This window comes from Amycolatopsis halotolerans, from assembly GCF_042647905.1.
Classification (GTDB): Bacteria; Actinomycetota; Actinomycetes; order Mycobacteriales; family Pseudonocardiaceae; genus Amycolatopsis; species Amycolatopsis halotolerans.
Genome location: NZ_JBHRWI010000030.1, coordinates 164168 through 275679 on the forward strand (window position 1 = coordinate 164168; position 111512 = coordinate 275679).

Below are 111512 nucleotides of genomic sequence, written 5' to 3' on the forward strand. Positions count from 1 at the left end.
TGGTGCTGTTCCTGGTCGGCGGCGCCGGGATCGTGGTGGCCGCGGGCGCGGGCACGGCGGTCGCGCGCGCTGGGTTGCGCCCGGTCGACCGGCTGACGTCGGCTGCCGAGCGGGTGGCCGCGACCGGCGACTTGCGTCCGATCCCGGTGAGCGGCGACGACGAACTCGCCCGGCTCACGCACAGTTTCAACATCATGCTCGGCACGGTCGCGGACTCGCAGGGACGGCAGCGGCAGCTGGTCGCCGACGCCGGGCACGAGCTGCGCACGCCGCTCACTTCCATGCGCACCAACCTGGAATTGCTGCTGTCGGCCAGCCGTCCGGGCGCGCCGTCGCTGCCGGACGAGGACCGCACCGACATCGAGGCTGACATCCGCGGCCAGCTCGACGAGCTCACCCAGCTCATCGGCGACCTCGTGGAGCTGGCGCGGCAGGACGAGCCGCGCGAGCAAGCCGAGCGCGTCGACCTGATGGACGTCGTCGAGCGCGCGCTCGACCGGGCGCGCCGCCGAGCGGGCGAGATCGAGTTCGAGGTCGCGCTGCAGCCGTGGGTGCTCACCGGCGACAACAGCTCGCTCGAGCGGGCGGTGCTGAACCTGCTGGACAACGCGGTGAAGTTCTCGCCGCAGGGTTCGCGCGTACGGGTCACGCTGCGTCCGCTCGGCGACGGCACCGCCGTGGTCGAGGTCGCGGACTCCGGACCCGGCATCGCCGAGGAAGACCTGCCCAAGGTATTCGACCGTTTCTACCGCTCGTCGGAGGCGCGCACCCTGCCCGGATCCGGCCTGGGCCTGGCGATCGTGCAGCACGCGGCCGAACGGCACGGCGGCACGGTTTACGCCAACCGAGCACCGGAAGGCGGGGCTCTGCTCACGATCCGGTTACCAGGGGCGCCGGTCGCCTGACTTGTCCGCCACGCTTGGCGGTCGCCCGGCAGGGGGACGCTCGATCTGCATGTCGCGCACACCTGATGTTGAATCGTGTAGGATTTTGTGTAGTTGATGGTGTGCTTGGGGAGTGGCGGTGCTCGCGCGGCAGCGACAGGCGGTGATCCTCGAGGAAGCACGCCGGACCGGTGCGGTCCGGGTCAGTGACCTCGTCGCGAGGCTGGGCGTCTCCGATATGACGGTCCGCCGGGATCTTGACGTGCTCGCGGGCCGCGGCCTGGTCGAGAAGGTCTACGGCGGCGCGACGTCGCTGGTCGGCAAGAGCACCGACGAACCCGGGTTCGAGGCGAAGTCGGTGCGTCAGCGCGCGCAGAAGGAAGCCATCGCCGAACTGGCCGCCACCCTCGTCAAACCGGGCACCGCGATCGGCCTGTCCGCGGGCACGACCACCTGGACGCTCGCGCACGCGCTCGACGGCGTCGAGGGCCTCACCATCGTCACCAACTCGATCCAGGTCGCCGACGTGCTGCGCAGTGCCGCCCAGCCGGACCGCACGGTGGTCCTGACCGGCGGGGTGCGCACCCCGTCGGACGCGCTGGTCGGCCCGGTAGCCGTGCAGAGCCTGCGGACGCTGCACCTCGACCTGGTGTTCCTCGGCGTGCACGGGATGGCGGTGGGGCCCGGGTTCACCACCCCGAACCTCACCGAAAGCGAGACCGACCGCGCGCTGGTGGAGGCCGGACGGCGGCTGGTGGTGCTCGCCGACCACACGAAGTGGGGCACGGTCGGCATTTCCACGATCGCGGACCTGGAAGAAGCGCAGGTCGTGGTGACCGACGACGGCCTGGACGACCGCGCGCGGGAAGACCTCGCGGAGCGGGTCGGAGAACTCATGATCGCCGAAACGGCGGAGAACCTCGAGGCAGAAGAAGCGTGAAACGCACTGTGGCGCACCTGGCCGACGGCCGGGAGATCATCTATTTCGACCACACCGACGCCCACGAGCGGCTCGCCGCGGACACCCGCGACCTGCCGCCCGTCGCGGCGGCCTCGGAGATCCGCCGTGACCCGCTGACCGGCGAATGGGTCGCGATGGCGGCACATCGCCAGACGCGCACGTACAAGCCGCCCGCCGACCTCTGCCCGCTCTGCCCGACCCGGCCGGGCAAGCCGAGCGAGATCCCCGAGGCCGACTACGACGTCGTCGTGTTCGAGAACCGGTTCCCGTCGTTCTCGCAGCAGGCGACCGGCGATCCGTCCACTGTGGACGGCTTGGGTCTGGTGCCGACCGCGCCGGGCCTCGGCCGCTGCGAGGTCGTGTGCTTCACCAGCGACCACGACGGCGCGTTCTCCCGGTTGACTCCGGAACAGGTGCGCCTCGTGGTGGACGCCTGGGCTGACCGCACGGCCGCGCTCGCGCGGACGCCCGGCGTCGAGCAGGTCTTCCCCTTCGAGAACCGCGGCGAGGAAATCGGCGTCACGCTCTCGCATCCGCACGGCCAGATCTACGGCTATCCGTTCGTCACGCCGAAGACCGAGCGGATGCTGGCGGTCGCGCGCGAACACGGCGGGTCGGTGCTCGGCGACGTGCTGGCGGCGGAACAGAAATCCGGCGAGCGCGTGATCGCCACGGGCGAGCACTGGACGGCTTTCGTGCCGCCGGCCGCGCGGTGGCCGGTGCACATCCAGATCGTGCCGCACCGGCAGGTGCCGGACCTCCCCGCGCTCACCGACGCCGAGCGCGACGACTTTTCCCGCGTGTACCTGGACGTGCTGCGCCGCTGCGACGCGCTGTACGACCGGCCGCTGCCTTACATCGCGGGCTGGCACCAGGCGCCGGTGCGGCGGGACCGGGAACTGTCGTGGCTCCATTTGGAGCTGTTCTCCGTGCTGCGGGCCAAGGACAAGCTGAAGTACCTGGCCGGATCCGAGTCGGGCATGGCGGTCTGGATCAACGACGCCACGCCGGAACAGATCGCGGAACGGCTTCGCGCGGCAGGCTGACCGGAACTCGCGGCATACTCATCTACGAAACACAGGTTCGACTCAGGAACCTCTCAGGCCCAGCCGCTTAGGTGAAGACATGACCGAGAACGACCCCCACGCGCCCGACTCCGCGGCGGGTCGCCAGGACCCGGGTGCCCAGCCGGGCGCCGAAGGCCAGGCGGCTTGGCAGCAGACCCCCGCTCAGCCAGCGAGCCAATCCCCGTCAGCCGATCCGGCGGGCGGCGACGCGGGTCAGCAAGTTCCCGGCGCGACCGGCACGACTGCCGCGTACGGTTCGGCCGCTGAGGGCTCGGCGGGGACGTCCGGCCCAGGTACGGCGAGCGGTGACGCTTCCGGCGCGTACGGAGCGCCTGCGGGTCAGTACGGTGCCGCCGCGGCCGGCGGCACGGCGTACGGAACCGGCGCTGCTCCGACTGGAGGCATGCCGAACCCGTGGTCGGCCCAAGGCGCGGCGGCGTCGCCCGCCGGCGCGCCCCAGAGCGGGCAGTTCCCCGGCGCTCAGCAGCAGCCCGCGGCGGGTCAGCCGTACGGCAGCCAGTACCCCGGCGGGACGCAGACTCCGCCCGCCGGATCCCCGGCCAACCCTTACGGCGCACCGGGAACCGCGGTGTACGGCGTCCCCGCGCAGCGCGAGAAGAAGGGTTCGGCGGGCAAGCTCCTCGCGAGCGTCGCCGCCATCTCGCTCGTGATCGGCGGCGTGGCGGGCGGGACCGTCGGCTACCTCACCGGCGGATCCGGTTCGTCGGTGAGCGCGCTCGACGCGCCGAAACCCGCGCAGCAGACCGGCAACGTGCCCGCGGGCTCGGTCGAATCGGTGGCGCAGAAGCTGTCGCCGAGCGTCGTCGAGCTGCAGGTGTCCGGCCGGACCGCGGCGGGCGAGGGCTCCGGCTTCGTGCTCAGCAGCGACGGCTACATCCTCACCAACAACCACGTCGTCCAGGTCGCCGCGAACGGCGGCCAGATCCAGGCCGTGTTCCAGGACGGCAAGAAGGCCGCGGCGAAGGTCGTCGGCCGGGACCCGACCACGGACATCGCCGTGGTCAAGGTGTCCGGCGTCGGCAACCTGACTCCGGTCGAGCTGGGCCGGTCCGACGACCTGCGGGTCGGGCAGCAGGTCGTCGCCATCGGCTCGCCGTACGAGCTGACCGGCACGGTCACCTCGGGCATCGTCAGCTCGCTGCACCGCCCGGTGCAGGCGGGCGGCGACGAGACCGACCAGACCACGGTGATGGACGCGATCCAGACCGACGCCGCGATCAACCCCGGCAACTCGGGCGGCCCGCTGTCGAACATGAGCGGCCAGGTCATCGGCATCAACTCGGCCATCTACAGCCCGAACTCGGGCCGCGGCCAGGGCAGCGGCGGCGAGGGCGGCAACGTCGGCATCGGCTTCGCCATCCCGATCGACCAGGCACGCCGCACCGCGCAGGACATCATCAAGACCGGGCACGCGACCCAGACGTTCATCGGCGCGAAGGTCACCGACGCGCCCCAGGGCGGCGCCCAGCTCGGCGACATCACGCCGGGCAGCCCGGCGGAGAAGGCCGGCCTGAAGTCCGGTGACGTGGTGACCAAGATCGACGACCGCGTCATCGACAGCGCCAACACACTCGTCGCCGCGATCCGCACACGCGCCCCGAACGACCAGACGACCTTCACCCTCGCCGGCGGGCGCACGGTGCAGGTCACTTTGGGCGGGCAGGCGGTACCGGCCAACTAGAATCGCTCGGCCGCCGTGGCGCGGCCGAGACCAGCCACGGCTCGACCCCCTATCCGCGCTTGGGGCCGAACCTTTGCAGGCCGCGCGCGACCGGAGCATCCGAGCCGGTCGCGCGTGGCCGTTTTACTGACCAGCGCCGGAAAACCGGCTCGCGCACGAAAACACGGAGAGGCTCTCCGTGCCGCCTCCGACTCGGCACGGAGAGCCTCTCCGCGTGCGGTGAGGTGCCCACGCGCTTGAAGTCCCAAACGCCGAATCTGCGGGAAAATTCCGGTACCGGAAGAAAACCCAGGTCAACTAAGTTCGCGGGCCCGAATTTTCCGTGCCGCGCGATACCGGACCCGGACAATCCGGACGACCACCGCCGCCAGGACAGCACCCCACACCACCGCGAGCGTCGCCACCAGCCCCAGCCACGCGTTGCCGTCGTGCAGCCCAGGTTTCGGCGGCACGCCATACGTGCGCCACAGCAGCGGGAACGCCACGAAGCCCAGCACCGCCGTCAGCGCCGCGCCAACCTGCACTGGCCCCCGCCACGGCTTCGGCAGGATTCGCGCCAGCAGCAGGCCAACCACGCCCGCGACCGGGGCGAACACCGCGTCGTTGACGATCGGGCCACCGCCGAGCCACAGCAATGTCGTGAAGCTGTCCGGCCACGCCGGTGCCGCGTAGTCGAGGAACAGCACAACCCCGTACGCCAGCGCCGCTAATCCGGGCAACGCCAGCACAATCCGCGCGGTCTTCACTGCACCTCCAGCTTCGCGACCCACTTCGTCTGCAGCACGCCCGGCCGGCTGGGCGCGATCACGCGGCACGGATAGCCGTGGTCGAGGTTCAGCACCTCGCCGTTGAGTTCCAGCGCCAGCAACGTGAGCGGGTCGGCCGTGTGCTCGCCAGGCAGCACGCTGACGCCGTACAGCCCGGTCTTCTCCAGCGACGACACACGCACGTCGACCCCCGGCGAACTGCCGGCCGCACGCAACAGGTCCGGGAACGAGATGCCGCGCCACGTCGCCATCTGGCTCCATCCCTCGACGCACGCGATCGGCAAGTCCACAGTGGTCTGCGGCAACGCCCGCAACTCGGCCAGCGTGAACTGCCGCGTTCCCGCTGGCGTCACCACGGACAGCCGCCACCCGGGATCCTGCGCGGCGCGCGTCACCTGAGCCGCCACAGCCGTGCGGTTGACCGGCAACTTCTGCGAACCTTTGTCCGAGCGCCACGACAACCCGGACACGTTCCGCAGGGCGGGAACCGTCGCTCCCGCAGTGGCCAACACCGCGACTCCGGTCGCGATCCCAGTGGTGGTCAGGAATCCTCGGCGCGACAACCCCGGGCCAGACGGCTCGACCGGCGCACTCTCCCGGGTCAGCGCCCGCCGGATCACCGGGAGCTTCACCGCGACGTGCACGAGGATCGACCCGATCGCCACCCAGGCCACCGCGTAGTGCACCTGCGGAAAGTAGAAGTTCCACGGGTAGTTCTGCGCGACGTTCAGCAATCCCGAACTCAGCTCGAAGAACGCCGCCCCGGAGAGGGCAAGGATCGACAGGCGCTCCACCGCGTGCGGCACCGAACGCACTAGTGGCCGCTCGAACAGCTTCGGGTAGACGCTCCACAGTTTGGCCAGCAGCAACGGAATCGCCGCGATCCCGGACAGCACGTGCGCGCCCTGCGTCACCCGATACAGCCAGACGGGCCGGCTGGGCCAGAAGAACCACTCGGGCGGATGCTGGATCAAATGGCTCAACAGCCCGGTGACGAAGCAGATCAGGAACGCGAGCCCGAGCAGGCTGCCGACCCGGGCCGTTACGCGCTCGCTGTGCGCGCCGCCCTTGAACTGCTCCGCCTTCGGGACCCGGCGATCGACGGCACGGGCTCGTTCGCCGATCTTGGCTTGTGCCGCGGTGACCCGAGCATCGAGTCCGCGCCACGCGGCCGCTAGCCGTCCGCGTTTCACGCGCGTGCCAGCTTCGCGAACCAGCGGTGCCCGCGACTGGTCGTCCACACAACCCGGAACCCAGTCCGTACCGCGATTTCCGCGATGGCGTCGACGCCGACCCATGCCCACGTGAACCACCGGCCGTCCGCGGGATCCGGCCGCAGCCGGACGTGATCCCGGCGTACGCCGTGGCCGGGCTCCTCCAACTCGACGAGCACGTCACCGTCGGGCTTGAGCAACTCGCGTACTCGCCGCAGCAGCGCATCGGGATCGCCACCGATCCCGATGTTGCCGTCGGCCAGCAACACGTGATTCCATCGTCCCTCGCCAGGCAAGCGAGCGAAAACGTTGCGCTGCAACGCACTCGCCCCACGGCGTCGAGTCAGCCGCACGGCAACCGGCGAGCTGTCCACACCAAGGGTCACCACGCCTCGGCGCGTCAACGCGGCAGTAAGACGGCCAGGTCCGCAGCCGACGTCGAGCGTCGGACCCTCGCACGCGTCGAGCAGGACGGCGTCGCCCGCGTCGCAACCGTCCGCCCAACGACCGACCGGAAGCTCGATGCGGCCACCGTTCGCCAACTCCAGCCAGCAGCGATAGCCAAGAAGCCCGCGGTCGAATTCCCGGCCGGTCACGAGTTTCATGCCATCGCTCCCACCGCGTCGACCGCGGCCGCGAACCTGCCGCCGGGCCGGATCGCGGCCACTCGCACCGCGTCCGCCATGGTGTCCACATCGGACAATGTCGGCAGCTCGCCTGCCCGGAGCCCCGCATCCGCCAACGCCGATCGGGTGCGAAACCCGGTATCCGGACGCGACATCGGAACTCCGGCGAGCACTTGCGCCTGCCGCGGATCAGCGAGCCCAAGCCCCCACCAACCGCCGTCTTCAGCGTCGCCCAGCACCGCGCGGCTGGCTCCGGTGACGACCGGCTCGATCGCCGCCGCGAACAACGCGGGAGAGACCTGCGGCGTGTCCATGCCGATCTGCAGCACGGGCAAACCGGCATGCACCGCAGCGGTGTCGGAGTGCGCGTTGGCCAGCCGGGTACCGAAATCCCAGCCCCGCTGCGCAATCACAGTCGCCTTGCGCAATGCGCGACCGATCTCGGCACCCCGCGCCGCTGCCGCGAGGTCGCCCGTCATCGCCACCACGGTGATCGCGCCGTCCGTGGCGAACGCGGCGTCCAACGTGTCGAGCAGCGCAGCCGCGGCGATCTCCGCTGCCTGTTCGGCGGTCGCGGGCGGGCACAACCGAGTCTTCGCGAACCCCGGCACCGGGGCTTTCGCGACCACAAGCAGGCAGAACTTCATCGGACCAACACCCGCCCGAAGTCCCGCACCGCACGCAACGTGCCACGCACCGAACCGGACACCTTCGATTTCGTGCCCCGCGCCCGTTCCCGGTAAGCGACGTCGAATTCCTGGACCACCCAGCCCGCACGCTGAGCCTTCACCAGCAGCTCAAGCGGATAGCCGAACGCCCGGTCGGCAACGCCGAGAGCCAGCAACTCCCGGCGACGCACCGCCCGCAGCGGCGCGATGTCTCGCACTGGCAGCCCGCGAGACCGCAAGAGCAGTGAGAGGACGGCATTGCCTGCTCTTGCGTGCCACGGCCAAGCCGCCCGGGACACCGGCACCCGCCGTCCGACCGCGAGGTCAGCGCCATCCGCGACCGCGGCGACCAGGCGAGGCAGTTCGGCCAGATCGAGCGATCCGTCCGCATCCGCGAAACAGACGATGTCAGCGGTCGCGTTCTCCAGCCCGGTGTGGACGGCGGCCCCGTAACCGCGCCGCGGCTCGTCGACGACCTTCGCGCCGTGCGCGGCCGCGACGCCGGGAGAACCGTCGCTCGATCCGTTGTCCACGAGGATCGCGCGATACCCCGGCGGGAGGCCGGCGAGCACGCCGGGCAGTGCGGCCGCCTCGTCGAGACAGGGGAGGACGACGTCCACTCCGAATTCGTTCACGAGGCGTACGGTAAGTCTGGAAAGGACAGTGCAGAACCCTTGCTGTGCTTACCAAATCCTGACGTCGGTCAAGATCTTACCGACTTCTCACGGATCCGCGGGAAACCTGCCGAACGACCGCCGACGGGGTTATCGTGACCGGCGATGAGCGAGTCGACGAAGGCTGCCCGGCTCGCCGAGCCGCCGCCCCCGGTTCCCGTCCGTCCCCGGTTCCGCGGTGATCTCGTGACGGTCGGCGTCACCCTCGTGGTGATCGCCGCCGCGACTGCCGTTGGCGTGTACTACAACCGGCCAGGCTCGGGCGTGGTGATCTACGCGTTCGCGCCGCCGCTGTTCGCGTATTGGCTGCCGCACGTCGGTCCCGGCTCGGTGTTCGCCGTCCTGATCGCCGCCGGCGTCGTCCTGTACGGCCCGGCCTTGGCCGCCCGGCTGCGATGGCGACGCGCCCTGGCTGCTGGCTACCTGGCGTCCCTCGCCTGGATCTTCTCGCTCGCCTTGGTGGACGGCTGGACCCGCGGCTTCACCGGCCGGCTGACCACTCCGCAGGAGTACCTGCACGAAGTCCCCGGCATCACGGACATCCCGCGCTTCCTCCGCGAATTCTCCTCGCGCATCCTCGATTTCCAGCCGAACTCGTGGACCACCCACGTGTCCGGACACCCGCCCGGCGCGACGCTCGTCTTCGTCTGGCTCGACCGGCTCGGTCTCCACGGCGGTGCGTGGGCGTCGACCGCCGTGGTGCTGGTGGCCGCGCTGGTCGCCGTCGCGGTACCAGCGACGATCGCCTTGCTCGGCCGTCCCGACGCAGCCCGCGCGGCGCTGCCGTTCGCCGTGCTCAGCCCAGGTGCTAGCTGGCTGGGAGTGTCCGCTGACGGTCTCTTCGCTGGCGTGACCGCCACCGGCATCGCACTGATCGCCCTCGCGTCGGTGGGCTTCCGTGAGCGCCGTGGTTACGCCTGGCTCACCGGATTGGCCGCCGGGATTCTCATCGGATTCGGCATCTTCCTCTCCTACGGCCTCGTCCTGCTCGGCTTGGTCGCGCTGGCCGTCGCGTTGCTCGGCCGACAATGGCGGGCCGCGGCAGCCGCTGTCCTCGGCGCGTTGGCAGTGATCGCCGTGTTCGCCCTGGCCGGATTCTGGTGGTTCGACGGCTACCACCTCGTGGTCGAGCGCTACTACCAGGGCGTCGCGGTAGTGCGGCCGTATTCCTACTGGGTGTGGGCCGACCTGGCCGCGGTGGCGGTCGCGTGCGGGCCAGCAGTGGTCGCGGCTGCCCGCCGGGGAGTGGCTTCGGCGGTCTTCTTGCCGTCTCGCAAGACGCTCCTGCGCGATCCGGTGCTGCTGATCGTGATCGCGGCCGTGCTCACGATCGTGTTCGCCGATTCGTCCGGCCTGTCGAAGGCTGAGGTAGAACGGATCTGGCTACCGTTCGGCGCGTGGCTGATCCCGGCCACGGCGCTGCTTCCGGCGTGCCACCGCCGCTGGTGGCTGGCCGGACAGGCGGTGGTCGCGCTCGCAGTCAACCACCTGCTGCTGACGAACTGGTGAGGTGAGGCATGGAAGACCAAGCGGGTCGCGTGCTCGTGGTCGACGACGACGAGACGGTGCGCGACGTCGTCCGCCGTTACCTCGAAACCGCCGGTTTCACCGTCGACCTGGCCGGCGACGGCACGGCGGCGCTCGCCCAATTCGCCGAGCGCGTGCCGGACCTGGTGGTGCTCGACGTGATGATGCCCGGCCTCAACGGCCTGGAGGTGTGCCGGCGGCTGCGGCAGACGAGCCAGGTGCCGATCGTCATGCTCACCGCGTTGGGCGAGGAGGAAAACCGCATCGCCGGGCTGCAGCTGGGGGCCGACGACTACGTCACCAAACCGTTCAGCCCCAAGGAACTCACGCTGCGCGTGGCATCCGTGCTGCGCCGGGCCCGGATGCCACGGCCTGAGCCGCCCACCGCTGAGCTGGTGGACGGCAACCTCCGGCTCCAGATGACCGCCCGCCAAGCGACTCTCGACGGCGCGGTGCTGCCGCTGACTACACGCGAGTTCGACCTCCTCGCGTTCTTCCTCTCCCACCCCGGCGTCGCGTTCAGCCGGGCTGACCTGCTGGAGAAGGTGTGGGGCTGGGACTTCGGCGACCAGTCCACGGTGACCGTCCACGTGCGGCGGCTGCGCGAGAAGATCGAGCGTGACCCGGCGAAACCGATCCGCGTCGCGACAGTGTGGGGCGTCGGCTACCGCTACGACCGGACACAGTCATGATCGGCTCGGGCGAGTCAGCGTGGGACATGTTCGTCCACATCCTGCACATTCTTCCGCTCGCCTTGCTGTTCGCCTTGCCCGTGGCGGCGTTGGGCGGGCTCGCGCTTTACCTGCTGCGGCACCGATCGCTGGCCACCACGATGACCACGCTCGTGCTGACGCCGATCGCCGCGATGCTGGTCGGGATCCTCGGCGTGAGCGGTTTTATGTTCACCGAGGCCCTGACCACCGAACTGCTCGTGTGCCTGCTCGTGGCACTAGTCGCGGTGCCAGCGGCGATGGTGCTGGGCCGGGTCATCGCGCGGCGCAGCGTGTGGGAACGCGAGGCGCGAGAACGCGAACGCGCGGCGGAGAAGTCGCGTCGCGAACTGGTCGCGTGGATCAGCCACGACCTTCGCAGTCCGCTGGCCGGGATCCAGGCGATGGCGGAAGCACTGGCCGACGGCGTGGTCTCGGAGCGCGCTGAGGTGGCCGACTACGCCCAGCGCATCAGCGGCGAGACCACCCGGCTGTCCGGCATGGTCGGCGACTTGTTCGAGCTGTCCCGGATCACCGCCGGAGCACTAGAACTGAGCATGTCGGCGGTCCCGCTGCGCGACGTGGTGAGCGACGCGGTCGCCGCGCAGGCGCCGGTGGCGGACCGCAAACGCGTGCGGGTGCTGGAAAACGCGTCGGCGTGGCCGGTGGTGTCCGGCAGCGATCCGGAGCTGGCGCGGATCGTGCGGAACCTCGTGTCCAACGCCATCCGGCACACTCCGCCGGACGGCACGGTCGCCGTGCAGCTCGGCATCGACGGCGACCAGGCGCTGCTGGCCGTAGACGACGGCTGCGGCGGAATTCCGGACGACGAGATCAGCCGGGTCTTCGACGTCGCCTTCCGCGGCACGCAAGCCCGCACCCCCGACCGCAGCGGCACCACCAGCGGCGGCGGACTGGGCCTGGCGATCGCGAAGGGCCTGGTGGAGGCACACCGAGGACGGATCGGCGTGCAGAACCACGGCCCAGGATGCCGCTTCGAGGTGCGGTTGCCGTTGGCGGCGTCCTGAACTGTCTATTGTGGACGGTCAGGGTGCGGCGACGGCCGAGATCGGCTCCACGGTGCGGTCGGCCGCGATCCGGAAGAACGGCTCGTCCGGGAAATGCGCCGCCGCGACGATGGTCCCGGTGCCGGCCACCTCGCCCAGCCAGCGACGACGGGTCAGCTCCGCCTGCCCCGGATCGACGTCGGACGCGGCACCGATCGTCGGATCGGCCATCTGCTCCGGAATCTGGAACACGTCACCGATCAGGACGGCGCGACGGTCCTGATCCGCGACTTCCAGCACGTGATGCCCCGGCGTGTGCCCGGGAGCATGCCGAACGGTGACGCCTGGAGCGACCGTTTCGCCGTCCAGCATCGGACGCAGTTTGCCCTGGGCGCGAAGGGCTTCCAGCGCTACCCGGCCGCGGTCGTGCCGACCCGCCGGTTCGACGAACGCCGCCCAGTCGGGCGCGCCGTACCGCACTTCGGCGTTCGGGAAGTACGGCTCGCCGTTCGGCGCGACCCAGCCGATGTGGTCGGCGTGCAGATGAGTCAGCACCACGGTGTCGATGTCTTCGCGGGCCACCCCGGCTTCGGCGAGCGCCTCGGGCAAGCTTCCGGTGTGCTCGGTTTCGGCGGCGCTGACGACCGGGTGCAGTTGCTCTTTGGAGTGCTGCGGCAGGTGCGGCTCACCGGTCGGACGCGGACCGAAACCAGCGTCGACCAGCACGGTGCGGCCGCTCGTCCGGATCAGGAATGCGCCAAGGACCACGGGCACGGTGCTCGGTGCCGAGCGCTTGCCCAGGAGTCCCGGAAAGAACGACGACGGCAGCTGCAGCCGTCCGTCGGTCAGTGCGTGGATTTCGATGTCCCCCACCACGATGGAACGCATGCCCAACATCAAGATCCGGTACGGCCGATTCATTCCGGAAAGTGATCTTCACCTCATCGGGTGACGGGTGCGCGGAGCTCCGCGGTGGCGAACGCGGCGATGCCGTCCGCGAAGGACGTTTCCGCCCGGAATCCGAGCAGCTCCCGTGCTCGGGCCGGGTCAGCGACCACGTGCCGGACATCAGCCGGCCGCGCGCCGCCGACTATCCGCGGCTCCGGCCCGCCGCAGGCGCGGGCCAGCTCCCGGGCCAGGTCGCCGACACTGTGCGGCTGTCCGGAACAGATGTTCAGCGGCGTGAGGTCTGCCTCCGGACCGTCGCTCCGGAGCGCGAGGACGTTCGCTCGGGCCACGTCGTCCACGTGCACGAAATCCCGCTGCTGCCGTCCGTCCTCCAGCACGGTCGGCGCCTCGCCGCGTTCCAGCGCCGAACGGAACAGGGACGCCACCCCGGCGTACGGCGTGTTCTGCGGCATCCGCGGGCCGTAGACGTTGTGGTAGCGCAACGCCCAGACCGTGCCGCCGGTCTGCCGTGCCCATGCGCCCGCGAGGTGTTCTTGCGCCAGTTTGGTTGCCGCGTACGTGCTTCGAGGCAGCAGCGGCGCGTTTTCGGGCACGAGTTGCCAGCCCAACTCGGCACCGCAGTGCGGGCAGGTGGGTTCGAATCGTCCGGCGTCCACATCGGACTGCCGACGAGGCGACGGTGGGACGACGCCGTGCTCCGCACACGCGTAACGGCCCTCGCCGTAGACCACCATCGACGAGGCGAGCACGAGTTTGCGCACCTTCGCCGCGTGCATCGCGGCCAGCAGCACAGCGGTGCCGTAGTCGTTGTTCAGCGCGTACGAGGGCGCGTCGGAGGGATCCACTCCGTGCCCGACCACTGCGGCCTGGTGGCAGACCGCGTCGACGCCGTCGAGCAGTTCGGCGACGATCTCGGTGTCGGTGACGTCACCGCGCAGGAAGCGGTGCCGCCGGGTGTATTCGGGTGGCGTGGTGGAGCCGTGCGCGGTGGACAGCAGGTTGTCCAGCACGACGACCTCGTCGCCGTCGTCGGCCAGCTGGTCGGCGATCCGGGACCCGATGAACCCGGCGCCGCCGGTGAGGAGCACTCGCACCTCGCCGACGTTAGGCCGCCTGCCCTGCGGCGCGCGCGGCCTGCGCGGACCACGTCACCGAATCGTCAGAAATCACCGGGCCCGCGGCGGCGAAGGGGGCCCGGAACCGGATACGGTGTCGGCATGGAACGGAGCGCACAGCGGCTGGGCCGGGCACTCGTGGTGATTGTGGACGACCGGGTCGCGCACGGGGAGCACGAGGACACCTCCGGGCCGCTCGTCACCGAGCTGCTCGAGGAGGCCGGGTTCATCGTCGACGGCGTCGTCGTGGTCGAGGCCGAGACCGCGGGCATCCGCAACGCGCTCAACACGGCGGTGATCGGCGGTGCGGACCTGGTGATCACGGTCGGCGGCACCGGAGTGTCGCCGCGCGACCGCACACCGGACGCCACCTCCGGCGTTCTCGACCGCCCGATCCCGGGCATCGGCGAAGCCCTGCGCGCCTCGGGACTGGCAGCGGGCGCGGTCGACGCCGGGATCTCCCGCGGCCTGGCCGGCGTCTCGGGCAGCACGCTGGTGGTCAACCTGGCCGGTTCGCGCGCGGCTGTGCGCGACGGCATGGCGACCCTTTCCTCGCTGGTCCCGCACGTGATCGACGAGCTCTCCGGCCTCGAAGAGGTCTGAGCCCGGCCGGGTATCTCTCTGCACTTGTCAAACAACAGGTGGGACGATGGACCCATGCCGCACGAAGAACGACGTCCCCGCGTGACCGAGGCCCAGCGCCGCCGCCGGGTCGACGAGATCTTCGGCGACGTGCTGCCGGAGACCACGTCCGATGAGCGGGGCCGGGGCCCGGAGACCACTCCGGATTCGTGGTACCTCGAGAACCGGCCCCCGCATCACGATCGCTGACCCCTCAGTTGCCGCTGCTGGAGGAGCCGTTGCCCTGCTGCGCGCGCAGCAAGTCGCGGATTTCGGTGAGCAGCTCGACGTCCGTCGGCTCGGCCGGGCCCTTCTCCTCGCCGCGCTTGCGCCGCTCCTGGACGTGCTTCATTGGCAGGACGATCAGGAAGTAGACGATCGCGGCGACGATCACGAAGTTGATCGCCGCGTTGATCACGCCGCCGAAGTCCATGAACGTCGAGTCGTTGCCGTGCAGGACGTTGAAGCCGAGGCCTTTCGCCGCGTCCGAGCCGCCGAGCGCGTTGATCAACGGCTTGATCAGGCCGTTGGTGAACGCCGTGACGATCGCGGTGAACGCGGCGCCGATCACGACGGCGACCGCGAGGTCGACGACGTTGCCGCGCATCAGAAAGTCCTTGAAACCTTTCAGCACTGCTGCTCCCAGGGGATTCGGGACGGGCGTCTGGCCGTCGTGAGACAGCCGTCGCTCATCAGAACAGGGTCGGGTTAGCGGAGAGTAACCGCTACCGGTCGTTCGAGCGAGGAAGCAGCGACCTGCGTGGCAACCTGCGCCGGCAGCGCGAGCAGTACCAGCGGACCCTTCTGCGGTGGACCCAGAGTGCGGTTCCCGGCGTCGTCGGAACGTCGGACGGTGACCACCGTGGCCCCTCTGGCCAGCACAGACGCGGAATTTGTGGTATCCGCGCCCGCGACGACGTCGACGCGCTGACCCGGCTGAAGCAGCTCGGCGACGGCCGCGTCCGCGAGCCGGACGGCGACCGTGACCGCGCCGGGTTCACCCGTTACGGGGAGGTTGTTGCCGAGGAGCCGGACGTCGGTGATGGGCTCGCCGGCCCGGGCCGCGCCGGACAGCAGCCGCCCCACCGCCGCGTCGGACGCCGATAACGCACCGGACGGGCGGAGGTCGTCGGGCAGCGCGACGGTCCGCATGTCAGCAGGGCCCAGGACCGAGCCCGCGGGCAGATCGCGTGCGGAGACCACCGTTGTGGTGGCGGGTGCGCCCCGTGCGGAGGGCGGGAGGAACAGGACGAGCAGGCCGGCCAAGAGCAAGGCCGCCGCGAGACACCGGCGGAGCATCCGGGCTCGCCGACCGCGCGGCAGACGGACGTCAGGCAGCGCGGGAAGGCGGCTGAGCAAGGTGTTCACGGTTGTCCCCTCGTCGGTTCCGATGCGACGGGATGCCGCACGAATCCGACGTTAAGGACGTCGCGAACCGGCCGAAAGGGTCGATTCGCGAACCTGTGGACAACTGGCCCCTTGTGGATAACTCGGGGGTCAGGAGGGCGTGGAAGCCGTTTTCGTCGTGCTCGTCGTGGACGATGTGTTCGAGGACGAAGAAGACGTCGACGAAGAGGAGGTGGTGGACGACGAGTCGGACTTGGCGCTCTCGGTCTTGGCCGGAGTCGCGGAAGTGCTCGACTTGCTCGATTCACGCGAATCCGTGCGGTAGAACCCGCTGCCCTTGAAGACCACGCCGACCGAGCTGAAGACCTTGCGCAGTGGACCGGAGCACTGCGGGCAGACGGTCAGGCTGGGGTCGGAGAAGGACTGCACCGCTTCGAAGCGGTGGTCGCATTCCTTGCAGGCGTACTGGTACGTGGGCACTGAAGCTCCTTCATGCACTGGCACTCGACCTACAAGAGTGCTAACCCAATTGTGCTGGACGACATTCCCTCAGCGCAATTACCCCTTGCTCACAGTGCTGCGGCGGAAGGGGTAGCGGCGGGTTGGCGCTGTTCAGGACGTCCTGGGCGGGTGCGGCTCGGTGGCTGGACCGCGGCTGGTCCGGTCGGTTGGGCCGTCGCTGGGTCGGTTGGCGGGGCCTGGGCGGTGCTTGTGGGCGGCTCGAAGTGCGCCGGTTTGGGCAGCTGCGGGTGTGGTTGCCGGTGTGGATTACGGGTTGATGCGTGGTTTCGGTGATTTGGGAGGTTGGGTGGTTCGTGGGTGAACGCTGAGGTGAATGAGGCGGGCGGAGCTGGCGACGTGTCCGGCTGACCGTGCGCGGCGCGAGTGACCTGGTCGGAGCTGGTGGCTCAGTGCCGGGCGGTTGTGGATGCCGGGTGTCGGCTGAGGCTGGCGAGGTGGCTCTTGCTGGGCGTCCGCGGACGGCGCTTCGGTTCGGGCGCTGGTCGGCAGCGGGGGCCGTCGTAGCGGCCATCGGCTGGGGGTCTTCAGGCGGACGGCAGTTTGTCGGCTGGGGTCTTCGACCGGGTGGCGCTATCAGCCGGGGCCTCCGACTGGGCACCTGGCCAGCGGGCGACTGGGCAGCTGGCCAGCGGGCCATGACGGCGGTCATTCGGTTCGGGCGGCGGCACCGAACCCGGCGCGGCCCGGTCGAGTGGTCGTGGCCACTTGCCTCACCGGGCGGCGACACCGAACCCGACATACCTGTTCGAGTGGTCAAGACCACTTGCCTCACCGAAGCGGCAGCGCCGAACCCGGCGGCCCGGTCGGGTGGTCGTGACCACTTGCCTCACCGAGCGGCAGCGGCGGTCGGCAGCTGAATGAGGCCGGAGGGCGTCAGGACGGCCGTCATGGGCACGTCGTGGGGTTCGGCCGGGAGGTGGTCGACGACCTCCTCTGCGCGCACCACAGCCACGCGGGCGGTGTCGGCCGCGGCGGTCAGGGTGCGGTCGTAGTAGCCGGCTCCGCGGCCGAGGCGGGTGCCGTGGCGGTCGACGACCAGGGCTGGGATCAGCAGCACCTGTGCCGAGGCCACCGCGCTGATGCCCAGTCGTGGGCCTGACGGTTCCAGGACGCCGCGGAGGCGGCCGGGGATCAGAGCGTCCGGGCCGGTGTACTCGGCCCAGTCGAGCGGACCGGGAGTGTCCGGGATGACGGGCAGCAGAACACGCGCGGCCAGGGCGTTCACCAGGGAGATTTGGCCGGGCTCAGTGCCGAAAGGGAGGTACGCGCACACCGTTTCCGCGTGGATCGACGACGCCGCGGTCGCCAGGGCGGCTGCCTCGCGAGCATGGGCTTCGGGGGGCAGTTCGGCGCGGGCGCGAAGGATTCGTGTCCGCCACTCCGCCTTGCTCGGGGTCTCATTGCCCGGCTCGTGCATGAGACCAGGTTAGGCTTTGCGCCCATGACGGGCGCCTCAACCACCCAGACCTTCAGAACCGCCATCGTGCCTGCCGCAGGCCTCGGCACGCGATTCCTGCCGACCACGAAAGCGGTGCCCAAAGAGCTGCTGCCGGTGGTCGACACGCCGGGGATCGAGATCGTCGCGACCGAGGCGGCGAGTGCGGGGGCGAAGCGGCTGGTGATCGTCACCTCGCCGGGCAAGGAATCCGTAGTCCGGTACTTCGAGGCGAAGCCGGACCTGGAGAAGACGCTCGAGGAAAAGGGCAAGACCGAGCTGCTGGCGAAGGTCCGCCGTGCGCCGGAACTGCTGGACGTCGAGGTCGCGATCCAGGAACAGGCACTCGGGCTCGGGCACGCGGTCGCGCAGGCCGAGCCGAACCTGACCGACGAGGACACCGCCGTCGCCGTGCTCCTGCCCGACGACCTCGTGTTGCCCGCCGGGGTCCTCGACCGGATGTCGGCCGTCCGCGCCCAGCACGGCGGAAGCGTGCTCTGCGCCTTCGACATCCCGAAGGAGCAGATCTCCCCGTACGGCGTCTTCGACGTCACCGACACGGACGACCCGGACGTCAAGCAGGTCCACGGCATGGTCGAGAAGCCCAAGCCGGAGGACGCGCCGTCGACCTACGCCGCGGCCGGGCGGTACCTGCTCGACCGGGCGATTTTCGACGCGCTGCGCCGGATCGAGCCCGGCGCGGGCGGCGAACTGCAGCTCACCGACGCCGTCGCGCTCCTGATCCAGGAGGGGCACCCCGTGCACATCGTCGTCCACCGCGGCGGGCGGCACGACCTGGGCAACCCGGGCGGATTCCTCCGTGCCGCTGTCGATTTCGCGCTCGAGGACCCGGACTACGGGCCGTCGCTGCGCGCCTGGCTGACCGAACGGATCGGAAACGATCGCCCATGACGGACTCCCTCGATTCCACCCCCGCCACCCCGACCGAAGAAGGCGCGGCGACCGAACCGGCGGTGCAGGCCGTCGCAGCGGCGGAAACGGCGGAAATCCTTGTCCCGACGGAAGAATCCGGAGACTTCCGCTCGGTCGACGAGCAGATCGCGCTGACCCTCGACGCCGCCGTGCGCCCGCGCCCGGTTCGCGTCGCGATCTCCGAAGCGCAGGGCCTGCTCTGCGCGGAGGAAGTGGTCGCCGAGCACGCGCTGCCCGGGTTCGACCAGGCCGCGGTGGACGGATACGCGGTGCGGAGCGTCGACGTGCGCACCGCCGGACAGGAACCGGTCCAACTGCCGGTCGTCGGCGAAATCCCGGCTGGCTCGCGGCAGCCGCGCCGGTTGCAGCCGGGCCAGGCGGTGCGCGTCGACACCGGCGCGCCGCTGCCCACGCTCGCCGACGCCGTGGTCCCGACCGCTTACACCGACGGCCACCAGGCCAAGGTCACCGTGACCAGGTCCGTGCCGTCCGCCGGCTATGTGCGCCGGGCCGGCGAGGACGTGCAGATCGGCGATGTCGCGGTGCGCAAGGGCGACACCATCGGCTCCGCGCAGGTCGGGCTGCTGGCCGCGGTCGGCCGCGCGAAGGTGCTGGTCTACCCGCGGCCTCGGGTGTCGATCGTGTCGGTCGGCGACGAGTTGGTGGACATCGACCGCACGCCGTCGGTCGGCCAGGTCTACGACGTCAACTCGTACGCGCTGGCCGCGGCCGCGCGCGACGCCGGCGCCGAGGTGAGCCGGGTCGGCATCGTGCCGGGCGACCCGAAGCGGCTGCGCGAGGTCGTCGAAGGACGGCTGCTGATGTCCGAGATCGTGGTCGTCGCGGGCGGGGCCGGCGGGTCTTCCGGCGACGAGGTGCACGCCGCGCTGTCCGACCTCGGGCACATCGACCTGACCAGGGTCGCGATGCACCCCGGTTCGGTGCAGGGCTTCGGCAGGCTCGGCCCGGATTCGGTGCCGACGTTCCTCATCCCGGGCAATCCGATGAGCGCGCTCGTGGTGTTCGAGGTGCTGGTGCGGCCGCTGATCCGCACCGCCCGCGGCACCCGCAACCCGCACCGCCGGGTGGTCGGGGCGCGGCTGCTGTCGTCGATCACCTCGACGAAGGGCCGTCGCGGCTACCTGCGCGGCCAGCTGCTGCGCGACGAAGCGAACGGCGAGTACCTGGTGCAGCCGCTCGGCACGTCGGGCGCGCACCTGCTCGCGTCGCTGGCCGAGGCCAACTGCCTCATCACCGTCGAAGAGGATCTCACCGAGGTGGCCGCGGGCGACCAGGTCAAGGTCACCTTCCTCGCCCAACGCGCCTGATCCGTGGCCGCACTCGCCGACTCGGTCGAAAACCGGCACCCGGGCTGGCCCGCCACGCTCGGCCCGCTGCGGATCCCGGCAGGCGTGCTCGCCGTGCGCCCGGCGCGGCTGCGCGACGCGGGCGAGTGGAGCCGCGTCCGGCTGCGCGACCGCGAGCACCTCGAGGAGTGGGAACCGACCGGGATCGGGCCATGGGCCGACCGCAACGCGTTCTGGTCGTGGCCGTCGCAGTGGGCAGCGCTGCGCGGGCTGGCGCGGCGGGGCCAGTGCCTGCCGTTCACGATCACGGTGGACGGAAAGTTCGCCGGGCAGATCACTGTCGGTAACGTGATCCGAGCCGCACTCCGGTCGGCCTGGATCGGGTACTGGGTGTCGTCCGAGATCGTCCGGGGCGGCGTGGCCACGGCGGCCGTCGCGCTCGTGACAGATCACGCTTTCGATGTCGCCGGCCTGCACCGGCTGGAAGCGACCGTGCGCCCGGAGAACAACGCCAGCATCCGCGTGCTCACGAAGGCCGGATATCGGCAGGAAGGGCTGTTCGAGCGGTACCTCGACGTCGCTGGCGCATGGCGTGACCACCTGTGTTTCGCCGTGACGAAAGAAGAGACCGGCGACGGCCTGGTGTCCCGACTGGTGGCCTCCGGGCGCGCCGACCTGGCCTGACGGTGACTACGCGTCCCAGCATGATCACGCGTTACCACATCCTGTGAGATTCACCTAATGCGGTGATGCATTTTCGTGATCGAACCCGGCGAGTCTGCGCCTCCTGTGTGACTGTTGTGGCTAGCGTGACTACAGCAGAGGATCGGGGGAGGTGACGGGAGATGCCCAGTTCGGTGATCATCGTCGCGCTCGCCGCGGCATGGCTCGTCGTTCTCGTGCCCATGGTGGCTCGCAAACGCCAGCAAGTCGCGCGGACGCCAACCTCCGCGCTGGCCGCCCGGGTAGTGCGAAGGGGCAGTGCTCGCAACGAGGGACAGGAGGACGACGCCGTGTCCGACAATGCGAAGCCTTCGGTGGAGGACGATCTCGCCGAACTCGAGGCGGAACTCGACGCTGACCTGGACGAAGAGCCCGAACCCGAGCCGGAGCCGCTCCCGCAGCCCGCGCGCGCCGAACGTGCCGCCGCGCCGCGCCGCGAACGCCGCAGCTACCGGCCCGGCCGAGGCGGCTTCGACCCGGAAGCGGCGGAGATCGCGGCCAAGGCCAAGTACGCGTTCCGTCAGCGGATAGTCGTGATCCTGCTGATCGCCGCCGTCGTGACGGCCGTGATCGCCGGATTCGCGCTCTCCCTTGCGTGGTGGGCACACGCCGCGGTCGACGTCGCTCTCGTCGGCTACCTCGTGTACCTCCGCCGTCAGGTCCGCATCGAGAACGAAATCCGGCAGCGCCGGATGGCCCGCTACTCGACGACGGCCCCTGCTCCTTCTCCCGAGGCGTACGACTCTTTCGAGGAGGAAGAAGAGGACGTCGAGGTCGTCGCACCCGAGGTGCCGCGCGACATCGTGGAGCGCAAGCCGTCCCCGATGTCCCGCATTCGCCGCCAGGCCGTCGTGGTCGACCTGGACGACGAGGACCCCGCATTCGAGGAACTCGCCGAGCCCACTGCGGGCCCCTACCGCCGGGCCGTCGGAGAGTGACCCCCGCTGTTCGGTGCCTGGAGGGCGCTGCTAAGCTTTCCAAGCACTGAACGACAGGGGCTCACGCTCCTAGGGGCTGTAGCGCAGTTGGTAGCGCGTCTCGTTCGCATCGAGAAGGTCAGGGGTTCGATTCCCCTCAGCTCCACAGTGAATCAAGGCCCTTTCCGGCATCCGGAAAGGGCCTTTTTCGTGTTGTACAGCAGCAAAGTACAGCAGCCGCCCCAGGTGACGACGCCGATCAGGACGCGGGCAGCGGCAGGCGATAGAACGCAGCAGTTCCGCCAAGTTCCGGAATGTCGTGAGAGCTTTCTGCCCGTCCGGCTCCGGTCATGCGGAGCCGGACGGGCAATGCTCAAACAGAATGCGTTACTGGCCGACCATTTCGTTCGTCCAGCTGGTCACCGCGTCGTGCAGCAGCGGTGCGTTGGACGCGTAGTTGATCGAGTGCCCATAGCCTGGCAGCACGAACGTGCGCAGGTTCGCTTCGGGCGAGTAGTACGCGGCCTCGCCTTGCCGCAGGCTTTCCGCGCTGGAGCAGTCGCTGGCCAGCGGGCCGCAGAACACACCGTCCTCCTCGCCCATGGCCACCAGCACCGGCACGTTGATCTGCCTGCTGTAGGGCAGCACAATGCCGAGCAGGGCGGCGTCCACGAGCTCACCGGCCGTGACCAGGTCTTTGTTCGCCTCGTCCTCGTCGATGACCTGCTGGTTGAACGGCCCAGGATTGTGGAAAGCGGCGTATCGCGTGCCGTCCGCCGTGGTCAGGTACTCCGGGTCCAGCCCGACGACCTTGGACATCTTCTCGTCCAGCGCCGCGGGGATCACCGCGGCCACCGTGGGCGACACCGTCAGCGGGGCGAGCCGGTGGGTGAACCCGGTGACCACCATGCCGTCCACGTCGTGGAAGGTGGCCGCCTCGATGATCGTGGTGGCCGATCCGAGCGAGTGCCCGACGAGGACGATCTTGTCGAACCGCGGTCCCACAGCGCCCGTCCGCATCGCCTGGATGGCGTGGTGCACCGCGTTGGCCTGGCTGCTCGCGGTCAGCAGCGCGCTCGGCGGCTTGGAGCTGCGCCCTGAACCGACCCGGTCCACCGCGAGGGTGGCGTACCCGGCGTTGTTCACCGCCTTGCGGAACGATTGGGTGTCCGGAAGGCCGGGCGGGTCGTAGTAGGTCGAGTTGTAGGTACCGCCGGGCACCAGCACCTGCAGGGTGTGGCTGCCGCCCGGCGGGACGCACAGCCTGCCGTACATGGTCTGGTCGGTGAGCCCGAGCGGTGGTAGGTCCACCAGTGACACGGGGATGGTCAGATCCTGGCAGACCGCCTCTTCGGCGGACGCCTGTGCTGGGGCGAGCACCGTACCGGCGCACAGCAGAGCCACCGCCGCGACGGCGGCGCGGCGCAAGAGCAAACGCACAAAAACTCCATATTCCGTTGTGAGAGCGACTAATTCCTCGGACGTACTGTCATCGGCATGCCACGCGGGTAGGCGATGGTGGTGTACCGGACCCGGACCGGGCCGGTGGGTTCTAAGCGCCACCGCGCGAAAATCGTGGCCACCCCGAGGACCACCTCGGCTTGCGCGAACAGGCGGCCGATGCACTGCCGGATCCCGTTGCCGAACGGAATGAACACCCCCGGCGGCAGCGACCGCACCCGCTCGGTGGACCAGCGGTCCGGATCGAATACTTCCGGGTGATCCCAGTACCGGGGGTCGGTGTGCATGGTGAGCGGGCTGAACATCACCTCGTCGCCGGGCCGCAGCCGCACCGGGCCGAGGTCGATCTCCTGTTCGGTCCGGCGCATCAGGATCCACAGCGCGTACATCCGCAGCACCTCGCTGACCACGTGCCCGGTGCAGACCAGCGCGGGCAAGTCGTCGAAGGTCGCCGGGCGCCCGCCCAGCACCTGGTCCGCCTCGGCCCGCACCCGTTCGGCCAGGGCGGGATCGCGCCCCAACTCGTGGCAGGTCCAGGCCAGGATCAGCGCAGTGGTCTCGGTGCCCGCGGTGAGCAGGGTCATCACCTCGTCGTGTACCTGCTCCCGGGTCATCCGCTCCCCGGTCTCGGCGTCCCTGGCCAGCAGCAGCGTGGACAGCAGGTCACCGTGATCGGTGTCGGCGTCGCGGCTCGCCATCAGCTCCTGCACCACGGCCTTCATACGCGCGATGGCCTGGTCGAAGCGGCGGTTGAACGGCAGCTTCTCCGCGAAGCCCGGGGAGAGCACCCGGTACATGCCCAGCTGAATGATCAGCGGGATCGAGCGGCGGGCCTCGCGGATCGCCTCCTCGCCCAGTTCGGTGCCGAACAGCGCCTCGCCCACGTTGGTCATGGCCAGGGCCTGCATGTCCGCGTCGATCTGTCGCACCTCGCCCGGCCGCCAGGACTCGGCCAGCGCGGTGGTCGCCCGGACCCAGTTCTCGGCGTAGCGGCGCAGGTGCTGCTGACCGAAGGCGGGCAGCATCAGCTTGCGCTGCCTGCGGTGGAAGGGCTCGTCGGACAGGGCCAGGCCGTTGCCCACGTACGGGCGGAATTTGCGGAACATGAACCCGCTTCCGAAACTCGAGCCGTTCGTGACTAATACGCGGTGAATAATTTCCGGATTCGTGACGAAATAAGTGTGGAGCCGACCCAGAAACAGCGTGACCACATCGCCGTGTTCCCGCAGTCCGGCGGTGAATGGGATGGGACGGCGGACCAGTGCGGGTGTGTGTCCCAGCAGGGGCCACCGTCCGGGTGCCGCCCGGACCGACACGAGAACTCCTTGGCATAGGGGGGAATCGGGAAGGCCGCTACGTTACGCGCCATTCAGCCGCGCCGGCAGCGCCCGAATGGGTAGCACCCCGCCCACGATTGACGGATTAAGGCATCGCCGCCGGGGTGAGTATGCTGTTCCGGCTCCCAAATCGATGAGGTGGCCGATGGCGGGTACACGGGACTGGGTCCCGGCCGGAATAGACACGAGTTCACCGAATATCGCCCGAGTGTACGATTACTGGCTCGGCGGCAGACACAACTTCGAGACGGACCGCACCACCGCGGACTACATCGAGCGGACCTTGCCCTGGGTCCGGCAGTCGGCGCGGCTCAACCGCGCGTTCCTCGGCCGCGCGGTGCGCTTCATGCTCGCGCGGGGCATCCGTCAGTTCCTCGACTTGGGCGCGGGCATCCCCACCGTGGGCAACGTGCACGAGATCGCCCAGCTGGAGGACCCCGAGGCCCGGGTGGTCTACGTCGACAAGGACGCGGTGGCGGTCGCGCACAGCGAACTGCTGCTGGCGGGCAACGACCGCACCGCGGTCCTGCACACGGACGTGCGCGACGTGGCCGGGGTGCTGGGCAGCTCGGAGGTCCGGCGGCTGATCGACTTCTCCGAGCCGGTGGGCCTGCTGTGCATCATGCTGCTGCACTGGATCCCGGACGAGGACGACCCGGCCGGGGTGGTGCGCGCCTATCAGGAACCCCTGGCCCCGGGCAGCTTGGTCGCCTTCACCCACCTCACGTCCGACGCGCACCCGGACGTGATCGCCGAGGCCACCGGCCGGTTGGCCGATCGGCGCGGCGAGGTGCCGTACGATCGTCCCCACGACCAGGTCTTGGGCCTGCTCGGGGACTTGGCGCTGGTCGAGCCGGGCCTGGTGGGCTGTGGCAACTGGCGACCGGCCGGACCCACCGACATCGCCGAGGACCCGGTGTGGAACGAACTGATCTACGCAGGCGTGGCGCGGAAGTCGTGAGCCCGTGACCGAGCCCGGAAGATCCTTGCTCCCGGAGCCGTCCGAAGACGGGCGCCGCGAACGCGTCCTGCTCGCGCGCAAGTGGGCCTACTTGCTGGGCGGGACCGGCTACGTTCCGTTGGCGCACAACAGTTTCGAGACCGAGCTGGCCGCGCTGCTGGACGACTTGTGCACCGAGGTGCACGAGAGCGGGCCCGGGAACCCGCCAGGCAGTACCGGTTCGCTGGAGGCCGCGGGCACTCGGCTGGTCGAGCTGAATTGCGCGGGCGGGCAGGCGCTCACTGCCACGATGGGCGTATTGGGCAAGGGCCTGCTCGCGCTGCCCGAGTTCCAGCCCGTCGAAAAGATCGCCGAACGTGTCGTGGGCGTGCTCGGCACGCTGGCCGCGAGCGTGGCGGCGGCCGCGCAGCGTGCCACCTTGGCCCAGCAGGAAAGCCTGAAGATGTCCCTGCTCAAGGCCGTGCGGGACGCCAAGTACGAGCTGCGGACCGCGCAGGCGCGATTCGACGAGGTCGCTACGTCGTCGGCGAGCGGCATCCTGGTCGCCGATCTCGACGGCACGCTGGTCACCGTGAACGCCGCGGCGGGCGTGATACTCGGGCGCGCTCCGGACGAGCTGACCGGATGCGACCTGTTCGAGCTGGTACATCCCGACTACGTGCCCGTTCTGCGCGAGGACTACCGCGCGCTGCTGGCGGGCAAGGTCGAGCGGATCAAGCAGTCGCAGCGGCTGCTGCATCACGACGGCGAGGCGGTTTCGGTGTCGTTGACCGCTTCGCTGCTGCGCGGTGCCGGGGACGAGCCCAGCCACTTCGTCACCGTGGTCGAGGACGGCACCGAGTTGTTCCTGCTGCAGAACGAAATCAGCCGGCAGGCCCTGCACGACGTGCTCACCGGCCTGCCCAACCGGCAGTGTTTCAGCACACGGATGGAGACTGCGCTGGGCGAGGCCGACCCGGAGCTGGGCGTGACGCTCCTGCGGCTGGAGCTGGACGCTTTCGCGGTGGTGCGCAACGGCCTCGGCGAGCGCGCGGCCGAACAGCTGCTGGTCACCGTGGCGCGGCGGCTGAAGTCCGTGCTGGCCAAGGAGAAAGCCCTTCTCTCGCGGTTCGGGGACGCGGAGTTCGCGGTGCTGGTGGAGAACGCGCCAGACACCCCGCCGCCGGGGTGCTTGGTGCGCGAGCTGCGCCAGGAGCTGGCCGAACCGACCTATGTGGACGGACACGGGCTGGCCCTGTCGATCAGCGTCGGCGTGGTCAGCCGGACCGCCGACGGCCGCGACGCCGCCGATCTGCTGCGCGAGTCCCACCAGGCACTGCGCCGGGCCAAAGCCAACGGGCACGGGCAGTGGGAGCTGTCGCATCCCGAGCAGAACCGGATGGACCGCAAGACCGACGAGCTGGCCGCGGTCATGCCGGGCGCCTTCGAGCACGGGGATGTCCAAGAGCGGTACCGGCCGCTGATGCGCCTGGCCGACGGCGCGGTGCACGGGGTGGAAGTGCTGCTCAGCTGGGATCCGCCCGGGGCGGGCGCGCTGTCCGACGAGCGCTGCCGCAGCCTGGCCGAGACCACCGGGCTGATGCTGCCGATCGGCGAATGGCTGCTGAACACCGCCTGCGAACAGGTCGGCTGGTGGCGGCAACGGCTCGACCGCGACCTGCGGCTGCTGGTCAGTCTGAGCCCGCACCAGGCGGCCGATACGGATCTGCTCACCCGGGTGGTCGGCGTGCTGGAGGAGACGCGCTTCCCGGCCGAGCGGCTGCTGGTCGAACTGCCCATGCTGGCCCTGGCCGCCGACCTCGGCGAGTCCAGGGACAACCTGCGGGAACTGTCCGGCCTGGGAGTGCGGCCGGTGATCAGCGTCAGCGGGCTGGGCGACGGCGCGCTGGCCGCGCTGGTCGACCTGCCGGTGTACGGCGTGCGGCTGGACTGCGGGCTGCTGGACGGGGTCGCGCCGGACTCGCCGGTGGTCGACCTGTTCCGGGAGTTGCCGAGCTTGGCGCACCGGGTCGGGGCGGAGGTCATCGTGGACGGTTTGACCACCGCCGAGCAGGCGCGGTTCTGGCGGGACGCCGGGGCTGAGCTGGCGCTGGGTGCGCATTGCGGGGAGTCTTGCCGCGCGGATGAGCTGGCGGACGCTTTCGGGGACCCTGGTTGGCGGAAAGACTAGGCAGTGGCCTAAGAGTGCTTCTCTGCCTGATCAGCCGCGGAGCGAACCGAGGGTGTTTTCGAGGGCGCTGGTGAGGTAATCGGCGGTACCGGGGCCGCAGGCGATGGCGACGTCGCCGTGCGGTCCGTCCAGCAGGTAGGTGAGGACTCTGCCGTGGTCGAGGCTGTCCACCGCGGTCAACGGCATGCTGGCGCTACGGGTGCCGCTGGGCCGGGCGGCGACGAACAACTGGTGGCTGGCGGCCCTTCGCGACTCCATCAAGGTGCGGAGCCGGTCCCCGGGGGAAGTGCGGGTGTAGTCGCTGCTGGTGTCCAATGTGTACGAGTCGCTGGCCCGGCCCTGGTCGTATTCGGCTTTGGGGACGGTGAATTCGGTGATCGTGGCGGCTGGGAAATCCGGCAATTGTTCGACGACCGCGCGGATCAGCTGGTTCGCGCCGATCGTCGTCAAAGTCAGCAGTTCGTCCTCAACGATGACGAGGACGGCGTTGCGGCCGGAGCGGACCGCGAGCGTCGCGCGGTCCCGGTCTCCGCTGCTGGACCAGCCGTAGCATTCCGCCTCGGCGTTGGCGACTGCCAGCATCAGGTCGCGGAATTCCGCGGTGATCCTGTCGGCACGCAAGTCGAAGAAGCCGGGCTCGGCCAGAACCTGACGGGTCAGGGCATCCAAGCGCATGGCGGCGTCTTTTTCGACCCACACGTCGACGACGCCCAGAACCGGATGTGCCGGGCCGATCTGTTCCCATTCCCAGGCTTTCGCGACCGCCAGGCGCGGGACGGTCACCGGGGCGTCGAGCAGCATCACGTTGTTGTCCCCCCCACTGCCGTTCGATGCTGTCTATTCGCCGATTACCGGCGGCGTCGCTCTGCCGTCGTAGCCGAACAACGAGTTCGGGTCGGCTTCCTGCAAGTAGGACGCGGCTTTCTTCTCCTCGTCCTCTTCGCCTTTGCCGCCTTTTCCCGCGCCGCCTGCCATGGGCATGCCGTTGGTTCCTTTGGCTCCGGGCGCACCGGTGCCCGGTCCGCCGCGCATCCCGCGCTCCGGCTCGCCGAACCGGTTGGCTCCGGTCGACTTCCCTGCCTCGCCGGGGCCGCTAGGTCCGCCGCCGCGCGCGGACGTGCCGGGCCGGCTGCCGCCGGTACTGGGTGTTCCCGTTCCGCCGATGGGTCCGAAGGACCCGGGCATGCCGGTGAGCTGGCCTGGATTGTGGTAGCCGCCGGAACCGCCGGGAGCGTAGCCGGAAGTAGAGCCGCTGGGCCCGAACTGCACCGGGGTGCGGTCCATGCCGGGGGAACCGGGCGGGACGTAGCCGGAAGTGCCGGTGCTGTCGTCGCCGTGCGAGACCGGGGGCGGATAGGCCGGAGGCTGACTGTCGCCGGGAATGGCGCTGTGCCAAAGAGGCATGGTGCTCAGTCCCGGCGGGGCCCCGGCTGCTGGACCGGGCTGATCGGCCGGACGGTAGGCGTCGGGGTTGTGGAGAGGCGTGGCGACCTGCTGCCGGTGGTGCTCCCGTGTGCCGCTCTGGCCGGGGTCCTTGGCCGGTGCCAGGTGGTAGGTGCCGTCCGAGGAATCGGGGACCTGTCCGTAGTCGATGGGCATTTTCCGGGCGTGGCCGTCGCTGGTTCCGGTGAATCCCTGATACACGGCGTTGTTCTGTTCGACGGCCGCGTTGCGCGCGTTGATCTTCTTCTCGTTGTCGGTGTCCCAAGGCGTGAGGACGTCCCACGCCGACCGGCTGGGTGGGTCGTCGGAGACGTCCTGCAGCGAATCTCGAGCCGAGGTGAACGCATGCGACTGGTCAGCGAGCGTGGCCTGGCTGTCGTGCAGCGCCACCGACGCGGACGCCGCGACATCCGCCAGCGGGCGCAACGATCCCCTGGCCGCGTCTCCGCTCTGCCCTGACCAGGCGCTTTCCAGACGGCCGACTGTTGTCAGAGTGTCGGATTCGATGCCGTGCTGCTCGGCGGACTGGAGTGACGCGGTGTGCTGCGCCCGTCCGAGACTGTCCGGTCCGGGGCCCGCTTTCACCCGGCGCACGAGTTCGCCGGGCAGGATGATCAGGCCTTCGGCCTGCATCTGCTTCAGGACCGCCAGGTACGAGTCGGTCAAGGACGACATGCTCACGCGCCGCCCTTCAACGTGGTGACGGCCAGGTCGGCGACGTGCTGGGCGTCCTGGCAGGGATCGGCGCCCTTCCCCGCTTGAGAGTCGGCCAGTTTCACATCTACCTCGAAAGCGGCGTCGTCAGCGATGCCGATCGCGACGCTGCAGCGGCCGGTTGGCCGGTCGTCGGTCGGCCCGTAAGCCACCACGGGGTAGCCCTGCACGGGTGCGAGTTCTTCGAAGAAGCCTTCGTTCTTCTTCGCGTAAACGTGGCCGAGACCGTCCTTCCACGCGTACACGAGTTGCACGCCGATGCCTGAGCCGCGGCTCGGATTCGACCACCGGCATTGTTTGGCGACTCCCGTGTCCTGCGACGGCTGCACCTCAGGCGATACACCGGAGAACAACGTCTTCACCTGTGCCTCGGTCAGCACCTTGCAGGGATCGCCCTGGACGAGAGACGCCGGCAGCGGACTCGCGACCTTGGGAACCTCTGACGAAGGCCGCTGTGCGTCGCTGCTCGGCGATCCGGTACTGGGCAAGGGATCGGGTTTCCCCCCGTTGCCGCCGCAGGCGGCCAGTCCGGCGGCGAGCAGCAGCGCGAGCAAGGGAACGCGGAAACGGGTCGACCGCATCAGAAGCGTCCCTCGCCCTGCTTGCCGATGTCCCGGCCGGCCTGCTGGTCGTGTGCGTCGTGGATGCCCAGCGCGTCTTTCATCTTCTGGATGATCGAGCCGAGGTATGCGCTTTGCCGCATCAGGTGGCCGCGGTAGTAGTTACCGGAGTTGTTGCTGGCGTCGGTGTTCCGCAGCGAGGCCGGGTCCTTCCCCGGCGGGGTGATGGTCCACATCGGGACGGCCTTTTCGATCTGGGAATCGATGCGCGCCCGCAGGTTCTGAAGGTTGTCGAGTTCGGCGGTCATCGCGTCCTTGCTCAGGTAAAAGCCAGGTGCGCCGCCGCCGGAGGAACCACCGCCGGCTCTGGGCGTGCCGTCGGCGAGGAAAAAACGCGCTCCCGCGAGTGCCCCGGCGAGCGTCCCGACGGCACCGGTACCGCCGGACGGCGTCATGTGCTCAGCCATCTGCATCCTCCCCTTGCGTGGCTGGCTCGAACCATAGCTTCGCTAGGCGGGACCGGTGGTATTCAGCCGGAAATCGGAATATGCCACCGAACTTGAGGGCCGATCGGGTTAACGGGATCCGATGTCGATTATTGGCATCCGGCTAAATCTTTCGGGTGAATGCTCGTCCAGGTGGGGTTGCTTCGCATTTCGCAATATTGGCGGCTGGGCAGAACTGTAATCGTGACGGCTGTGCTCAGCCGAGACCGTCCAGGAACGGCCGATGAGCGTTCTGGAACTCCCACTTGTAGTACCGATCCCAGTTAACCGACCAAGTCATCAACCCTCGCAACGCAGGCGACGGTCCACCGCGCAAGGTGTACGACCCGCAGCCGGTTCCATGGGCCAAGCAGGTCACGGCGGTTTGGACTTCGGCAGGGGCGACGTAGCCGTTTCCGGCGCTGACCGCGGCGGGCAGGCCGACGGCGATCTGGTCTTCGCGGAGGCCTGGGAAGGTTTGGCCGGTGTTCGCGACCTTGAAGCCGGACTTGAGCATGTCCGTCATCGCGATCAGGAAGTCCGCGCCGCCCATGGTGTGGTACTGGTTGTCCAATCCCATGACTGGGCCGGAGTTGTAATCCTGGACGTGCAGCACAGTCAGGTCGTCGCGCATGGCGTAGATGACTGGCAGGTAGGCACCGGTCCGGCCGTCGCCCCCGCCGGCGCCGCCGTAGAACTGGTAGCCCACCTGGACAAAGAACGTTTCTGGGGCCATCGTCAGGACGAATTTGGCGCCATAGCGGGCTTTCAGGGTCTTCAGAGCCGAGATCAGGTTGACGATCACTGGTGTGGTCGGGTTGTGGAAGTCTGTGTCGCCTGAGTTCAGGGACAGGGACTGGCTTTCGAAGTCGACGTCCAGGCCGTCCAGACCGTATTTGTCGATGATCGCTGCGACGGAGTTGACGAAGTTGTCGCGGGCGGCGGTGCTCGTCAGCTGGACTTCGCCGTTTTGGCCGCCGATCGAGATCAGGACCTTCTTGCCCTGCGCCTGCTTCGCGCGGATGGCCGCGATGAAGTCCGCGTCGCTTTCCACGCCGGGGCATTCGGTGGTCGAGCAGCGGTTGAAGCGGACGTCGCCTGAGGTCACTGACGTTGGTTCGGCGAAGGCCAGGTCGATGATGTCCCAGGCGTTCGGGACGTCGGCGAGCTTCATGTACCCGGAGCCGTTCGCGAAGCTTGCGTGGACGTAGCCGATCAGCGCGTGTTTTGGCAGGCCGGCGCTGGTGCAGCCGCTGGTGGTCGCAGAAGCTGCGGGGGTGTGCGCGGATTCGGCTTTGTCGTTGAAGGCGGTAACCGAGTAGCTGTGCGAGGTGCAGGCGGTGAGGCCGGAGAGCGTCGTGGACGTTCCGGTCACGGTGGCGCGCAGGGTGTTGTCCTCGTAGACGCGGTAGCCGGTGACTGTGCCTGCGGCCGCGCCCCAGCTCAAGGCGACCGACGTGTCGGTGACGGTGCCGACGGTCGGGGTTCCCGGGACGCCTGGTGCGCCGGGGGTGTCTCCGCCGGGGCCGTCTAGGACTACGTCGTCCGCGTAGTACGTGCCGGCGCCGTACCAGCCGTGCAGGTACAGCTCGGCGGAGGTCTGGGTCGCGGTGGTGGTGAAGGACAGCGAGAGCTGGCTGTACGTCGAAGCGTTCGTCCAAGTGGAGGAGCCACCGGTGACGCCTAGGTACACCGGTGAGCCTTGGACCCACGCGGAGACCGAGTAGGTCGTGCTCGGGCGCACGGACACGGTTTGGGTGCATTGTCCCTGGTCAGAAGCGCCGGGGGTGACGGCCAGGGCGTAGCTCCCCGAGTGCACCGGCGTCTTCACGGCCGCGCCTGCCGGGCACGTCCAGCCGGAGGTCGAACCGGCTTCGAAACCGGGGTTGGCGAGCAGGTTCGCCGCCTGTGCCGGCCCGCCGACGACAAGTCCGGCGGCGGCTAGCAGGAGCACGACGAGGAAACGAGCACGCTTCATTGCGGTTCCTCCGGTCCGATGCGACCCCCTGGCTAGCTATTGTCTAGACCACTCACGAGGTTGTCCAGACCTATTTGACCGACGAAAGTCGGCTTTCCGTCCCGGGATCAAGCGCTGAGGTCGAAGCCTTGGACGTACCAGGCCGCCTCGTGCTTCTGGACCTTGAAGGTGAGACTGAACGAACCCGTGTTTCCGGTAGAGCCGATGAGTTCGAGGCTGCGCAATGTGCGGCCGTCGAGCTTGACGGCGGTGTCGGGCACGGTGACCTGGTCTCCTGACGCGCTGACCTCGTCGACGGTGACTTTGCCTTGCGGCGGCAGGGGGACGCCCGGTTTGGCCCAGGCATCGTGCAGCGATTCCGCGGCCTTGAGCGCCTCGGGGCTCTTGCACAGCGTCTTGGCGTCTTTGCCGGGCGGAAGCACGGGCGCACTGGACAGGCAGGCTTTCGCGTAGTGCTTTTGCAGGATCTGGGTGACCCAGCGTTCGACCGCGACCTGGTAGGTCGGAGCGCCGGAAGCGGGCGGACCGGACGGCTTGGGGGCCGTGCTGGCGGGCGGGACGGCTGAGCCGGTCACGTCGGTCGAGCCGCACGCGGCCAGGCTCAGCAGGATCGCTGGTGCTGCGAGCCACGTTTTCGCCGTCACGAAATCCCCTTGGTTATGCCGGATATGGGCCTCGAGCGTCCGGGCTCGGCCGCGGGGAGGTCAATCAAGTCTGGCCAGGGGTGCCTGATCGGGCACGGGTACTGACCTGCTCGTCCGGCGGTGGTAGTGCCACGTCACGGCGGCCAGCAGCGGTCCCCAGGCCAGCAACGGCAGGTAGATGACGTTGATCAGCGGGTTCGCCCAGGGAGCGCCGGCCATCTCGGCGTTGAAGGTCGTATACACGTAGAGCCCGCCGTAGACCGTGGTGCCGACGGCCCCGATCGACGAGACGATGACGACCTTGGCGGCGTCGACCGGTTTGCCGCCCGCGAACGGGATCCAGCGTGGCCAGGTTTCGCCCCACTGCTGGATCAGGCCCAGGGCCAGGAAGCCGAGTCCTTCGGACAGCACGGTGAGAAAGACCAGGTAGAGCGATCCCCAGCCGGGGGTTTGCATGGCGGTCAGCTCCGATTCGGCCAGTCCGAACGGGATGCCCACGGCAAGGCCGAGCCGCCAGAGCCCGGACGGGACGTTCAGCAGGGCGACGGCGTGCGCCGACCACCTCGCCCATCGCGGGACTCCGGGGAGGCTGCGGAATGCGGTGTTGTCCATGGCATTCAGCCTCGCCGCCGGTGCTGAGCGGCGGTTCCCCCTGGAGTTTCGGGTTTCTCCTTCTCGCGGGGGACAGCTGTCGGAGTGATTCGGCGGCGGAGTACCGACTCGCGTCGGTAATTCCTCACGATCTTCGGCGTTACAGTGACCAGGCGAGGGGTTGCGGCCGGAGGAGTCATGGAGCTGGAACTGCGCCACCTGCGCGCGCTCGTGGCCATCGCCGACGCGCACAGTCTCGTTCGCGCGGCCAAGGCGCTGCACGTTTCGCAGCCGGCGTTGTCCGGGTTGCTGCGGCGGGTCGAACGGTCGGTCGGCGGAAGTCTGTTCGCGCGGTCGCCGACGGGATGTGTGCCGACGGCGCTCGGGGAGGACGTGGTCGCGGACGCGCGCGCGGTGCTGGCCGGGATGTCCGCGCTGACCGAGCGGGCCGGTGCGCGGCGGGAGTCGGCGGAGGCGGTGCGGATCGGCGGGTACAGCGGGTTTCTGCATCTCTCGTTGGCGAGGTGGTTGCGGGATCAGCCGTGGTGTCCCGCGGTGCGGGTGCATGAGGAGCAGGACGAGGCCCGTACGGTGGCGGCGCTCGCGGACGGCGAACTTGATCTCGCGCTCGTTTACCTTGCGCCGCTTCCGGATCGGATCGTTCCGGACGGCGTCGAGAGTGTCGTGGTGCAAGCGCGCGAGCCGGTTTTCGCGATTCTGGCTGAAGATCATCCGCTCGCCTCGGGCGAGAACATCTCGCTGGAGGAGCTTGCCGCGTATCCGTGGGCGGACGATCCGCCGTGGACGACCCGGTGGTCGGCGTACCTGCAGGAAGTGTGCCGGCAGCGAGGGGTCGTGCTCGACCAGCCGCATCGGCCGCAGTGTCTGGCCACCTTGCTGGATCTGGTGCGCGAGGGCATGGCGGTCGCGCCGGCGTTGGCGACTCGGGAGGACCGGCAGGGCGGCATCGTGGTGCGGGCGATCGAGGACGCGCCGCTGTGGCAGGAGCTGCGGTTGTGTTACCGGCCGGGCACGGCGGTCGCGGATCGGGCCGGGGAGATATCTCGGAAGGTGGCCGGTGATTACGCCAACCGGCAGGGGTGCAGTGCCGCGTTCGACCGCTGGTGGCACGCACTCCTGCCGACCGGGGCTTAGACGGTGACGCGCCAGTTGCTGTTCGGCGTCGGCACCTCGAACTGCAGCGACGAGCAGCTGTAATCGCTGGGGTTCGGGTTGGCGGTCGGCTGCAACGGCGAGTTCGACTCCGTCGCGGGCGTCCACTGGCCGCCGATGCGCAATTGCAGCTGGCTGGATTCGAAGACCTTGCCCTTCGCGTCCGAGCAGTAGTACGCCTGGCCGGTCGACGGGTCGACGGTCGAGTACAGCTCGAAGATGTCCCAGCCCTCGTTGAGGGTGCTCTGGTCGCTGCCGCTTTGGGTGAACAGGTCGTCCCATTTGCTGGTCTTCACGTTGTAGAGCGAAGCCGTCCAGCTGTTGGCGCCCGCGTCGGTCTGGACTTCCTGGACCGTGAACGCCGGGTGTCCGTCCACAGTGGACGTATAGTTGGACAGGAACGAGCTGTCCAGCGGGACGACCTTCGCGGGTCCGACCGTCCCGCACCAGTCCCAAGCCCAGACCTGACCGCCCTGGTCGAGTCCGTACGCGGTGACCACTTCGATGCAGGAATGGCCGGTGGGCTTGACGGTCGGGGCGTAGACGACGTCCGCGCTGTTCGAGAGCCGGAGGTCGGGGACGATACTGTGCGTCACGAGAATTCCGTCCGCGCCGCTGGACAGCTGCGGTTCGGGGCCCCAGAAGGTGTGCGCTTGCGCGTCGAGCCGCGGTTTGACGCTGCGGCCGGCTTTTTCGCGGCGCAGCTGGAGGAACTTGTCCGCCGCGCTTCCGGCGGCGGCTTTCGCGGCGGCACCGGTCAGCCCGGGCACCACCCCGCTGTCCGGCGCCGCGGAAACCGGCGGGCTGCCGGCGACGACAGCCGCGGCCGTCAGGGCGGAAGTGAGCAGGGCAAAGAGTTTCCGCATCGATGCATCTCCTCGTCGTAGGCGAAGGAAACGCGCGGAAGGAAAAGGATGTCCGTCCGCGGGACACGGATGTTAAGTCGGGATTTTTGGTGCCAGGCACCGACTTTCGACGGTGTGTTCCGATCAGTGCAGCTCAGCGAGGGCATAGGTTTTCCCGCGCGCCGCGGGTTATGCCGCCAAGTGGAGTAATCAGCGCGGCTTTGCCCGGACGCGGATGCGTTCGCCCTGCTTGCCGAACAGGCTGAGGATTTCGACCGGTCCGTCGCCGGTGCTGCCGAACCAATGCGGGATCCGGGTGTCGAATTCGGCGACCTCGCCTGCCTTGAGGACGACGTCGTGTTCGCCGAGCACGAGCCTGCCCTTGCCGCTGAGCACGTACAGCCACTCGTGGCCGGGGTGCGTGCGCGGAGCGGGCTCGCACTGGGTGGCGTCGAAGATCATCTTGAGCGACTGCAGCTGGCCGGGCTGCCTGGTGAGCGGCACGACGGTCCGGTCGCTGCGGGTGACCGGTTGCAGCGGGGAGGTGCCGATGAGCTCGTCGATCGGGATCCGGTGGGCGCGGGAAATGGGGAGCAGGAGTTCGAGGGTGGCCTTGCGCCGGCCGGATTCGAGGCGGGAGAGGGTGCTGATGGAGATGCCGGTGGCGGTCGACAGCTCGTCCAGGGTGCAGTTCCGCTGCCGCCGGAAGAGCCGGAGCCGGGGGCCGATCTCGGCGATGATGTCCTCCACCCGTCTATTGCAGAAAGCCCGGCGGCGCGTGTCAAGCGATTACGGGGCCGGGATCACCGGAGGTTCCGTCATCCACGGCGGTGCTTCGCGGACCTCGACCGGGACGTCGTCGCGATATCGGACTTGCGACTTGACGACGCCCTGCCGGGTCCAGTGCGTCCAGACACCGTCCTGCTTCCCGTCGGTGTAGCTCCCGTGCATGCACGCTTGAGGGCCTTCGCCCCAGTACACCGTGTACTCGCCGTGGAATACGCCATCCGGGCGCAGGCTCCAGATTTGCCTGAAGCCGTTGTACTGCTTGTCGACCACTGCCACGCGAACCAGCATGACACTCCTGGCCGCAGGACTGAACGCAATTAGCCCGACGGCTATCCGCGATCGACCGCGGTCGGATGTTTTGCCCGCGCGGCCGCCCTAGCGTGGTTCGCATGATCCCGGCTGTCGCCCTCTTCTTTCTCGCTCCGCTGGTCGGCGAGTACCTGCTGGGCAACACCCCGGTGACCGATGTCGGCTCGCTTTTCCTGTTCGCGCCGATGTACGGCGGCGGCGCGTTGCTGATCCGCGAGGTCGCGCGGCGCACCGGGCGCGGTTGGGCGGCGATCGTCCCGTTCGCGGCGGCGTACGCGCTGCTGGAGGAGGGGCCGATCGACATGATGCTGTGGAACCCGGCCTACGGCGGGGTCGATATCGGGGCTGTCTATGCCGAAACGTACGTCCCGGCGCTGGGGACGAGCGTTCAGATGCTTCAGGACGTGCTGACCATGCACACGGTGTGGAGCATCTGCGTGCCGATCGCCATCGTGGAGGCCTTCTGCCGGGACCGCACGCAGCCGTGGCTGGGCAAGGTCGGGCTGCCGGTGGTCGCGGCGGTGTTCGTGGCCGGGTCGGCGGCGTTGTGCGCGATGCAGATCTCCTCGACGGGGTTCGTCGCCTCGGCCGGTCAGCTGGGCTGGGCGTTCGCGGCCGTCGCCGGGTTGGTCGTGCTGGGATTCTGGCTGGGCAGGAGGTCGGTACCGGCTCGAGACGGTGTCGCTCCCGCACCCGCGGTCGTGGGGGTCGCGGCGTTCGGGGCGACGAGTCTGGTGTGGTGCCGGGAATTCCTGCCCGAGGAGGTCTCGCAACGGGTGGTCGCGGTCGGGTGGTGCTTGCTGGTCGCGGCGGCGGTCGCGCTGGTGTTCCGGTGGTGCCGGTCTGCCGGGTGGGGTGCGCGGCACCGGCTCGCGCTCGCCGGGGGCGCGCTGGTCACCTACGTCTGGGTCGGCTGGTTCCACGCGCGCGACATGGACATTCCGCGGACAACGGCCCTGCTGAGCACCATCGGGTTCGCGATCGCGGTGGCGGTGTTGTTGACGGCGGCCTTCAAACGGGCTTCAGCGGACCGACTCTAGCGCCGCGTTCACGAACGAAGCCACCTGCGGCCGCCGGTCCTGTTCGTTCCAGGCGAGCACCAGCTGGCTGGGCGGAGCGTCCTCGATCGGCACGCAGACGACCCCCGGCGGGACCTGGTCGACCAGCGACCGCGGCAGCACGCCGACCATCCGTTCCAGCGAGATGAGGTGCAGCAGCTGGACCACGTCGGCCACCTCCGGCCCGGTTCCCTCGACCCCGGGAACCCCTTTCCACGACGGCATCGTTTCTCCGTCCAAATCGGACAGCCGGACAGCCGGGCGCTGGGCCAGCCGGTGCGCGGCGGGGACGATGGCGACCCGGTCCTCGAAGTGCAGGGTTTCGTAGGCGAGCCCGGTCAGGTCGTCGAACGGGATGAACAGGAGGCCGACGTCCGCGCGTCCGCTGAGGAGGAAATCGGTGCGGTCGGCGGGGCCGCTGAAGAGGATGTCGACCTGGTGGGCTTCGGGATGGCGGGAGTACTCGGCGAGGATTCCGGACAGCAGTCCGGCGTCGCCGCCCGGTTTGAGCACCAGGCGCAGATGGCTTTCCCCGGCGCGGCGGGCGTTGCGGGCGGCGGCGCTGACCGCGTTGAGCGCGTGCCGTCCGTGTTCCTGCAGCGCCTCGCCGGCCGCGGTCAGCTCGACGTGGCGGCTGGAACGGGCGAACAATTGCACGCCGAGCCGGGTTTCGATGCGCTGGATCGCCTTCGACAACGCGGGCTGGGCGATCGACAGCCGCACGGCGGCACGGCCGAAGTGCAGTTCGCTGGCGACGGCCAGGAAGTACTCGAGTTCGCGCGTCTCTAGCTCAGCCATGCCTCCAGGTTATCGCCGAATAGCGAATCGGTCTTGGACGTCCGGCCGAAACCGGGGCAAAACTTGAAGCATGATCACGCACACGATGATTGTTTCGTTCGACCAGCCACTCCCCGACCCCAGGCTGGATCAGTACCTCGGAGATATCAAAGAGGCCATGCTGGCGACCGGGTTCGCCGAGTCGGTCGAGACCCGCCGCCACCTGCCGATCCCTGGCGAGGACGCCATCCCGGCGCTCATCGCGACGGCGATCGTCCAGGTCACCGTCGCCGATCTCGACACGCTGGCCAAGAGCTTCACCGCGCCCGAACTGCACGAGGTGATCGACCGGTGGCAGGCGCGGCATTCGTACCGCGTGGCCTGGGCGAACCACGAGTCGCTCTCGTGAGCGGGCGGCGTGGGCTCGTCACCGGGGCGGGCAGCGGGATCGGCCGGGCGGCGGCGATCGAGTTCGCGCGAAGCGGGGCGGCGGTGGCCGTGCTGGACATCGACGAAGCCGCGGCGGCGGAGACCGTCGAGTTGATCAAGAAGGACGGCGGAGAGGCGCTGGCTGTCCGGGTCGACATCGGGGACGAGCCCTCGGTGCAGGCGGCGATCAAGCAGACGGTCGAGGCGTACAGCGGGCTCGACTTCGCGGTGAACAACGCCGGTTTGTCGTCGCACAAACGCGTCGACCAGCTGACCCTCGCCGAGTTCGAGCGCGTGGTGCAGGTGAACCTCTCCGGGACCTTCCTCTGCATGAAGTACGAACTGCCGCACCTGAAGGGCGGCGCGATCGTGAACGTCGCGTCCAACGGCGGGCTGTACGCGATCCCGAACGCTCCGGCTTACGTCGCGGCGAAGCACGGGATCGTCGGCCTGACCAAGGTCGCGGCGGTGGACTACGCGGCGGAAGGCATCCGCGTCAACGCGGTGTGCCCGGGGCCGACGCGGACGCCGGGGTTCGACAACTGGGCTGGCGACCCCGACATGATCGCCCGGCAGGAGGCGATCACTCCGCTCGGCAGGCTGGCCACGCCGGAGGAAGCCGCCGCGGCCGTGGTCTGGCTGTGCTCGGACGCCGCGTCGTACGTCACCGGGACCACGTTGTCGGTCGATGGCGGACGACGGGCGTAGTTCCTAGAGCTCGCCCGCCAGGAGCCGGGCGGTCTCGGCGGGGGATTCGACGGGGAAGTGGTGGCTGCCGAGGTCGACCAGCTCGATCCGGACCCGGTCGCCGTAACGGTCGATCGCCTCCTGGGCGATGATCGAGCGCACGGCGAACAGCACGACCGGCTGGGCGGCTTCGCGCAGCGCCGCATCCATGTCCCAGCGCGCCAGGCCTTCGAGCGAGTGCAGGCCGGCGGGCTGGCGTACAGAGCCCATCTTCTTGGTGTACGAGTCCACTAAGGACGGATCGGTGCCTTCGGGCGAGCCGGCCTCGACCATGCCGCGCATCGCACCGGCGAAGTCCTCCCGGAACGGCTGCAGCAACGCTTGGACGTCCGTCTCGCTCTGCGCGGGGAACAAGTTCAAGTAGTGCAACGCTTCGAGCGCGATGACCTGGGTGATCGTGTCCGGAAGCTGGCGCGCGGTCTCGACCGCGACCGCTCCGCCGAGCGAATGCCCCGCTACGACGGAGGAATTGACCGACTCGGCGGCCAGCACGGCGGCTACGTCACGAGCGAATTCCGCCATGGTCCACGTGTCGCGCTCCGACCGCGAGTCGCCGTGCTCGGCCAGGTCGACGGCCAGCACGCGGACGTCGGACGGGAGATGTTCGATGATCGTGTCGAAATCCCCGCGGTCGCAGCCCCAGCCGTGGATGAGCGTCAGCGCGGGCCCGTCGGCGGGACCGGTTGCGGTGTAATGGATTCTCGTGCCGTCCGGACGGCTGGTTTCGCGGTTCATGGTGGCTGTTCCTTCGCAGACGGTCTCAGAAAGCGCGGTGGTAGCGGACGGGCCAGGATTCTTGGGGCTGGTTTCGCAAGGCGAGGTACGGATCGCGCAGCAGCGGGCGTCCCATCAGGACGGCGTCGGCCTTGCCCTCGCGGATGACCTGGCCCGCTGTGGCGAGGTCGGTGATCTGGCCGACTGGCGCGACAGCCAGTCCGGACGTTTCCTTGAGCGCGGCGGCGAAATCGACGTTCAAGCCCTTCCGGTCCGGCGGCCGGGCGCCCCGATCGCGCACGAGCACGCCGGAGGTGACGTCGAGAAGGTCGATCCCGATGGCCGCCAGTTCCTTGGCGAACTCCGCCGCGTCGTCGAGCGTGATGCTCTCCTCGACCCAGTCGGTGGCGGTGATGCGGACGAACACCGGCTTGTCCTCGGGGAACGCCTCCCGCACGGCGCGGGCCACGCGCAGCGGGAGGCGCATCCGGTTCTGCGGGCTCCCGCCGTACTCGTCGGTGCGCTGATTGGACAGCGGGGACAGGAACTGGTGCAGCAGGTATCCGTGCCCGGCATGGATTTCGACGGCCTGGTAACCGGCCAGCTCGGCCATCCGGGTCGCGTGCGCGAACTCCTCGACGACCTGGTCCAAGTCCGCCGAGGTGGCCGGGCGGGGCATCGCCAGGTCGCCGAACGGGATCGCGGACGGTGCGATCAGGTCCCAGCCGCCCTCGGCGACCGGCACCGGTCCGTTCTGCCCGTCGCCGACCCACGGGACCTGGTGCGATCCCTTGCGGCCGGCGGCGTTCAGCTGCACCGCGGGCACCGCGCCGTGGCTGGCTACGAACGACGTGAGCCTCCGGTGCGCGAGTGCCTGTTCCTCGTTCCAGATCCCGAGGTCGGCGACCGTGCACCGGTTGTCCGGACTGATCGCGGTGGCCTCGACCATGACCAGCCCGACGCCGCCGATCGCTCGGGAGCCGTAATGCGCCAGATGCCATTCAGTCGGCAGACCGTCCGGGCCGGCCGCGTACTGCGCCATCGGGGACATCCAGACGCGGTTGCGGAAGGTGACGTCGCGCAAGCGCAACGGGGTGGCCTCCGGGAAGTCCGCGTTGGACGCGCTGAACTCGCTCATGCCACCACACGGTACGCCTCATTCCGCAATGCGGCACATACTGTGTCAGTTGGCGGCAAGCAAACGGCTGACCTCGACCGCGGCGGCCACGACCAGCGGCGCGAAGGCCTTCTCCCGCGCGCGGGTGTACCGCGTGTCCGGAACGGCGAGTGTGATGGCTGCCACCGGCTGTCCGGCCGGGTTCGTGATCGCCGCGCCGATCGACGACACCTGCGGGCGGAACCACGACGAAGACCCGTTGAGCGCGTACCCGCGCTTCGCGGCCTGTGCGATGTCATGACGGAGCGCGGCGAAATCCGGTGCCGGAGTCTTGGCGAACTCCGGAAGCTCGTGGGTGAACAGCTCCTCGACCTCGGATTCGTCGAGCAGTGCCATGATCGCCGTGCCGCCGGAGGTAGCGAGCAACGGCACCCGCGTGCCGACATCCAGCACGACCCGCACGACCTGGTCGGTGTCCTGGCTAGCGACGACGACGAGACTGTCGCCGTCGCGTTCGGCCAGCATCACCGTCTCGTTCGTCCCGGCCGCGAGTCGCTTGACGATCGGGTCGGCGACCTCCTTGAGGTCCGGCTTCCCGCAGTCGCGCAACCCGAGCGCCAGCACCCTCGGCGCGACACCCCAGCGCGCCCGCTCCTCGTCCACGACCTTCAGCCATCCGGCCTGCTGAAGCGTGATCAGGCCGCGCTGGACGGTGCTCTTCGGGATCTCCGTGCAGCGCGCCAGTTCGGAGACGCCGACCGGCTGTCGCTGGGCGACCTCCTCGAAGACTCGCAGCGTGCTGAGGACGCTGTTCATCGACCGGACACCCGGCTTGTCGGCTTCTTCGTCGCGCATGTGCCTCATCGTGGCACAGCGATACGATGGGGGCGCGCGTCGCAAGGGGAGGAAGCATGACCGAACCGTGGCAGTGGAGCGAGCAAACCTGGCGCGACCACGTCGGTCGCGTGCGTGCCGGGCGGCCGTTGCGGCCGGAATCCTGGCCGGGCGGCGCGAAGGTGGCGGTGGCGTTGTCGTTCGATTCGGACCACGAGACGCTCGCGCTGCGCGACGGTCACGTGCTGCCGGGCAAGTTGTCGCAGGGGGAGTACGGCTCGCGGGTCGGCGTGCCGCGGGTGTTGAAGCTGCTTGAGCGGTTCGGGGCGCCATCGACGTTCTTCGTGCCCGCGGTGTCGGCGTTGCTGCACGACGGCGAGGCACAGTCCTATGTGGACGCCGGACATGAGGTCGCGTTGCACGGCTGGATCCATGAAATCAATGCTCAACTGCCGCCCTCGGCCGAACGCGAGCTCACCTTCCGGGCCGCGGACACCTTGGAGCGGCTCACCGGCACGCGTCCAGTCGGCATCCGCACCCCGTCCTGGGACTTTTCCGAAACCACCCTCCCGATCATCCGCGAACTGGGCCTGGCGTACGACTCGTCACTGATGGCGGACGACGACTGCTACGAACTCCTCGCCGACGGCGAACCGACCGGCGTCGTGGAGCTTCCGGTGGAATGGATCCGCGACGACGCACCGTATTTCACGATGAATCGCTTCGGCTCGCAGCGCCCGTACACCCCGCCGAGGGGAGTGTTGTCGATCTGGCGCGACGAGTTCGACCTCGCCTTGGCCGAGGGCGGCCTCTTCCAGTTGACGATGCATCCGCACGTCATCGGGCATCGTTCCCGGATCGCGCTCCTTACCGAACTGCTCGAGCACATCGCTTCGCACGACGGGATCTGGTTCGCTACGCACGCTCAAGTCGCGGACTATGTTTCGGAACCCGCCGCCAGTGGATAGCCGCCACGACAACGCCGACGACCGCGGCTAACGCTCCGGAAAGGACGAACGTCGTGCCCATTCCGACGGCGTCGATCACCGGCTGCGCGATCAGCGGCGACGAGAACTGGCCGAGGAACAACGCGGACGTCAGCAATCCCAGCGACCTTGTCCGCACGCCGGGCGCTGCCGTCGAGACCAGCCAGCCGTTCACAGTCGGATTCTGCAGCCCGATCCCCAGTCCGACCACGACCATGCCCAGCGCGGCGGTCCACAACGCGCCCGCGGTGCCGAGCACGACCAGCCCGACGGCGAACGCGGCGAACATCGTGATCGCCAGCGTCGGGAAGGACCAGCGGGCACGCAGGCGGCGGAAGTTCAAGCCCACCAAGGTCATCACCAGATTGACCGCGGCGATCAAGGCTCCCGCGACAGCCGGTCCCGCGCCGCCGACTTCGGCCAGCCAGAACGGGGCCTGCGTCGGAACGGTGTAGAAGACCACGACGCCGATGAAGATCAGCGCGTACAACCCGAGCAATCGTGGCTGCCACGGTGACGCGGCTGTGGTGGTGTCTGTCGGATCGGCTGGCTGGACGGGTGCGTCCGGCACGAATCGCAGCACGAGGGCCAGCATCGGAATCGCCAGCAGGTAGATGGCGAACGGCCCTCGCCAGTCCGCCGCGGCCAGCAAGCCGCCGAGCAGCAGGGCGACGACGCCGCCGAAACCCATTGCCGCGCCTTGCAATCCGAGTACACGGCCGTGCTCGTCGGCGTGGTGGTGGTCAGCGATCAACGCGGTCGACGTGGTCATGATCCCCGCGATGCCGATCCCGAGCACGGCCCGTCCGACGAGCAGCGCGGGGAGGGAATCCAGCAGCAGGCCGGATCCGCCGCCGACGGTGTAGAGCGCGAGGCAGGCGACCAGCACCGGCACGCGTCCGGTCCGGCCGCTCAGCTTGGCCAGCAATGGGGCGGACACCATGATCGCCAGCCCAGGCAACGTGAGCACCAGCCGGACGAGAAGCTCCGCGTGCGGTTCGGCGGCGAAGTGCTGTTGCATGCCGGGAAGCGCTGGCGTGATGGTGGCGCTGGCCATGATGGTCATGGTGCTGACGCCGAGCAGCGTCGCCAGCAAGGACTTTGGTGGGCGCCGCACTCCGGCGTCAGTCGTTTCGGTCACGACGCCGAAGGTAGAACTTCAACCTAACTCGAAGTCAACGCCGCGACCGTGCTGGAAAGGTGACTGGCTCGAGCTTGGCGGTCACGCGGTGGACCTGGCCGGGCACGGCCAGCTCGGGGCGGCGGATCTCCTGGTACTCGTCGAGATGGGCGAGCCGCCGCCCTGGTATGCCTAGCCCTACCTTCGAGACTACGGGCAAACCGATCGAAGCCGGACAGCGCGCTGGCTAATCTGGATCGCGTGGCTACCGTCTCTCCCCTCGCGAAACCGCGCACCGTACTGGATGCCTTGGCGCGGCGGACGTTCCTGATTTCCTCCTGGCCGTGGCGGGCGTTGCTGTACGGCCTGAGCACCGGCCCGATGACGCTGCTGTTCGGGCTTCCGTTCGGGTTCTGCCTGCTGCCGCTCGCGGTGCTCGTCAACCGCGTCGTGCACGGGCAGACCTCCGACCTGGGGCTCGTCGCGGCATTCTCGGTGTTCGGGATGCTGCTGTTCCTGAGCGCGGGGCCGGCGTGGGCGGCGGTGGTGGCCGGGGTCGAACGGCAGCGGCTGCGCATGGTCGACCTCAACCCGGTGACTGTCCCCTTTGGACCAGCCAGCGAACCGGGCTGGTGGCCCCGAATGCGGGCGCGGTACACCGAACCGGCGTCGTGGCGCGAACTCGGCTACGCGGTTCTGTTGTGCACCGCGATTCCCGCGTTGTACGCGGTGGCGGGCATGGTCGCGTTGTTCGCGGTCGTTTTGGCGGCCAGTCCGCTGCTCGTGAACGCGAACGACACAATTTCCATTGGCTTCACGGAGGTTTCCACTCCGGGAGGAGCCGTTCCGTACGCGCTGGCCGGGGTGGTGTTACTCGTACTGTCGGGCTATCTGCTGTCCGGATGTGCTGGCCTGCACGCGATGTTGGCCCGTGCGCTGCTCACCGACAGCGCGGCCGAGAAGCTGCGCGGCGAGCTGACCGAGGTGTCGCAATCCCGGACGCGGCTGCTGTCGGCCTTCGATGCGGAACGCAAGCGCATCGAACGCGACCTGCACGACGGGGCGCAGCAGCGGCTGGTCGGGCTGAGCCTGCAACTGGGGCTCGCGAAGGTCGATCTGCCGCCGGATTCGGCCGCGGCGAAGGCGGTGTCGGACGCGCACGATCAGGCCAAGAAGCTGATGGTCGAGCTGCGTGAGCTGATCAACGGAATCCACCCGCGAGCGCTCGCCGAACTCGGCTTGCCCGCCGCGTTGGAGGAACTCGCGGACGGTTGCGCGGTGCCGGTCACTGTTGATGTGGCGGTGCCGTCGCGGTTGCCGGAGCCGGTGGAATCCACCGCGTACTTCGTGGTGGCCGAGTCGCTGACCAACGTCGCCAAGCATTCCGCGGCCAGCTGCGCCTCGGTGACGGCCAAAATTGTCGGTCGGCTCCTTACTATTGAGGTATGGGACAACGGGGCTGGAGGTGCTGATCCGACACGAGGTACCGGGATCACCGGGTTGAGCGACCGGGTCGCCGTGCTGGGCGGCCGGATGTGGGTGCGCAGTCCGGTCGGCGGGCCGACCGTCGTGCGAGCGGAGCTGCCGTGCTGAGGGGAGAGCCGATGCGGGTCGTCCTCGCCGAAGACGAGGTGCTGCTGCGCGAGGGATTGTGCGGGTTGCTGGAACGGTTCGGCTTCGAGGTCGTCGCCGCGGTGGGCGATGCCGAGGGGCTGCACACTGCTGTGCGCGAGCACGATCCGGACCTGGTGCTCACCGACATCCGGATGCCGCCCGGACATTCGGACGAGGGCTTGCGCGCCGCGGTCGAGCTGCGGCGCACGCGGCCGGAGCTGGCCGTGGTGGTGCTGAGCCAGTACGTCGAACACCACCACGCGGCCGAACTGCTCGATTCCGCCGAAGGCCGCGGGGTCGGCTATCTGCTGAAGGACCGGGTGGTCGACGTCGAGGAATTCGTCGGGACGCTGCGGCAGGTCGTCGACGGCGGGACGGCGGTGGATCCGCAGGTGGTGCGCCAGTTGCTGCGCCGCCGAGCCGACCCGCTGGCCCGGCTGTCGGCGCGGGAGCGGGAGGTCCTGTCGCTGATCGCCGAGGGCCACTCGAACGCCGCGATCGCCCGGCGGCTGGTGGTGTCGGACGCGGCCGTGGGCAAGCACGTCGGAAGCATCCTGTCGAAACTCGACCTTCCGCCGACGGACGACGGAAACCGGCGAGTGCTGGCAGTGCTGGCGTTTCTGCGCGGGGGCGGCTGAAACGGTGCGAGCGCAGCACAGTCCGCGCTCGCACCGCTTCATCGATCAGGCGGCGTTCACCACTGCGGTCAGGCTGGCCGCGAGTACGGAACGGTCCCGTCCAGCTGTCCACTGTGTACCGCTGTCAGTGCGATACTCCAGCAGCGTCAACGCTTCGCTGTCGTTGCCGGAGCCGATGCTCGTTTGGTGCAGCGCCACGATGTCGACCTTCCGCCCATGCGCGCCCAGCGCTGCGGTGAGTGCTTCGACCGGCCCGGTTCCGGTGTGAGTGGTGGTGTGCTTGGCCCCGTCGACGCGCAGGGTGATACTGGTGTGCTCGTCGCCTGAGTTGTCGAAGCGGGACAACGTGATTGCCGGATTCGGCTGGAGATAGGCCGCTTCGAACAGTTGCCACAGTTCGGTCGCCGTCACCTCGTGGCCGGAGTCGTCGGCGTGGTCCTGGACGCGGCGCGCGAACTCGATCTGCAGCCGACGCGGCAGCGTGATCCCGTACTCGCTTTCCAGCAGGTAGGCGATTCCGCCCTTGCCGGACTGCGAGGTAACCCGGATCACGGCGGCGTAGTCACGGCCGAGGTCGGCCGGGTCGATCGGCAGGTACGGGACGCGCCAGTCCAGTTCCCGAGCGGGCACGCCGGTTTCCGCGGCGCGCGCGTGATGTTCGGCGAAGCCCTTCTTGATCGCGTCCTGATGGGTGCCGCTGAACGCGGTGTGCACGAGGTCGCCGACGTACGGATGCCGCGCGTGGACCTCGATCCGGTTGCAGTACTCGACGGTGCGGCGGATCTCGTTGATGTCCGAGAAGTCGATCATCGGGTCGACGCCCTGCGCGTGCAGGTTGAGCGCCAGTGTCGCCAGGTCGACATTGCCGGTGCGCTCGCCGTTGCCGAAAATGCACCCCTCGACGCGTTCGGCGCCGGCCAGCACGGCGAGTTCGGCGCAGGCGACGCCGGTGCCGCGGTCGTTGTGCGGGTGTACGGAGAGGATCACCGAATCGCGGCGGGCGAGGTTGCGGTGCATGTACTCGATCTGGTCGGCGTACACATTGGGCGTCGCGATCTCGACGGTCGCCGGCAGGTTCAGGATCACCGGACGGTCCGGGCTCGCCTGCCACGTCTCGGTGACCGCGTCGCAGACCTCCAGCACGTAGTCCGGTTCGGTCAGGTTGAAGACCTCGGGGGGAGAACTCGAAGCGGACGTTCGGCAGGTCGCCAGCCGCGCGCAGGACGTCGCGGGCGCCTTCGAGGATCAGTTCTTTCAGCGACGCCTGATCGTGGCCGAGGACCACTGTGCGCCAGGTCGGCGCGGTGGCGGTGTACAGGTGGATCACGACGTCGTTGCGGATGCCGCGGATGGACTCGGCGGTGCGCTCGATCAGCTCGCGCCGCGCCGGGGTGAACACGACGATGGTGACGTCGTCCGGTGCCAGGTCGGTGTCCGCGAGCAGCCGGACGAAGTCGTAGTCGGTCTGCGAGGCGGACGGGTAGCCGACCTCGATTTCCTTGTACCCCATGCTGATCATCAGCTCGAAGAACTGGCGTTTGCGCGCCGGGTCCATCGGCTCGGCCAGCGCCTGGTTGCCGTCGCGCAGGTCGACCGGCACCCAGAGCGGGGCTTGGGTGATCCGGTTGCCGGGCCAGGCGCGGCCGCTGTTGGGGACGTCGACGCGCTGGTAGACGTCGCGGTAGCGGTGCGACGGCATGCGGGAGGGTCGCTGCCGGTTCCAAACGGTGTTCATCTGCGGTCCTTCAGGTGGTCGGAAGCCGACCGGCGCGCGTGCTCGCCCCACGGCGGGGGGCCGGTCCGGTCAGGCCCCGCCGTGGCGGAGAAGGAGAAGGAAGCGCGTGAACATCGAGGCGGAGCGTAACACAACTCCGCAGACAAGTAGCGGGGTTGGGGCAACTGGCCGCGGCGGGCGGCGCGAGCGCTTAGGATTGGCCCGTGGAGCTGGAATTCGTGCGGACCTTCGTCGCCGTCGTGGACGGAGGGCAGTTCCAGGAAGCGGCCGCGGAGCTGGGGATCACGCAGCAAGCCGTGTCCAAACGCGTCGGTGCGCTAGAGCGCGAGCTCGGGGTGCAGCTGTTCACCCGGACCGCGCGCGGTGCCCGGTTGAGCAGCGACGGCGAGGCGTTCCTGCCGCACGCGCGGGTGCTGCTGGACGCGGAGAAGCGCGCGCTCGCGGCGGTGCGTCCGGAGAAGCGCCCGCTGCGGGTGGACGTCCTCAATCGACGGACCAAGTCGGCGCAACTGGCGCTGAGTTTCCACCGGGCATTCCCCGAGGTGGCGCTGCAGGTGGTGACCACTGGCGCCGAGTTGAGCTTCGACGCCGCCGTCGCCGCGGTCGCGGCCGGTTCGGTCGACGCGGCGTTCCGCGGCGTGCCGAAGCGCGACCTGCCGGGCGGCGTGACGAGCGGAGTGGTGGACTACGACGCGCACGAACTGCTCGTCGGCCCGCGCCACCCGTTCGCCGACCTGCCGTCGGTGCCGATCGCGAAGCTGGTCGGCCACCGGATCTGGATGCCGGGGCTGTCGGCGAGCACGGAATGGGGCGCGTACTACGCGGAGCTTTCCGAGGCGTTCGACCTGACCATCGACGTGTCCGGCCCGGTCTTCGGCAACGAAACGATGCTGGACGAACTGGCGACGTCGCCGGACCTGTCGACCTTCGTGGGCGAGGGCTCGCGCTACTTCTGGCCGGACGAGTACGACCTCCGCCGGGTGCTGGTGGTCGACCCGACGCCGGTGTACCCGATGTCGCTGCTGTGGCGGCGGGAGCCGGCGCATCCGGATGTGCTGAAACTGCGGGATTACCTGGTAATGGGCCAGGAGCCCGGGGACAGGGTTTGGCTGCCTGGCTGGGAGCAGTAGGTCAGAGCGGGTGTTCGTACCAGACGTTCGGCTCGACGTACACGCCAAGATCCTGCTCCGTTGACGCCAGCACGGGTGCGATTCCGCCAGGCACGACGGTGTGTCCGTCTTCGAGGCGGACACCGGTCCACTCCTCCCATTGCGCGAGCGTGCCGGTGACGGTCATCGCGAACGGCGCGACCTTCCGGAACTCCGCGCCGAGCCGCTCGTGACTGCGCAGCCAAGGATCCGTGCCCCGGCCGAGATAGTCCACAATGGACTCCAGGGACGGTTTGCCGGTCGGCCGCACCGGCACGACCAGCTGGGAAAGCCCGGCCCGGCGCGCCCGGTTCTTCAACTCGACGAGCGCTTGCGCGGCAATCCCTTGCCCACGCGCGGCTTCCGCGACGTACGCCTCCAGCGCGACGAGCGTGGTCGGCTCCCGTCCGTCGAGGTGGTCTTCGGCGGCCCAGACGAGCGCACCGTCCCAGCCGTGGTCGGGCAGCTCGGTTCGTTCCGCGGTCGGGAAGGCGACCGGGATCGCCGCCGCTCGCGCGACGGGCACCTCGTCGTCGAGGAGGACCAGGAAGAACTCGGGCCAGCGCGCGGCGATCCGCTTCGAGCTGGCCAACCCGGCAGTGAGGCCTTGACCGAGGAACTCGCCGCCGACGAATCCCAATTGGAGCGCGGGACCGCGCAGCTCAGGCCGAGTGGCAAGGTCTTCGATGCGGATCATGCGGTCTCCCGTCGCTGCCGGGCGCGCCTGTCCGTGCGGGGAACCCTCACGGACTCTGATTCCGTGGGGGTTCCCCGCACGGACCGCAGCTCGGGAAGCGCTGACCTCACCGCACCGGAAGCGCCGACCGCCGCCTCCCCAACGCCGCCGGGTCGAGATTCGCCCGGGTCCCGGCCCGGTGTCCCTCCCGATACCCCGACCCGGACAACCGTCGCGGCGCGGCCGAGCGCAGGTCTCCGTACTCGCGGTCAAAAGCCTGCTGCACCAACGCCGTCCGGTCCCGTACCACCAGCTCCGCCGACTTCCCGCCGGCGACATCGGAGTACGTCCGCGCGGCGTTCTCCTCCGCCACGCTCAGCCGCTCGTGCACCGCACGCGCGAACCCGTGCAGCCAAGTCCGCCGATAAGCCGCCAGCGATTCGCGGAACACCCGCTCTTCGGGACGCACTCGCGTGAGCTGCGTGCTCGCCTGCAGCAACAGGCTGGTGTACAGCAGTTCGACCCGCGCGAGGTCGGTGCGAAAACCGAACACGGTGACCTCTTCGACCCCTTGGCCGACTCGGTGCAGCAGGGTCCGGCAGCGCAGCGGGTAAGCGATGCTGGTGAGCAGGCTGGCCTTGTCGCGGCTGTACGGATTGGCGATCGGCAGCCTCAGCACGGTGATGTCGTCGCCGCTTTGGCCGGACGCGGCCAGCATCGCGTTGTCGATCCCGTGCCGCGCGATCAGTTGCGCCGCTTTGGTGTTGTACAGCTCGGCTTCGGCGGGCGTGACGGCCGGGTCCTCGGCCTTGGCCAGCAGCTTCCGCACGCGCTCCAGCAACGTGTCGTGGTCGGGCATGACCCCCCTCTCCAGCAGGCGCGGCCCGTGCGGACCGGCATGGGGTGCACGGTAGGCGTGGGGTACGACAATATTCGATCAGATGTTCGGGAGTGACACTGGGCGCCCGCTTCGTCGCAGCCGTAGGCTCGGCACGTGTCTCCGCCTGTCACGCTGGACGTCGCGGTCGTCGGCTCGGGGCCGAACGGCCTGGCCGCGGCCGTGGTGCTCGCGCGGGCCGGGTTGTCGGTCGAGGTGTACGAGGCGGCTGCCGAGCCGGGCGGCGGGGCGCGGTCGAAGCACCTGTTCGACTCTGACGTTATCCATGACATCTGCTCGGCGGTCCATCCGATGGCCGCGGCGTCGCCGTTTCTGCGCCAGTTCGATCTCGACCTCTGTCATCCCGAAATCCCGTACGCGCAGCCGATCGACGAGAAGACCACAGCGATCGCGTACGCGGATCTCGAACGCACCTGTGCGCGGCTAGGGAGCGACGGGGAACGGTGGCGGCGCTTCATGACACCGCTGATCGAGCACAGCGCTGAGATCACCGAAGTGCTCCTCGGCGACCTTCGCCACCCGCCGCATCCGCGTACGGCGGCGTACATCGCGACGCGCGCTCTCGCGGCGACAGTGAATCCCTTCAAGAGCAAGGAAGCGGCGGCGCTGATAGCGGGTATCGAGGCGCACGCGCTCGGAAAGCTGCCCTCGCTCATCGGCGGCGGCATCGCGGTACTGCTGAGCCATCTCGCGCACACCACTGGCTGGCCGATTCCCCGCGGTGGTTCGCAACGCATCACCGACGCTCTTGTCGTCGACATCGAGGCGCACGGTGGTCGCGTACGCACCGACGCGCGCGTCGCCGACGTACGCGAGTTAGCGCACGCGCGCGCCGTACTGCTGGACTTAGCGCCCAAAGGCGTACTAGAGCTAGCAGGGCCGCTCCTGCCGGGGCAGTACCGCAAGGCGCTGGAGAAAGTCCGTTACGGACCTGCGGCAGCGAAGGTCGACTTCCTGGTCTCCGAAGAAATCCCCTGGCGCGAGAAGGAACTGGCCCAAGCCGGTACTGTCCACATCGGAGGGACGAGAGCCGAGGTGTACGCCGCGGAAAACGCGGTAGCTGCCGGGAAACGGGCAAGGGACCCGTTCGTCCTCCTCTCCCAGCCGATGGCCGCCGACCCGTCCCGCGGTCTCCCCGGCAAGCAGCCGATCTGGGCCTACGCCCATGTCCCGCAAGGAGATCCGCTCGATCCGACCGCCGCGATCATCCGGCGCGTCGAACGCTTCGCCCCGGGTTTCCGCGACACGATCCTCGCCTCGCGTGCGATCCCGGCGAGCGAGTTCGAGGCCTACAACCCCAATTACGTCGGCGGCGACATCGCGGCCGCCGCGGTCACGATGCGCCAGGTGCTGGGGCGGCCGGTCCCGCGCTGGGACCCGTATCGGACCCCGTTGCGCGGCGTCTACCTGTGCTCGGCCGCGACGCCGCCCGGGCCGGGCGTGCACGGAATGGCCGGTCAGCACGCCGCGGAACGCGTGCTGCGCAACGAATTCGGCTACCGTCCGGGCCGGACCAAGCCGGTTTCGTAAGCGATCACGACCGCTTGCGCCCGGCTGGAGATCCCGAGTTTGGGCATCAGCCGGTTAAGATGCGTCTTCACCGTGGCCTCGCTGACCAGCAGCTGAGCCGCGATTTCGCCGTTCGGCATCCCGGTGCCGACCAGCCGGAGCACCTCGCGTTCGCGCTCGGTCAGCCTGCTCAGTTCCGGCGCGGGCTCGGCAGGCGGCGCGCTCGTGTACGCCTCGACCAGCCGCCGCGTGATCGTCGGGCCGAACAGCATGTCCCCGCGCGCGACCGCCTGGATTCCGGAAATCAGCGTCTCCGGCGGACTGTCTTTGAGCAGGAATCCGGCCGCGCCGGCCCGCAGCGCGCGGTACACGTATTCGTCGAGGTCGAAGACGGTCAGGATCAGCACGCGCGGGTCTTCGGGCCCGGCGAGGATGCGGGCGGTGGCCGACACGCCGTCGAGGCCGGGCAACCGGATGTCCATCAGGATCACCTCGGGCCGCAGCCGCGCCGCTTCGCGGACGGCTTCCAGCCCGTCGCGCGCCTCGCCGACAACCTCGACGCCCGGCGCGGCGTTGAGCAGCGCGACGAGGCCGGCGCGGACGAGATCTTGATCGTCCACCACGAGCACACTGGTCACTAGCGTTCTCCGGAGGTCCGGCCCGGGTACGGGAGGGTCAGCACAACCTCGAACCCCGCCGGTTCGCGAGGCCCGATTTCGATTTCGCCACCGTACATACGCGCCCGCTCGCGCATGCCGACGAGGCCGTGACCGGCGGGATTGCCGTCGGCGCGCGGTCCGCCGCCGGAGTCGGCCACGCGCAGCCGCAGCGCGTCGGCCAGGTACTCGACGTCCAGCGAGGCGAACGAATCCGGCGCGTGCTTCAGCACGTTCGTCAAGGCTTCCTGCGCGACCCGATACGCGCACAGTTGCTGACCGGACGGCAGCGTCCGCGGCGTTCCGGCGACCCGCAGCCGCACCGTGAGCCCAGCCTCGCGGACCCGGCTGACCAGCGCGGGAAGCTCGTCGAGGCCGGGCTGCGGGCGGTATTCGCCCGGCTCGTGATGCGGCGGCCGCAGGACGCTGAGCAGGCGGCGGAGTTCGTCCAGCGCCTCGGTGGTCGTGCCGGTGATCGTGTCGAGCGCGCCGCGCGCGGTGTCCGGCGCGGACTCGAAGACGTACCGCGCGAGGTTGGCCTGCACGGAGATCACCGACAGATGATGCGAGACGACGTCGTGCAGCTCGCGCGCGATGCGCAGCCGTTCTTCCACGACCGCCAGTTCGGCACGGTCGGCACGTTCCGCGGTCGCGTGCAGAGCGAGCCCGCGAAGGTAGACGGAGTGTCCAATGAGGACGGTCGCGGACGCTTGCAGCACCGCGATCACACTGTCGCCGATCGGGTTCACGCTGTCGCTGACGAGCAGCGTGACCTCGAAACCGGCCACCGCGAACAGCGACGGCGGCCAGGCTTGCCGCACCGGATAACGCGCCCACACCGTGTACGCGGCGATCAAGATGTCGGGACGGCCGAGCGTCGCGCGATACCCGGCCAGTGCGAACGCGCCGACCAACAGGGTGACCGCGATCAAGACGCCGATCGGATAGCGCCGCCGGACCGCCAGCGGCACCGCGCCCGCCACCGCGAGCAGCAATCCGGGCAGCCCCGGACGGTCGCCGAGGGAACCGTGATGGACCGCCGCCCCGGCGAAAAGGAATAGTCCGACCGCGGCCGCCAGCAGCGAATCCGTGAGGAGCGGCCGCGCCCGCCAGATCCGCATCACGCGCCCGAAACTACCTTCCTGACCGGCGGTTTCCCAATTACCTACCGCAGGCGCGGCAGGCCGCCTACCGCCAGGGTTTACCGGCGGATGCGGCGAAGGGTGGATCCCGGGGGCGGATCGAGCGGTTACGGTCGGTGCTGAATGGTTATCCATTCCCGCTGCTCGGCGGAGAGCCAGGGGTGGGGAGGATTCCAGGCTCTCCGCTGAGCTTCACCCCAGATACGCGTCCAGCGTCACCGCCAACGCCGATTCCGGCGAAGGCGCGAAGCTCGCTCCGGCCAGTCCGCCCCACAACCACAGCTGCGCGAGACCGTGCAACGCGCCCCACAGCGACGCCGCGACGAGCCGAGGATCCGTACCTGGACGCAGTCGGTCGTCGTCCGCTTCAGCGCGGTCGAGGCGCACTAACTCCGCGAAGGTGTCGAAGACGGCACTGCTGGCCGCGACCAGTCCGGGCTCTTCGGGGTCGATGAGGTCGCGACGGAACATCAGCTCGAACATGGCCGGGTTCGTAACCGCGAAGTCGACGTACGCGTGACAGGCGGCGGTGAGGCGTTCGCGCGGGGTGCCGTCGGGCAACTGTGCGCCACGTTGGAGCAGCTGTGTGAAGCCAAGCGTCGCTACGGCCGACAGCAGCTCCGCGCGTCCCGAGAAGTGGCGAAGCGGCGCACCGTGCGAAACGCCAGCGGCCTTCGCGATACCGCGCAACGTCACGGCCTCGACGCCGGACCCGACGAGCAAATCCGCAGCCGTGCGGATCAACCGCTGACGCGCGCTCATACCTGAGCTTCGGAAAAGGCCACCGGCAGCAGCTCCGGACGCTTCGGCAGGAAGCCGTCGCCAGGGGACCGGCCGATGAGCCGGTTGCGCAGTCGCGTGATCCCCACCGGCAGCACTTCTTGCCACAGCCAGCGCAGGTCGGCGATCGCGTTGCCCTGTGCCGGAACGCCGGGCAACGGCTGCAGCCAACTGCCGTCGTGCGCCACGCCGAGCCGATCGAGCACGTGGCCGGCGACGCGGAGATGCCCGGCCTGCGACAGATGCAGCCGGTCCGGTCCGAAGTAGCGCGAATCGTGCGCGGCCTGGTCCGGCCACAGGTCGACGAGCTTCGCGCCGTAGCTGACGGAAGCCTCGCGGATGGCGTCGTTCAGCGCGGTGACCCGCGGCCGCATCCGCCCGCCGAGCGGCATGCGATGCGCGATGTCGCTCAAGGTAAAGGTGACCACGTTCGGCGCGATCTGCGTGCACTGCCGGATCGCGGTGTCCACGCGACGCGCGACCGTGCGAGCGTCCCAGCCTCGGCTCATCACGTCATTGCCACCACCGAACAACGCGATCAGATCCGGTTCGTGTCGCTCGGCGGTGGGCAGCTGCTCCGCGGTGATCTGGTCGAGCCGTCGCCCGCGAACGGCCAGATTGGCGTAGCGGAAGGAGGTTTCGTCGCGCGCGAGCCGCCCGGCGACGTAATCCGCCCAGCCGCGGTACTGGCTGTGATCCGGGTAGGGATCGTCCAGCCCCTCTGCGCAGCTGTCGCCGACGGCGACGAACGTGTGGAAACCCATTCCGCTCTCCGTAACCCCTGGTTCATCTTGTAGACACTGTCTATCAAAGTAGGTAGACGGTGTCTACACCCGGGGCCCGTTACCGTGTTGACTGAAGCTTCAGTCAAGGAGGTGCGGATGGCAGGCAAACGGGATCGCATCCTGCGGGCCGCGGTGGGCATGATCGCCCGAAACGGCGTCCGGGGGCTGCGGGTCGAGGAGGTCGCCGCGGAGGCCGGCGCGTCGACCGGGCTGATTTATTACCACTTCAAGGACCGGGCCGGGCTGCTGCGCGCCACCCTCGATCACGTCAACGACCGTGCCGAGCGTTACACCGCGCAGGAGGTGCCGGATTCGGCGGACGCGCGGGCCGTGCTGGAACAGACGCTGCTGCTGGAACTGCAGGACACCGCCGAGGTCCGGGAGAACAGCACGGCCTGGGGAGAGTTGCGGGCCAGCGCCGTCTTCGAGGACGACCTGCGGGAGCGTCTCGCCGAAGCCACTCGGCTGTGGGTCGCCGAGATCGCCGAACTGGTCGAGGCGGCGCGCTCGGCTGATGTTGTGACACCTGGTGGTCTCTCCGAACCCGCCGAACTGGTCGAGGCGGCGCGCTCGGCTGACGTCGTGACACCGGGTGGTCCCTCCGAACCCGCCGACGTCGCCGAGCGGCTGACGGCGCTGGTCGAAGGGCTGTCCGAGCGCTGGCTGTCCGGGACTCTCGACCTCCAGCGGGCGCGTGCCCTCGTCCGGGGGGCGATCGTCGCTGAGCTGGGTTGATCAAATTGACTAAATTTTCAGTCAGTGTCAGAGTGAGGCTCCGCTGACCCGCTTGGAGCTCACTCGATGACGCACGAATTCGTTTCCCGCCGTACCGCGCTCACCGCCGCGCTAGGGCTCGGCGCCGCGCTGGGCGCGGCCGCGTGCGGCGCCGAAACGCCAGCTCCGGCCCCGGCCGCACCCCCGTCGCCGGGCAGCAGCGGCGCGGCGTCCGCCGGCCGCGTGTTCGGGGCCGAATGGGAGAACCACGCCCGCACCCTCATGGCCTGGCCTGCTTCGGACGGCATCTGGGGTCCTGACCTGCCCGCGGTCCAGGCCGCCATCGCCGGGCTCGCCCGGGCCGTCGCCGGTTTCGAAAAGGTCGTCCTGCTGGCCGGTGCCGAACATCGCGACGCCGCCCAGAGCGCGGTCGGCTCCGACGTCGAGGTGGCCGAGATCCCGGTGGACGACCTCTGGGCCCGGGACACGGCCCCGGTCTTCATCCGGGACGCCGGAAAGCTGACCGGCGTCGATTTCGGGTTCAACGGCTGGGGCGGCAAACAGCAGCACCCCCGGGACGGCGCGGTGGCCAAGGCCGTGCTGGAGAAGTACCGGCTGCCCCGCATCGCGGCTCCGCTCGTCGCCGAGGGCGGCGCGCTGGAGACCGACGGCCAGGGCACGCTCCTGGTCACCGAAAGCTCGTTGGTCAATGACAATCGCAACCCGGGCAAGGACCGCGCGCGCGTCGAAGACGAGCTGAAACGGACGTTGGGCGTCACCACCGTGATCTGGCTGGCCGGGGTGAAAGGCGAGGACATCACCGACGCGCACGTCGACTGTCTCGTCCGCTACGTCGCGCCCGGTGTCGTCTTGCTGGACAAGCCGTTTCCCGGCGCCCCGGCGGACGTCTGGTCGCGTGCCGCCGAGCAGGCGCGCGGAGTGCTGGCCGGCGCCGCCGACGCGGCTGGCCGGAAGCTCGAAGTCGTCGACTTGCCCCAGCCCGACCCGGACCGGATCACCGGCCGGGGCGAGGCGTTCGTGTCGTCCTACGCCAATTTCTACGTCGCCAATGGCGCGGTGTTCCTGCCGAAATTCGGCGACGAGGCCGCCGACGACCGGGCGCGCGGCATCCTGGCCGAGCACTTCCCCGGCCGCGAGGCCGTCCTGGTCCCGATCGACGCGATCGCCGCCGGGGGCGGCGGAATTCACTGCTCGACCCACGACATGCCCGGCTGATGGGGAGCCGCCCGGCGCTCAAGCGTTTTTGTCGGTGCCCTGCGCCACTATGGCGGAGTGACTGCATGGAGAGATCAACTCAGCACTCTCGCTCAAGACCGGCTGCCCGCTGAGGTGGCGGCGAAATGGATCGAGCTGTTCCAACCCGGGATCCGGCTTGCCGCCAAGGGCACCGGACCGCGCGTGGGGCAGCTCGGCGGAAATCCGGCGCTGCCGGATGCCGTGGAATGGCCGATCTGGGCGGAGAAGGAGCCGCTCACGTTCGTCGCCGCGGTGGATTGCGCGTCACTGCCGCGCGAGTTCTTGACCATTCCGCTGCCGGAGACGGGGACGCTGCTGTTCTTCTCGTTCGACGGACGCTACGAACCCGATAACTACCAGCACATTCTGCCCGGCGATACCGGCGGCTATCGAGTGATCTTCGTGCCCGCGGGCACCCCGGTCGCCGAACGAACGCCTCCGGCCGACCTCGAGCCCTACCCACGTCGTGACGTTTTCGCGGAGATCGTGGCCACCGCCCCGGAAAGCGAGCACGTCCTGCTGGACCAGACCACGACCGCGAGCGGAGTGTCCTTGGCTGAAGCCGTCGAGGCAGGCCCCGAACCTGAGCGGATCGGTGCCCGGGTGTTCGGAAACCTCACCTGGGAGGTCAACGAAGGCACGCCGCAACATCAGATCGGTGGCTTCGCCACACCGGTCCAGGACGCTGTGGAGAACGAGATCGCGGCGGAGGTGCTGGAAGGCGGGTGGCAAGATCCGCGGCTCAAGGAAGAAGCGGCCCGCTGGGTGCTGCTCGCGCAGTTCGACAGTGACGAAGAAACCGACATGATGTGGGGCGACGTCGGGATGTTGTACTGGCTCATCCGGACCGACGATCTCAAAGAAGGCCGGTTCGACGCCGCCCGCTGCTTGATGCAGTGCGGCTGACGCTCAGCCCGAACGGAAATGGACCATGAAGATCTTGGTGGTGGGCGGAAGCGGCCTGCTGGGCCAGCACGTCCTCGACGAACTGCGGAAACGCGGGCACGAGACGACGGCGGTCGCGCGTACGGCACGTGAGGGAGTCGACCGGACGCTCGACGTCTCGAAGGCTTCGCACGACGAACTGCGCGAAGCCCTCGACGGACACGACGGCGTCGTCTTCGCTGGCGGCATGGATGATCGCGCGGTCGGACGCGGGCCGGTCGAGCCTCGGCTGCGTGCGGGGAACGTCGCACCTGTCGCCGCGTTGTTGCGCGCGGCGCGCGAAGCAGGCTGTACGCGGGCCGCGGTGCTCGGGTCGTATTACACGTACTTCGACCGCGTACGCCCGGAGTGGGGGTTGGCTGCGAAGCATCCGTACGTGCGCAGTCGGCTGGAGCAGGCCCGCGTCGCGCGCGAAACAGCGGGGCCAGAGTTGCCGGTGGCGGTGATCGAAGTGCCGTTTGTCTTCGGTGTCGCGGAGGATCGGGTGCCGCAGTGGTCGGTGCCGATCGTGAAGTGGGTCCACTCCAACTCGCCGCTCTTCGCGCCTCCCGGCGGGACTGCGGCGACGAGCGCGCGTGGAGTCGGGGTCGCGACGGCGGATGCGCTGGAGGCGGCGTCGGGCGCGGATGTCCCGGTGGCGGAGGAAAATCTGCAGTGGACGGACATGTTCGCCCGGCTGGCCGCGGCGGCGGGACGAACGCGTCCGGTGCGGTCGATGCCGTCCTGGCCGGTGCGCGGGGCGTTCAAACTCGGCGGATTTCTCAACGAGCTCAGCGGGAAGCAGCCGGGGTTGACGGTGCAGCACATGGACGGGTTGTTGTTGCGGGAGTTGTATTTGGAGCTGAACTATCAGGCTCCGGTGGACGACGCGATCCGGGAAACTGTTGCTGCGCGGTAAGAATCAGCCCAGCCGGGCGCGGTGAGTCCGCACCGCGGCCAGCCGCGGGTCCGAGAGTGAGAGCACCGCGGACAACGCGTCCAGAATAGCCAGATCGTCAGCCCCGCAGGAGGTTTCCCAGAACGACCACAACGTGTCCGCATCCCCGCTGTTCAACGCCAACTGCCGGACCTGCGCGCTGATCGACTCGCGTTCCTCCAGGATCGCGGGCGACTCCGACTCCGCGAGCAGCGGACCCTGGAACGACCGGACCGCCGCGGCGGCGTCGCCGGTGCGCAGGGCGGCTTTGGTGCGCAGGAAATCCGCGTCCACGGTGGCCGCGAGGCGGTACGGGCGTGTCTGCAACACCCCAGTGCCGAGCTGGGTGCGCAACCGGTGGATCTCGGCGCGCACGGTCACCGGGTTGCCAGCCTCGCCGTACAGCTGCAGGGCCAGCTTCTCCGCCGACAACCCGCGCGGCTGAAGCGCGAGCAAGGTCAGCAATTCGGCGTGCCGCAAGGTGAACGGGATGTCTCGACCGTCCACAATGGTCGATCCGGGGCCGTCGGTGAGGTATTCGAGCGACAACCGGCGGCGGGTCGCGGAGCCGGACGTGGCGATCCGCAGGAGGTAGCCCTCGTCCAGCGGGTCGACGATGGCGATCCGGCCGTCCGGCAGCGTCACGGTGCCGCCGCCTTTTCGTACCTCCACAGCGGACGGAAGGGTGCACGACTCGGCGGCCAGCACCCGTCCGCCCGCCGAAAGGAGTGCGCCGGGGCGGCCGCGCAGCGACGCCAGGTGTGGCATGTTCGCTCGCCGCACCTTCTCGTCGCGGACTGCCAGCTGGGCGCGCAGCCGTCCCTCGGCCAGCTGGGCCGTAGCCGTGACCAGCGACAACATCGCCGGATGCACGGTGCGGAGCGGGCCGCTGACGTCGATCGAGCCGAGCAACGCGCCGGTGTCCGGGTCGCGTACGGGGGCCGCCGCGCAGGTCCACGTGTGATAGCGGCGTACGAGGTGTTCGGCTGAGTAGATCTGCACCGGCTGGCCGGTCGCGAGCGTCGTGCCCATCGCGTTCGTGCCGATCGCCTCTTCGCTCCACCGGGTGCCTTCGGTGAGCGCGACCTGGTCCGCGCGCAGCAGCACGCCGGTCGCGCCCTCGCGCCACAGGATCAGCCCGTTCGCGTCGGTCACGATCATCATGTGCTCGGCGTCGTCGGCGATGCTCACCAGCATCTCGCGCAACAGCGGCAGCACCGGGGCCAGCGGATGCTCCGCGCGCAGGTCGGTGAGTTCGTCCGCCTCGAAGATCAGCGGGGCCTCGCCTGCGTCCGGGTCGACGTGCGCGGCCAGCGAACGCTCCCACGACGCCGACACCACCGAGCGGGGCGAGCGCGGCGCGGTGGCCCCGGACAGCACCGCCTCGCGGACATGCCGGAGCAGCCGCGCGTACGACTCCGGATCGCGCAGCAGGTCGGGTTCGGGCAGCTCCGCCACGTGAACGAGAGTAGAGACCCTGGTCACACCGCTGCAACGTTGGCGCAACGTTGCCCGGCCTACGGTCGCCGCCGACCGTCACCGACCAGCAACGAGGCAGGGCAAGATGGCCGTATACGCCGCACCGAACACCGACGGCGCCGTCGTCGACTACGAGACCCGCTACGACCACTACATCGGCGGCGAATACGTCGCGCCGGCGGGCGGGCAGTACTTCGAGAACCCGACGCCGGTGACCGGGAAGACCTTCACCGAGATCGCCCGCGGCACGGCGGCCGACATCGACCGGGCGCTCGACGCGGCCGAGGGCGCCGCACCCGCGTGGGGCCGCACCTCGACCGAGGAACGCGCGAACATCCTGCTCAAGATCGCCGACCGGATGGAGCAGAACCTTGAGCGGATCGCGGTCGCCGAGGCCTGGGAGAACGGCAAACCGGTCCGTGAGACCCTCGCCGCCGACATCCCGCTCGCGATCGACCACTTCCGCTACTTCGCCGGCGCGCTGCGAGCCCAGGAGGGCGGCATCTCGCAGATCGACGACAACACCGTCGCCTACCACTTCCACGAGCCGCTCGGCGTCGTCGGCCAGATCATCCCGTGGAACTTCCCGCTGCTGATGGCCGTCTGGAAGCTCGCCCCGGCGCTGGCCGCGGGCAACGCGATCGTGCTCAAGCCCGCCGAGCAGACCCCGGCGTCGATCCACCTGCTGATGTCGATCATCGGCGACCTGATCCCGCCGGGCGTGCTGAACATCGTCAACGGATTCGGCGTCGAGGCGGGCAAACCGCTCGCGTCGAGCAACCGCGTGCGCAAGGTCGCGTTCACCGGCGAGACGACGACCGGACGGCTGATCCTGCAGTACGCCAGCGAAAACATCATCCCGGTGACCGTCGAACTGGGCGGCAAGAGCCCGAACATCTTCTTCGACGACGTCGCTGCGGCCAACGACGCGTTCTACGACAAGGCGCAGGAGGGCTTCGCGCTCTTCGCGCTGAACCAGGGCGAGGTCTGCACCTGCCCGTCGCGCGCGCTGATCCAGTCCGGCATCTACGACCGGTTCCTCGGCGACGCGGTCGAGCGCGTGAAGAAGATCAAGCAGGGCAACCCGCTCGACACCGAGACGATGATCGGCGCGCAGGCCTCGAACGACCAGCTCGAGAAAATCCTGTCCTACATCGACATCGGCAAGCAGGAGGGTGCGAAGGTCCTCACCGGCGGCGAGCAGTCCGACCTGGGCGGCGACCTGTCCGGCGGCTACTACGTGCAGCCGACGGTGTTCGAGGGCGACAACAAGTTGCGCATCTTCCAGGAGGAGATCTTCGGCCCGGTGGTGTCGGTGGCGAAGTTCGACAACTACGACGACGCGCTCAAGATCGCCAACGACACCCTGTACGGCCTCGGTGCCGGCGTCTGGTCGCGCGACGGCAACACCGCCTACCGCGCGGGCCGCGACATCCAGGCCGGCCGCGTGTGGGTGAACAACTACCACGCCTACCCGGCCCACGCGGCCTTCGGCGGCTACAAGGCGTCCGGCATCGGCCGCGAGAACCACAAGATGATGCTGGACCACTACCAGCAGACGAAGAACATGCTGGTCTCCTACTCCGACCAGGCGCTGGGCTTCTTCTGATGCCGCAACGGGTGGACCTGACCCCAGCCGCCGCCGACCTGCTGCGGCGGCTGGTGCCGGTCCACGGACCGGTGATGTTCCACCAGTCCGGCGGATGCTGCGACGGCAGCGCCCCGATGTGCTACCCGGCGGGTGAATTCCGGGTGGGTGCGCACGATGTGCACCTGGGCGACCTGACGGTGGACGGCATCGACGCGGTGCCGGTGTGGATGTCCGGGCCGCAGTTCGAGTACTGGAAGCACACCCACCTCACCATCGACGTGGTGTCCGGACGCGGCAGCGGGTTCTCCCTCGAAGCACCGGAAGGGGTGCGGTTTTTGATCCGGTCCCGGCTGCTCAGTGACGAGGAGTCGGCGGAGCTGAACGGTTGATCGTGGTGCCCGGTGCGCGTTTCCCGCGCACCGGGCATCGCTCGGCTGACCTCCGTGCGATCGAAAACCCTTGGTGCGCTGCAGCGAGGACGGCGTCAGCTGGGAAGAAGCTTCGGCCAGGTTCCAGATGACGCTGCCGTCGTGTCCGGTGCGGGAGTTCCATTTCGACGTTCAGCCCCGGCTCACCGAACGGCTCGCGTTCGCCTTCGTCGCGCCGAAGTCCGGTGTGGACGATTGTCTTCGGAAGTACGGCGCGGACCCGGCCAACCCGAATCTCCGGTGGCCGATCGACGAGTTCGGCCCGCCGTTCGACCTTGCCGAGATGCGGCAGTTCGGGTGGACGTACGACCCCAAGGCGAAGGCGGGCCTCTACACCCATCTTGAGACGCCGTACCACGCGACGTTCGAGGCGTTCGTCAAAGCCGGTGCCGAGGAGACGGTCTACGTCCATAGCCTGACCTCGGGCTTTCCCGATCCGTCCCGGTAGTCGAGCGCGCTTGCTAGGTTCATTCCATGCTGTCGCTGAAAGACGTCTACGTGGGCGAGCCGACCGTACTCGGCCACCAGCGGGACCAGCCCGTTCTGAGCGCCATCCGGAAAACCCGGGTCGACGCAGGCGAGCTGGCGTTGTCCGAGCTGAACCTGGCTGGCGACCGCCAAGCCGACCTCTCGGTGCATGGCGGTCCCGACAAAGCCGTCTACGTCTACCCGGTCGAGCACTATCCGGTGTGGACCGCCGAGGGCTACTCCGTGGCGCACGGAGACTTCGGCGAGAACCTTTCCGTGCACGGTGCGCTGGAGAGCGACGCGCGGATCGGTGACGTCTGGGCCTGGGGCGACGCGCTCGTGCAGGTCGCGCAGCCTCGGCATCCGTGTTTCAAGCTCGCGATGCACACCGGCCGCAAGGACGTCGTGCCCGCGATGATCGACACCAATCGCTGCGGCTGGTACCTGCGCGTGCTGCGGCCGGGCACGGTTCCGACGGCCGGACCGCTCGAGCTCGTGGAGCGCACCGAGGGGCCGACCGTCGCGGAGACGTTCCTGGTCGCGGCGGCGAATTACGCGCGGCTGCCCGAGCCGGGGACGATGCTGGAGCTGGCCGAGCGGGTGCTGTCGACGGACACGTTGCCGGCGGGTTATCGCAAGGGTATCCAGTCCAAAGTGGACCGAGCTAGGGAATCACTTCCAGTCGACCTGGGGTGAGCGGTAGAAGTCGATTCCCTGGGCTTCCCAGCGCGGCGCTTGCTTGGCGATGCGGTCCCGGTAGCCGTCCCAGGTTCGCGATGCCTTGGGCGACCAGCCGATTTCCGCGACGCCGGGCAGGCGCGGGAAGGCCATGTACTCGATGTCGTCGTTGGTCCGGATGGTTTCCGTCCACAGTGGAGCCTCGACACCGGCGACGGACTTCTCTTCGACGCCGGGAACGAGCGTCGCCGGGTCCCATTCGTAGGCGTCGCGGACCTCGACCAAACCGGCCCAATCTTGGCCCAGCTTCGTCGATTCGGTGTACTTCATGTCGAGATAAGCGTGGTTGGCGGGCGACATGATGAACTTGTTCCCGCGCGCCGCGGTGGCCGCCACGTCCGCGTTCGGGCCGCCCTGATCCCAGTACTGCGGCACGGCGGACGTCGGCAGCGGCGCCTTCGCCATCTCGTGCCAGCCGGTGATCAGCTTGCCGTACTTGGCGACCATCGGGGTCACCTTCTCGTAGAAGGTTTTGTAGTCCTCGTCGGTCGTCGCATGTGCTTCGTCGCCGCCGATGCCGATGTATTTGCCGGGCGTGATCGCGGCGAGTTCGCGGATCACGTCTTCCACGAATCGGTACGTGGTAGGCGATTTGATGCACAGCGAGCTGTAACCGACCTCGATGTCGGTGCGCGGCGGGACCGCGACCCCATCGCAGTTCAGCTCCGCGTACACCGACTGTGCGGCATTGGTGTGCCCGGGCATGTCGATGTCCGGCACGACCGTGATGTGTCGGCTCGCGGCGTACGCGACGATGTCGCTGTACTGCTCCTGCGTGTAGTAGCCACCGAGGTCGCCGTACGCAGCCGTCTTGCCGCCTTCGGTCGCCAGCTTCGGCCAGCTCTTGATTTCGATGCGCCAGCCCTGGTCGTCGCTGAGGTGCAGGTGCAGCGTGTTGATCTTGTACTGGACGATCTGGTCGATGTACTTCTTCACCTGCGTAGGCGTGAAGAAGTGCCGCGCGACGTCGAGCATCGCGCCGCGGTGGGCGAAGCGCGGATAGTCGAGCACGCTGCCGCCAGCGATCGTCCACGTCCGGTGCTGCACGGTCTTCGCCTCGATCGCCGACGGCAGCAGTTGCCGCAGCGACTGGACGCCGGTGAACAACCCGGCGGAAGTGTTGGCGCGCAGCCGGACGCCGTTCTTCGTGACGTCGAGCTGATACCCCTCGTCGCCGACGCGCGGATCGGCGTGGCCGAGGTCGAGCGAGATCGCGGACAGCCCCGGGCTCACCGGGACGACCGGCAGCGGGAATCCGGTCGCGGGCCGCAGCAGGCCGCGCAGGTACGCGGCGACGTCGCCGGTGCCGTGCCCGGCGCGGATCACCGTGAGCGGCGTGAGCCGGAAGGAGGCGTCCGCCTTCGCCACGGCGTGCACCGGCACCGGTACGAGGTCGGTCACCTGCCGTTCGCTGGGCGCGGGACTCGCCGCGGCCGGCCCGGGCACTCCCACCGCGGCGAGCCCGAGCACGGTCACCCCAAGCACGGCCCTGGACAGGGTCTTCCTCACGGCATACCTCCGGTCGCGTTCGCGGAGAAGGCGGACTCCAAGAGGTATAGACCACTACCGGGGACGCTGACAACGCCCGAAAGGGTCGGCTGACCCCGGATGTCCCGTTCGCCGGGATGCCCGCCGCGCCCCAATGCCACATTGGGTGCGCTCAGCGCACCGAACGCCACATTGGGTGCGTCGCATGCACCCAATGCCACATTGGGGCGGTGCTCAGGGCCGCAAGATCGCCCGCAACGCGTCGAGCACCGACGGGTCCTCGATGGTCGACGGAACCGCCTCGTCGCGGCCGTCGGCGATCCCGCGCATCGTCTTGCGCAGGATCTTCCCCGAGCGCGTCTTCGGCAGCGCGTTGACCACCGAGACGTCCCGGAATGCCGCCACCGGCCCGATATCGCGGCGGACCAGCGCGACCAGTTCGTCCCGCAACTGCTCCTCGGGCACCTCCACGCCGGACTTCAGCACCACGAAACCGCGTGGCACCTGGCCCTTCAGCTGGTCCGCGACCCCGATCACGGCACACTCCGCGACCGCCGGGTGCGACGCCAGTACGGCCTCCATCGAGCCGGTCGACAGCCGATGTCCGGCCACGTTGATCACGTCGTCGGTGCGGCCCATGACGAAGAGGTAGCCGTCCTCGTCGAGGTAGCCCGAATCGCCGGTCAGGTAGTAACCGGGATAGCGCGACAGGTACGCCTCGCGGTAGCGCTCGTCGTCGCCCCACAGCGTCGGCAGCGAGCCCGGCGGCAGCGGCAGTTTCAGCGTGATCGCGCCCTCGCGACCGGCTGGCAGCTCCTCGCCCGCCTGGTCGAGAATGCGGACATCCCAGCCGGGCACCGGTTTCGTCGCCGACCCGGGTTTGACCGGCATCGGTTCGAGACCGCGCGGATTGGCCGCGATCGGCCAGCCGGTTTCGGTCTGCCACCAGTGGTCGACGACCGGCGTGCCGAGGATGTCGTGCGCCCAGTGGTAGGTCTCCGGGTCGAGCCGTTCGCCCGCCATGAAGAGGGTGCGGAACCGGGAGAGGTCGTACTTTTTGAGCTCGTCCGCGTCCGGATCCACCTTCTTCACCGCGCGCAACGCCGTCGGCGCGGTGAAGAGCGCTTGCACGCCGTGCTCGGAGATGACCCGCCAGAACGCGCCGGCGTCAGGCGTTCCTACGGGTTTTCCCTCGTACAGCACCGTTGTCGCGCCCACCAGCAGCGGCGCGTAGACGATGTACGAATGCCCGACGACCCAGCCGACGTCGGAAGCCGTCCACCACACATCACCGGCGTGGACGTCGTAGAGCGCGCCCATCGACCACGCCAGCGCGACCGCGTGCCCGCCCGCGTCGCGCACGACGCCCTTCGGCCGCCCAGTCGTGCCGGACGTGTAGAGGATGTACAGCGGGTCGGTCGCCTTCACCGGAACCGGATCCACCGGGTCGGCGTCGGCGACGAGGTCGTTCCAGTCGAGGTCAGTGCCGGACAGCTCCGCGGCCGCCTGCTCGCGCTGGAACACCACGACGTGGTCCGGTTGGTGCCCGGTGGTCTCGAGAGCGGCGTCGATGATCGGCTTGTATTCGACGACCCGTGCCGGCTCGATCCCGCACGACGCGGCGAGGATCAGCTTCGGCTTGGCGTCCTCGATCCGCGCGGCCAGTTCCTTCGGCGCGAAGCCGCCGAACACCACGGAGTGCACCGCGCCGATCCGCGCGCAGGCGAGCATCGCGATGACGGCCTGCGGAATCATCGGCAGATAAAGGATCACGCGATCGCCGCGGGTCACCCCGAGCGACGCGAGCGCGCCGGCGAAGGTCGCGACCTCGTCCCGCAGTTCGGCGTAGGTGTAGCGGCGTTTGCGGCCGCTGACCGGCGAATCCCAGATCAGCGCGTCCTGCGCGCCGCGGCCGCCGTCGGCGTGCCGGTCGAGCGCGTTGTAGGAGGTGTTCAGCTCGCCGTCGGGATACCAGCGGTAGAACGGCGCGGCGGACGGATCGAGCGCGCGGGTGGGCCGCTGCGTCCAGTCGATCGCGCGGGCCGCGTCGAGCCAGAACTGCTCCGGGTCGTCCAGACTGCGCCGATACGTCTCGGTGTACGCGCCCACGAGGTCTCCTTTGACTTCAGACGGCCGAATCCGCCCTCATGATGGCCTTTCCCGCAGCGGGTCGCAGGTCAGCCCGGTCCGGCGAGATCGATGCGGTGGATCACGTTCCCCGCGCGACCCGGCAACCCCGCGGAGGCCGTGCGCGTCCTAAGCTGGACCAGGGAGACTGGCCGCGCAGCGGCACGAGGGCACCACTGACAGTGAGGGGAACCAGCCGGTGAGCGGAATCGGGAGCGCGCTGCTCTCGCTCGCGCACACCTTGTTCGGCCCGGGGTTCTGCCCGGGCGACTGGGTGTGGGCGACGACCACAGCGGGTGCGCTCGTCGCGCTCTTCCCGGCGGCCGGGGCGCTGGTCGTGGCGATCGTGCGCAAGGGGACCGGAAACCGGTACGACGCGACCACGCTCACCGTGTTCGGTCTCATCGGCGTGGTCAGCGTGCTGGTGTTTCCGTGGCTCATCTCCTCGGGCATCTCGGAAACCTTCCGCGCGGCCAACGCGGGCGGCGCGAGCGGGCTGTCCGCCTCCGAGGCGTCCACGCTGAGCACGAACTACTGCTCGTTCGTCGGCGTGCAGAAGACCTACCTCGGCGGCGGGTCGAACGTCTTCGAGACGCTCTTCTACCCGCGCGGCCTCAAGCTCTCCTACGCGCTGTACCTGCTCGCGTTCACCGTGCTGCCGGTCGGTTCGCTGCTGTTCGTGATGCTGCAGGCGCGCACCGCTTTCCGTCGCGGACCGAAGTGGCCGTCGCGGTTCTTCTGGATCCCCTTCGTGGTCATGGCGATCGCGTCGGCGGGCATGTCGGCCAACACCGCCGTGCACTTCTGGCTCGGGTTCCTGCCGTTCAGCGTCCTGGGGCTGATCCCGGTCGCGCTGGTCGGGCCGCCGCCGTGGTCGGTGATCAACCGGCCGGAGCCGCGCCGCGACGAACCGCCTGCCGCGCAGCCCCCGCCGCGCCGGGAGCAGCTGCCGCCGCCTCCGCCGCCGCAGAACAAGCCGTACCCGGCCACCGCGCTGGCGTCCGCTCCGGAGCCGCCGCCGGCCGGAGCGCTAGCCGCCGCGCCCGGCATGATTCCGCCGCCGCCCGGCTCGCGCAACGCGGGCAGCAGCCGGTACCGGCGCGTCCGCCAGCTCGGGACCGGCGGGTTCGGCACGGTCTGGGAAGCCGTCGACACGCAGCTCAACCGCACTGTCGCGCTGAAGATCGCGCACGCGCCCGACCGCGACACCGAGGAGCGCATGCAGCGCGAGGCGCGTGCGCTGGCCGTGGTGAACCACCCCAACTGCGTCCGCGTGTACGACCTGGCCGAGGAACCGGACGGGCTCGCGCTCGTCATGGAGTACCTGCAGGGCCGCCCGCTCGCCGAGGTGGTCGACGGACAGGGCCCGATCGACGACGTCGCCGCCGGACGGCTGTGGTCGACGATGGCGGGCGCGCTGGTCGCGGCGCACGAGCGGGGCGTGCTGCACCGCGACGTGAAGCCGTCCAACGTCATCCTCGACCCGGCGGGCATCGCGCACCTCATCGACTTCGGCATCGCCCGCAGCCAGGGCGATTCCAAGATGACCGCCACCGGGATGATGATCGGCACGCCCGACTTCGTCGCGCCGGAACAGGCGATGGGCTCCCCGGCGAGCCCGGCGTCGGACGCCTGGCAGCTCGCCGCCACGGTCAGCTACGCGCTGACCGGCCAGCCGCCGCGCGGCACCCGCGATACGCCGATGGCCGCCCTGATGGCCGCGGCGCGCGCCGATCCGGTCACGCACATGCCGCAGCGTTCGGTGCACGCGCGGATCCTGGCCGCTTCGCTGGATCCGGAACCCCGCCGTCGCCCGACGCTGAACTCGGTGCGACGCGAGGTCGACGGCTGGCTGAGCCGGGCAGGCAAGGCGCTGGACGGACCGGTCACGCAGATCGTTCCGCGCCGCTCGCCGCGCTGAGCCCTCGTGAGTGTTGATCACGGTTCTAGCCGGCATCGCCGCTCGCGAGCCGTTCGGTAGCCGCGGGCTTTCTTCGTTCCCGTTGACTGTCCGTGAGGGGAACCCTGAGGGACTCTGAGTCCCTCAGGGTTCCCCTCACGGACGTGCCCGCAGGGTGGGACGCGGCCAGGCGAGCAGGGGAAGGCGTCGCGTTCCTTGTCGTAGCGGCCGCTGCCGAGAAAGCCCCGAGGCGGCATTCGGGCAGCGGGGTCCGTAGGCAGCTGGAACACTGTGCGCTCTAGCCGGGATTAGCGCTCACGACGGCTTTACCGCCGAAAACTCCAGCCGCTTCTTCGGCTCGCTCTGCACCCGCACCTGCTCGAACCCCGCCGCGGTCAGGCGGGCGGGCAGGGTGGCGGGGTCGAGGACGTTCATCGTGTCCCCGATGTGCAGCAGCCGGAATCCGAAGCTGAGCAGGCTGTCCACGCCGCAGTAGGTGCCGCCGGGCCGCAGCACCCGGAACGCCTCCGCGAAGATCCGGTCCTGCAGTTCGTCGGTCGGCACGTGGTGCAGCATCGTGAAGCACACGACCCCGGAGAACCGGCCGTCCTCGAACGGCATCTCCGCGCCGCTGCCCTCGACAACGTCGACCCGGTCGCCGTATTTCTCCCGCAACAGCCGCGTCGACGCCGGATCGATCTCCAGCGCGGTCAGCCGCGGCAAAGCGTCGACCAGCACCCGCGTGGTGGCCCCGAAACCCGGTCCGATTTCCAGCACGTCGTCGCCCAGTTCGAAACGGGCGAGCCAGTCCGGCAGCACCCCGGCCACCATGGCGGCCCACTTCTTCGAGCTGCAGAGCTTCCGGTGCATCAGGTTCATCGGCATGGACCCGACGCTAGGGACGAGCCGAGCTGACCGGAAGGCGATAGGCTGTCACCTCATGTCGCAGTACGGTCAAACCGGCGCGATGCTGCTCGGCGACCTCCCGATCGCGGCCGGAGCCTGGTTTCCCTGGCACGACCATCCAGCGCACCAGCTCGTCTGGGCCGCGCGCGGAGTCGCCGCGGTGATGGTCGGCGACGCGCAATGGGTGCTGCCGTCCACGCGCGCGCTGTGGATCCCAGTCGGCGTCTGGCATCGCACGGGCGCGGTCGGGAACGCCGAGTTGCGCGGCATCTACGCCGATCCGGAGCAGTGCCCGGTCGACTGGCCGTCCCCGCGCATCGTCATCGTCCGCCCGTTGCTGCGGGAACTGCTTGAGCACCTGTCCGCGGACGGCATCAGCGACGACGCCCGCCGCCGCGCCGAGGCGGTCGCGTTCGATCTGCTGGAGCCTATGGATGTCGCGCCGATCGTCGTCCCCGCGCCCGCCGACCCACGAGCGCGCGATGTCGCCGACGCGGTGATCGCCGACCCCGCGGACTCGCGCAGCCTGGCCGAGCTGGGCCGGGAAGTCGGCGCGAGCGAGCGGACGCTGGCCCGCGCGTTCGTCCGAGACTGCCGGATGACGTTCGGCACCTGGCGCACGCAAGCACGGCTGCGGGCGGCATTGCCGTTGCTGGCGCAGGGTTTGCCGATGACGACCGTCGCGCACCGGGTCGGGTACGCGACGGCCAGCGCGTTCGTCGCCGCCTTCCGCCGGGCGGTCGGGGTGCCGCCGGGCGCCTACTTCAGCGCCACGAAGGCAGCCACATTTCCGCCTGCCAATGTTCGTTCGTGATCGGGATTCCGTTGAGGATCGGCCACAGCCAGGCGAAGTTCGCGACCACCAGCCCGACATAAAGCGACACGACGAGCAGACCGGTGCCTCGGCGTTCGAACCCGCGTTTGGCGCTGCCCAGGATCTGCCCGAGCGCCAGCACCAGCCCGAGCACCAGGAACGGGGCCATCGGGGTGGCGTAGAAGAAGTACATCTGCCGGTCGATGTTGGTGAACCAGGGCAGGTAGCCGGCGAAGTAGCCGGTCAGCACGGCGGCGTAGCGCCAGTCCGCGCGGAAGAACCAGCGCCACAGGCCCCAGCCGAGCATCGGGACGGCCAGCCACCACATCGCGGGCGTGCCGATCAGCATCGTCGCGCCGAGGCAGCGCGATTCGCCGCAGCCGGTGACGTTGCCGTCGTAGTAGTAGAGCATCGGCCGCAGGCCCATCGGCCACGTCCACGGCTTCGACTCCCACGGATGCGGATTGTCCTTGGGCGTCAGCAGGGTCTCGTGGAAATGCAGCACGTTGGCGGTGTAGCTGCCGAGCGAGCGCAGCGCGGGCGGGATCCAGCCGAACATGCCCGGGTCGAGGTTCTTGATCTCGGTGTAGTGCCGGTCGGTCGCGGTTTCGCTGGCGAACCACGCCCAGTACGCCGCCAGGTACATCAGCACCGGCACGACGAGGATGGCCCACAGCGCGGGCGCGACGTCGCGCCGGATCGTGCCGACCCACGGCCGCTGCACACCCGCCGCGCGCCGGGCGGCGACGTCGAAGAACACGGTGAGCAGGCCGAACGCCGCGATGTAGTAGAGCGCCGACCATTTGACGCCGAAGGTCAGCCCGATCATCAGCCCGGCCGCGAACCGCCACCAGCGGAAGCCGAGCTTCGGGCCCCACTGCGATTCGCCGATCCAGCCCTCGCGCACCGCGACGGCCAGCCGTTGCCGCACCTGGTCGCGGTCGCAGAGCACGCAGGCGAACGCGGCGAGCACGAAGAACGCGATGAAGATGTCGAGCATCCCCATCCGCGACTGCAGGTGCAGCACGCCGTCGCAGATCACCAGCACGCCCGCGATGCCGCCGAGCAGCGTCGAGCGGGTGAGCCGGCGCGCGATGCGCACGGTGAGCAGCACGATCAGCGTGCCGGCCACGGCCGACATGAACCGCCAGCCCCAGCCGTTGTAGCCGAAGAGCCACTCGCCGAACGCGATGAAGTCCTTGGCCAGCGGCGGGTGCACGATCAGCTCGTACCCGGCGTTGTCCTCGTACCCGCCGTTGCGCAGCATCTGCGCGGCCTGGGGCACGTAGTGCTTCTCGTCGAAGACGGGACTGTTGTGGTCAGTGGGAAGGCCCAGATTCTGCAGCCGGACGACGCCGCCGATCACGGTCAGGACGAACGTGACGATCCAGCCGCGCAGCCGGTCGGCGGGCAGGGCCCGGCCGAGCAGGGTGGCTTCGCGGTCAGTCGGGGGGCGGCGCGCGTCGACCGGGTCCGGCCGCACGCTCTCGTCGTCGGCACGGGTCAGCAGCGCGGTCACGGGGCCCGATAGTACGGCCTGATCCACTGGTGGCGTCTGGTTAGGCTGACTGCCATGACTTCTGCGTCCGGACGGCTCGTGCTCGCCGCCACCCCGCTGGGCGATCCCGGCGACGCGTCCGCCCGGCTGATCGAGGCGCTGGGCTCGGCAGACGTGATCGCCGCCGAGGACACTCGACGCCTGCGCGGCCTCGCTTCCGCGCTCGGCGTGTCGCCCGCTGGCCGCGTGGTCAGCTTCTATGAAGACGTCGAGACTGCCCGGCTGCCGAAGCTGCTGGAGGCGCTGCACAGCGGCGAGACGGTGCTGGTGGTGACTGATGCCGGGATGCCGAGTGTGTCCGATCCCGGCTTCCGTCTCGTGGCCGCTTGTGTCGAGGAGGACCTGCCGATCACCTGCCTCCCTGGCCCCTCAGCGGTGACGACGGCGCTCGCGTTGTCCGGGCTGCCGTGCGACCGGTTCTGCTTCGAGGGCTTCGCGCCGCGCAAGCCTGGTGAGCGGTCGAAGTGGTTCGCCGAGTTGGCGAGCGAGCGCCGGACCGTCGTGTTCTTCGAATCGCCGCACCGGATCGCTTCCCTGCTGTCGGACGCCGCCGCCGCGCTGGGCGGCACGCGGCGGGCCGCGGTGTGCCGGGAACTGACGAAGACGTACGAAGAGGTCAAACGCGGCACTCTCGCGGAACTTGCCGAGTGGGCAGCGGACGGGGTTCGCGGCGAGATCTCGGTGGTGCTGGAGGGGGCGGCTCCTCGGCAGGCGTCGGTGGCGGATCTGGTGCCGGAGGTGGCGGAACGGGTCGCTTCGGGGGAACGGCTGAAGACCGTCGCGGCCGAGGTCGCCAGCGCGGCCGGGGTGTCTACAAAGGAGCTTTACGCGGCGGTGCTCGCGGCTCGGAAGTGAGTCAGTTCCCGCGCGCGTTGTCTTCGGCTAGGAACTGCAGCCACTGCGGGTCTCCGGGCGCGGCTTTGGTGATCGTGGCCAGCTCCTCCGGCCGCCAAGTGCCGACACCGTCGGTGTGCACGACGTGGTCTTCCGTCAGGCCCTCGTCGGGAATTTCCGTTGTGTTGGCGAGGAACTCGGCGACGGTGGCCGGATCCGCGACGGTGCGGGGAGAAGGAACGGGCACCAGCGCGAGTTCGCAATCCCCGGCGACCACGAGGTCACCGGCCGAGGTCGAGGCCAGCGAGGTCACTGCCGAGCGGAGCAGTTTGTGCTTCGTGGTTCGGTCGCGCTCGACGTCCCACCCCAGCAAGGTGCCAGACGGCGTCCCGATCCACAGCACCCCAGGCCGCGCGCCGAACGCGACGTTGGCCCAGGACCAGGAGGCATTCCGCTTGCGCCCTTTCGGGTCGCGGAGCGAGATCTTCCTGACCCGGCGCAGCGAAGGGAACTCGAACACCAGGACCTGGTGTTCGTAGGTGTTGCCGCGAATCGCCAGGTACCGTCCGTCGGAGCTGAAGACCGGAAGCCCCCAGCAGTTGGATTCCAGAATCAGGGCCCGGTCGAGGAACCGCAGCCGGTCGCCTGGACGGGAGAAGAGCACGAAGCTCGCGCCCTGATCGCTCTGCATCGTGGCGACCAGCCCTCCCGCCGGATGCGCGACGATGCCGCCGTCCCATGTCCGGGCGGGCGAGACGGCCCCAGTGCTGAGGTCGATGACGTCCGAACGGTCGTAGCGATCGGGTGGGGTCGGCGACGTCCACAGCGACTGGCCGTCCGGGCTGAACGCCACGTCGAAGGAGACGGCGATGTCCAGCGCGGAGGTGCCGTCGCGGGTCCAGCGCACCGTTTCCCCGCCGGCGGACACGACCAGTTCCGGCCGCTCCGGATGCCAGGCGACGACGGGCCACTCCGGGAACTTCCCGTACTCCGGCGAATCCGCGCCCACCGCGCCGAATTCGCGAAGCACTCGTTCGGCGTAGTAGAGGTGCACCGCGGGCCGGTCCTGATCGATCCCGGCGACGAGCGGCAGTTTCGGATGGCACACCAGCTTGCCGAGCGAAGCGGTGGGGATCCGGGCGATGGCCTGGACAGCGGTCACCACAAGATTTTACCGGCTGCGCAACAGCATTTTCGCCGCTACCAAAGCCTTTTCCGCGTCCGGCTCCTCGCCGGTGATCGCGTCGGTGTAGATGAACGACTCGCCGACCCGCACGAGCAGATACGCCAGATCCGCCACCGGCAACGGAGTCTCCAGCCGCCCCGCCGCCATCTCGTCCGACAGCAGCGCCTGCACCTTCTCGATGGTCCGCGACTGCACGAGGCTCGCCTTGGTCGTCAACAACCTCAGCGCGCGCTCCGGCTCCCGGCGCAAAAACGCGCGGAACGGCGAGGACGCGTTGACCGTCCGCACGAACGCCCCGATCGCCTCCGCGACGCCGTCCCCGCCGCGACCTGCATAACTCACGTTATCCAGCACCGAGGACGTCTCCGCCCACAGGATTTCGCTCAGCAGGTGATCGCGGCTGCCGACCCAGCGGTGCAGGGTCGCGCGGCTGACGCCGAGGTCGGCGGCCAGGTCGCGCATGTCGACGCGGTCCCCGGCGAGGAACCGGGCGCGGGCGAGGCGGAAGGCCGCGACGGCGTCGGGTCGCGAGGTGCGGGTGGACAGTGGCGTGTCGATGGGTGAGACGTTAGCAGAGAGTGTCCCATGAATGAGACATGTGGCAGAATGTCTCACGACGAGAGGAGCCGCGAAGATGCGTGCTGTGCAGGTGACCGAATTCGGCGGTCCCGAGGTGCTGAAGCCGGTCGAGTTGCCCGATCCGGTGGCCGGGCCGGGGCAGGTGCTGATCGAGGTCGACCGCGTCGGGCTGAACTACGCGGACACGCACCAGGCGGAAAACTCGTATCTCGCCCCGAGCAAACTGCCGCTCGTGCCGGGCGGCGAGGTCGTCGGGCGCACGGCGGACGGCAAGCGCGTGGTCGCGCTGCTCAACGACGGCGGCGGTTACGCCGAGCGCGTCGTCGCAGACGAGGCCATGACCTTCCCGGTTCCGGACGGCGTCGACGATCTGAACGCGCTGTCCATGCTGGTCCAGGGCGCGACCGCGTGGATCATGCTGCGCAAGAACGCCCACCTTGAGCCCGGTGAGTCCGTGGTCGTGCACGCCGCGGCGGGCGGCGTCGGGTCGATCGCGGTGCAGCTGGCGAACGCGTGGGGCGCGGGCCGGGTGATCGCGACCGCGAGCAGCGAGGAAAAGCGCGCGCTGGCGATCGAACTCGGCGCGGACGTCGCGGTCGATTCCCGCGCGGAGAACATGACCGAGGTCCTCCGGGAAGCCAACGGCGGCAAGCGGGTCGACGTCGTCCTCGACATGGTCGGCGGCCCGACCACCGACCAGAGCATCGTCGCGCTGGCTCCGTTCGGCCGTCTGGTCTTCTACGGGATGGCCGGCCGCCGCTCGCCGAAGCCGATCGAATTGCGCAACCTGCTCGGCCACAGCACGACCGTGGCCGGGATGTGGCTGCCGCACGTGTTCCGCTTGCCGGGCAACGTATTCGGCACCGCGCTCAGCGACCTGTTCACGATGGTGCTGGACGGAAAACTCCGCGCGGTCGCGGGCGGCGAATACGCGCTGGAGGACGCCCGGAAGGCCCACGAGGCGCTGCGGTCCCGGGGCACGACGGGCAAGTTGCTGCTCGACCCGCGTCGCTGACCGTCGTGAGTGCTGATCACGGTTCTCACCGCGATCAGCACTCGCGAGGGCTGGCCAGCAAGGACTCCAGCGGCGCCGCTTTGTGCAGGCACTCCTGCCACTCCGCGGCGCTGTCCGAGTCCGCCGTGATCCCGCCGCCGACTCCCAGCGCGATCCGGTCCCCGGCGATCTCGAACGTCCGGATCGCCACGTTCAGCTCCAGCCCCGCCAGCGGCGACACCATCCCGACCGCGCCGGTGTACACCCCGCGCGCGGCCGGTTCCAGCTCGGCGATCAGGTCCAGGGCCCGGATCTTCGGCGCGCCGGTGACCGAACCGGGCGGGAACGTCGCGGCCAGCAGCCCAAGATCGGTCACCCCGTCCGCCAGCACACCCTCCACAGTGGACGCCAGATGCCACACCCCCGGCGCGGGATGCACCGCGAGCAGCTCCGGAACCACGACGCTGCCGACCTCGCACACCCGGCCGAGATCGTTGCGCACCAGGTCGGTGATCATCACGTTCTCCGCGACGTCCTTCGCCGACTGCCGCAACCGGAGCGCGTTGCCGTCGTCTGCCGGACCGCGCCGGGGCAGCGTCCCCTTGATCGGCGACGACCGCACGCGGCGCCCGTGCCGGGCCAAAAACAGCTCCGGCGACAGCGAAACCACCGAACCCCACGCGCCGGCGACGTAAGCCGCCCGCTGCGGAGCGAGCCGTCGCACCCCTTCGGCGAAGAGCGCGGCCGGTGAACCCTCGAACGTCCCGGTGAACCGCGAGCAGACGTTCGCCTGGAACAGTTCGCCCGCCTCGATCTCGTGCACGCACGCCTTCACCGCCTGCTCATGCCCGGACGGCCGCCGCAGTGCACTAGCCGACCACGACAGCTCCTCGGACCCAGATAAAGCCCGCTCCACCGTCGCAAGCTGCGCGTCGGCGTCGCCTTCGAGCGACTCGAACCAGCACACTCCCGCCGCGTCCCAGCGCAGCACGTGATCCGCCCAGCCCCAGGCCGATTCCGGAACACCGGTCGAGCGTCCGGACGGATCCGCCTGGTCGTAAGCCAGAAACCCGAACCACCCGCCACCGATCCGGCCCGGGGGACCCGAAACGGGAGAAACCGAAGGGAACGGCCGCGGAGTCACCGCCAGGAACGGAGCCACCACCGCTCGCGACCCGAACCAGTCCCCGCAGACCGCGGCCGGTTCGGGCAGGCCGTGCGCCCGGGCGTACGCGGACAGCAGGACAAGCACCCGCGAAGGTGGCAGGTCGGTCCGCAGCCGCTGGAAACGCATCGCGCCATTGTGCCGGAAACCGGCGGTGACCAGCGGAAAAGGTGATCAGAGCAGCACATCGGACAGCGCGAAGGGATACACCACCGCGTCCTGTGCCACCGGCCCGTCGACGCCGGGGATGTCCGGCGCGAAAGCGTGCTGGTGCAGCCCGAGCCGCGAATGGAACCAGCCGGGCCGCCCGGGAATGCCGTTGTGCCGCACGAGCCACAGCACCACTTCGGAATCGGCCCAGCGGTCCGGGTGCAGCCGGTGCGCCCAGCAGTCGTGCCCGGCGTACACGAGCACCCGGCGGATCTTCGCGGCGTGCCGCACGTGCTTGATCCACGCCTTCACGAACCGGTCGTCGACGCTTTGCGCGTCCACCTCGAGTGCCGGCGCGAGCGAGCCGGGCGCAAACGCGCCGAGCTTGCTCGCCGTGCGGACGAAATGGTCGGCCTGGTCGTGCACCGCGCCTGGTCGCGCGTAGTGCCGGGCTCCGGTGTGGATGCCTGCGTGCTGGGCTGCGGCCAGCATCCGCTCCGCGCCCGGATCGCTCCAGTTGACGTTCTCGCTGATCGTCACCGAAGCGAATCGCACGTCGGCGCCGCGCACCGCCGCCCAATCGAGCACTTGCTCGCGATGAGTAAGCGTGAGTCCGCGCCCACTCTCCGGTTCCGCCACCACGCACCCCTGACAAGCCCCACGACGGGTGAAAGGCCACCCTACGTCCGGAGTTCCGGAGCGGGGTGACCTTTCCCGGCGTGTCGATAGGCTTTGATCAGGCGTTTTCCCGCTGGAAGGTGCGCGTTCCCCACCACACCGCCACAACGGCCATGACCAGCACGACCACGCCTCCGGTGAACAGCGCGTCCATCGAGAAGTCGCCGCGGAAGCTGTTGCGCTCCACGTCGACCACGTGCCGGAACGGGTTGATCTGCGAGATCGTGTACAGCCACTTCGGGGCCAGCCCGGACGTGATCGGGATGAGGATCCCGGACAGCAGCAGCAACGGCATGAGCACCGCGTTGAGCAGCGCCGGGAACGCCTCCTCGCTCTTGAGCGTGAGCGCCAGCGCGTAGGAGCACGACGCCAATGTGAGCGCGAGCAGGAACACGATCAGCAGGCTCAGCAGCACTCCGCCGAACGGTGCGTTCAGGTTGAACACCAGGTAGGCGAGCAGGATGATCAGCACCGCCTGCACCACCGCCTGCAGCGCGTTCGCCAGCACCTTCCCGAGCAGCAGCGCGGCCCGGTGCACCGGCGTGACGCGCATCCGCTCGATTACGCCGGACCGGTACTCGGCGATCAGCGCGAAGCCCACGAACGAACTGCCGAACAGGGCCAGCTGCGCGATGAGCGCGGGCGTGAGCACCATCCAGCCGTCGACCTCGGACATCCCCTGCGCGCTGAGCGACTTCACCAGCAGCGGGCCGAAGAAGAACAGGTACAGCAGCGGCTGGGCGAGCCCGAGCATCAGCCACGCCGGATTCCGCAGCGCGCCTGCCATGTCGCGGCGGAAAATCAGCCAGGTGTCATGCAGCATCGGACACCTCCGGTTCCGCCGCCGCGGGCTGCTCGGCTTCGCGCAGCGACCGGCCGGTGAGAGTAAGGAATACGTCGTCCAAGGTCGGCCGCGTGACCTGCATGGCGGCCGTCGCGATGTCCTTGGCGTCGAGCGCGCGCAGCAGCTCCGGCATCGCGGTGTCGCCGCGCGGCACCCGGAACCGGATCGACCCCTCGCGCACGGAGAACTCGTGCGCGCCGGGCAGCTGCCGGGCCAGATCGGCGGCGGCCGCGGCGGATCGCGGATCCACCTCGATCGCCACCCCGTCCCCGGAGACCTGCTCCTTCAGCGCGTCCGGATGCCCCTCGGCGACGATCCGGCCGTCGTCGATCACGATCAGCCGGTCGGCCAGCGCGTCCGCCTCGTCGAGGTAATGCGTGGTCAGGAAGATCGTGACGCCTTGCTCGGCGCGCAGCCGCCGGATGTGTTCCCACAGGTTCGCCCGGCTCTGCGGGTCGAGTCCGGTGGACGGTTCGTCGAGAAACACCAGCCCCGGCGAATGAATCAACCCCATCGCGATGTCGAGCTTGCGACGCTGACCCCCAGACAACGTCTTCGTGGCCCGCTGCTCCAGCCCCGCCAGGTCGAGCTGGTCGGCGAGCACCTTGCCGCGCGCGATCGCGTCGGCCTTGCTCATCCGGTACAGCCTGCCCTGCAGTTCCAGCTCTTCGCCGACGCGCGATTCGGGCGCGGTCCCGCCGCCCTGGGCGACGTACCCGATGTTGCGGCGCACTCCCGCCGCGTCGGTCAGCAGGTCGTGCCCGCCGACGGTCGCCGTGCCCGCGGTCGGTTTCAGCAGGGTGGTGAGCATGCGCAGCGTCGTGGTCTTGCCCGCCCCGTTCGGGCCGAGGAACCCGACCAGCTCGCCCTCCTCGACGTCGAGATCGACCCCCCGCACCGCGTGCACCTCGCCACCGGCTCGGCCCTTGCGGCGGAAGCGCCGCTCGAGTCCGCGTGCCGTGATCATGGATTGCCCCTCTCCTCCCAAGAAGATCAGCTAGTCAAGCTTGACTAGCTGACGCGCACACTGTGCCCGAGGAAGGACGGGTTAGTCAAATTTGATTACTCGGGGGCTGGCGGAACGAACGCCGAACCGGGGTCGTCGGCCATCACGTACTCGCCCGCCTCGAGCCTGCCGATCAGCCCGGTGAGCCACTCCCGGCTCGCGCTGGCGATCCCGCCCCACAAGCGGAACAGTTCGGTCACGTGCGGCGGTTTGCCCCAGGTGTCGTCCTCAAGGCTCAGCCGCGACCGGCGTTCCTCCGCCTCGAAGTGGATGAGGTTCTGCTGGAGCAGGCTGATCGTGTACTTCCGCGGGAGCGCGGGCATCAGGCTCACCGCCGCGCACAACTCCGCGTTGCTCGCGCTCGGATCGGACAATCCCTTCGCGATGAGCACCTGGAACTCCTGCTCGCCCGCGTGCGAGAGCCGGTAGGCGACCCGGTCCGGACCGCCGTCGCCCGGTTCGACGTCGATCTTCTCCAGCAGGTCCTCGGCGGCCATTTTCTTGAGCGCGTGGTAGATCGAGCCGGGCTGGACGTTCGCCCACTTGTCCGCCGACCACGACAGCAGTTCGCGGCGCACCTGGTAGCCGTGCGCGCGGCCGAACATCCGCACGACCCCGAGCACCAGCAGACGCGTCGCCGACACCGGCTCTCCCTTCCCCGACCACCACGAAACGCCCTGGAGCGCATCCGTAGGCTAAACAGGTATGAGCACCTCTGTGTTGACCGCGGTGGCCTGGCCCTACGCCAACGGCCCCCGCCACATCGGCCACGTGTCCGGATTCGGCGTCCCGTCCGACGTCTTCTCCCGCTACCAGCGAATGGCCGGCAACCGGGTGCTCATGGTGTCCGGGACCGACGAACACGGCACGCCGATCACCGTCCAGGCCGACAAAGAGGGGATGACCCCGCAGCAGACCGCGGACAAGTACACCCGCCAGATCGACGAGGACCTGCGCGGCCTCGGCCTTTCCTACGACCTGTTCACCCGCACCACCACCGGCAACCACGCCGCGGTGACGCAGGAAATCTTCCTCGCGCTCAACCGCAACGGCTACGTGGTCCCGAAGACCACCCGCGGCGCGATCAGCCCGTCCACCGGACGCACGCTGCCCGACCGCTACATCGAGGGCACCTGCCCGATCTGCGGCTACGACGGCGCGCGCGGCGACCAGTGCGACAACTGCGGCAACCAGCTCGACGCGGCCGAGCTGATCAACCCGAAGTCGCGGATCAACGGCGAGACGCCGAAGTTCGTCGAGACCGAGCACTACTTCCTCGACCTGCCGGCGTTCACCAAGACCCTCGGCGACTGGCTGGGCACCAAGAACGACTGGCGCCCGAACGTCCTCAACTTCACCAAGAACCTGATCGACGACATGCGGCCGCGGCCGATCACCCGCGACCTCGACTGGGGCGTGAAGATCCCGCTGGACGGCTGGCGCGACCAGCCGCTCAAGCGGTTCTACGTCTGGTTCGACGCGGTCATCGGCTACTTCTCCGCGAGCGTCGAATGGGCGCGCCGCAACGGCACCCCGGACGCGTGGCAGGAGTGGTGGGCCAACGCCGACGCGCGCGCCTACTACTTCATGGGCAAGGACAACATCACCTTCCACGCCCAGATCTGGCCCGCGCTGCTGCTCGGTCAGAACGGCGACGGCGATCGCGGCGGCGAGGCGGGCAAGTACGGCAAGCTCCACCTGCCGGACGAGATCGTGTCCAGCGAGTTCCTCACCATGAGCGGGTCGAAGTTCTCCACCTCGCGCGGCACGGTCATTTACGTGCACGACTTCCTGCGGGAGTTCGGACCGGACGCGTTGCGGTACTTCATCTCGGTGGCCGGTCCGGAGACTCAGGACACGGACTTCACCTGGGACGAGTTCGTTCGGCGGACCAACTTCGAGCTGGCTAACGAGTGGGGCAACCTGGTTAACCGGTCGATCTCTATGGCGCACAAGAACAATGGAGCGATTCCGGCTCCTACTGCGCCTGCTCCGGCGGACGAGGAGCTGAAGGCGTTGTCCCGGCAGGCGTTTGAGACCGCTGGTGGGCATCTCGCGCGGTCGCGGTTCAAGTTGGCCGCGGCTGAGGCGATGCGGGTGGTTACGGCGGCTAACCGGTACCTGTCGGATCAGGAGCCGTGGAAGCTCAAGGAGGATCCGGATCGGCGGGATGCGGTGTTGCACACGGCGTTGCAGGTGGTTTCGGACGCGAATACGTTGCTGACGCCGTTCCTGCCGCATTCGGCGCAGAAGGTGCATGAGGCGCTGGGCGGGACTGGGGTTTGGGCTGCTCAGCCTGAGCTGCAGGAGGTTGAGGATCTTGATCTGCCTGGGCGGGTCAATCCGATTCTCACCGGGGATTACGCCAGTGAGAAGGCAAAGTGGGAGTCTCAGCCGATCGAGGTTGGGCGGCCGTTGGAGAAGCCGACTCCGTTGTTTACGAAGCTGGACCCGAAGTTGGGGGAGACGGGGCCGGAGTGGGCTCCGATCGTGACTGACTGAGGTCTCGCGTTCGGCTCGTCGCCTGGCGGCGACATTGCGCCCTGAGCGGGGGCCACCACCCCGAAGGTTCATTGTGCTGACGATTCGGGGGTGCTTGTCAAGGCGGGAAAGATGCCTTGACAAGCACCCCCGAACCGCAGGGCGGCTTCGGATCGGGGTTGGGGGCGGGGTGGGCGCCTCCATGGGTGGGTGCGCGGGCTGCGGTTGAGGCCGGGGCAAGCGCCCCAATGTGGCGTTGGGTGCGTCTGACGCACCCAATGTGGCGTTCGGTGCGTGGGACGCACCCAATGCCACATTGGGGGCACCGCGCAGTAGCTTGGGTGCCATGGGTGACGAGAAGCGCGAACTTCCCCCGATTCCTGATCGGCTGCCGGTGACGGTGGTTGACGCGCACACTCATCTCGACGCGTGCGGGGCGGAGACCGCGGCTGATGTTGCCGCGATGGTTGACCGTGCCGAGCGGGCCGGTGTCGCGCGCGTTGTCACTGTCGCCGATGATCTCGCGGCTGCTCGTTGGGCGGCTGAAGCGTCCACCTGGGACTCGCGGGTGTTCGCCGCGGTGGCTATTCATCCCACGCGCACCAAGGAATTCGGGGTCGCCGAACAGTCCGAAGTGGAGCGGTTGGCGCGTGGGGAGCGCGTGGTCGCGGTCGGCGAGACCGGTCTCGACTACTACTGGGACTACTCGCCGCACGACGCGCAGCAGGCTGCCTTCCGCTGGCATATCGACCTCGCGAAGCGGCTTGGCAAGGCGCTGATGATCCACGATCGCGACGCGCACGAGGACGTGCTTCGCATCCTCGACGAGGAAGGCGCGCCCGAGACGGTCGTCTTCCACTGCTTCTCCGGTGACGAGCACATCGCGCGCCGCTGTATCGACAAGGGCTACATCTTGTCCTTCGCGGGCACGGTCACCTTTAAGAACGCGCGCGGCCTCCATGAGGCCGCACGGATCGTGCCGTGCGGGCAGTTCCTCGCTGAGACAGACGCGCCGTTTCTGACGCCTCATCCCTACCGTGGGCGGCCGAACGAGCCGTACTGCACCGCTTACACCGTCCGCTACCTCGCTCAGCTGCGCGGCGAAGCGGTCCACGAGGTGGCCGAAGCGGTCCGGACCACTGCCGAACGCGCATACCAGCTGCCCGCCTGATTCCGCAGTGTCACAGCGGCTTGCACGGATTGCGACATTCGAGACCGCGCATTCGTCCACCTGATGAGTGACGCAAGTCACGACACTCCGGGGGGTGTTTGCGCAACCTGCCAACACCCGTTACTGTCCCGTGATCGTGCCGGTCGGTTACGCGCAGCGGAGCCGGCTGATACGCCCACCAGTCACGTCAGTGCACGTCGGGGAAGCGGAACCGGGGTTGGTACGACCTGGGACCGTGACGATGGCGCTGGCTGGGGGTGTCGGACTTGAGAGGCGCGCCTGAGGGTGCGTCGCGAACGAAGGACGACGCGCGAGGTACGCGCGATGTCTTGGGAAAGGGAACGACCCGGTGACTGGTAGTCGGCAGGATGACTCGCGTCTTGACGCGGGTTCGGCGTATTTCTCCTCCTCCCCGTCCTCGGTGGCCGTGCTCGACCGCGAGCTCGAGGACACCGCCTACGGGCAGCTTGACTTCTCCGACGAGCTCCGCGTGACCGAGCAGGACGTGCTCGCCGCGCTCGGCCCGGACGCCGACATGCTGATGTCGGAAATCGACGTCGACGTCGACGAGCTGATCCGCCTCATCAACGCGGAAACCACGATGCTTCCGCCGCTCGTCCTCCCGGACGAGGTCGAGGAAGACCGCACCGCCTCCCCGCAGGCCAAGAAGGTCGCGGTCGAGGAAGGGCTGCGCGAGGCGACCAAGACCTGGAAGCGCCGCTTCCTCAAGGGCGCGGTGCTTTCGCTGCTGGTCACCGTCGGCGGTGGCGGCGCGGCGGCGCTCGCGATGAACAAGAGCATCACCGTCGACGTCGACGGCCACCAGCAGACCGTGCACAGCTTCGGCGGCACCGTCGGCGACGTCCTCAAGGACGCGGGCCTGTCCGTCGGCGAGCACGACTCCCTTTCGCCCTCGCCGCAGGCGGCGGTCGGCGACGGCGGCGTCATCAAGCTCGAGCGCGGCCGTCAGCTGAACCTCGTCGTCGACGGCGTGTCGCGGCCCTCCTGGGTCCGCGCGACCACGCTCGGCGAGGCCATGAACCAGCTCGGCATGGGCAGCATGGTTTCCCAGGGCGCGTGGACGTCGATGCCGTCCTCCGGCGACCTGCCGCTCGAGGGCTCGACCGTCCAGGTCAAGACCCTCAAGCACATCACGCTCTTCGACGGCACCAACGCGCCCCGCCAGGTGAGCACCAACGCGGTGACCACCAAGGAGTTCGTCTCCGACCTGAAGCTGAACCTCGGCCCGGACGACGCGGTCGACGGCGGCCTCGACGTCAGCCTCAAGAACGGCGCCGAGGTCCACGTCAGCCGCATGGGCGTGTCGATGGTCAACCAGGAAGAGGCCATCGACCCGGACGTGCAGAAGGTCGACGACCCGACGCAGCTGCAGGGCCAGCAGAGCGTCGAGGACCCGGGCACGCCGGGCAAGAAGCTGGTGACCTACAAGGTCACGAAGAAGAACGGCGAAGAGGTCTCGCGCGAGCAGATCTCGGAGAAGACCCTGGTCGAGGCCAAGGCCAAGATCATCAAGGTCGGCACCAAGAAGCCGCCGGCCCCGGCCATCGGCGACACCGGCGCGTGGGACCGCATCGCGCAGTGCGAGTCGGGCGGCAACTGGTCGATCAACACCGGCAACGGCTACTACGGCGGCCTCCAGTTCGACAAGCAGACCTGGGCGGCTTACGGCGGCACGCAGTACGCGCCGACGGCCGACAAGGCCACCCGCGAGCAGCAGATCGCGACCGCCGAGAAGGTGCGCGACGCGCGCGGCGGCTACAGCGCCTGGGGATGCGGCTACAAGGCCTGAGCACCCTCTGTTTTTCCGGCAGGCGGCCGTGAGCTTCGCGCTCACGGCCGCCTGTTTTCGTACGCCGCGTTGTCGTCGCCGCGACCGCGCTGGGTAGGCTCGTCCGGTGGTGGAACTGCTGGGGCCTGCCGAAATCCGCGGGCTGGCCGATGAACTCGACGTCCGGCCCACGAAGAAGCTCGGGCAGAACTTCGTGCACGACCCCAACACGGTCCGCCGCATCGTCGAACTCGGCGGCGTGCGGCCGGGGGAGGTCGTGCTGGAGGTCGGGCCCGGCCTCGGGTCGCTGACACTGGGCCTGCTCGCCGCTGGCGCTCAGGTCGTCGCCGTGGAGATCGATCCGGTGCTGGCCGCCCGTTTGCCGCGGACAGTCGCCGAGCGCGCCCCGGAGGCCGCGGAGCGGCTGACCGTCGTCGGCGCCGACGCGCTGCGCGTGCGGGCCGCTGATCTCCCGGCTGAGCCGGTGTCGATCGTGGCGAACCTGCCGTACAACGTCGCGGTGCCGGTGGTGCTGCACCTGCTGGCCGAGCTGCCGTCGCTGTGCAGCGGGCTCGTGATGGTCCAGACCGAGGTCGCGGATCGGATGGCGGCCGGACCGGGCAGCCGGACTTACGGCGTGCCGAGCGTGAAGCTCGCTTGGTACGGACCGGCGCGCAAGGTCGCCGCGGTGCCGCGCGCGGTGTTCTGGCCGGTGCCGAACGTCGATTCCGCACTGGTTTCGTTCACTCGGACCGACCCGGTGTCCGGGGTGGATCGCGCGCGGTTGTTCGCGGTGGTCGACGCGGCGTTTTCGCAGCGGCGCAAGACTTTGCGGGCCGCGCTGGCGGGATGGGCCGGTTCCGCGGAGCGGGCTGGCGAGTTGCTCGCCGAAGCGGGGATCGACCCGAAGACGCGCGGGGAGCAGCTCGACGTGCACGCGTTCGCGCGGATCGCGGCAGCCGGGAACTGACCCCCTCTCGCGGCGCTCGCTTGTGACGTCCAACTGCGGCGGCGCGGCGGGTATTCCGGATGCGGGGCGTTGATTTCGGTGCGTGGCTTGATGATCTTGCGTCGTCGCTGATCGTGGGTGATCCCGAGCCTCGCAGCTACTCTCGGTCATCGCGCGAGCGCGGCTGAAATGGCCGGTGACCTGTGACGGGCGGCTCGTCAAGGCCGTGGCATTCGGGGGAGTCTCCTTGCTCCCCGGCCCGGATTGTTCAGTCGCGCCAGTTCGAGGTGCTTCGCTTCGCTGACCTATCTCGACCCGATCGCGGACCCGGCGACCCGGGTGCCGAGGCCCGCGCGCGCCCGTCACTTGACAACGGGAAAACTCTTGTTCCACAAAGCTTCTTGATCGTCCACAGTGGAACAAACTAGTTCGCCGCGGCGGACCGGCGCGAGGGTTCCGCAGGTCGCGGCAATGTTCGGGAACCGAGGTTCCGGGTTTCCGGGTTCTGGACGAGGTGTTCCGGTATGCGGGCACCACCAGACGTGTGATCTGCACCAACGCGCTTGCGTTCAGCCAATGGGATCGGCTTTACTCGAAAGCGTCCATCCCGAGCGACTGAGAGACCTGGCTCGCCGAAGTCGCAGCAACCACCCTCCGCGGGGCAGGTGCTACCGCCAGGACCGATGGAGGCTGTTTTCGATGAAGAGGGTCACCCGCCCGCTCCTGCTGACCCGCCGGCGTGTAGTCGACGAAGGTCGCCGCTCGGTATGTGCGTGTCAACGCTCCATGGTCATCGCCTGATCGTCTTTTCCGCAGTTTCTTGCGCCGTCCACTGTGGACGGTAATTCGATGACGCCTGGCGCGCCCGGATCCGGCGCCGCGCCTCGTTTGCCTGGAGCCCTTTCGTGATCACTGTCGAAAACGTGTCCAAGTCCTTTCCCTTCCACGGAAATCGTGTCGCCGCACTGCGCGACGTGAGCGTTGACGTGCAAGCCGGCTCGCTGTTCGGAATCGTGGGTCCGTCCGGCTCCGGCAAGTCGACCCTCGCCCGTTGCATCGCGCTGCAGGAGCGCCCCGACCGCGGCGTCGTGCGGCTCGACGGCCTCAACACCGCGACCCTCGACGGCAAGCGGCTGCGGGAGATCCGCCGCCAGCTCGGGGTCGTCGGCACCAAACCGGAGCTGCTCGCCGAGCGCACCATCGCGGGCAACATCGCCAGCCCGCTGGAGCAACTCGGCGTCGACGGCCCGCAGCGGCGCAGCCGGGTCGGCTCGCTGCTCGACCTGGTCGGCCTCACCCCGCGCGCCGCGCAGAAGCCGGAAGAACTCACCGACGGCCAGCTCCGCCGGGTCGCGGTCGCCAAGGCGCTCGCCGCCGGACCGGCCGTACTGCTCGCCGACGACCCGACCGCCGGGATTTCGGCGGAAGACGCCGGCGCGGTGCTCGCCGTGCTCGACCGGGCGCGCGCCGAACTGGGCGTGACGGTCGTCGTCACCACGCCGGACGCCGACGTCGTCCGCCGGGTCTGCGACGACGTCGCGGTGCTCGACAACGGCGCGATCGTCGAGCGCGGCACGGTGCTCGACCTGATCTCGACGCCGGACAGCTGGACCGCGCAGGCGGTGCTGCCGTCGATCGAGACCTCACGCGCCCAGTCCGCGAAGTACGACCGCGCGGTCGACATCGTGCTGATCGGGTTTGCGTCGGTGGGTGCGCTGCTGCCTGAGGCGGCCAGCCGCTTCGATGTCGAACTCGCCACTATTGGGGGTGGCCTCACTCGTATTGGGGACACGCCGATCGCTCGGTTCCGGTTGGGGGTGCGCGGGGAGCGGGCTGAGGCTGCGCTGTCGTGGATCTCTGATCGGGGTGCGCATGTGAGTCAGGTGGCTCGTGGGCCGCAGAGTGTGGTTGCTGCTTGAGGGTTTGTTTTAACGTAAGGCGTTCGCGGGCCGCTCCGAGGTGGGGCGGCCCGTGGTGTTTGGGTTGGTAGGGCAGCTCACCAGCTGTGTTTTTGGCGTCGGCTTCGCCGCCGCGGGCGGGATCGCTTTTATGCCGGCGTTTGGGGGCTGCCCGGCGTGAGGGGCCTTCGGCCTGTCACGCCGGGCAGCCCCCAAACGCCGGCGCGATCCCGCGTGGTGGTCCTGATCGCCTTGCGGGTTTTGTGAGGTGGTTGATTTTCGCCACGGCGAATGCGGTCGGCGGTGTCGGGATGATCGGCGGCGCGGAAAGGGTGTGGCGGCTCGCCGGGGTGTGGCATCGGCTGTTCGTGGATCGGCACTGGGGCCGGCTTTTTGGGTCGGGTGTCCGGGATTTTGGGACGGGTGTCCTGAAGTTCCCCGTGAATCCGGGCGGGTTTTTCTCCTGGTGAGCCTTGGCGGGGCGGTGCCACGTAGGCTGGACGGGTGCTCGCAGTCGTTCCACCACCAGTAACCGTCCGGGTCCCGGCCAAGGTCAACCTGCACTTGGCCGTGGGGGACCTGCGGGCGGACGGGTTCCACGAGCTGGTCACTGTCTTCCAGGCGCTTTCGCTCACCGACGAGGTGACCGTCGCGGCCGCGGACGAGCCTGGGCTCGAGGTGTACGGCGAGGGGGAGCGCACGGTGCCCACCGACGGCACCAACCTCGCCTGGCGCGCGGCGTGTGAGCTGGCCTCCTACGTCGGACGGCCGGATGCGGATGCTCCGAAGGTGCGAATCGTGCTGCGCAAGGGCATTCCGGTCGCCGGCGGCATGGCGGGCGGGAGTGCGGACGCGGCGGCGGCGCTGGTCGGGCTCTCGTCGCTGTGGAAGCTCGACGTCACGCGCGACGAGCTGGCCACCATCGCCGGGAGTCTTGGCAGCGACGTGCCCTTCGCGCTGTACGGCGGCACTGCGCTCGGCACCGGTCGCGGCGAACAGCTCGTGCCGGTGCTCGCGCGGCACACGTTCCACTGGGTGCTGGCCTTCGACGAGGAAGGCCTGTCCACGCCCAAGGTGTTCGGCGAACTCGACCAGTTGCGTGCCGACGGGAAGCCGCCGCGGATCGGGTCGCACACGCCGGTCGTGGAGGCGCTCGCGTCAGGGGATCCTCGCCAGCTGGCCCTGCTGCTCGGCAATGACTTGCAGGCGGCTGCGGTGTCGTTGCGGCCCGGTCTGCGCCGCACGCTGCGCGCCGGGGTGAACGCGGGCGCGCTGGCCGGATGCGTGTCCGGCTCCGGGCCCACGTGCGCGTTCCTGTGCTCCGACGCGGAAACCGCGGTCGAGGTGGCCGCGGAGCTGTCCGGCGCGGGAGTGTGCCGGACGGTCCGGGTCGCGCACGGGCCGGTGCCCGGGGCCCGGGTGGTCGGCGGCGACGACGCGCCGCGCAACGCGCCGCCGCGCGTGCACGCCTGAAACCCAGCTTGAATCAACAGTCCACAGTGGAAAGGACCCGGATGGCCAACCTGGTCAACCTGGAATCGGTGAGCAAGTCCTACGGTGTGAAGCCGTTGCTGGACAACGTTTCCCTCGGGGTCGCCGAGGGGCAGCGCATCGGCGTCGTCGGGCTCAACGGCGGCGGGAAGACGACGCTGCTCGAAGTCCTTTCCGGACTGAGCGAGCCCGATTCCGGCCGGGTGAGCCAGGTGCGCGGCCTCCGGATGGCCGTCGTCACCCAGCGCACCGAGCTGCCGACAGGCAGCACGGTCGGCGATGTGGTGCTGGAGCGCTACGGAGCCGAGCACGAATGGGCCGCCGACGCGCGCGTCCGGTCCATTGTGGACGGCCTGGGCATCACCGCGATCGGCCTCGACACCCCGACCGCGAACCTGTCCGGCGGCGAACGCCGCCGCGTCGCGCTGGCCGCCGCGCTCACCGGCGAACTGGACCTGGTGGTGCTCGACGAGCCCACTAACCACCTAGACGTCGAAGGCGTGCGCTGGCTCGCCGATCACCTGCTGGGCCGCCGGATCGCGGTCGTGGTCGTGACGCACGACCGGTGGTTCCTCGACACCGTCGCGAGCCTTACCTGGGAGGTCGCGAACGGCCGGGTCGAGCAGTACGAAGGCGGTTACGCCGACTGGATTTTCGCGCGCGCCGAACGTGCCCGCCTCGCCGCGACCGCGGAGGAGAAGCGGCAGAACCTGGCACGCAAGGAATTGGCGTGGCTGCGGCGCGGCCCGCAGGCGCGTTCCTCGAAGCCGCGCTACCGCGTCGAGGCCGCCGAAGCGTTGATCGCGGATGTGCCGCCGCTGCGCGATTCCGTGGAGCTGATGGCGTTCGCGAAGCGCCGGCTCGGCAAGACGGTGCTGGAGCTGGAAGACGCTTCGCTGCGGGTCGGCGACCGGACGCTGCTCGACCACGTGACGTGGCGGATCGGTCCCGGCGACCGGATCGGTCTCGTCGGCGTGAACGGCTCCGGCAAGACCACGCTGCTGAAGCTGCTGGGCGGCGACGTCGAATCGCCGACCGGTCGGCGGGTACAGGGCAAGACGGTCGCACTCGCGCACCTGCGCCAGGAACTCGACGACCTGCCCGCCGATCTTCGCGTGCTGCAAGCGATCGAGCAGATCGCGGGCCGCGTCGTGTTCGGCAAGCAGGAGATGACCGCGTCGCAGCTCGGCGAGAAGCTCGGCTTCCCGGCCGCCCGGCAGTGGACGCCGGTCGGCGACCTCTCCGGTGGCGAACGCCGCCGGCTGCAGCTGTGCCGGTTGCTGATGGCCGAGCCGAACGTGCTGCTGCTGGACGAGCCGACGAACGACCTGGACATCGACACCCTGCAGCAGCTCGAAGACCTGCTCGACGGCTGGCCGGGCACGATGGTGGTGGTCTCGCACGACCGGTATCTGGTCGAGCGGGTTTGCGACGCCACGTACGCGCTCCTCGGCGACGGCAAGGTCACGCACCTGCCGGGCGGCATCGAGGAGTACCTGCAGCGCCGCGCCCGCGCGAAGGAGGCCGCGCCGCGTCGTGAAGCACCGGCTGCGGAGAAGACCGAGGCCAAGCGCAGCGCGGCGGAAACCCGTGCGGCACAAAAGGAATTGAGCCGGTTGGAGCGGAAGCTGGACCAGCTCGCGAAGCGGGAAGAGAAGCTGCACGCCGCGCTGGCGGAGGCGGCCACCGACCCGGAGAAGCTGATCGAGCTGAACACTGAGCTGAAGGCCGTCCTGGCGGAGAAGGACGACGTCGAGGCGCGGTGGCTGGAGACGTCCGAACTCGCCGAGTGACAATCGGCGGATGGACGACGACGTTCCGCGGCTGTCGATGCTGCGCGCCGACACCACGTCGGTGCTGCGGCTGATCGCGCATTTCGACGCGCTGACCGGCCTCGCGCCCGACGCGGTGGTCCGGTCGGCGGCGCTCGTCGCGGGCTGTCCGGTCGGTGCCGTCCTCGACAGCGAGCCCGTGTGGTTCGACGGCGCGGGCTCGCCGATTTCCGGGCCGCCACTGGACGACGTCCAGATCGACCGGCCAGCGCCGCATCCGCTCGACGTGGTCCTGCTCGACCAGCTCCGCCGCGCCCTGCGCACCATCCAGCCTGGCCCGCCGCTCCGGCTCGGCGAACCCGGCCTGCTGGAGATCGCCGTTTCTCCCCGCGAACAACGCCGGGATCGCTTGCGCGCACTGCACTTGCTCGGTTACGACCTCGACCAGCCGGTCATCGCTCTGGTGCTGGCCGGTGCCCCGGAAGACGGTCTCGACGCACTCGCCCGCGCCGGAGCCGGTCGGCTGCACCACCACCGACTGGGCCGCCTGACCCTCGCGCTGACTCAAGGCGGCCCGGCACCGCGCGAGTTGGCCGGACACTTGCACGACGACCTCGCCGCCCGCCGTCCCGCATCGACCGGCCTGGACCGAGCCGTGGACGTCTGGATCGGCATCGGCGAGCCAGCCGCGCCAGCGGACGCACCCGTGTCCTGGCACCAAGCCCGCACCGCGCTGCGGTTCGCTTCGTCCACTGTGTTCGGTCGCCGAGCCGTGCCATACGGACCACTCGGAGTCCTTGTCCTGCTTGCGGAACTGCCGCCGTCTCAGCTCGCGGCGACCCCAGGCGTCGCGGCGCTCGAAACCCACGCCCGGACACCCGGCGGCGCACTCGACGTCGAAGCGCTCGAGTCGTACTGCGTCTTCGGCGCGCTCCGGCGGACGGCGACCGAATTGAACCTGCACCACAGCACTGTCGCGGCTCGCCTGGGCCGGATCGAAGCCGCGACCGGCTGGCGGCTCGAAGACGCGATGGACCGCTTCCAAGCGACGTTCGCGCTGCTGGCCCGGCGGTTGGTGACGTCGGATCGCACACTGGGCGACGTCGGATAGGCGACGCCCGTCGCGCGGACCGGCCGGATCCGGCGACGCGCGTCGGCTGACCCGCCGGGGCTCGCCAGCGACGATCGAGCACGCGCAACGACGCGCGTTTCCCGGAGGGACGCCCATGATCGACCCCACCCGCACCTGGCAGATGCTCGAACAGCGGCTCGAGACGACCACGAACCCCCGGCACCGGCAGGTGCTCGGCATCGTCCTGGAGCACATGAAGGCCGAGGCCGAGCCGGATCTCGACCGCCTGACGGCGACTGTCAGCAAGGACGCCGCGTATCACTTCTGGGGAGCGAGCGGCGACAACGGACCGAAGGGCCACGACGGCGTCCGCGAGTACTACGCGGCTTTCGTAGCGAGCAACGCGAACCACCTCGAATACCGGATGGACCGCCTCATTGTTGACGATCATGCTCTGGTCACCGAGGGCGATCTGCACATGCTCCTACCAGGCGCGACCGCGCGGCAGGTGGGTTTCCCGGCGGACGACGCCGACGCGGATTACCTGTACGTCAGCAGGCAGCTGATCGTGTGGCCGGTCGACGAGGACGGCCTGATCACCGCAGAAGATTCCTACACGTCCGGGCCGCTGGAATTCCGGAAACTGACCCGCGAAGAGCTGCCGCAGGCGTATCTGGACCAGGTGCGTCCGCAACCCGCCTGACGCCGGACATCCGCTGTTCACGCCGCCGCGGGCGGGGCCGGAAAAACCGGACAGTAATCTGACGCACATGAGTCGGTTTGTGGACACACTCGTCGGGACTGCGGCGGACCGGGGGCAACGGCGCGGCATGGTGACCGGCGAGCCCAAGGAGCCGGTGCGCCGGACCTGGGCCCAGGTGCACGACGAAGCGCGCCGGATCGCGGGCGGGCTGGTCAGCGGCGGATTGAAGCCGGGAAGCGCGGTGGCGGTGCTGGCCGCCGCGCCGGTGCTCATCGCGCCGACCGTGCAGGCGGTGTGGCTCACCGGCGGCAGCGTGACGATGCTGCACCAGCCGACGCCGCGCACCGACCTCGCCGAATGGGCCGAGGACACGGTGAAGGTGCTCGAGATGATCGGGGCCGAGCTGGTCGTGCTGGGCGAACCGTTCGACCAGCTCGCCCCGGTGCTCGAGGGCAAGGGCATCAGCTACCGGCTGATCTCCGGACTGGCCGCCGCCGAACCGCTGGCCGAGATCGTGAAGACCGCGGAGGGCGACACCGCGCTGCTGCAGCTGACCAGCGGATCCACCGCGGAGCCGAAGGCCGTCCGGATCACCTATGGCAACCTGTACACCAACGTCAAGGCGATGGTCGACCGCGCGGAGTTCGAGTTCGACACCGACGTGATGGTGTCGTGGCTGCCGACCTTCCACGACATGGGCATGGTCGGCTTCCTGACCGTGCCGATGACGTTCGGCGTGGAACTGGTCAAGATCACCCCGGTCGAATTCCTGACCGGCCCGCTGATCTGGCCGGAACTGATCAGCAAATACGGCGGCACCACCACGGCCGCGCCGAACTTCGCGTACGCCATCGTCGGCAAGCGCATGGCCCGGGTCGAGGACGACAACGCCTACGACCTGTCGAAGCTGCGCATCGCCCTCAACGGCGCGGAGCCGATCGACGAGACGGCCGTCCAGACCTTTGTGGACGGCGGAAAGCGCTTCAACATGCCGCCCGAGTGCGTGTTCCCCGCCTACGGCATGGCAGAGGCGACGCTGGCGGTCTCGTTCGCGCCGCTGTTCACCGGCCTCACCCTGGACGTCGTCGAAGCGGACGCCCTGGAAGCGGACAACCGCGCAGTGCCGGTCCCCGAAGGCGACCCCCGCCGCGGCACGGACGAGGTGCGCTCGTTCGCCCTGCTGGGCCGCCCCTTGGACGGACTGGAAGCAGACATCGTCGACGAATCCGGTGCAGTTCTGGGCGAGCGGCAAGTCGGCGAGATCCGCCTGCGCGGCGAGGCCGTGACGCCCGGGTACCTGACGGTCAACGGTCCGGTCGACACCCAGGACCCGGACGGCTGGATGAAGACCGGCGACCTGGGCTATCTGGCCGGCGGCCAGATCGTGATCTGCGGCCGCCGCAAGGACGTCATCATCATGGGCGGCCGCAACCTGTACCCGACGGACATCGAACGCGCCGCGGGCTCGGTGGACGGCGTCCGGGCAGGCAACGCGGTCGCAGTCCGCCTGGACGCGGGCAGCCGCCGCGAACGCTTCGCCGTGGTCGTGGAGTCCAAGCTGGCTGGCGACGCCGCCGAGGAAACCCGCCTGTCCAAGGAGATCGCCGCAAGGGTCCGGGACGCGGTCGACATGCGCCCCTTCGCGGTGGTGGTGCTTCCGGCGGGGAGCTTGCCCAAGACCCCCTCCGGCAAGGTGAAGCGGGCGGCTACCGCCGTGCAGTACGCGGAGAAGATCGCTAAAAACGCCGACAGTTGATTTTTTGCCGAGCCGGAACGCGACGAAGGCCGCTGCGAGGGATTCGGGGTCCCTCGCAGCGGCCTTCGCGGTTAGGTCTTATCGGCCGGGCAGTCGTTCGGCCGGCGCCTCGGTGACCACGGGCCAGGAGGCGCGTCCCGCGGTGGCCTCGCTGTGGTCGCGGCTTCCCGGGATCGTCGGGGCCCGCCGTCCGGACAGTTCGGCCAGCTGCGCCTCCGCCTCGTCGAGGAACTGGTCGACCTCGCGCTCGTCATACCCGCGCTTGCCGATCAACGGCTTGGAGAACAGCACGTGGTGGACCTCGGCCGCGGTGAGGTCGTCCTCGTCGGCGATCGTCTTGGCGATCCGCCGCACGAAGTCGTCGACCTCCTGCTTGGCGTAGCCGCGCCGGCCGATCGGGGCGTTACCGAAAGCGACCTCAGCGAGATCCTCGGCGGTAAACGACATGGATCATTCTCCGATTCAGGGGGTCGGGGTGATGCGTTCTCCTGAATCCGTCCTAACTGGTCCCGGCCACCCCGGGAAGCCCGCAGCAGCCCGGACGACTCGATCAGGGCCCCAGAAGCCGCCCATCGAGTGAGAATTCCATCACGCACGGCCACAGCCGCTCACCCACACGCACAACGTCGCGCAGGGTCCAGAGCTCCCCAATGTGGCATTGGGTGCGTAGGACGCACCGAACGCCACATTGGGTGCGTCAGATGCACCCAATGCCACATTGGGGCGGAACCGGGCACAAGTCTCAGGCGGCGTGGAACGCGTTCTGCGCCGCCGCCAGCCCCCGCGAAATCAACGCCTCGGTCGCGTCCGCACACCGGTCGACCTCGAACGGGAGCTCCTTGCGCTCGACCGTCGAGAAATCCTTCAGCACGAAATCAGCCGGATCCTGCCGACCCGGCGGCCGCCCGATGCCGAACCGCACGCGGTAGTAGTCGCGCGTGCCGAGCGATTTGGTGATGGACCGCAGTCCGTTGTGGCCGTTGTCGCCGCCGCCGAGCTTGAGCTTCAGCGCGCCGAAATCGACGTCCAGCTCGTCGTGCACCACGACGACGCCGGAGGGCGGGACCTTGAAGAACCGGGCCGCGCCGACCACCGGCCCGCCGGAGAGGTTCATGAACGACCGCGGCTTCACCAGCACGACGCGGGAGCCCGCGAGCCTGCCCTCGAGCACCTCGGCCCCGCTGCGGTGCGCCTTGAACTTCCCGCCGATCCGGCCGGCCAGTTCGTCGAGCACCATGAACCCGACGTTGTGCCGGTTCCCGGCGTACTGCGGCCCGGGATTGCCAAGGCCGGCGAGCAGAATCTGCTCGCCGGCCCCGGGCACGTCTTCACTCACGAAAGAGAGCTTATTCGGCAGCTTCGGCGGCGGCTTCCTCGGCTTCGGCGTCCTCGTCAGCGGAGCCGCGCGGGGCCTCGTTGACGGCGACGACGAGCGCCTCGGGGTCGGTGACCAGCTCGGCGCCCGCGGGCAGGGTGACCTGGCCGGCGGTGATCTGGGTGCCGGCTTCGATGCCCTCGACGGAGACCTCGAACTGCTCGGGGATGTGCAGCGCCTCGACCTCGACCTGGATCGTGTCGATGTCCTGGGCGACCAGGGTGCCCGGGCCGGGGGTGCCGGAGACGACGACCGGGACGTCGACGGTGACCTTCTCGCCGCGCTTGACGACCAGCAGGTCGACGTGCTCGATGTAGTTCTTGAGCGGGTGGACCACGATGGTCTTGGTCAGCGCCAGCTCGCTCTCGCCCTGCAGGTCGAGCGTGATGACGGCGTTGGTGCCGTTCTCGCGGACGACGCGGGCGAACTCGATGGCCGGCAGCGCGAAGTGCCGCGGGTCCGAGCCGTGCCCGTAGAGCACCGCGGGGATTTTGCCGGCGCGACGGGTGCGGCGGGCGGCACCCTTTCCGAACTCGGTGCGCGGTTCGACGGAAAGACGTACCTCGGACACGGTGTAGCACTCCTTCAATCACACGACGTGCGGCAGGGGGCGGCGGGATCGTCGATCTCTGCTCGGGGGCGGTTGTGCACGGCGGCGAGATTGCGGGCGTGAGCGGACCACGGGGCTTCTCGAGCCGCCGCGTCGATCACGCCGGGCACCTACAGGCGCACCCGCCTCGCCGAGACAACCCGAGAAGTGTAAACCAGCGCGCCCGTGCGGGCGCCCACCGGGTCGGCCCAGGCTCCCCCTCGCGGGTGGGTGACGACACAATTCCCGTGCCGCCCGCCGATCTCGCGGGGGTGGCATGATTCCCGCGAAAGAGGGGCGGCCGACATGCGGGCTAGATGGACTGCGACAGCGCTGGTGCTGCTGGGTGGGCTTCTCGCGGGCTGCCAGGTCGCAGTGACCGGCACGGCGGGACTGTCCGATGCCGACCGGCAGCTGGCCGAGCAGCGCGCGCAGCAGCAGACGGCGATCGACGCCGCGCTGCAAGCGCTGGAGCAGGCACCGGCGCTGCAGTACGACGCGACGCTGAAGGACGGCGCCGGCAACCCGGCGACGCTGACGTACCGCGTCGCGCGCGACGGCAACGGCTTCGGCGCGCTGCCCTTGGAAGGCAAGTCGGTGCGGATCACCGAACCGGACGGGCAGCTGTACCTCGCGGCCGACGCGGACTACTGGAAGTCGCACGGCCTGGAGGAGAACAGCACCCAGTTCGGCGGCGGGTGGGTGCACACCGTCGGGAGCGAACTGCCGGTCGACCCGGCCGCGCGGCTGGCCCCGCCGAAGCTCGCCGGCGAACTGCGCAAGGCGCTCGGCGGTCTCGGCTCCGGCGCTCCGCGGAAGCAGAAGCTCCAGGACGGCACCGAGGTGTACGACTTCGGCGGCGCGCTCCAGGTGACCACCGCCGAACCGCACCGGGTCGCCGGGTTCGCGCCGGCGCTGCTCGACCCGCGCGGAGGCCCGAAGCTGGGCGCGGCGTTCCGCGTCCGGCCGCTCAGCGTCGCGGAGATCAAGCAGTTCCACACCGATTTCAACGCCGCGGTCGACGCGATCGGGCAGCCGTTCGACGGGCTCGCGCAGGCGAGCGTCACGGTGCTCAACGACAAACTCGACTGCCAGGATTACGTCGGTTCCTGCAAGACCACTGTGGACGTTTCGAACAGCGTCGTCGGCAATCAGCCGGGTTCCAAACCGAACGTGCACATCAAGCTTTCGGTGGAGATCAGCGCGGACACGCTCGGCTCGCAAAGCTGCGCCACGGAGGGCGACGCCGCCGCGGACGCGACCATCACGATGTCCTGTTCGGTCAAATTCTCCCTGCCCAACCGGACCGCGAGCTACCAGGTGCTGGCGAAGCCGACGGCGGTCGCCGAGGTGCGTTCGCCGGTCGACGCGAACTCGGTGAAGGCGAAACTGACCACCGCGTTCGCCGCGCTCGGCGGCTGACCTGCACGCTCACCTCGGGGTGCGTTTCTTCCGTTGAAGTAGCCGAAGACCGGTCCTTACCATCGGTTTCGACGAGACGGACTTTCTTTCGAGGAGCGGCACAATGAGCAAGCTGGTGGTGTTCGGCGCAACGGGGTTCGCCGGCGGCCGGATCACCGACGAGGCGCTGCGGCGCGGGCACTCCGTGACCGGGGTCGCGCGCAAGGCGGAGGGCTTGCCCTCCGGTGTTGAGGCGCGGGCGGGGTCCATGCACGACGCGGAATTCGTCGCTTCGGCGGCCAAGGGCGCGGACGTGCTCGTGGTCGCGACGCCGGGCCGCGCGGACGACGAGGGCCGTCGCCTGGTGGACGCTCTGCCGACGCTGGTGGAAGCGGCCCGCGCGAACGGCGCCCGGCTGGCGATCGTCGGCGGCGCCGGTTCGCTGCGCGTCAGCGAGGACGGCCCGCGCGTGATCGACACCCCGGAATTCCCGGAGGAGTACAAGGCGGAGGCGGGCAGCCACGTCCTCGTCCTGGACGCGCTGCGCGAGCTTTCGGACGACGTCGACTGGTTCTACGTCAGCCCGGCGGCCGAGTTCGGTTCCTGGATCCCCGGCGAGCGCACCGGCAAGTTCCGCCTCGGCGGCGACGTGCTGGTCAGCGACGCCGACGGCCGGTCGCACATCAGCGGCGCGGACCTGGCGATCGCGTTCGTGGACGAGATCGAAGAGCCGAAGCACTCGCGCTCGCGGTTCACGCTGGCGTACTGAGCGCACAAACCCGGTGGTGCGGTTTCTTGGCACCACCGGGTTTTCGCTGTGCGTCAGCCGGGGGATCCGGCGGTGCACAGGAATTTCTCGGCGTGCGCCGGGTCGAGTGCGTTGGTGACCAGGTTCCAGACGTTGAGGTCGTAGGCCTCGCCGATGTGTCCGACGGGGTCGAACGGGCAGGTGTCCTGGACGTATTCGTTCGTGACGCCCGGCTCGCGCACGAACGACGTTTCGGTGGGCGTGACCAGTTCGTCGAACCGCGACGTGAGCACGGTGTAGCGCACGCCGGGCTGCGCGACGGGACCGTTCGTGAGCGTCTGGACCGCGCTGCCGTCGGTGATCAGGTTGTCGCAAGCCGGGCAGCCGAACGCGGTGAGCGCCTTGCCGACCTCGTCGCGCGCTCCCAGCAGGTACGCCAGCTTCGTCAGCCCGGCGAACGTGGTGCCGTGCGCGGGCGGCGCGATCGACACCACGGAGCCGATCCGGTCCGCGATGCCTTGCGTCTTCGTGACGTACAGGGACTGGAAGCCGCCCTCGGAGTGGCCGACCAGATCCACTTGCGCCGCACCGGTTTCCGCCAGTACCTCGCCGATGAACTGCTTGATTTCCGTTGCGGAGTCAGCGATCGGGCGAAGTCCGCCGACGACCGGGAATTGCGGGTACGCGCCGTAGGTGCGGCTGAAGGTGCAGTATCCCTTGGCCGCGACGTGATCCTGCAGGTAGTTCAAGTCCTCATAGGACGTCGCGCCGAGTCCGTGCAGGAACACCACCGGACGCGGATGCGCCGCGCTCGGCCGGCACGCGGGATCGTTGACGCCGCCTGCCGTGGCGGCGGTGGCTGGGACGGCGAACGCGGCGGTCAGCAATGCCGCGGCGGCCAGGACGATGCGCAACCTCATCGGAGCGGTCCTTCCCTGTCGTCCTTGACAGAGTCCTTGACACTGGATACCCGTGGGTATTGGATACCTGAAGGTATTGAGCGGGCTGAGCCAGTGTCAACCCCCGGACGAGGGAGAAGCCGATGACCGGCCGGACGCGGCCGACGCGGGCGGAGACCCGGCGGCGCATTCTGGACGCGGCCTTCGCCGTGTTCGGGGAACAGGGCATCGCCGCGACGAAACTGACCGAGGTGGCCGCGGCGGCCGGGCTGACGAAGGGCGCGGTCTACTCGAGTTTCGCGTCGAAAGACGAACTGGTGCTGGCGTTGATGGAAGAGCACGCCGCGCACCGGCTCGAGGCGAGCCTGGCGAGTTTCGCCGAAGCGGACGACGGCGGCGCGGGGCTCGCGAACGTCGCGGCGGTGCTGATGTACGAAATGCGCGCCGACGCGGTGTGGCACCGGTTGCTGGCCGAGTTTTTCGCGATGGCGCACCACGACGTCCGGCGGCGCGACGCATTGCGCCGGCGCCGCCGGGAGGTTCGCGACACGATCGCGCGTGCGTTGAACCGGCTCGCCGAGGGGTTGGACCTCGAACTTCCTTTGCCTGCCGAGGAATTCGCCGTCGTGCTGCTCGCGCTGAGCAACGGTTTGGCCGTGGAAGCCGACATCGACGACGAAGCTGTGCCAGACGGTCTCCTCGGCAAGGTGCTCACGCTGATCGCCGGAGACGCCGTCGCGAAGGTGCAGGCAGCGGCTAGCGACCCCGTAGTTCAGCCACTACCGGAGCGAAAGTCTCCATCATCGCCTCGAAAACGGTGAAGTAGGAGAAGCCGTACCGTTCGCGGTGCGCGATCAGCTGCTGCACCATTTCGTCCACCGTGCCGAAGAGCAGTTGGGGTGCGCGCAGCAGCTCGTCGACGTCCGCCGCGCTGCGTTCCTCGGTCTCGGCATGCCATTCCGCGGCGGCCGCACGGCGGTTGTCGGTGACCACTACGCGCTGGACCAGCATGTTGTAGTCGATCTCGCGGTCCCCTGCGAGAGAACGGAAATACGCGACCCGATCGTCCATCGCCACGTCGTTGTCGAGCACGAATGTGCCCGGCGGACGTCCGCGATCCTGGCGGAGACCAGCGAACCCGGCGATGTCCGCCTGTTCCGCCGCGAGCTTCAGCACGCCGTCGCTGTTGCCCGCGATGAGCAGCTTCGGCATGCCGCCCTCGTCCTCGACGCGCGTGCGCAGCTCGGCGAGCCCTTCGGTGAGGTACGTGATCCGGTCGGCGGCTTTGCGCCACGGCAGCCCGGCGTCGTCGAACTCGTGTTTCATGTGGCCGGAGCCGAGGCCGAGTTCGAAGCGGCCTTGGGTGAGTTTGTTGGTGGTGGCGACATCGCGGGCGAAGAGCGCCAGGTTGTAGAAGGGCACATTGGACACCAAGGTGCCGACCCGCACCCGCTCGGTCACCGCGGCGGCGGCCGTGAGCGCGGGGAACGGGGACAACCGCCCCGGCCCGAGATGGTCGGGCACGGTCAGGTGGTCGTAGCCGAGTTCCTCGGCGCGTCGGCATTTTTCGGTCCACTCAGTGCCGTCGGCCGTGAGCCGCAGGCTGACGCCGAATTCGAATTTCCCCATGACGGTGACGCTAGCCAGTCCCGGACGGGTGACGCATCGGTTTTCGCCGCCGGCGGAACCCGGTTTTTGTCGTACCCCCTCGTTAGCTTCGGAGGCATGGTGTTGTCGAGTGAAGAACGGGAACAGTTTCTGGCCGAACCGCATATCGGCGCGCTCGCCGTGGTGGAGCGCCCGGACCGAGCGCCGCTGACGGTGCCCATCTGGTACCAGTACACCCCTGGCGGCGAGCTGTGGGTGATCACGGAACCGAACTCGCGCAAGGCAAAGGCGATCGAGGCGGCGGGCCGGTTCAGCCTGATGGTGCAACGTCTCGAACCGACGGTGCGGTACGTGTCCGTCGAGGGGCCGGTGGTGCGGACAAGGCCGGGCAGTTACGAGCTGACGTGGGAGATGGCTTCGCGGTACCTGCCAGCCGACAAGGTGGCCGGGTATGTGGAGTACGAGCGGACGCAGTTGGGGGAGCACATGGCGATCCATATGCGGCCGGAGAGGTGGTTGTCCGCGGACATGGGCGCGGTGTGACGGCAACCCGGGTGAGGGGCTTGCGGTGAGAGGCGAAGGGGGAGGGGTGTTTTTGGCTGGTGCCAGTGGCGCGGCTGCTTCGCGGTGACGCGGCTGGGAACGGTCGGTGTTTGCCGGTGCTTGACGTGCTTGGCGTGTCTGCGTTCGGTGTTGCTTGTGCTTGGCGTGCTTGCGTTCGGTGTTGCTTGTGCTTGGCGTGCTTGCGTTCGGTGTTGGCTTGTGCCTGACGTGCCTGCGCTCGGTGCTGCCTGCGCTTGACGTGTCTGCGTTCGGTGTTCCTGGGTTTGGTGTGCCGGGGCGCGGCGTGCCCGGATTCGGCGGGACCGCATGCCTCGTCCCCGGGCCGCCCGACTCGGCACAGCTCAGGCAAGCAGCGCCCTGGCAAACGGGCGCAGTCGTCAAACGACGCGACCCGAGCCAGCTGGTGCGACCTGATTCAGGTCGCACCGCCGACTCGGGCCGCGTCGTTCAGAGCCGTTCGGCAACTGCCGGGGTTCAGGCGTTGCCGTCGAACAGCGAGGTGACCGAGCCGTCCTCGAAGACCTGCTGGATGGCCTCCGCGAGCATCGGCGCGATGGACAGCACCGTCAGTCCCGGGAAGCGCTTCTCTTCCGGGATCGGCAGCGAGTTCGTCACGATGACCTCGCGCGCCTTGCACTGCGACAGCCGCTCGGTGGCCGGGTCGGAGAGGATGCCGTGCGTGGTCGCGATGACCACGTCCGCCGCTCCCTCTTCCAGCAGCGCTTCGGTGGCCTTCACGATCGTGCCGCCGGTGTCGATCATGTCGTCGATCAGCACGCAGAGCTTGCCCTCGACCTTGCCGACCACGCGGTTCGCCACCGCCTGGTTCGGCTTGTCCGGGTCGCGCGTCTTGTGGATGAACGCGATCGGCCGGTCGCCGAGCTGCTGCGCCCACTTCTCCGCCAGGCGCACGCGGCCCGAGTCCGGCGAGACGACGGTGATGTCCGCGTTGCCGTACGTCGACTTGATGTGGTCGGCGAGGACCGACTGCGCCATCAGGTGGTCGACTGGGCCGTCGAAGAAGCCCTGGATCTGCGCGGTGTGCAGGTCGACCGTCATGATCCGGTCCGCGCCCGCGGTCTTGAACAGGTCCGCGATGAGCCGCGCCGAGATCGGCTCGCGGCCCTTGTGCTTCTTGTCCTGGCGGGCATACGGATAGAACGGCATGACCACGGTGATCCGCTTGGCGCTCGCGCGCTTCAGCGCGTCCACCATGATCAGCTGCTCCATCACGTACTCGTTGATGGGCGTGGTGTGCGCCTGGATCACAAACGCGTCGGTACCGCGCACCGACTCCTCGAACCGCACGAACAGCTCGCCGTTGGCGAACGTGTGCGCGGTCTGCGGGGTGATCGTCACGTTGAGGTGCTTGGCGACCTCTTCCGCGAGCTCGTGGTGCGCACGGCCGGAGAAGAGCATCAGATTCTTCTTCGGCGTACCTGACTTCGGACTCATGCTGGCGACTCCCCGTCGGTTCCTGCTGCTGACTCGGACACAACGGTGTCCTGCTGCTGGGCGGCGAGTGCGGCTTCCGCCGCCTCCGCCGCGGGCGTGCCCGGCCTGCGCCGGACCGCCCAGCCTTCGATGGTGCGCTGCGGACCGGCCGACAGCGCCAGAGAGCCAGGCGGGACGTCGTCGCGGATCACCGCACCGGCTCCACTGTAAGCGCCGTCCCCGATCCGCACCGGCGCGACCAGCGTGTTGTCCGCCCCAAGCCGGACATGCGACCCGACGACGGTCTGGTGTTTGGCCACCCCGTCGTAGTTCACGAACACACTGGAACAGCCGATGTTGCTGTGATCGCCGACGATCGCGTCGCCTACGTAAGTGAGATGCGGCACCTTGGTCCCGGTGCCGATTTGCGCGTTCTTCGTCTCGACGAACGCGCCCAGCTTGCCCTTCGCGCCGAGCTTCGTGCCCGGCCGCAGGAACGTGTACGGACCGACGTTGACGCCGTCGCCCAGCTCAGCCCCAGAACCGTGCACGCGGACGACCGAAGCGCCCGCGCCGATCTGAACGTCGGTGAGCGTGGTGTCCGGGCCCACAACGGAGCCCTCGCCGACCGAACAGCGGCCCTTGAGCTGCGTGTTCGGCTCGATCAGCACGTCGCGCGAGAGCGTGACGTCCGCCTCGATCCAGGTGGTGTTCGGGTCCGTGACCGTGACGCCTTCGCGCTGCCAGCGGCGCACGATGCGGCGGTTGTACTCGGCCCCGAGCACCGAAAGCTGCACGCGGTCGTTGACGCCCTCGGTGACCCACGGGTCGTCGACCACGAGCGCGCCGACGCCCTTGCCGTCCTCGCGCGCGATGCCGAGGACGTCGGTGAGGTAAAGCTCACCCTGCGCGTTGTCGGTGGACAGCCGCGACAGGCCATCGATCAGCACGGCCGCGTCGAAGGCGTAGACCCCGGAGTTGATTTCGGTGATCGCCCGCTGGTCCGGCGTCGCGTCCTTGTGCTCGACGATCGCGCTGACCGAGCCGTCGGCGCCGCGGACGATGCGGCCGTAGCCGGTCGGGTCCGCGACCTCGGCGGTGAGCACGGTGACCGCGTTGCCCGCCTTGGCGTGCTCGGCCCGCAGCGCTTCCAGGGTTTCGGTGTCCAGCAGCGGAACGTCGCCGTAGCTGACGACCACGGTGCCGGTGAGTCCCTCCGGCAGTTCGGCCAGCGCACACGAAACGGCGTGCCCGGTGCCCTTCTGCTCTTCCTGCACGGCGGTGGCGACCTCGCGGCCGAGCGCCTCGCCGACCCGGTCGAGTTCGGCGCGCACGGCGTCGCGGCCGTGTCCGATCACGACGACCAGATGCTGCGGCGCGAGGCCGGCGGCGGCGCGCACTGCGTGTTCCACCAGCGGCCTTCCGGCGATCGGGTGCAACACCTTAGGAGTGGAGGAACGCATGCGGGTGCCCTCACCCGCAGCGAGGATCAGCGTGCTCAGCGGGCCGCTCACGAGTCTCCCAACGATTCACCGGTGCGTTGACGAGCACCAACGATCCTACGTGGGGTCTTCAGCGCTCCACGCGGGGTCGGTCGGAGCCGTTTCCCCAGGCCAGCCGCCCATGCCGTCGCCGACCATCGAGTTGGCCGACGCCACCTGGTTGCCACCGCCGCGCTTCGCTTCGTACATCGCCGCATCCGCGCGCGCGAGCACCTGCTCGGCCCGCTCCTGCGGACGCAGCGACACGAGACCAATGGACAAAGTCACACCGTGCGAGAGGTGATGCGGCAGTGTCGCGACGGATTTGGCCGCGCGGCCGAGCGCCATCTTCGCCGCCGACGCCGGTGCGCCGGGCAGCAGCACGATGAATTCGTCGCCGCCGTAGCGGGCCACGACGTCGTCGCCGCGCAAAGCGTCGCGCAGAGTGCTTGCGACAACACGCAAAACGTTGTCGCCCTCGGCGTGCGACTGCTTGTCGTTGACGCCCTTGAACCCGTCGAGGTCGACCAGCGCGACCGCGAGCGGCTGCGCGTCCGCCGACGACGCCAGCGAACGCAGCCGTTCGTCGAGCGCGCGCCGGTTCGGCAGGCCGGTGAGCGGATCCTGCAGTGCCTGCTGGGTGATCGCGCCGTGCTCGGCGGACAGCCGTTCATGCTCGCGGCGCGCGTTCAGCGTGGCGATCTGCGATTCGCGCAGCGCCCACATTTCGGTTTCCAGCGCGGTCGCGTAGTCGATCAGCGACTGGCTCGCGGCGTCCGGGTCGAGCCGGGCGAGTTCGCGGGAGAGGGTGAGCCGCATCGACGGCTGCGAGACGTCCTCGGCCAGCACGTCGCGGGCCTCGCGCAGCACCTGCAGCGCGTCGGTGCGGCGGCCGGTCTGGTCGAGGCAGCGGGCCAGCGCGATCGCGACCAGCTCCTGCTCGTGCGGATAGTGGTGGCCGAGATGCATGCCCTGCAACCGTTCGACGTGCTCGGCGGCCGGGTCGTGCAGCGCGAGCGCCGCGGCCAGCACGCCGACCTGGTCGACCGCGGACACCCCGATCTTGCGCGGGAACAGCGATTCGGCGAACGGGCCCTCCGCGGCCACCGCCATCGACGCGGCGGTGCGGAACTTCTCCGCCGATTCGTCGTACTGCTCGATCCGCTCGAGCCGCAGGCCCCAGCCGAGCAGCATCTTGACCCGGTTCATCAGCTGCAGGGTGATCTCGTGCGGGCTCGCGCTTTCCCGGATCGCCTGGTGCGCGCGGCCGATCACCTCTTCGGCGGCCTCGTAGACGCCGAGCTGGTTCAGCACTATCCAGCAGTCGATGAGCGCCATCGACTGCATGCGGTTCCAGTTGCGGACGCCGACCTGGCGGTCCGGAATCGTGGAGTCGTCGAGAATCGCGAGCGCGCGGGCGATCTCGGTGAGCGCGGCGTCCTCTTGCGCGGCGAGCACGAGCCGGCGCCCGCGCAGCGCGTGCGCGTCCGCGCGAAGCAGGGAAAGACCGTGTCGCCGGGTGTGCGCGAGCATCTCGTCGAGCCGCGGTTCGGCCTCGGCGGCGAGGCCGCGCGTGACGAGCCGGGAGAAGGCGGAGGCGCGCAGCAGCTGGGCGACGAGCGTGGGTTCTCCCCGGCGCAGAGTCTCCTCGAGCAGCTCGTCCATGATCTTGACGATCTCGAGCTGGTTTTCGTGCTCCTGGCGCTGAACGGCCGCGATGAGTTCCCGCGCGCGCCCCACCAGCCACGCGTCCGACATCTCGACCAGGGTCGGGCGACGGGCGCCCGCGGGGTCGCTCGGTTCCTCGCTCAGCCGCCCCCACTCCCATCGCCCTCGCCGGATGTGCAGCTCCGCCGCCAGGATTCGAACCTGAACTGTCAGAACCAAAATCTGAAGTGCTGCCGATTACACTACGGCGGATCGGTCCTGGTCAGGATAGCGATGATCGAGGACGGGGGCGCCAGGAGGGGGAGGCGTGCGCCACAGGGCCGTCCCGGGCACCGGGCAATCGGACTTTTCGGGCCTCCACAGCGCCGGAAACCTCCTGTACCGTAACTTACGACACCGTAGGTAAGGGCACCCTTCGCAAGGGGTTGTGAGAGGAAAGAAGTGAGCGCATGACGGCCACCCTCGATCGTTCTCAGTCAGCGGGCGACCCGCCGAAGGGCCCCAAGCCGATCATCGACGGACAGCGCGGGATCGGCGTTCAGCTGTCGGTGTATTTCGGGGTGCTGCTGCCGATCGTGGCGCTGCTGGTCGCGGTTCCGTTCGCCTGGGGCTGGGGCCTGACCTGGCTGGACGTCGCGCTTTTCGTCGTGTTCTACGGGATCAGCGGGCTGGGCATCACCGTCGCCTACCACCGCTACTTCACCCACGGTTCGTTCAAGGCGAAGCCGTGGCTGCGCGTCGTGATGGCGATCGCGGGCAGCATCGCGTTGCAGGGACCGGTGATCACCTGGGTGGCCGACCACCGGCGCCACCACGCGTTCTCCGACCGCGACGGCGACCCGCACTCGCCGTGGGCGTACGGCACCTCGCCGCTGGCCATCGCCAAGGGTTTCTGGCACGCGCACATGGGCTGGCTGTTCGACCGCGACCAGAGCAACCAGGCGCGATTCGCGCCGGATCTGGTGAAGGACCCGGCCATCCGCAAGGTCGACGACCTGTTCTGGCTGTGGTCGCTGGTGAGCCTTTTCGGACCGGCGCTGCTGGGCGGGCTGATCTCGTGGTCGCTGTGGGGCGCGGTGACCGCGTTCTTCTGGGCCGGTCTGGTCCGCGTGTGCGTGCTGCACCACGTAACCTGGTCGGTCAACTCGATCTGCCACATGATCGGCGAGCGCCCGTTCGCCGCCCGCGACCGTTCGGCGAACTTCTGGCCGCTGGCGATCTTCTCCTTCGGCGAGTCGTGGCACAACCTGCACCACGCGGACCCGACCTCGGCCCGGCACGGCGTGAAGCGCGGCCAGATCGACATGTCGGCGCGGCTGATCTGGATCTTCGAGAAGTTCGGCTGGGTCCACGATGTCCGGTGGCCGACCCCGCAGCGGCTGGCCCGGATCGCGGCCGAGGCCAAGTAGGTTTTCCTTTGCCGGGCTGAGCTTCCGGCGCGCGCTCGTGGATGAACCCCGTCACTCGGCGGGGTTTATTCATGTTCAAACCCGAGGCGACGAGCGGCTCGCCGCGGCCCGACCGCTACCCTGCTGCGAATGGCGGGGAGACGACGGGCGAAGCGAGAAGCAACGGTCACCGGCGCGCGGCCGGCCGCACCGGTCGCCCGGGTGCGCATGACGGGCAGCGAGCGCAGGCAGCAGCTGCTCAACGTGGCACGCGCTCTGTTTGCCGAGAAGGGTTTCGACGGCACGTCGGTCGAGGAGATCGCCGCGCGGGCGAACGTGTCCAAACCGGTCGTCTACGAGCACTTCGGTGGCAAGGAAGGCATTTACGCCGTCGTCGTCGACCGGGAGACGCAGCTGCTGCTCGACCGGATGGTCTCGACCCTCCACGGCGGACATCCGCGGGTGATGCTGGAGCAGGCCGCCGTCGCGTTGCTGAGCTACGTCGAGGATTCCCACGACGGGTTCCGCATTCTCGTGCGCGATTCCCCGGTCGCCAGTTCCACTGGCACGTTTTCGACTGTCCTCAATGACATCGCCAGCCAGGTCGAGCACATCCTCGCGCAGCAGTTCGCCGCGCGCGGGTATGAGGAGAAGCTGTCCGCGCTCTACGCGCAGGCGCTCGTCGGTATGGTCGCGCTCACCGGGCAGTGGTGGCTGGACGCGCGCAAACCGAAGCGCGACGAGGTTGCCGCGCATCTGGTGAATCTCGCCTGGAATGGCTTGTCGCACTTGGAGAACAAGCCTCGGCTGCTCGGCTGAGTTTTCAGCTGCCGGACGGCGCGTTGCTCAGATCCACTACGCAGAACAGATTGTCGTCCGGGTCGGCGAGGACCACGAAGTCCGGCTCGGGCGGGTAATGCGCCCAGTCGATCCGTTGTGCGCCCAGCCCGACAAGTCGTTCCACCTCGGCGCGCTGCTCGTCCGCGGTGTCGGTGTAGAGGTCCAGGTGCAGTCGCGGCTTCGGTTCGGTGGGCGACTCGCTGCGCATCAGGCCCAGCGCGTGCGCGCCGCCGGGGTGGGTCAGCGTCCGCCACGTCTCGCTCGCCCATTCCGGGTCCTCGACGAGCCCGAGCGCTTCAGACCAGAACCGCATAGCGCGTTCGACGTCGGCGACTCCGAGGACCGTTGTCCCGAGCCGCAGCATCAGGCGAGTTTTCCTTGTGCGTGCAGGTCGTCGAGGATCAGCTGCACCGTCGCCGACACCCGGTCGCGGTCGGCGTGGGCGAGCCAGCCGAACGACTCGATCTCGCTGCTCGGCTTCAGTTCGCCGGTGTAGTCCGCGGTGTAGCAAGTCATCCGCACCACGACACCGTCCGCTTTGCCGTGCGCCTGCGCTTCCCAGGCTCCGGCCAGCTGTGCGGACGCCGGATCCAGCGTGACGCTCAGCTCCTCGGCGATCTCCCGAACCAGCGTCTCGACGTCCGACTCGCCCTCTTCGCGTTTCCCGCCGGGCAGGTACCAGGTGTCCTTGCCCGCGGAACGCGCGGCGAGCAGCTTGCCGTCGACTACGTGCAGCCAGGCGACTTTGTCGATGGTGGGCATGTCCGCCACTCTACCTTCGCGCCCGCCGGTCGAGGTCCGAGAGCAGGATGCGCAGGAGATCGGCCAGCTGATCGCGTTCGGCCGGGGACAGTGCGGAGACCAGGGTTTCCTCGTGCTCCAGCAGATCTCCGACGGTTCGCTCGATCAGCTCGTGGCCGTCCTCGGTCAGCTCGACGTACACCCCGCGACGGTCCGAAGTGGACTTCACCCGGCGGACGTGGCCGTCGCGTTCGGCGCGGGCGGTCTGCTGGGAGATCGCGCCTGGGCTGACCCGGCAGCGTTTCGCGAGTTCGCCCGCGCTGAGCCGGTACGGCGGCCCGGCGCGGCGCAGCGTGCTGAGCAGGGTTCGGGTAGAGGCGTCCATCCCGAGCTCCAGCATCGTCGCGCGCCGGTCGTCTTCCAGCAGTTTCGCGATGTGCCAGATCCGCGTGATCACGCCGATGGACGAC

At 69.2% G+C, this 111512-nt stretch carries 109 protein-coding genes, 2 tRNA genes, 1 pseudogene and 1 riboswitch (2 of these 113 running past the window's edge); of the genes and pseudogenes, 53 read left to right on the forward strand and 59 right to left on the reverse strand.

The annotated features are described in order from the left end of the window. The 4 genes from ACFORO_RS26425 to ACFORO_RS26440 form a co-directional block, all read left to right on the forward strand. A protein-coding gene (locus ACFORO_RS26425; protein ID WP_354742909.1) for a sensor histidine kinase crosses the window boundary here: on the forward strand, positions 1-905 show its 3' portion. The gene continues 535 nt to the left of window position 1, outside the view; only the last 905 of its 1440 coding nucleotides appear in the window; the start codon falls outside the window, past its left edge; its stop codon occupies positions 903-905. 118 nt (positions 906-1023) lie between these two features. Continuing rightward, complete coding sequence (locus ACFORO_RS26430; RefSeq protein WP_354743004.1) at positions 1024-1824, forward strand: DeoR/GlpR family DNA-binding transcription regulator; 801 nt, start codon at positions 1024-1026, stop codon at positions 1822-1824. Next, a complete protein-coding gene (galT, locus tag ACFORO_RS26435; RefSeq protein WP_377869134.1) occupies positions 1821-2891 on the forward strand; it encodes a galactose-1-phosphate uridylyltransferase in 1071 nt (356 codons plus the stop codon). The genes ACFORO_RS26430 and galT overlap by 4 nt, the downstream gene beginning before the upstream one ends. A 79-nt stretch (positions 2892-2970) precedes the next feature. Beyond that, positions 2971-4614, forward strand: coding sequence for a trypsin-like peptidase domain-containing protein (locus tag ACFORO_RS26440; RefSeq protein ID WP_377869135.1), 1644 nt, complete (start codon positions 2971-2973; stop codon positions 4612-4614). 293 nt (positions 4615-4907) lie between these two features. Here the strand turns inward: ACFORO_RS26440 and ACFORO_RS26445 are convergent, their stop codons facing one another. From ACFORO_RS26445 to ACFORO_RS26465, 5 genes are all read right to left on the reverse strand, one after another. Then, positions 4908-5360, reverse strand: coding sequence for a hypothetical protein (locus ACFORO_RS26445; RefSeq protein ID WP_377869136.1), 453 nt, complete (start codon positions 5358-5360; stop codon positions 4908-4910). Next, on the reverse strand, positions 5357-6505 hold the full coding sequence (locus tag ACFORO_RS26450) for a molybdopterin-dependent oxidoreductase (RefSeq protein ID WP_377869300.1): 1149 nt from the start codon (positions 6503-6505) through the stop codon (positions 5357-5359). The genes ACFORO_RS26445 and ACFORO_RS26450 overlap by 4 nt, the downstream gene beginning before the upstream one ends. A 65-nt stretch (positions 6506-6570) precedes the next feature. Further along, a complete protein-coding gene (locus tag ACFORO_RS26455; RefSeq protein ID WP_377869137.1) occupies positions 6571-7200 on the reverse strand; it encodes a methyltransferase domain-containing protein in 630 nt (209 codons plus the stop codon). Continuing rightward, on the reverse strand, positions 7197-7868 hold the full coding sequence (locus tag ACFORO_RS26460; protein ID WP_377869138.1) for a TIGR04282 family arsenosugar biosynthesis glycosyltransferase: 672 nt from the start codon (positions 7866-7868) through the stop codon (positions 7197-7199). Before ACFORO_RS26460 ends, ACFORO_RS26455 begins: the two co-directional genes overlap by 4 nt. Then, positions 7865-8509, reverse strand: a complete 645-nt coding sequence (locus tag ACFORO_RS26465) for a glycosyltransferase family 2 protein (RefSeq protein WP_377869301.1) — start codon at positions 8507-8509, stop codon at positions 7865-7867. The genes ACFORO_RS26460 and ACFORO_RS26465 overlap by 4 nt, the downstream gene beginning before the upstream one ends. Before the next feature lie 159 nt (positions 8510-8668). Between ACFORO_RS26465 and ACFORO_RS26470 the strand changes: the two genes are divergently transcribed. From ACFORO_RS26470 to ACFORO_RS26480, 3 genes are read left to right on the forward strand one after another with little or no spacing between them, the layout of a single operon-like run. Then, complete coding sequence (locus ACFORO_RS26470) at positions 8669-10072, forward strand: hypothetical protein (protein WP_377869139.1); 1404 nt, start codon at positions 8669-8671, stop codon at positions 10070-10072. A gap of 8 nt (positions 10073-10080) precedes the next feature. Next, complete coding sequence (locus ACFORO_RS26475; RefSeq protein WP_377869141.1) at positions 10081-10782, forward strand: response regulator transcription factor; 702 nt, start codon at positions 10081-10083, stop codon at positions 10780-10782. Next, positions 10779-11828 (forward strand): sensor histidine kinase, encoded by a 1050-nt coding sequence (locus tag ACFORO_RS26480; RefSeq protein WP_377869142.1) that lies wholly within the window; start codon positions 10779-10781, stop codon positions 11826-11828. The genes ACFORO_RS26475 and ACFORO_RS26480 overlap by 4 nt, the downstream gene beginning before the upstream one ends. Positions 11829-11846: 18 nt before the next feature. Here ACFORO_RS26480 and ACFORO_RS26485 read toward each other — a convergent pair whose 3' ends face one another. Beyond that, complete coding sequence (locus ACFORO_RS26485) at positions 11847-12695, reverse strand: MBL fold metallo-hydrolase (protein ID WP_377869143.1); 849 nt, start codon at positions 12693-12695, stop codon at positions 11847-11849. A 53-nt stretch (positions 12696-12748) separates the two neighbouring features. Continuing rightward, a complete protein-coding gene (locus ACFORO_RS26490) occupies positions 12749-13810 on the reverse strand; it encodes an NAD-dependent epimerase/dehydratase family protein (RefSeq protein ID WP_377869144.1) in 1062 nt (353 codons plus the stop codon). A gap of 123 nt (positions 13811-13933) precedes the next feature. Between ACFORO_RS26490 and ACFORO_RS26495 the strand changes: the two genes are divergently transcribed. Beyond that, a complete protein-coding gene (locus tag ACFORO_RS26495; protein ID WP_354742888.1) occupies positions 13934-14434 on the forward strand; it encodes a MogA/MoaB family molybdenum cofactor biosynthesis protein in 501 nt (166 codons plus the stop codon). Positions 14435-14488: 54 nt separating this feature from the next. Next, on the forward strand, positions 14489-14662 hold the full coding sequence (locus tag ACFORO_RS26500) for a hypothetical protein (protein WP_167493483.1): 174 nt from the start codon (positions 14489-14491) through the stop codon (positions 14660-14662). A 4-nt stretch (positions 14663-14666) separates the two neighbouring features. Here ACFORO_RS26500 and mscL read toward each other — a convergent pair whose 3' ends face one another. The 4 genes from mscL to ACFORO_RS26520 form a co-directional block, all read right to left on the reverse strand. After that, positions 14667-15086, reverse strand: coding sequence for a large-conductance mechanosensitive channel protein MscL (gene mscL, locus ACFORO_RS26505; protein ID WP_354742886.1), 420 nt, complete (start codon positions 15084-15086; stop codon positions 14667-14669). Between the two features lie 74 nt (positions 15087-15160). After that, entirely contained in the window at positions 15161-15820 is a 660-nt protein-coding gene (locus tag ACFORO_RS26510; protein ID WP_377869145.1) for an SAF domain-containing protein, read from the reverse strand. 129 nt (positions 15821-15949) lie between these two features. Next, positions 15950-16279 carry an FmdB family zinc ribbon protein gene (locus ACFORO_RS26515; RefSeq protein WP_354742882.1) on the reverse strand — a complete coding sequence of 110 codons (330 nt, stop codon included), beginning with the start codon at positions 16277-16279 and terminating at the stop codon, positions 15950-15952. A gap of 868 nt (positions 16280-17147) precedes the next feature. Continuing rightward, a complete protein-coding gene (locus tag ACFORO_RS26520) occupies positions 17148-17738 on the reverse strand; it encodes a 5-formyltetrahydrofolate cyclo-ligase (protein ID WP_377869146.1) in 591 nt (196 codons plus the stop codon). 24 nt (positions 17739-17762) lie between these two features. Here ACFORO_RS26520 and ACFORO_RS26525 point away from each other — a divergent pair, with 24 nt between their 5' ends. From ACFORO_RS26525 to ACFORO_RS26545, 5 genes are all read left to right on the forward strand, one after another. Beyond that, positions 17763-18668, forward strand: a complete 906-nt coding sequence (locus ACFORO_RS26525) for a UTP--glucose-1-phosphate uridylyltransferase (protein WP_354742878.1) — start codon at positions 17763-17765, stop codon at positions 18666-18668. Next, positions 18665-20017, forward strand: coding sequence for a molybdotransferase-like divisome protein Glp (gene glp, locus ACFORO_RS26530; protein ID WP_377869147.1), 1353 nt, complete (start codon positions 18665-18667; stop codon positions 20015-20017). The genes ACFORO_RS26525 and glp overlap by 4 nt, the downstream gene beginning before the upstream one ends. A 3-nt stretch (positions 20018-20020) precedes the next feature. After that, positions 20021-20680, forward strand: coding sequence for a GNAT family N-acetyltransferase (locus ACFORO_RS26535; protein ID WP_377869148.1), 660 nt, complete (start codon positions 20021-20023; stop codon positions 20678-20680). A 161-nt stretch (positions 20681-20841) separates the two neighbouring features. Beyond that, on the forward strand, positions 20842-21657 hold the full coding sequence (gene sepX, locus ACFORO_RS26540) for a divisome protein SepX/GlpR (RefSeq protein WP_377869149.1): 816 nt from the start codon (positions 20842-20844) through the stop codon (positions 21655-21657). A 72-nt stretch (positions 21658-21729) separates the two neighbouring features. Next, positions 21730-21802: transfer RNA gene (locus ACFORO_RS26545), tRNA-Ala, on the forward strand. Between the two features lie 221 nt (positions 21803-22023). Here ACFORO_RS26545 and ACFORO_RS26550 read toward each other — a convergent pair. Together ACFORO_RS26550 and ACFORO_RS26555 are read right to left on the reverse strand one after the other, a co-directional pair. Further along, positions 22024-23076 carry an alpha/beta hydrolase gene (locus ACFORO_RS26550; protein WP_377869150.1) on the reverse strand — a complete coding sequence of 351 codons (1053 nt, stop codon included), beginning with the start codon at positions 23074-23076 and terminating at the stop codon, positions 22024-22026. Between the two features lie 29 nt (positions 23077-23105). Next, positions 23106-24413, reverse strand: coding sequence for a cytochrome P450 (locus ACFORO_RS26555; RefSeq protein ID WP_377869151.1), 1308 nt, complete (start codon positions 24411-24413; stop codon positions 23106-23108). A 166-nt stretch (positions 24414-24579) separates the two neighbouring features. On the opposite strand from ACFORO_RS26555, the gene ACFORO_RS26560 reads away from it, so the two are divergent. Together ACFORO_RS26560 and ACFORO_RS26565 are read left to right on the forward strand one after the other, a co-directional pair. Further along, a complete protein-coding gene (locus tag ACFORO_RS26560) occupies positions 24580-25395 on the forward strand; it encodes an SAM-dependent methyltransferase (protein ID WP_377869152.1) in 816 nt (271 codons plus the stop codon). Positions 25396-25399: 4 nt separating this feature from the next. Continuing rightward, the gene (locus ACFORO_RS26565; RefSeq protein ID WP_377869153.1) at positions 25400-27565 is read left to right on the forward strand and encodes a putative bifunctional diguanylate cyclase/phosphodiesterase; all 2166 of its coding nucleotides are present in this window, start codon (positions 25400-25402) and stop codon (positions 27563-27565) included. 30 nt (positions 27566-27595) lie between these two features. Here ACFORO_RS26565 and ACFORO_RS26570 read toward each other — a convergent pair whose 3' ends face one another. From ACFORO_RS26570 to ACFORO_RS26600, 7 genes are all read right to left on the reverse strand, one after another. Further along, entirely contained in the window at positions 27596-28366 is a 771-nt protein-coding gene (locus tag ACFORO_RS26570; protein WP_377869302.1) for an ESX secretion-associated protein EspG, read from the reverse strand. Positions 28367-28402: 36 nt separating this feature from the next. Then, entirely contained in the window at positions 28403-29674 is a 1272-nt protein-coding gene (locus ACFORO_RS26575; protein ID WP_377869154.1) for a hypothetical protein, read from the reverse strand. A gap of 11 nt (positions 29675-29685) precedes the next feature. Then, complete coding sequence (locus tag ACFORO_RS26580; protein ID WP_377869155.1) at positions 29686-30303, reverse strand: DUF3558 domain-containing protein; 618 nt, start codon at positions 30301-30303, stop codon at positions 29686-29688. Beyond that, positions 30303-30749: a hypothetical protein gene (locus tag ACFORO_RS26585; RefSeq protein WP_377869156.1), complete on the reverse strand. Its 447-nt coding sequence runs from the start codon at positions 30747-30749 to the stop codon at positions 30303-30305. Before ACFORO_RS26585 ends, ACFORO_RS26580 begins: the two co-directional genes overlap by 1 nt. 235 nt (positions 30750-30984) lie before the next feature. Then, positions 30985-32745 carry a chitinase gene (locus tag ACFORO_RS26590; RefSeq protein WP_377869157.1) on the reverse strand — a complete coding sequence of 587 codons (1761 nt, stop codon included), beginning with the start codon at positions 32743-32745 and terminating at the stop codon, positions 30985-30987. Positions 32746-32852: 107 nt separating this feature from the next. Continuing rightward, the gene (locus ACFORO_RS26595) at positions 32853-33389 is read right to left on the reverse strand and encodes a hypothetical protein (RefSeq protein ID WP_377869158.1); all 537 of its coding nucleotides are present in this window, start codon (positions 33387-33389) and stop codon (positions 32853-32855) included. Between the two features lie 60 nt (positions 33390-33449). After that, positions 33450-34001: a hypothetical protein gene (locus ACFORO_RS26600; protein WP_377869159.1), complete on the reverse strand. Its 552-nt coding sequence runs from the start codon at positions 33999-34001 to the stop codon at positions 33450-33452. 177 nt (positions 34002-34178) lie between these two features. Here ACFORO_RS26600 and ACFORO_RS26605 point away from each other — a divergent pair, with 177 nt between their 5' ends. Then, positions 34179-35135 (forward strand): LysR family transcriptional regulator, encoded by a 957-nt coding sequence (locus ACFORO_RS26605; RefSeq protein ID WP_377869160.1) that lies wholly within the window; start codon positions 34179-34181, stop codon positions 35133-35135. On the opposite strand, the gene ACFORO_RS26610 is transcribed toward ACFORO_RS26605, so the two are convergent. The 3 genes from ACFORO_RS26610 to ACFORO_RS26620 all read right to left on the reverse strand — a co-directional run bounded on the left by ACFORO_RS26610 (position 35132) and on the right by ACFORO_RS26620 (position 37075). Then, positions 35132-36019, reverse strand: a complete 888-nt coding sequence (locus ACFORO_RS26610; protein WP_377869161.1) for a carbohydrate-binding protein — start codon at positions 36017-36019, stop codon at positions 35132-35134. The genes ACFORO_RS26605 and ACFORO_RS26610 overlap by 4 nt on opposite strands. 189 nt (positions 36020-36208) lie before the next feature. Then, the gene (locus tag ACFORO_RS26615) at positions 36209-36748 is read right to left on the reverse strand and encodes a helix-turn-helix domain-containing protein (RefSeq protein ID WP_354742844.1); all 540 of its coding nucleotides are present in this window, start codon (positions 36746-36748) and stop codon (positions 36209-36211) included. A gap of 39 nt (positions 36749-36787) precedes the next feature. After that, entirely contained in the window at positions 36788-37075 is a 288-nt protein-coding gene (locus ACFORO_RS26620; RefSeq protein WP_377869162.1) for a toxin-antitoxin system YwqK family antitoxin, read from the reverse strand. 101 nt (positions 37076-37176) lie between these two features. Between ACFORO_RS26620 and ACFORO_RS26625 the strand changes: the two genes are divergently transcribed. Further along, the gene (locus ACFORO_RS26625) at positions 37177-38136 is read left to right on the forward strand and encodes a hypothetical protein (protein ID WP_377869163.1); all 960 of its coding nucleotides are present in this window, start codon (positions 37177-37179) and stop codon (positions 38134-38136) included. On the opposite strand, the gene ACFORO_RS26630 is transcribed toward ACFORO_RS26625, so the two are convergent. Next, entirely contained in the window at positions 38119-38952 is an 834-nt protein-coding gene (locus ACFORO_RS26630; protein ID WP_377869164.1) for a LysR family transcriptional regulator, read from the reverse strand. The two genes, ACFORO_RS26625 and ACFORO_RS26630, sit on opposite strands and share 18 nt — an antisense overlap. Positions 38953-39022: 70 nt before the next feature. On the opposite strand from ACFORO_RS26630, the gene ACFORO_RS26635 reads away from it, so the two are divergent. Continuing rightward, positions 39023-39340 (forward strand): hypothetical protein, encoded by a 318-nt coding sequence (locus ACFORO_RS26635; RefSeq protein WP_377869165.1) that lies wholly within the window; start codon positions 39023-39025, stop codon positions 39338-39340. Beyond that, positions 39337-40068: an SDR family NAD(P)-dependent oxidoreductase gene (locus ACFORO_RS26640; protein ID WP_377869166.1), complete on the forward strand. Its 732-nt coding sequence runs from the start codon at positions 39337-39339 to the stop codon at positions 40066-40068. Before ACFORO_RS26635 ends, ACFORO_RS26640 begins: the two co-directional genes overlap by 4 nt. Before the next feature lie 3 nt (positions 40069-40071). Here ACFORO_RS26640 and ACFORO_RS26645 read toward each other — a convergent pair whose 3' ends face one another. The 3 genes from ACFORO_RS26645 to ACFORO_RS26655 are packed head-to-tail and all read right to left on the reverse strand — an operon-like array spanning position 40072 to position 42793. Then, the gene (locus ACFORO_RS26645; RefSeq protein ID WP_377869167.1) at positions 40072-40842 is read right to left on the reverse strand and encodes an alpha/beta fold hydrolase; all 771 of its coding nucleotides are present in this window, start codon (positions 40840-40842) and stop codon (positions 40072-40074) included. Positions 40843-40867: 25 nt separating this feature from the next. Continuing rightward, entirely contained in the window at positions 40868-41959 is a 1092-nt protein-coding gene (locus tag ACFORO_RS26650; protein ID WP_377869168.1) for an NADH:flavin oxidoreductase/NADH oxidase, read from the reverse strand. A 45-nt stretch (positions 41960-42004) separates the two neighbouring features. Beyond that, positions 42005-42793: an IclR family transcriptional regulator gene (locus ACFORO_RS26655; RefSeq protein WP_377869169.1), complete on the reverse strand. Its 789-nt coding sequence runs from the start codon at positions 42791-42793 to the stop codon at positions 42005-42007. 56 nt (positions 42794-42849) lie between these two features. Here ACFORO_RS26655 and ACFORO_RS26660 point away from each other — a divergent pair, with 56 nt between their 5' ends. Then, complete coding sequence (locus ACFORO_RS26660) at positions 42850-43740, forward strand: polysaccharide deacetylase family protein (protein WP_377869170.1); 891 nt, start codon at positions 42850-42852, stop codon at positions 43738-43740. Here the strand turns inward: ACFORO_RS26660 and ACFORO_RS26665 are convergent. Further along, the gene (locus ACFORO_RS26665) at positions 43688-44899 is read right to left on the reverse strand and encodes an MFS transporter (RefSeq protein ID WP_377869171.1); all 1212 of its coding nucleotides are present in this window, start codon (positions 44897-44899) and stop codon (positions 43688-43690) included. The genes ACFORO_RS26660 and ACFORO_RS26665 overlap by 53 nt on opposite strands. A 240-nt stretch (positions 44900-45139) precedes the next feature. On the opposite strand from ACFORO_RS26665, the gene ACFORO_RS26670 reads away from it, so the two are divergent. Together ACFORO_RS26670 and ACFORO_RS26675 are read left to right on the forward strand one after the other, a co-directional pair. Continuing rightward, complete coding sequence (locus ACFORO_RS26670; protein WP_377869172.1) at positions 45140-46471, forward strand: sensor histidine kinase; 1332 nt, start codon at positions 45140-45142, stop codon at positions 46469-46471. A gap of 11 nt (positions 46472-46482) precedes the next feature. Further along, positions 46483-47130, forward strand: coding sequence for a response regulator (locus ACFORO_RS26675; RefSeq protein ID WP_377869173.1), 648 nt, complete (start codon positions 46483-46485; stop codon positions 47128-47130). Between the two features lie 45 nt (positions 47131-47175). Here ACFORO_RS26675 and ACFORO_RS26680 read toward each other — a convergent pair. Then, positions 47176-48865 (reverse strand): annotated as a pseudogene (locus ACFORO_RS26680) (2-isopropylmalate synthase). Positions 48866-49068: 203 nt separating this feature from the next. Between ACFORO_RS26680 and ACFORO_RS26685 the strand changes: the two are divergent. Continuing rightward, the gene (locus ACFORO_RS26685; protein WP_377869174.1) at positions 49069-49995 is read left to right on the forward strand and encodes a LysR family transcriptional regulator; all 927 of its coding nucleotides are present in this window, start codon (positions 49069-49071) and stop codon (positions 49993-49995) included. A gap of 1 nt (position 49996) precedes the next feature. On the opposite strand, the gene ACFORO_RS26690 is transcribed toward ACFORO_RS26685, so the two are convergent. Both ACFORO_RS26690 and ACFORO_RS26695 read right to left on the reverse strand, forming a co-directional pair. Then, on the reverse strand, positions 49997-50710 hold the full coding sequence (locus ACFORO_RS26690; protein WP_377869175.1) for a Long-chain-fatty-acid--CoA ligase: 714 nt from the start codon (positions 50708-50710) through the stop codon (positions 49997-49999). A 106-nt stretch (positions 50711-50816) separates the two neighbouring features. Next, the gene (locus tag ACFORO_RS26695) at positions 50817-51548 is read right to left on the reverse strand and encodes a DUF2786 domain-containing protein (protein WP_370934007.1); all 732 of its coding nucleotides are present in this window, start codon (positions 51546-51548) and stop codon (positions 50817-50819) included. 135 nt (positions 51549-51683) lie between these two features. Between ACFORO_RS26695 and ACFORO_RS26700 the strand changes: the two genes are divergently transcribed. Beyond that, positions 51684-53117 carry a phytoene desaturase family protein gene (locus ACFORO_RS26700; protein WP_377869176.1) on the forward strand — a complete coding sequence of 478 codons (1434 nt, stop codon included), beginning with the start codon at positions 51684-51686 and terminating at the stop codon, positions 53115-53117. Here the strand turns inward: ACFORO_RS26700 and ACFORO_RS26705 are convergent. From ACFORO_RS26705 to ACFORO_RS26720, 4 genes are all read right to left on the reverse strand, one after another. Then, positions 53084-53734 (reverse strand): response regulator transcription factor, encoded by a 651-nt coding sequence (locus tag ACFORO_RS26705; protein WP_354742809.1) that lies wholly within the window; start codon positions 53732-53734, stop codon positions 53084-53086. The two genes, ACFORO_RS26700 and ACFORO_RS26705, sit on opposite strands and share 34 nt — an antisense overlap. Continuing rightward, a complete protein-coding gene (locus tag ACFORO_RS26710) occupies positions 53734-54873 on the reverse strand; it encodes a sensor histidine kinase (protein ID WP_377869303.1) in 1140 nt (379 codons plus the stop codon). Before ACFORO_RS26710 ends, ACFORO_RS26705 begins: the two co-directional genes overlap by 1 nt. 213 nt (positions 54874-55086) lie before the next feature. Further along, a complete protein-coding gene (locus ACFORO_RS26715) occupies positions 55087-55656 on the reverse strand; it encodes a TetR/AcrR family transcriptional regulator (protein WP_354742807.1) in 570 nt (189 codons plus the stop codon). Further along, on the reverse strand, positions 55653-56438 hold the full coding sequence (locus tag ACFORO_RS26720; protein WP_377869177.1) for an SGNH/GDSL hydrolase family protein: 786 nt from the start codon (positions 56436-56438) through the stop codon (positions 55653-55655). Before ACFORO_RS26720 ends, ACFORO_RS26715 begins: the two co-directional genes overlap by 4 nt. A gap of 117 nt (positions 56439-56555) precedes the next feature. Here ACFORO_RS26720 and ACFORO_RS26725 point away from each other — a divergent pair, with 117 nt between their 5' ends. From ACFORO_RS26725 to ACFORO_RS26740, 4 genes are all read left to right on the forward strand, one after another. Continuing rightward, on the forward strand, positions 56556-57194 hold the full coding sequence (locus tag ACFORO_RS26725) for a TetR/AcrR family transcriptional regulator (RefSeq protein ID WP_377869178.1): 639 nt from the start codon (positions 56556-56558) through the stop codon (positions 57192-57194). A gap of 66 nt (positions 57195-57260) precedes the next feature. Further along, complete coding sequence (locus tag ACFORO_RS26730; RefSeq protein ID WP_377869179.1) at positions 57261-58409, forward strand: agmatine deiminase family protein; 1149 nt, start codon at positions 57261-57263, stop codon at positions 58407-58409. Between the two features lie 57 nt (positions 58410-58466). Further along, a complete protein-coding gene (locus ACFORO_RS26735) occupies positions 58467-59336 on the forward strand; it encodes a YwqG family protein (protein ID WP_377869180.1) in 870 nt (289 codons plus the stop codon). 25 nt (positions 59337-59361) lie between these two features. Next, positions 59362-60273, forward strand: a complete 912-nt coding sequence (locus tag ACFORO_RS26740) for an NAD-dependent epimerase/dehydratase family protein (RefSeq protein WP_377869181.1) — start codon at positions 59362-59364, stop codon at positions 60271-60273. Positions 60274-60276: 3 nt separating this feature from the next. Here the strand turns inward: ACFORO_RS26740 and ACFORO_RS26745 are convergent, their stop codons facing one another. After that, the gene (locus ACFORO_RS26745; protein WP_377869182.1) at positions 60277-61749 is read right to left on the reverse strand and encodes a helix-turn-helix domain-containing protein; all 1473 of its coding nucleotides are present in this window, start codon (positions 61747-61749) and stop codon (positions 60277-60279) included. A gap of 106 nt (positions 61750-61855) precedes the next feature. Here ACFORO_RS26745 and adh point away from each other — a divergent pair, with 106 nt between their 5' ends. The 4 genes from adh (at position 61856) to ACFORO_RS26765 (ending at position 64953) form a co-directional block, all read left to right on the forward strand. Beyond that, complete coding sequence (adh, locus tag ACFORO_RS26750) at positions 61856-63379, forward strand: aldehyde dehydrogenase (protein WP_377869183.1); 1524 nt, start codon at positions 61856-61858, stop codon at positions 63377-63379. After that, positions 63379-63750, forward strand: a complete 372-nt coding sequence (locus tag ACFORO_RS26755; RefSeq protein ID WP_377869184.1) for a DUF779 domain-containing protein — start codon at positions 63379-63381, stop codon at positions 63748-63750. Before adh ends, ACFORO_RS26755 begins: the two co-directional genes overlap by 1 nt. Before the next feature lie 127 nt (positions 63751-63877). Beyond that, entirely contained in the window at positions 63878-64237 is a 360-nt protein-coding gene (locus tag ACFORO_RS26760; RefSeq protein ID WP_377869185.1) for a hypothetical protein, read from the forward strand. A gap of 26 nt (positions 64238-64263) precedes the next feature. Next, complete coding sequence (locus tag ACFORO_RS26765; RefSeq protein WP_377869186.1) at positions 64264-64953, forward strand: MOSC domain-containing protein; 690 nt, start codon at positions 64264-64266, stop codon at positions 64951-64953. On the opposite strand, the gene ACFORO_RS26770 is transcribed toward ACFORO_RS26765, so the two are convergent. Both ACFORO_RS26770 and ACFORO_RS26775 read right to left on the reverse strand, forming a co-directional pair. Continuing rightward, on the reverse strand, positions 64930-66504 hold the full coding sequence (locus ACFORO_RS26770; protein ID WP_377869187.1) for a beta-N-acetylhexosaminidase: 1575 nt from the start codon (positions 66502-66504) through the stop codon (positions 64930-64932). The genes ACFORO_RS26765 and ACFORO_RS26770 overlap by 24 nt on opposite strands. Before the next feature lie 213 nt (positions 66505-66717). Then, a complete protein-coding gene (locus tag ACFORO_RS26775) occupies positions 66718-68592 on the reverse strand; it encodes a propionyl-CoA synthetase (RefSeq protein WP_377869188.1) in 1875 nt (624 codons plus the stop codon). Between the two features lie 217 nt (positions 68593-68809). Here ACFORO_RS26775 and ACFORO_RS26780 point away from each other — a divergent pair, with 217 nt between their 5' ends. Further along, positions 68810-70531 carry a serine/threonine-protein kinase gene (locus ACFORO_RS26780; RefSeq protein WP_377869189.1) on the forward strand — a complete coding sequence of 574 codons (1722 nt, stop codon included), beginning with the start codon at positions 68810-68812 and terminating at the stop codon, positions 70529-70531. A 294-nt stretch (positions 70532-70825) separates the two neighbouring features. Here ACFORO_RS26780 and ACFORO_RS26785 read toward each other — a convergent pair whose 3' ends face one another. Beyond that, positions 70826-71395 carry a class I SAM-dependent methyltransferase gene (locus ACFORO_RS26785; RefSeq protein WP_377869190.1) on the reverse strand — a complete coding sequence of 190 codons (570 nt, stop codon included), beginning with the start codon at positions 71393-71395 and terminating at the stop codon, positions 70826-70828. A 55-nt stretch (positions 71396-71450) separates the two neighbouring features. Between ACFORO_RS26785 and ACFORO_RS26790 the strand changes: the two genes are divergently transcribed. Then, a complete protein-coding gene (locus tag ACFORO_RS26790) occupies positions 71451-72230 on the forward strand; it encodes an AraC family transcriptional regulator (RefSeq protein WP_377869191.1) in 780 nt (259 codons plus the stop codon). Here ACFORO_RS26790 and ACFORO_RS26795 read toward each other — a convergent pair. Continuing rightward, positions 72181-73749, reverse strand: coding sequence for a dolichyl-phosphate-mannose--protein mannosyltransferase (locus tag ACFORO_RS26795; protein ID WP_354742774.1), 1569 nt, complete (start codon positions 73747-73749; stop codon positions 72181-72183). The genes ACFORO_RS26790 and ACFORO_RS26795 overlap by 50 nt on opposite strands. A gap of 54 nt (positions 73750-73803) precedes the next feature. On the opposite strand from ACFORO_RS26795, the gene rsmI reads away from it, so the two are divergent. Continuing rightward, positions 73804-74643, forward strand: a complete 840-nt coding sequence (rsmI, locus tag ACFORO_RS26800; protein WP_377869192.1) for a 16S rRNA (cytidine(1402)-2'-O)-methyltransferase — start codon at positions 73804-73806, stop codon at positions 74641-74643. A 1-nt stretch (position 74644) separates the two neighbouring features. Here rsmI and ACFORO_RS26805 read toward each other — a convergent pair whose 3' ends face one another. Then, entirely contained in the window at positions 74645-75784 is a 1140-nt protein-coding gene (locus ACFORO_RS26805; RefSeq protein WP_377869193.1) for a hypothetical protein, read from the reverse strand. Between the two features lie 9 nt (positions 75785-75793). Beyond that, on the reverse strand, positions 75794-76270 hold the full coding sequence (locus ACFORO_RS26810; RefSeq protein ID WP_377869194.1) for a QsdR family transcriptional regulator: 477 nt from the start codon (positions 76268-76270) through the stop codon (positions 75794-75796). A 172-nt stretch (positions 76271-76442) separates the two neighbouring features. Here ACFORO_RS26810 and ACFORO_RS26815 point away from each other — a divergent pair, with 172 nt between their 5' ends. Continuing rightward, positions 76443-77402 carry a quinone oxidoreductase family protein gene (locus tag ACFORO_RS26815; RefSeq protein ID WP_377869195.1) on the forward strand — a complete coding sequence of 320 codons (960 nt, stop codon included), beginning with the start codon at positions 76443-76445 and terminating at the stop codon, positions 77400-77402. Between the two features lie 34 nt (positions 77403-77436). Here ACFORO_RS26815 and ACFORO_RS26820 read toward each other — a convergent pair whose 3' ends face one another. From ACFORO_RS26820 to ACFORO_RS26840, 5 genes are all read right to left on the reverse strand, one after another. Then, positions 77437-78675, reverse strand: a complete 1239-nt coding sequence (locus tag ACFORO_RS26820; protein WP_377869196.1) for an aminodeoxychorismate synthase component I — start codon at positions 78673-78675, stop codon at positions 77437-77439. A gap of 45 nt (positions 78676-78720) precedes the next feature. After that, positions 78721-79335, reverse strand: coding sequence for a glycoside hydrolase family 25 protein (locus ACFORO_RS26825; RefSeq protein WP_377869197.1), 615 nt, complete (start codon positions 79333-79335; stop codon positions 78721-78723). Positions 79336-79432: 97 nt separating this feature from the next. Further along, a complete protein-coding gene (locus tag ACFORO_RS26830; protein ID WP_377869198.1) occupies positions 79433-80197 on the reverse strand; it encodes an ABC transporter permease in 765 nt (254 codons plus the stop codon). Then, positions 80187-81185: an ATP-binding cassette domain-containing protein gene (locus ACFORO_RS26835; RefSeq protein WP_377869199.1), complete on the reverse strand. Its 999-nt coding sequence runs from the start codon at positions 81183-81185 to the stop codon at positions 80187-80189. Before ACFORO_RS26835 ends, ACFORO_RS26830 begins: the two co-directional genes overlap by 11 nt. A gap of 95 nt (positions 81186-81280) precedes the next feature. After that, positions 81281-81868: a PadR family transcriptional regulator gene (locus tag ACFORO_RS26840; protein WP_377869200.1), complete on the reverse strand. Its 588-nt coding sequence runs from the start codon at positions 81866-81868 to the stop codon at positions 81281-81283. Between the two features lie 61 nt (positions 81869-81929). On the opposite strand from ACFORO_RS26840, the gene metG reads away from it, so the two are divergent. The 10 genes from metG (at position 81930) to ACFORO_RS26890 (ending at position 96306) form a co-directional block, all read left to right on the forward strand. Next, on the forward strand, positions 81930-83726 hold the full coding sequence (gene metG / locus ACFORO_RS26845) for a methionine--tRNA ligase (RefSeq protein ID WP_377869201.1): 1797 nt from the start codon (positions 81930-81932) through the stop codon (positions 83724-83726). A 325-nt stretch (positions 83727-84051) separates the two neighbouring features. Further along, positions 84052-84876 carry a TatD family hydrolase gene (locus ACFORO_RS26850; RefSeq protein ID WP_377869202.1) on the forward strand — a complete coding sequence of 275 codons (825 nt, stop codon included), beginning with the start codon at positions 84052-84054 and terminating at the stop codon, positions 84874-84876. A 427-nt stretch (positions 84877-85303) separates the two neighbouring features. Then, positions 85304-86686: a transglycosylase family protein gene (locus tag ACFORO_RS26855; RefSeq protein WP_377869304.1), complete on the forward strand. Its 1383-nt coding sequence runs from the start codon at positions 85304-85306 to the stop codon at positions 86684-86686. Between the two features lie 106 nt (positions 86687-86792). Next, a complete protein-coding gene (gene rsmA, locus ACFORO_RS26860) occupies positions 86793-87635 on the forward strand; it encodes a 16S rRNA (adenine(1518)-N(6)/adenine(1519)-N(6))-dimethyltransferase RsmA (RefSeq protein ID WP_377869203.1) in 843 nt (280 codons plus the stop codon). A gap of 578 nt (positions 87636-88213) precedes the next feature. Beyond that, positions 88214-88304: riboswitch (SAM riboswitch) on the forward strand. Between the two features lie 215 nt (positions 88305-88519). After that, positions 88520-89533: a methionine ABC transporter ATP-binding protein gene (locus ACFORO_RS26865; RefSeq protein ID WP_354750757.1), complete on the forward strand. Its 1014-nt coding sequence runs from the start codon at positions 88520-88522 to the stop codon at positions 89531-89533. A gap of 483 nt (positions 89534-90016) precedes the next feature. Further along, positions 90017-90985, forward strand: a complete 969-nt coding sequence (locus tag ACFORO_RS26870) for a 4-(cytidine 5'-diphospho)-2-C-methyl-D-erythritol kinase (protein ID WP_377869204.1) — start codon at positions 90017-90019, stop codon at positions 90983-90985. A gap of 41 nt (positions 90986-91026) precedes the next feature. Beyond that, positions 91027-92796: an ABC-F family ATP-binding cassette domain-containing protein gene (locus ACFORO_RS26875; RefSeq protein ID WP_377869205.1), complete on the forward strand. Its 1770-nt coding sequence runs from the start codon at positions 91027-91029 to the stop codon at positions 92794-92796. A gap of 10 nt (positions 92797-92806) precedes the next feature. Next, on the forward strand, positions 92807-93886 hold the full coding sequence (locus ACFORO_RS26880) for a PucR family transcriptional regulator (protein WP_377869206.1): 1080 nt from the start codon (positions 92807-92809) through the stop codon (positions 93884-93886). Positions 93887-94001: 115 nt separating this feature from the next. After that, positions 94002-94550, forward strand: coding sequence for a nuclear transport factor 2 family protein (locus ACFORO_RS26885; RefSeq protein WP_377869207.1), 549 nt, complete (start codon positions 94002-94004; stop codon positions 94548-94550). A gap of 67 nt (positions 94551-94617) precedes the next feature. After that, positions 94618-96306 carry a fatty acyl-AMP ligase gene (locus ACFORO_RS26890; RefSeq protein WP_377869208.1) on the forward strand — a complete coding sequence of 563 codons (1689 nt, stop codon included), beginning with the start codon at positions 94618-94620 and terminating at the stop codon, positions 96304-96306. Positions 96307-96384: 78 nt separating this feature from the next. On the opposite strand, the gene ACFORO_RS26895 is transcribed toward ACFORO_RS26890, so the two are convergent. The 3 genes from ACFORO_RS26895 to ACFORO_RS26905 all read right to left on the reverse strand — a co-directional run bounded on the left by ACFORO_RS26895 (position 96385) and on the right by ACFORO_RS26905 (position 98252). Continuing rightward, a complete protein-coding gene (locus ACFORO_RS26895; RefSeq protein WP_377869209.1) occupies positions 96385-96753 on the reverse strand; it encodes a DivIVA domain-containing protein in 369 nt (122 codons plus the stop codon). Between the two features lie 295 nt (positions 96754-97048). Next, positions 97049-97642: an aminoacyl-tRNA hydrolase gene (pth, locus tag ACFORO_RS26900; protein ID WP_344280317.1), complete on the reverse strand. Its 594-nt coding sequence runs from the start codon at positions 97640-97642 to the stop codon at positions 97049-97051. A gap of 10 nt (positions 97643-97652) precedes the next feature. Further along, the gene (locus ACFORO_RS26905) at positions 97653-98252 is read right to left on the reverse strand and encodes a 50S ribosomal protein L25/general stress protein Ctc (RefSeq protein ID WP_377869210.1); all 600 of its coding nucleotides are present in this window, start codon (positions 98250-98252) and stop codon (positions 97653-97655) included. A gap of 324 nt (positions 98253-98576) precedes the next feature. On the opposite strand from ACFORO_RS26905, the gene ACFORO_RS26910 reads away from it, so the two are divergent. Further along, positions 98577-99692, forward strand: coding sequence for a hypothetical protein (locus ACFORO_RS26910; protein ID WP_377869211.1), 1116 nt, complete (start codon positions 98577-98579; stop codon positions 99690-99692). A gap of 103 nt (positions 99693-99795) precedes the next feature. Further along, positions 99796-100440 (forward strand): NAD(P)-dependent oxidoreductase, encoded by a 645-nt coding sequence (locus tag ACFORO_RS26915; protein WP_377869212.1) that lies wholly within the window; start codon positions 99796-99798, stop codon positions 100438-100440. Between the two features lie 53 nt (positions 100441-100493). Here ACFORO_RS26915 and ACFORO_RS26920 read toward each other — a convergent pair whose 3' ends face one another. Beyond that, positions 100494-101339: an esterase/lipase family protein gene (locus ACFORO_RS26920; RefSeq protein ID WP_377869213.1), complete on the reverse strand. Its 846-nt coding sequence runs from the start codon at positions 101337-101339 to the stop codon at positions 100494-100496. 122 nt (positions 101340-101461) lie between these two features. Here ACFORO_RS26920 and ACFORO_RS26925 point away from each other — a divergent pair, with 122 nt between their 5' ends. Further along, entirely contained in the window at positions 101462-102139 is a 678-nt protein-coding gene (locus ACFORO_RS26925) for a TetR/AcrR family transcriptional regulator (RefSeq protein ID WP_377869214.1), read from the forward strand. Here the strand turns inward: ACFORO_RS26925 and ACFORO_RS26930 are convergent. Further along, the gene (locus tag ACFORO_RS26930) at positions 102075-102947 is read right to left on the reverse strand and encodes a TIGR03621 family F420-dependent LLM class oxidoreductase (RefSeq protein WP_377869215.1); all 873 of its coding nucleotides are present in this window, start codon (positions 102945-102947) and stop codon (positions 102075-102077) included. The genes ACFORO_RS26925 and ACFORO_RS26930 overlap by 65 nt on opposite strands. A 96-nt stretch (positions 102948-103043) precedes the next feature. Between ACFORO_RS26930 and ACFORO_RS26935 the strand changes: the two genes are divergently transcribed. Then, the gene (locus ACFORO_RS26935; protein ID WP_354743659.1) at positions 103044-103469 is read left to right on the forward strand and encodes a pyridoxamine 5'-phosphate oxidase family protein; all 426 of its coding nucleotides are present in this window, start codon (positions 103044-103046) and stop codon (positions 103467-103469) included. A gap of 495 nt (positions 103470-103964) precedes the next feature. On the opposite strand, the gene ACFORO_RS26940 is transcribed toward ACFORO_RS26935, so the two are convergent. From ACFORO_RS26940 to ACFORO_RS26955, 4 genes are all read right to left on the reverse strand, one after another. After that, positions 103965-104945, reverse strand: a complete 981-nt coding sequence (locus ACFORO_RS26940; protein WP_116200125.1) for a ribose-phosphate diphosphokinase — start codon at positions 104943-104945, stop codon at positions 103965-103967. Next, positions 104942-106438 carry a bifunctional UDP-N-acetylglucosamine diphosphorylase/glucosamine-1-phosphate N-acetyltransferase GlmU gene (glmU, locus tag ACFORO_RS26945; RefSeq protein WP_377869216.1) on the reverse strand — a complete coding sequence of 499 codons (1497 nt, stop codon included), beginning with the start codon at positions 106436-106438 and terminating at the stop codon, positions 104942-104944. Before glmU ends, ACFORO_RS26940 begins: the two co-directional genes overlap by 4 nt. Positions 106439-106483: 45 nt before the next feature. After that, on the reverse strand, positions 106484-108163 hold the full coding sequence (locus tag ACFORO_RS26950) for a GGDEF domain-containing protein (protein ID WP_377869217.1): 1680 nt from the start codon (positions 108161-108163) through the stop codon (positions 106484-106486). A gap of 90 nt (positions 108164-108253) precedes the next feature. Beyond that, a tRNA-Gln gene (locus ACFORO_RS26955) sits at positions 108254-108325 on the reverse strand. Between the two features lie 197 nt (positions 108326-108522). On the opposite strand from ACFORO_RS26955, the gene ACFORO_RS26960 reads away from it, so the two are divergent. Then, positions 108523-109482 (forward strand): acyl-CoA desaturase, encoded by a 960-nt coding sequence (locus tag ACFORO_RS26960; RefSeq protein WP_354743665.1) that lies wholly within the window; start codon positions 108523-108525, stop codon positions 109480-109482. A 207-nt stretch (positions 109483-109689) separates the two neighbouring features. Next, positions 109690-110280 (forward strand): TetR/AcrR family transcriptional regulator, encoded by a 591-nt coding sequence (locus ACFORO_RS26965; protein ID WP_033288150.1) that lies wholly within the window; start codon positions 109690-109692, stop codon positions 110278-110280. A gap of 4 nt (positions 110281-110284) precedes the next feature. Here the strand turns inward: ACFORO_RS26965 and ACFORO_RS26970 are convergent, their stop codons facing one another. The 3 genes in view from ACFORO_RS26970 to ACFORO_RS26980 are tightly spaced (at most 10 nt apart) and all read right to left on the reverse strand, a layout consistent with a single transcriptional unit that may run on beyond the window. Then, complete coding sequence (locus ACFORO_RS26970) at positions 110285-110665, reverse strand: VOC family protein (RefSeq protein ID WP_377869218.1); 381 nt, start codon at positions 110663-110665, stop codon at positions 110285-110287. After that, a complete protein-coding gene (locus ACFORO_RS26975; protein ID WP_354743669.1) occupies positions 110665-111063 on the reverse strand; it encodes an NUDIX hydrolase in 399 nt (132 codons plus the stop codon). The genes ACFORO_RS26970 and ACFORO_RS26975 overlap by 1 nt, the downstream gene beginning before the upstream one ends. A 10-nt stretch (positions 111064-111073) precedes the next feature. Continuing rightward, positions 111074-111512: the 3' portion of a MarR family winged helix-turn-helix transcriptional regulator gene (locus ACFORO_RS26980; RefSeq protein ID WP_377869219.1), read on the reverse strand. The gene runs 95 nt beyond the window's last position; the window shows 439 of its 534 coding nt (coding positions 96-534); the start codon falls outside the window, past its right edge; the stop codon is at positions 111074-111076.

Excerpts from the sequence above, each read along its gene's own strand:
- ACFORO_RS26765 (WP_377869186.1), top strand. The coding sequence starts at position 64,264 with ATGCTGTCGCTGAAAGACGTCTACGTGGGCGAGCCGACCGTACTCGGC.
- ACFORO_RS26895 (WP_377869209.1), bottom strand. The coding sequence starts at position 96,753 with ATGTCGTTTACCGCCGAGGATCTCGCTGAGGTCGCTTTCGGTAACGCC.
- ACFORO_RS26910 (WP_377869211.1), top strand. The coding sequence starts at position 98,577 with ATGCGGGCTAGATGGACTGCGACAGCGCTGGTGCTGCTGGGTGGGCTT.
- ACFORO_RS26925 (WP_377869214.1), top strand. The coding sequence starts at position 101,462 with ATGACCGGCCGGACGCGGCCGACGCGGGCGGAGACCCGGCGGCGCATT.
- ACFORO_RS26675 (WP_377869173.1), top strand. The coding sequence starts at position 46,483 with ATGCGGGTCGTCCTCGCCGAAGACGAGGTGCTGCTGCGCGAGGGATTG.
- ACFORO_RS26585 (WP_377869156.1), bottom strand. The coding sequence starts at position 30,749 with ATGGCTGAGCACATGACGCCGTCCGGCGGTACCGGTGCCGTCGGGACG.
- ACFORO_RS26625 (WP_377869163.1), top strand. The coding sequence starts at position 37,177 with ATGATCCCGGCTGTCGCCCTCTTCTTTCTCGCTCCGCTGGTCGGCGAG.
- ACFORO_RS26620 (WP_377869162.1), bottom strand. The coding sequence starts at position 37,075 with ATGCTGGTTCGCGTGGCAGTGGTCGACAAGCAGTACAACGGCTTCAGG.
- ACFORO_RS26815 (WP_377869195.1), top strand. The coding sequence starts at position 76,443 with ATGCGTGCTGTGCAGGTGACCGAATTCGGCGGTCCCGAGGTGCTGAAG.
- ACFORO_RS26655 (WP_377869169.1), bottom strand. The coding sequence starts at position 42,793 with ATGCGCGACGAAGAAGCCGACAAGCCGGGTGTCCGGTCGATGAACAGC.
- ACFORO_RS26485 (WP_377869143.1), bottom strand. The coding sequence starts at position 12,695 with ATGCGTTCCATCGTGGTGGGGGACATCGAAATCCACGCACTGACCGAC.
- ACFORO_RS26785 (WP_377869190.1), bottom strand. The coding sequence starts at position 71,395 with ATGCCGATGAACCTGATGCACCGGAAGCTCTGCAGCTCGAAGAAGTGG.
- ACFORO_RS26500 (WP_167493483.1), top strand. The coding sequence starts at position 14,489 with ATGCCGCACGAAGAACGACGTCCCCGCGTGACCGAGGCCCAGCGCCGC.
- ACFORO_RS26755 (WP_377869184.1), top strand. The coding sequence starts at position 63,379 with ATGCCGCAACGGGTGGACCTGACCCCAGCCGCCGCCGACCTGCTGCGG.
- ACFORO_RS26580 (WP_377869155.1), bottom strand. The coding sequence starts at position 30,303 with ATGCGGTCGACCCGTTTCCGCGTTCCCTTGCTCGCGCTGCTGCTCGCC.
- ACFORO_RS26495 (WP_354742888.1), top strand. The coding sequence starts at position 13,934 with ATGGAACGGAGCGCACAGCGGCTGGGCCGGGCACTCGTGGTGATTGTG.
- ACFORO_RS26520 (WP_377869146.1), bottom strand. The coding sequence starts at position 17,738 with ATGCACGAGCCGGGCAATGAGACCCCGAGCAAGGCGGAGTGGCGGACA.
- ACFORO_RS26930 (WP_377869215.1), bottom strand. The coding sequence starts at position 102,947 with ATGGGGAAATTCGAATTCGGCGTCAGCCTGCGGCTCACGGCCGACGGC.
- ACFORO_RS26885 (WP_377869207.1), top strand. The coding sequence starts at position 94,002 with ATGATCGACCCCACCCGCACCTGGCAGATGCTCGAACAGCGGCTCGAG.
- ACFORO_RS26650 (WP_377869168.1), bottom strand. The coding sequence starts at position 41,959 with ATGAGCGAGTTCAGCGCGTCCAACGCGGACTTCCCGGAGGCCACCCCG.
- ACFORO_RS26605 (WP_377869160.1), top strand. The coding sequence starts at position 34,179 with ATGGAGCTGGAACTGCGCCACCTGCGCGCGCTCGTGGCCATCGCCGAC.
- metG (WP_377869201.1), top strand. The coding sequence starts at position 81,930 with ATGAGCACCTCTGTGTTGACCGCGGTGGCCTGGCCCTACGCCAACGGC.
- ACFORO_RS26440 (WP_377869135.1), top strand. The coding sequence starts at position 2,971 with ATGACCGAGAACGACCCCCACGCGCCCGACTCCGCGGCGGGTCGCCAG.
- ACFORO_RS26810 (WP_377869194.1), bottom strand. The coding sequence starts at position 76,270 with ATGCGCGACCTGGCCGCCGACCTCGGCGTCAGCCGCGCGACCCTGCAC.
- ACFORO_RS26725 (WP_377869178.1), top strand. The coding sequence starts at position 56,556 with ATGGCAGGCAAACGGGATCGCATCCTGCGGGCCGCGGTGGGCATGATC.
- ACFORO_RS26835 (WP_377869199.1), bottom strand. The coding sequence starts at position 81,185 with ATGATCACGGCACGCGGACTCGAGCGGCGCTTCCGCCGCAAGGGCCGA.
- ACFORO_RS26460 (WP_377869138.1), bottom strand. The coding sequence starts at position 7,868 with ATGAAGTTCTGCCTGCTTGTGGTCGCGAAAGCCCCGGTGCCGGGGTTC.
- ACFORO_RS26965 (WP_033288150.1), top strand. The coding sequence starts at position 109,690 with ATGACGGGCAGCGAGCGCAGGCAGCAGCTGCTCAACGTGGCACGCGCT.
- ACFORO_RS26590 (WP_377869157.1), bottom strand. The coding sequence starts at position 32,745 with ATGAAGCGTGCTCGTTTCCTCGTCGTGCTCCTGCTAGCCGCCGCCGGA.
- ACFORO_RS26970 (WP_377869218.1), bottom strand. The coding sequence starts at position 110,665 with ATGCTGCGGCTCGGGACAACGGTCCTCGGAGTCGCCGACGTCGAACGC.
- ACFORO_RS26480 (WP_377869142.1), top strand. The coding sequence starts at position 10,779 with ATGATCGGCTCGGGCGAGTCAGCGTGGGACATGTTCGTCCACATCCTG.
- glp (WP_377869147.1), top strand. The coding sequence starts at position 18,665 with ATGACGGACTCCCTCGATTCCACCCCCGCCACCCCGACCGAAGAAGGC.
- sepX (WP_377869149.1), top strand. The coding sequence starts at position 20,842 with ATGCCCAGTTCGGTGATCATCGTCGCGCTCGCCGCGGCATGGCTCGTC.
- ACFORO_RS26525 (WP_354742878.1), top strand. The coding sequence starts at position 17,763 with ATGACGGGCGCCTCAACCACCCAGACCTTCAGAACCGCCATCGTGCCT.
- ACFORO_RS26630 (WP_377869164.1), bottom strand. The coding sequence starts at position 38,952 with ATGGCTGAGCTAGAGACGCGCGAACTCGAGTACTTCCTGGCCGTCGCC.
- ACFORO_RS26710 (WP_377869303.1), bottom strand. The coding sequence starts at position 54,873 with ATGCGGATCTGGCGGGCGCGGCCGCTCCTCACGGATTCGCTGCTGGCG.
- ACFORO_RS26455 (WP_377869137.1), bottom strand. The coding sequence starts at position 7,200 with ATGAAACTCGTGACCGGCCGGGAATTCGACCGCGGGCTTCTTGGCTAT.
- ACFORO_RS26915 (WP_377869212.1), top strand. The coding sequence starts at position 99,796 with ATGAGCAAGCTGGTGGTGTTCGGCGCAACGGGGTTCGCCGGCGGCCGG.
- rsmI (WP_377869192.1), top strand. The coding sequence starts at position 73,804 with ATGACTTCTGCGTCCGGACGGCTCGTGCTCGCCGCCACCCCGCTGGGC.
- ACFORO_RS26645 (WP_377869167.1), bottom strand. The coding sequence starts at position 40,842 with ATGAACCGCGAAACCAGCCGTCCGGACGGCACGAGAATCCATTACACC.
- ACFORO_RS26935 (WP_354743659.1), top strand. The coding sequence starts at position 103,044 with ATGGTGTTGTCGAGTGAAGAACGGGAACAGTTTCTGGCCGAACCGCAT.
- ACFORO_RS26470 (WP_377869139.1), top strand. The coding sequence starts at position 8,669 with ATGAGCGAGTCGACGAAGGCTGCCCGGCTCGCCGAGCCGCCGCCCCCG.
- ACFORO_RS26850 (WP_377869202.1), top strand. The coding sequence starts at position 84,052 with ATGGGTGACGAGAAGCGCGAACTTCCCCCGATTCCTGATCGGCTGCCG.
- ACFORO_RS26830 (WP_377869198.1), bottom strand. The coding sequence starts at position 80,197 with ATGCTGCATGACACCTGGCTGATTTTCCGCCGCGACATGGCAGGCGCG.
- ACFORO_RS26695 (WP_370934007.1), bottom strand. The coding sequence starts at position 51,548 with ATGCCCGACCACGACACGTTGCTGGAGCGCGTGCGGAAGCTGCTGGCC.
- ACFORO_RS26730 (WP_377869179.1), top strand. The coding sequence starts at position 57,261 with ATGACGCACGAATTCGTTTCCCGCCGTACCGCGCTCACCGCCGCGCTA.
- ACFORO_RS26720 (WP_377869177.1), bottom strand. The coding sequence starts at position 56,438 with ATGGGTTTCCACACGTTCGTCGCCGTCGGCGACAGCTGCGCAGAGGGG.
- ACFORO_RS26610 (WP_377869161.1), bottom strand. The coding sequence starts at position 36,019 with ATGCGGAAACTCTTTGCCCTGCTCACTTCCGCCCTGACGGCCGCGGCT.
- ACFORO_RS26820 (WP_377869196.1), bottom strand. The coding sequence starts at position 78,675 with ATGCGTTTCCAGCGGCTGCGGACCGACCTGCCACCTTCGCGGGTGCTT.
- ACFORO_RS26660 (WP_377869170.1), top strand. The coding sequence starts at position 42,850 with ATGACCGAACCGTGGCAGTGGAGCGAGCAAACCTGGCGCGACCACGTC.
- ACFORO_RS26740 (WP_377869181.1), top strand. The coding sequence starts at position 59,362 with ATGAAGATCTTGGTGGTGGGCGGAAGCGGCCTGCTGGGCCAGCACGTC.
- ACFORO_RS26950 (WP_377869217.1), bottom strand. The coding sequence starts at position 108,163 with ATGTCGGACGCGTGGCTGGTGGGGCGCGCGCGGGAACTCATCGCGGCC.
- ACFORO_RS26875 (WP_377869205.1), top strand. The coding sequence starts at position 91,027 with ATGGCCAACCTGGTCAACCTGGAATCGGTGAGCAAGTCCTACGGTGTG.
- ACFORO_RS26960 (WP_354743665.1), top strand. The coding sequence starts at position 108,523 with ATGACGGCCACCCTCGATCGTTCTCAGTCAGCGGGCGACCCGCCGAAG.
- ACFORO_RS26475 (WP_377869141.1), top strand. The coding sequence starts at position 10,081 with ATGGAAGACCAAGCGGGTCGCGTGCTCGTGGTCGACGACGACGAGACG.
- ACFORO_RS26760 (WP_377869185.1), top strand. The coding sequence starts at position 63,878 with ATGACGCTGCCGTCGTGTCCGGTGCGGGAGTTCCATTTCGACGTTCAG.
- ACFORO_RS26880 (WP_377869206.1), top strand. The coding sequence starts at position 92,807 with ATGGACGACGACGTTCCGCGGCTGTCGATGCTGCGCGCCGACACCACG.
- ACFORO_RS26560 (WP_377869152.1), top strand. The coding sequence starts at position 24,580 with ATGGCGGGTACACGGGACTGGGTCCCGGCCGGAATAGACACGAGTTCA.
- ACFORO_RS26940 (WP_116200125.1), bottom strand. The coding sequence starts at position 104,945 with ATGAGTCCGAAGTCAGGTACGCCGAAGAAGAATCTGATGCTCTTCTCC.
- adh (WP_377869183.1), top strand. The coding sequence starts at position 61,856 with ATGGCCGTATACGCCGCACCGAACACCGACGGCGCCGTCGTCGACTAC.
- ACFORO_RS26635 (WP_377869165.1), top strand. The coding sequence starts at position 39,023 with ATGATCACGCACACGATGATTGTTTCGTTCGACCAGCCACTCCCCGAC.
- ACFORO_RS26975 (WP_354743669.1), bottom strand. The coding sequence starts at position 111,063 with ATGCCCACCATCGACAAAGTCGCCTGGCTGCACGTAGTCGACGGCAAG.
- ACFORO_RS26790 (WP_377869191.1), top strand. The coding sequence starts at position 71,451 with ATGTCGCAGTACGGTCAAACCGGCGCGATGCTGCTCGGCGACCTCCCG.
- ACFORO_RS26570 (WP_377869302.1), bottom strand. The coding sequence starts at position 28,366 with ATGCTGCTCGACGCCCCGGTGACCGTCCCGCGCCTGGCGGTCGCGAAA.
- ACFORO_RS26690 (WP_377869175.1), bottom strand. The coding sequence starts at position 50,710 with ATGATCCGCATCGAAGACCTTGCCACTCGGCCTGAGCTGCGCGGTCCC.
- ACFORO_RS26715 (WP_354742807.1), bottom strand. The coding sequence starts at position 55,656 with ATGAGCGCGCGTCAGCGGTTGATCCGCACGGCTGCGGATTTGCTCGTC.
- ACFORO_RS26600 (WP_377869159.1), bottom strand. The coding sequence starts at position 34,001 with ATGGACAACACCGCATTCCGCAGCCTCCCCGGAGTCCCGCGATGGGCG.
- ACFORO_RS26920 (WP_377869213.1), bottom strand. The coding sequence starts at position 101,339 with ATGAGGTTGCGCATCGTCCTGGCCGCCGCGGCATTGCTGACCGCCGCG.
- ACFORO_RS26890 (WP_377869208.1), top strand. The coding sequence starts at position 94,618 with ATGAGTCGGTTTGTGGACACACTCGTCGGGACTGCGGCGGACCGGGGG.